Genomic DNA, 115,343 nt, shown 5'->3' on the forward strand with positions numbered 1-115,343 from the left:
GTGGCTTATGTTACCATCGGCGTTTTCCTTTTGGTGCTGGGGCTGTTTTTGTGGGTTTTCCCCGATTCATCAATTCTCGATTACGGCTACGCTGGATTAGACAGCCTGTTTAGCACTGCGCCATACCTGTTCATGTTCCTGATTCCGGCCATTACCATGCGGTCGCTGGCCGAGGAGCGTAAGGAAGGTACCTTCGAATTATTGATTACCCGGCCGCTTACCGATCTGCAAATTGTATTAGGCAAATACTTCGCGGCAGTAATATTGGTGCTGTTTGCGCTGGTTCCTACCCTAATTTATTACTACTCGGTTTACGTACTGGGTACGCCCCAAGGCAATATAGATAGCGGGGCGGTAATAGGCTCGTACATTGGTTTGTTTTTATTGGGTGCCGCTTTCGCGGCGATAGGCCTTTTCGCCTCGGCTATTACCAAAAATCAAATCATTGCATTCACCGTATCAGTATTTATCTGTTTCTTTTTTTACAGCGGATTTGATTCATTGAGCGGGCTGCTTTCTCTGCAATCAACCGGAATACAAGGCCTGGGTATTAATGATCATTATCAATCCATTAGTCGTGGGGTATTAGATACCCGCGATCTGGGCTACTTCGTCGTATTAACTGCCTTGTTTATTTGGCTTACTGTTTTCGTACTGTTTAAGCAACAACAAAAAACTGTCGGCAAAAAAAGCTTAACCGGCTTAGCGGCCATCATCGCGATAGCTATATTAAGCACCCTTGGTTTCACCCGTTTTGATTTTACTAAAGAGGGCCGCTATACCATCTCAACCATGAGTCGTGGTATTTTAGATAGCCTGCAGCAGCCGGTAAAAGTTACTGTTTATTTACAGGGCGATTTAACCGGTGGTATGAAACGTCTGCAACGCGCCGGCAACGATATGCTGAGCGACCTGCAAGCTTACAGTCATCGCAAACTGCAGTTTGAATTTGTAGACCCATTGAAAGGTTTGGCAAGCGATCAACAAAATCAAGCAATTCAAGATTTGCAGTCGCGCGGCATTGAGCCTACTGCCTTAAGCGTGAAGACCGACGATGGTGTTACGCAAAAAACGATATTCCCGGGCGCTATGGTGTCTGCTAATGGCAAAGATATCCCGGTTAAATTGCTGTATCAGCAAAGCTTGATGGGTTTATCTGCCGATGAAGTGCTGAATAATTCTATCCAAAACCTGGAGTATGCATTCATATCAGCCATAAAAAAAGCTACCAAAGGCGGCAAGCCCGAAATTGGCTTTACCACCGGGCATGATGAGCTGAATGATGTGCAATTGAACGATGCGATGAAGTCGCTTTCGGATGGATTTTTGGTTGGTCGTGTCGACCTGAAAACTATCCCGTTTGATAGCTTGCAAAAGATCCGCCTGATGGTGGTGCCTAAACCCGAAAAGCCATTTACCGAAGCCGAGAAGTTTAAGCTGGATCAATACCTGATGCGCGGCGGCAAAATAGTATGGACGATAGACCAGGTAAGCGCCGAGCTGGATAGCCTGCGCGGTCACGGTGGCGAGCAATTGGCTTTCCCGAAACAACTTAATTTGGACGATCAGTTATTTGTGTACGGCGTACGCATTAATTATGATCTGATAGCCGATATCAGTTCCGCGCAAATACCTATCAGTACGGGTAATGTTGGCGGGCAGGCTCAGATCCAGATGGTGCCATGGCTGTTTTATCCGATATTTATCCCTTACTCAAAACACCCTATTGTTAAAAACCTGGATGGTATTTACAGTGAGTTCCCCAGTACCATTGATGTGCTAGACATTCGCGACGTGAGCAAGACCGTATTATTGAACTCATCGCCCTATAATAAAAACCTGAAAGCGCCTCATTTGCTGTCGTTACAAGCCATTGAGCAGGAGCCAGATCCCAAAGCTTTTCAAAGCGTGCCAAAAGTTACCGGGGTTTTGCTGGAAGGTAAGTTTCAGTCCGACTTTAAGAATCGTCCCGAGCCGGAAGGCGTAGGGGAGATTATCGCGCAAAAATCAGAGAGTGTGCAAACCAAACAGATCGTCATTAGTGATGGCGATGTATTTAAAAATGAGGTAGCTGCCGATGGCTCGCCGTTCCCGCTGGGGTATGATCGGTATACCCGCCAGAACTTCGGTAACAAAAATTTATTGCTCAACATTGCCGACTATATGACTGACGACTCGGGCCTGATAACTTTACGTAATAAAGAAATTAAATTGCGGCTGTTAAACCGCGCCCGGGTGCGTAACGAAAAATTATTCTGGCAAATTGTAAATACAACTATGCCCTTGTTTTTAGTGTTAATATTTGCTATTTTTCAACATTATATCCGCAGGCGAAAGTATGCTCATTAAATTTTATACTTTTGACTAATTAACATTTAATTTATATATGAGATTCATAGTTTCCACATCGACATTACTAAAGCAACTACAGTCTGTGAGCGGTGCACTAAGCAGCAGTACCGTATTGCCTATACTGGAGAACTTTTTGTTTGAGATAAAGGATGGAAACTTAACCATTTCTGCTACCGACCTGCAAACCAGCATGACTACCTCGCTTACTGTGGAGTCGAAAGAAAACGGCAGAATTGCAATTCCATCGCGCATCTTGTTAGATACTTTAAAATCATTGCCTGAGCAGCCGGTTGCTTTCTCTGTTGATGATGCTACGTTTGCTATCGAGATTAACGCCGGCGACGGAAAGTATAAATTAAGCGGCGAGAACGGTGAGGACTTCCCTAAAATTCCGGTGGTTGAGAATGCATCGTCTGTTAACCTGCCAGCTTCAGTTTTAGCCGAGGCGATTAACAAAACCATTTTCGCGGTAAGTAATGACGAACTGCGCCCGGCCATGACAGGTGTTTACTGCCAGTTATCAAGCCAGTACTTAACTTTCGTTGCTACCGACGCGCATAAATTGGTACGCTATCGCCGTTTAGATGCTAAAGCAGAGTCTACCACTTCGTTCATCCTGCCAAAGAAAGCTTTAACACTGTTAAAGTCGGCTTTGCCAAGCGATGACGTGAATGTATCTGTTGAATACAACAGTACCAGCGCTTTCTTTAAATTTAACAACATTAACCTGGTGTGCCGCCTGATAGACGAGCGCTACCCGGATTACGAAGCGGTTATCCCGTTGAATAACCCTAATAAATTAAGTATCGATCGTGTGGCTTTCTTAGGCTCATTAAGCCGTGTAGCTATTTACGCTAACAAAACCACGCATCAGGTGCGTTTAAAGATCACCGGCAGCGAGCTGCACATCTCGTCAGAAGATATTGACTTTGCTAACGAGGCTCATGAGCGTTTAGGCTGCCAGTATGAAGGCGAGGACATGGAAATTGGCTTTAACGCCCGTTTTCTGATAGAAATGCTAAAAAACCTGAGCGGCGAAGAAGTGACTTTGGAAATGTCGACCCCTAACCGTGCCGGTTTGTTGCTACCACAGGGCGGTGATGAAAACGAAGATGTACTAATGCTGGTGATGCCGGTTATGCTGAATAGCTACGCATAAATATCGCTTTAAAAGAAATTAAAATATAAAAACCATAGTCCGGGTCTTAAAAACCGGACTTTTTTATTGACCATGATAACAAAAGCTGTAATTATGCAGTTATATAGCATCTGGTGATTTATGAATAACAGAATAATAATATTAGTAGTGTTTGCGGCGATGATCGGCGTCTTCTACTCTTGTAAGAAAGATGGTGAGCAGCTTGCACCTGTTACTAACAACCTCATAACCGTGGTAAACGCAAGTAGCGATACACTGAACATTTACGAAAACGGTACCCGTATAAACAGCGGTTCAAACCTGGTGCCGTTTGGTCAATATCAAAATCTGGAAATTACCGCGGGTGCTCAGCGTTACCAATTTAAAAAGGCAGGCAATGTAAACACTTTGATTGATTTGCCGCTTAGCCTTAATGACTCAAGCTTTTATAGCTTGTTTGTGGCTGGCGAATCGGCCGATAACGTATTTCTATTACAAGACGTACTTTTCGTTGACACCGCGAAAGGCGCAAGCAATACCTTTATACGATATGTAAATGCCTCGCCTGACGCGGGGGATATTGATTTTACCATCAGTACCTATCCAATATTTAAAAGCTGCGCATTTAAATCGGCTACCTCGTTTGTTGAAGTACCCGCCGGTGCGGTTTTTTATTCGATGACAAGGCAGGGAGAATCTGCACCATTTGCATCTGGCAATATAACGCTCTCTGCCGGTGTGTCATACACCCTGTTTTCAAAAGGATTGATCAAAGGCACGGGTGCCAATGCGCTGGGGGCGCGGATATTACCAACCGTACATTAACTATGACAATGACCGCCAAAATTAAACCCATATTTTTTGTGTTCCTGTTTTGTACAGGGGTTATAATAGTGCCTTTTATTGCATCGTGCGGCAAGGGTGCTAATGTGGCGCCTACTACCTCCGGAATTCAGTTCCAGGTGGTTAACGTAAGCCCCGATTTGCAACCTATTTATTTATATGTTGGGCTTGTTAAACAAAATCTGACCGCTTATTCATATTCTTATCCTTCGGGATATTTTTCATTAAGTAGAGTTGATCCGCCTATACAGATTAAATCTTTTAACCCGTTAATAGCTGTTGATCCTTTGATAACGATCAATGCAGAACTGAAACGGAATTATAAATACACACTATTTGTCAGTGGTTTCCGCGCCGATAACAGCGTTGCCGGGATATTTGTCACAGATACAGCGGCTCCACCAACTGCGGGCCGCGGTAAACTAAGGTTTGTTAATGCATCGCCAGACTCTAACTCTTTTGATGTTTTTGCCAATGGTACATTGGCATTTCAAAAACAGCGATACAAAAGTGTTACTTCATTTATACAGGTGCCACCGGGTAATTACGACTTTAAAATAATACCAAACGGCCAAACCTCGGTTATATCTGATTTCCCGAACGTAACTATTGCCGACGGCAAAGTATATACGCTTTATTGCCGCGGGCTGGCCGGTGGGGCCGATTCGGTGAAATTTGGAACCGGTATAATTAATAACCGCTAAGCTTTACCGGGATATATTTATATTTTTGCGCCAAAATCAATCATATTGGAACTGATAAAATCCGTAATCGACTTTATATTACACATAGATAAGCACCTGGTGCTCATTACCAGTCAATACCAGGGCTGGACCTACCTTATACTTTTTGCCATCATTTTTGCCGAAACCGGTTTTGTGGTAACCCCATTTTTACCCGGCGACTCATTATTGTTTGCGGCCGGTGCCTTGATTGCCGGCGGTAACTCAGGCTTGGAGATTTACCTGCTTACCTTTATTTTAATTGTAGCAGCCTTTACGGGCAACACGCTTAATTATATGCTCGGGAAATTCCTGGGGCCGAAGGTGTTTAAGGAAAAAAACAAAATACTTAAGTTGGATTATTACCTGGAAACCAAAGCTTTCTTTGACAAACATGGTGGTAAGGCTGTAATAATTAGCCGTTTTATGCCTATCATTCGCACCATTGCGCCGTTTGTGGCCGGGGTGGGGCGTATGCCATTGGTGCGCTACAGTTTGTATAATATTATAGGTGGCTCGGCATGGATTTTCTTGTTCTTGTTTGCCGGATATATGCTGGGTAACGTGCCTTTCTTTAAAGCACATTTCTCGCTGATTGGGATCGCTATCATTTTGGTATCAGTTATTCCGGCGATTATAGCAGCGGTAAAAGGTGGAAAAAGAAAAACTACGTAGAGACGCAATATTTTGCGTCTCCTGCTAATCTTGCGTCCCCTATAATTACTCCTCTTCCTTTTGAATCTCAAAAGGGCCAATCTTACCCGAGCGGAAAATCATTTCCTCCTGTTGGATTTTTTGTAGCTGAGATCGCATTAACGGCCGTTTAATCAACTTATTCAAATCCGGCTGCCCGGCGTCTACCCAGGCCGAGTACCAGAAACTACCTACCGACAAAATTGCCGAGCGCATGCGCCTTTGCACCATGCCATGCAGTAAGTGCTGGTAATCGCGACTGTACGCTACGGAATAATCCTTAACCGCTCTCTTACCGTGCATGACCATCATATATTTTTTACTATCGGGGTAGGATTTGCTTAAAGTCTTTTCAATTCGTAAAACTGAATCGACCTCGCTAAAAGACGTTTGGCAGATCTTGAACGCTTCTTTAAGCGGATTTTCAATATAGCGTGCTTTACCTGCATAGCAGTTATAGTTAGCGGCGAAAAGTTCGGGCAGGCGGCTTTCCCATAGTGCGTGCAGGCCGGTTTGCCCGGTTAATTGTCCATTGTAGTTTTGGGTGAGATGTAAAGGTACGTGTGCATCGGCTACATAATGCCCAAGGTTTGATGAGGCGATAAGAATATCCGTGGTGTCATGCCCTTTAAAGGCATTAACCAGTTTATAATAGTTGTATTGGATGGTCCAGGGCACGGTGCCGTACTTTTTCAACGTATCCTCCGAATATTTTACTACCGCGTCATCCCATCGCTCCGGAATAAAACGAAATGGCTGCTTGCCGTAATGATCGGCGTTTAAATAATGGCGGGGCGCCTCCAGCGAGTCTACATAGCGCCGTTTGTCGGCGCTGATGGCATGCTGGGTAATGAAATCGATGTTGGCCCTATAAAAACCCGTCATGGCTTTAGGCAGCGTAAAAACAGCCAATCGGTTAATGCGGTAATGCGCAAAAAATCCCCAGGAAGAGCAAAGTAAAACCAGAACAGTTGCTGTAAGATATATCGAAAGACACCTCTTCATAGATCCGGGTTTATTTATTGGCTATACTTACCTTATAAATTTACAAATCATATTTATTACGCAACGTAATACTGATATTATTGGCCTCATCAATCACACTATCCGGGTACCCCAAAGCTTTTAAAACCGCTATGCCATTACGGTTTTTAAGCAGCCCTTCTTTAAGCTTATAATCAAAGATCAACCGGTCATCGCCAATCAGCTCCTCAAAAGAAAATACTTTGTAGTCCTGTCCCAGTAAGCCGGCAAGTTCTAAATCATGGGTAGATACAAACACAAAACTTTGATTGGCTATCAAGTAACTCAGTACGGCTTTTGCCGCTGCAATTCTTTCTATGGTATTTGTCCCTCTAAAAATCTCATCAATAATTACCAGGCTATTAACTGGCTTGCTGTTTGCCACACTATCCATCATGTTTTTTACCGATATAGCTTCTACCTGGAAATAGCTTCTGCTTTCGTCAAGCTCGTCATTGATATCAATACTGGTCAATATATTTAAAGGCGGCGCGCTGTAACTTGTAGCGAAACTGGTATTAATAGTTTGCGACAGTAAAGCATTGATAGCTACCGACCGTATAAAAGTTGTTTTGCCCGACATGTTTGAGCCGGTAATTAAAACGCCTTGTTTGTTGTCAATCGTAATAGAGTTGACTACACAATTTTCAATTAATGGGTGATAAAGATCCTTGATGGTAATATTTTCATCGGCAGGCAAAAATTGCGGCAGGCAATAATGCGTTACTCCGTCTCGTACAGATTGAATGGCTATAGCCATATCAACTTTAGCTGTGGCTTCATACAGCGCTTTTATATCGTCCAGGTATTTATTAACCCGGCTTATAGAGTATACAAATACCAAAGGTTCAATAGCCAGGAACATTTTAAACCACTCAGATACCATAAAGGTCAGGTTCGTCGGGTCGGCATTCATGGCATTTTCAACGTTGATGAACCCCAGCGATTTTTTCAACTTGGCTACATTGGCTAAACTTTCATCAATATCGTCTTGTACTAATTTGTTGTCGTTAAGCCACTCTGATGTGTTATACAATATCAAAAGTTGCGGTAACAAATGCGTATAGGCCAATACCTTAAACTTATTAAAGTAATGCATCCCTACGTTGATCACCACTAAAATTAGCGCTGCCGCAAAGGCAAACTGGTTTAATTTGATAAATAAGCTGATGATCAATAACCCGGTTAACCAGGGTGCGGTACATATATAGGCTGTTGCCAGCCGTCCAAAAATGGGGTGTTGCTGTTTATTGAATAAAGTGGGCAGATTGTAAGCGTCCCTGTCGCTTAAGTTCGACAGTTTGAGTTGTGCGCGGTCTCTTAGATCCCGATCCTTATTAACTATCGCGATATGATCCTCGAGCTTTTTAAAGTAAGCCTCAGAAATTTCAGGCTGATGCAGTTTTTGATAAAGATACTGCTGCCCGGGTTTAGACGACGTGCGATCGAAATAGGCAAATATACCGTCAACATCGAGATCGTTGGCGGTACTTTCTGCTATAGCACTTTGGCCCCGGATATTTAAATAACCGGCAATTAAATTAAAGTTTCGGTTGATGTATTTAGGCTTGCCCCATTGTTCCCTTATTTTGGCCAGTTTTTTCTTTTCAGACTTAGAGCTCATTTATTGCTGCGCCTGCTGGTACTTATAGTGCAAAGCCTTTAGCGTTTCTTCGGCTTGTTCATCGTCGGCCGTGGCGCCGTAGCCGGTTACTAAAATTCCTTTTAAGCCCGATTTTGAAGTTAAAGCATAAGCTGTTGCTTCATCGGCCGGGTCAGACGCACCTTCATAGCGGTACAGATCGACGATCTCAAACTCATCTGCCGGATATACAGCACCATCAGCTTTAAAATGATCGTTTTCTAAGCTAAGGTCAAGCGTAAAGCCCTGGGCTTTGAGTTGTTCTACAGCTTCGCTAATGGTGGCGTAATGGAATTTTTGTTTCATATTGGTAATTTTGGTAGATGTAGGGTAAATTTAGGAAAATAACTTACAAAAGCATTGTTGTTTTGTCATTGCGAGCGTAGCGTGGCAATCGCGAATATTGCATCCTTGCGATTGCTTCGTCGTTCCTCCTCGCAATGACAAAAAAGATAATAAAAAATATTTTAAAAAGACATTTGACATTATAATAAAAGTCCCTATATTTGCAGTCCTTAAATAACGAATAGAATAACAAGCTAAAATGGCAAATCATAAATCATCAATAAAAAGGATCAGAGCTAACGCTGCGAAGCGTTTACGTAACCGTTACCAAGCTAAAACTACCAGAAACGCTATCAAGAAATTGAGAACAACTACCAGCAAGGCTGACGCTGCTCCTCTTTTGTCTAAAGTGATCTCTATGCTTGACCGTTTGGCTAAGAAAAACGTTATCCACAAAAACAAAGCTTCAAACAATAAATCGAAGCTTACTAAATTTGTAAACACTTTAAGCTAATAGCTTAATTACAGATATTTTTAATTGCGAAAAGGCGATAAGTTGATACTTATCGCCTTTTTTATTTGCACGCGGGGGGACTCACCCCGACATCACTTCGTTCGTCGACCCTCTCTTCACCTTTGGCGGAAAGAGGGTTAACTTATCATTTGTAATTGCGCGGCCGGAATGACGAAGCAACCGCACGCGTTTAAGCTTTTCTCCTTGCGATTGCCACGCTACGCTCGCAATGACAAATTTCTTTTACCCTCTTTCCCGCTTGCGGAAGAGAGGGTGGTCGAGCGAAGCAAAGACCGGGTGAGTCCTTCGGCGACAGTTTACGCTAACTATCCTCATTTTAATTTTCCAAAAATTCCCTAACTTCCCCTCGTGGAAAACTACGAGAACAAGATCAGTATCAAGGCCTGGGCCGAAGAAGACCGGCCGCGCGAGAAGCTAAGCACGCAGGGCCGCCGCGCTTTGACGGATGCAGAACTGATTGCCATATTGATTGGGTCGGGTAGTCGCACCGAGTCGGCGGTTGAGCTGAGCAAGCGTATTTTGCACCATTACGGTAATGACCTGAATAATTTGGGTAGAGCTTCCGTAGCTGAACTGTCGAAATTTAAAGGCATCGGCGAAGCAAAAGCCATTTCTATTATTGCCGCGCTGGAAGTTGGTCGACGTAGAAACGATACCGAAAGTAAGGTGCCCGAATCCGTTACCGGCAGTAAAGATGCTTACAAAATCCTGCGTCCATTTATGATGGATCTGAACCATGAGGAGTTCTGGATCTTGCTATTGAATCAGGGAGGCAAGGTGATCGCCAAAGAACTCATCAGCAAAGGTGGCTTAACCGGCACCGTGGCCGATCCGAAGATTATTTTCCATATCGCTTTGCAGCATAATGCCGTGTCGGTGGTGATGGCACATAATCATCCTTCAGGAAATTTAAAACCAAGTCAGTTGGATATCGACCTCACTAAGAAAATAGCCAATGCTGGCAAACTGCTTGACATTAATGTGTTGGATCATTTGATAGTGACCAATGATGGGTTTTATAGCTTTGCAGATGAGGGGGTGATTTAGATTTAGAATTGTTATCTAATATTTGATGTTAAAGCTATATACAAGTTATTTAATTGTGGGGGCACTTGTATTCAGTTTACTGATTGTTGTATTAGCCTCAAATGCAGCTGAAGATGCCGATTTTGATTGGTTACATCTATCGCTGATTTCAGCATTGATTATTTTTACCACAGCGTCAGTAATCGCTCTCTATAAGCCTAGAATTGCGTCAATTTTGGGCTTAACAATGCTGGTTGGGATGGTCCCGTTTTTTTGGAATGTTTTAAAAGGTACAGGAGAGACGATTTACACCGCGCTTTGCGTAATCTCGCTGATGGCTTATATAATTGCGTTAGTAATTTCAATCGTGGTCATTCTTAAAAAAGAAAGCGGGAATGCTTCCAAGGGCAACAACTTTTTAAGAATTAGTCTTACTATTTTTCCGTGGCTACCAATAGTTTGGTATGCACTTTATATATTGTGTCGTTGATAAATAGCAGATACCGTAAACATACCCTAAATTTGACAGTTCAATAAATAAAACCCACTACCATGATAACTCCAAACGATAAATTACCATTAGACGATGCTGAAAGCGAAGATGATGAGCAATTAAGCCAGCAGGATATCCATTCTAACGGACTGGATGATGAATTAGATGACGATGCCGCTATTGACGAGTCGGACGCATTGGCCCGCGCTTATGAAGCGTCAGAATCATCTTACGAGCTGGACCTGGGCGAAGATGATGACGATCTGAACGAAGATTAAGCATTATCAAAAACAGAGTGAAACAAAATCTGACTTATAAGTTAGGATTGGTGTTTCATTCTGTTTCACTGTATTTTTGCAAGTGTTTTATTTTTAAATACTTAGCTAAAAATAGTGTTTCACTTGTTTCATTTGTTGTACACTCACGTGAAACAAAACACGCCTGATAATAAGGAGGCACCTACGGAGCCTCTACTCATTTATACATTAGCTACAAACAGGAGGTTCCTACGGAACCGATCGATGCTACCTTAACTTGGAAACTCCGTAGGAGTTGCCTGTTTATAGCCAAACATACGTCGAATAATGGCTCCGTAGGCGCCTCCTTAAACCGTATGATAAACCAACGACAACCTTTCACCTTTTACCTTTCGCCTTTCGCCTCCAAATCCTATCTTTGCCGATTATCGCATCATCGTAATGAAGATATCATATAACTGGCTCAAAGAATTCGTTAAAACAGATAAAACTCCGCAAGAGATCTCGACCATATTAACCGGCACCGGTTTAGAGGTAGAGAGTGTGGATAAAGTACAAGCCATCCCCGGCGGACTGGAAGGTTTGGTAATAGGTTACGTCAAAGAAACCGCCCAGCACCCCAATGCCGACCGCCTTAAAGTTACTAAGGTTGACGTAGGTGGCACAGAGGATCTGCAAATTGTATGCGGTGCGGCTAACGTAGCTGCCGGACAAAAGGTGGTTGTGGCTACCGTAGGTACAACCGTGTATCCGGTAACCGGCGAACCCTTCCTGATCAAAGAGTCAAAGATCCGCGGCGAGGTATCGCAAGGTATGATCTGCGCCGAGGACGAGATAGGTTTGGGTACAGACCATGCCGGTATTATGGTTTTGGCAGCCGATGCCAAAGTAGGCACACCGGCAAAAGACTATTTCAACGTCGCTGACGATTACATGTACGAGATAGGGCTAACCCCCAATCGCGCCGACGCAGTATCGCACCTGGGCACCGCCCGTGATATTGCTGCCTTCCTGAAGATTGGTATTACCAAGCCCGATATAGCCGCATTTAAGATTGACAACACCAGCCGCCCGATAGAGGTAGTGGTAGAGAACCCAGCTGCGGCACCGCGCTATGCCGGCTTAACTATATCGGGTATCGAAGTTAAAGAGTCGCCGCAATGGTTAAAGGAGCGTTTGGCTGTTATAGGCGTGCGTTCCATCAACAACGTGGTTGATGCTACCAACTATGTGTTGCATGACTTGGGCCAGCCCCTACACGCTTTCGACGCCGATGCCATTAAGGGCAACAGGGTAGTGGTGAAGAACTGCGCGGAAGGCACACTGTTCAAAACCCTTGACGATGTAGAGCGAAAGCTCTCTGCCGACGACCTGATGATCTGCGACGCCGAAGGGCCGATGTGTATTGCCGGTGTGTTTGGTGGTGCTGAATCGGGCGTTAAACCTACAACTACGGCTATCTTTCTGGAGAGCGCTTACTTTAACGCGGTTTCCGTACGTAAGACCGCTAAAAGACATGGACTGAAGACTGATGCCTCGTTCCGCTTTGAGCGTGGTACCGACCCGGATATGGTAATCTTTGCCCTGAAACGCGCGGCCTTGCTCATCAAGGAGATAGCCGGTGGAGAGATCTCATCAAACATCATCGACCTGTATCCAAACCCCGTTTCGCCGTTTGATGTTGATCTGAGCTATTCAACGGTTCACCGTCTGATAGGCCAGGTTATCCCTCACGAAGAGATCAAGAACATCATCACTGCGCTGGATATCCATATCGTCAGTGAATCTGCCGAAGGCTTGATACTTAAAGTGCCGCCATACCGTGTGGACGTTACCCGCGATGTGGACGTGATTGAAGACATCCTGCGCATCTATGGCTATAACAACATTTATATCCCGACGCAAGTACGCGCGTCGTTAAGTGCATCACCGCGCCCGGAGAAGGACACCGTACAAAACCTACTGAGCGACCTGCTTACCGCCAATGGTTTCAACGAGATTATGTCGAACTCGCTCACTAAGTCGGCTTATTCATCAGATCTGGAAACGGCGGTTAAGATATTGAACCCGCTAAGCTCCGATTTAGATGTGATGCGTCAGACCATGTTGTATTCGGGTCTGGAGGCAATTGCCTATAACGCCAACCGCCAGAACGGTGACATCAAGTTCTATGAGTTTGGTAAGGTTTACAGTGTCAAGGAAGATAAGTACAACGAGAGCCAGCGCTTTGCTATCTTTATCAGTGGTGCTACCAGCGCTGCGCAGTGGAATCAAAAGCCGGCATCAGCCACGTTCTATAACTTGAAAGCCATTGTCGATGGTATCCTGCAAAAGCTAAACATCAATGATGTAGTAACCGAAGAGGCTACCTGTAGTAAATTGGCGTATGGGTTGAACTACACCAAAAACAACAAAGTATTAGTGAAGTTTGGGTTAGTTGCTAAAGATGCTTTGAAAAAGGCAGATGTAAGCCAAGAGGTATTCTATGCCGACTTTAGTTTCGACCAGATCATGCAGCTGGTTAAGAAGAACAAGATCGTTTACCAGGATATCTCGAAGTTCCCGGCCGTAAAACGCGATTTATCTATGCTGATTGATAAGAACGTAACCTTCGGTCAGCTTAAACAAATAGCGCAACGCACCGAGCGTAAGTTGCTAAAAGACGTGGCGATATTCGATGTTTACCAGGGCGATAAGTTGCCTGAAGGCAAAAAATCGTATGCACTGAGTTTTGTGTTACAAGACGCAGAGAAAACCCTGGCCGATAAAGCCATCGACGCGATAATGCAAAAACTAATTTATAACTTAGAGAAAGAAGCAGGAGCGGAGATACGCAAATAGAGTTTGGTGATTGGAGATCAGTTGATATCCAATATTAAATTATTCGCACATTCGCTCAATCACTCATTATAACAATGTCAACAGCATCACAGCTTAACACAGTAATCGAAAAAACCCAACGCCTGATAGAGCTTTGCGCTGCCTTGCAGGAGGAGAACGATTTGCTGAAGCTGGAGAATGATACCCTGGTTGCTGCGCTAAACGCCAGTAAAAACAAGACCAAAGAGCTCGATGAAAAGATGCGCGCGGTGAAGCTGGCGAAGTCATTTTCTGAAACAAATGAAAAAAGTGTTGACATTAAGCAAAAAATTAACGAATTTGTGCAAGAAATAGATAAGTGCATTGTATTGCTGAAAAAGTAATACAGAAAGTGAACAAGCTCAAATGGGAGAAATCTCAATAAAAATAAATATTGCTGACAGGGTTTACCCATTAAAGGTAAACATGGAGGAAGAGGAAATAATACGCAGGGCGGCAAAACTGATAAACGATCGTATCAAAGAATATCAGGAGAATTATGCCGTTAGAGATAAACAAGATCTGCTGGCCATGAGTGTATTGCATTATGCAACATCATCATTAAAGGCAGAGAAAAAGGTTACTGTCGAGGATTCGGAAGTGGCCGACAAGGTTTATCAGTTAGATCATTTATTATCCGAGTTTTTTTCAAAGTCGTAATAACGTTCTTTAAATATAAGCTGAAAGATGAAAGCGTAAAGCTCAAAGCTGCCAATATACAGGTGCTTTTAGCTTTGGTCTTTTCGCTTAAAGCTTAAAACGAGCCAATTAAGATTTAACCGCGGTTGAATTTTACGTTCACTATTAAAAACTTAACACTTCAATATCTACGGATCAAGGAGGCGTGCGTTACTCATTTTGTTTAACGGTAACCCATGATTCTAAAATATCTGTATCGAAGTTTTTAAAATACATGAAACGTAAAGTTTAGACGCGGTTTTTTTATTATATACCATTACCAAAACAACAAACCAAATATAAAATGAATGCATTCTTATACATTATAATCGGGCTGCTCGCGGGCATTCCCACAGGCATTGTCGTAGGGCGTTTCCTGCTACGCAAGCTGTTTAAAGATCAGGAAGCCAACGCTCAAAACAAAGTAAAAAAGATTCTTAAAGACGCGGAGAACGATGCCGAGATATTAAGAAAAAACAAATTGTTGGAAGCTAAAGAGCGCTTTTTACAAATGAAAGCCGAGCACGAGCAAGAGGTTAATGCCAAAAATAACGATATCAATCAGCGCGAAAACGGTGTTAAACAAAAAGAGCAATCTTTCAATTCTAAATTAGAAAACCTAACCCGCAAGGAAGGTGATTTAGATAAAGTAAAACAAAATCTGGAGCGCCAGACAGAAATTGTTGTAAAGAAACAAGAAGAGGTTGACGCCCTAAAAAATCAACACGTAACTCAGCTGGAAAGCATTGCCGGCTTATCTGCCGAGGACGCCAAAAATCAATTGGTTGAAAACCTGCGTGAGGATGCCCGTGCTAAAGCCATGGCCCAAATCAAGGATATTGTTGACGAGGCTAAGCTAACCGCCACTAAAGAAGCTAAAAAGATAGTTATCCAAACTATCCAACGTACCGCTACAGAGGCCGCTATCGAGAATACGGTATCTATCTTTAATATTGAGAACGACGAGATCAAAGGCCGTATCATCGGTCGCGAGGGACGTAATATCCGCGCGCTGGAAGCTGCTACCGGTATTGAGATCATTGTTGATGATACACCTGAAGCTATTATCCTTTCAGGCTTTGACCCGGTTCGTCGCGAGATAGCCCGTTTGGCTATGCACCGTTTGGTAACAGATGGTCGTATCCACCCTGCTCGTATTGAGGAGGTGGTTGCTAAAACTAAAAAACAAATCGAAGAAGAGATCGTAGAGATCGGTGAACGTACCGTGATAGATTTAGGTATTACCGGTTTGCATCCAGAGTTGATCAGAATGGTTGGCCGTATGCGTTACCGTTCGTCTTACGGACAAAACCTGCTACAACACTCGCGCGAGGTAGCTAACTTTTGCGCCACAATGGCTGCCGAGTTGGGCCTGAATGTAAAACTGGCAAAACGTGCCGGCTTGCTACATGATATTGGTAAAGTGCCTGATGATAACCCGGAATTGCCACACGCAATTTTAGGCATGCAACTGGCCGAAAAATATAAAGAACACCCGGAAGTTTGTAACGCTATTGGCGCTCACCACGATGAGGTAGAGATGACTTCCATGTTGTCACCAATCATCCAGGTGTGCGATGCTATCTCTGGTGCCCGTCCGGGCGCACGCCGCGAGGTGGTTGAAGGCTACATCAAACGTTTGAAAGAGTTGGAGGAACTTGCGCTGTCATACCCTGGTGTCGAGAAAACTTTTGCTATCCAGGCTGGCCGCGAGTTGCGTGTAGTAGTTGAGAGCGAAAAGATAAGTGATGCCGAATCAGAGGTATTGGCTGCCGATATCTCTAACCGTATCCAAACAGAAATGACCTATCCGGGTCAAATCAAAGTTACAGTGATCAGGGAAACCCGTGCGGTGGCGTTTGCTAAGTAAAATACATCCTGAAGTCATGCTGAACTCGTTTCAGCATCCCACTTGCTAAGTAGTAAATTGCTTGTTCTGTGGGATGCCGAAACGAGTTCGGCATGACAGGCTGGTATTAATCGTCATGAAAAAACCAAAAATAGAAAAACGACCTGTTGATCTGGTCATCGAAGAATACGAAAGCTTTCACCAAAAGCCGGCTAACCGGGTGCTTAATTACATCTGCATCCCGTTGATTATGTTTAGCATAGTTGGGTTTGTATGGTCGATACCTTTCCCACAGCTAAAGTTTTTGGGCAGTTATATTGCTTTCCTTAATTGGGGATCCTTCCTGATTGCTTTTTCGGTTTATTACTACATGCGCTTATCGCCAATGTTGTCTTATATTCTATTGTTGATCTTATTTGTGATAGTGTACATCGTTATCCAGCTACAAACTGCCAGTAAGGCCGGCGGATACCTGGTGCCGCAAGTATGCGTGTTTTTATTTGCGATGGCCAATGTTGCGCAATTTATAGGCTACCGTTTGGAAGGTAGAAAGCCGACGTTTAGCAACGAGTTTAAGTTTATGCTGACAGCGCCAATGTGGTTGTTGAGTTTGGTATTGAAGAAGCTTGGGGTGAAATATTAACACCCCTCCTGGCCTCCCCAATGGGGAGGAGTTTGAAGAGCATAAAGAGAAGGCTTTACATTTTGTAAAGCCTTCTCTTTTATAATACAGTTTTATTTATCCTCCCCATTGGGGAGGCCGGGAGGGTTCTACAAATTCTTCCCCAACTTATCCAAAGTATCCTGCGGCACGTTCTCCAGGTCCAGCACCAGAAAACCATCCAGCGCATCAGAGAACTTAGGATCGATGTTAAAGCTGATAATCTTGGCGTTAAGCCCGATATATTGACGTAATAGCACCGGCACCTTCATGTTGTGGGTTTCAACCTGCGAGATCAATTGATCGAGCGATTTGAAACTGTCTTCAGCACTCATCAATATGTCAGAGTCAATACTCGAGAAATCAACCTTGAATTTCTTACGCGGCTTAACGTATTGCGCCATGTCATGGTCAAAGTGATTACGATTAATGTAATCGACAATCAAAGACTTTGAGAATTTAGAAAAAGTATTGCTGATGCTCACCGGGCCAATAAGATATTGGTAACGCGGGTTGTCTATCAAGTACTTCAATATGCCTTTCCACAGCAAAAATAGTGGAAGTGGTTTTTGTTGATATTCCTTACGGATCCACGAACGGCCCAGTTCCAGGCTTTTGCGCAGTACCGGGGTAAATTGCTCTTTTATCTTAAACAGCTCGGCAATGTAGAACCCTTCTTTACCCAGGCTGTAAAAAATCTCATCGCCCAACCCAATGCGATAAGCGCCTACGATCATTTTAGCCTCGGTATCCCAAATAAAAAGGTGATGGTAATAAATGTCGTACTCATCCAGGTCGGTAGCTTTATTGGTGCCCTCGCCAATCTCCCGGAAAGTCACCTCGCGCAGGCGGCCAATTTCACGAATAATGTTGGGGATAGTCGATGTCGGTACAATAAATACCTCATAGTTTTTTTCTGTCCAAACAATATAGTTTTCGCGCAGCTTGCCAACCTCTTTCTCTAACGCAGCCGGGTCAATGCCCTTAACTATTTCCTCTTGTTTTTTTTTTATTTTGAAGAGATTTCGGGGGCTAAAGATCTTCTTCTCTTCCTCCAATCCAGAGCCCAGTGCATAAGTTCTGGCCCGCAGGTAGCTCAGTATTTTGGTGGCATTGTTATTATCAGGGATGTCTTCTACCTTGATAGGTTTGCCTATCCGCAGCCTGATGGTTTGACCTTGCTTATTGAATAGCTCTGATGGTAATTTAGCTGTACGCAGAGTAGGGTGGATCATGCTCAACAGGTTAAACAACAAGCCGTTGTTTCCATGGAAATATACCGGTATTACCGGTACTTTAGCTTTGGCAATGATCTTGCCTACTACTGGGTGCCATAACCTGTCGGTAACCTCTTGCTTGTCCAGTTTAAAGGTAGATACCTCGCCGGCCGGGAAAATGCCTATTGGCGTACCATCTGCCAGTAATTGTAAAGTGCTTTTTAACCCGCTGATACTTGATGAATGTTCAATATTTTCGAATGGGTTTACTGCTACAAAGAAATCACTCAGGTTAGGGATCTTCTTCAGAATAAAGTTAGCCATCAGCTTGGCGTCGGGGCGCGCCATTAACAGCATTTTTAACAAAACCATACCCTCAATGCCCCCATAAGGGTGGTTGGCTATCGCGATGAAACTACCGTTTGCTGGTATGTTTTTTAACTCATCCTCATCGTATTCAATCTCCACACCACAGCCTGCCAATATCGCATCAATAAACTCAATGCCTTGTTTAGGCTGTGCCTGGGCAAACAGATCGTTCACCTGGTTTATTTTCATTAACTCCATCAAGAAGGAAGCCAGCCCGGGTAGTTTGAGCCTGTCAAGCTTGGTGGCCTTGGCAAATTCTTCGGTAGTTATGATTTTCATTCGGTAAATAGATTTGTAGCATCAAATATCTTCTAAAATTATTACTTTAATCGAGTTTTTCAACCTGGTCAATGAAATCACGCCTAAAAAATTACCTTTCCATCACAAAGAAAGAGTGGAATGGAATGGTGGTCCTGCTATTTATTATAGCAATAGTGCTGGCGGCACCCTATCTGTATCAATATTTTCGTAAAGACGAACCCATTGATCTGAAAGAATTTAATAATGATCTAACCCTGCTTAAACAAGCCAATGGCGGCAAAGATTTCGAAACTGACAAGCATTTATCGGACACCAAAATAGCCAAGCCCGCTCTTTTTGTTTTTAACCCCAATAAGCTGCCTGCCGAGCAATGGAAACAATTGGGTTTTAGCGATAAGCAAGTCGGCATTATCAAAAACTATGAAGCCAAGGGCGGGCATTTTAATCGAAAAGAGGATGTGAAAAAGATCTATGGCATCGCTGATTCAGATTATAAACGAATAGAGCCATACATCAACATCCCTGACGAAGGATACGAGAGTAATAAATTAGCCGCCGGTGAAACCATTGAACTAAACAGCGCCGACTCAGCAAAGCTAACCCGCGTTCATGGCATCGGTCCGGCTTTCGCGCAGCGAATCATTGAGTATCGTCAACGATTGGGCGGGTTTTTAAATAAGGAGCAACTTGAAGAAGTTTACGGTATTGATACGACCAGGTACGCCGCCATTAAAAATCAGGTTACAGTTAATACATCACACATCACCAAAATTAAGATCAATGAGGTTGATTTTGAAGGCCTACGCAAATTTCCATATCTCACCAATAAACAAACTAACGCCGTTATCCAATATCGCACACAACATGGCAATTATCATTCAATAAACGATATGCAGAATATAGCTATATTGGATAAACTAATTTTGCGTAAAATTGAGCCATATTTAAGTTTTAAATGATAGACCAGCAAATTAAAGCAGCCGTACGAGATATCCCTGATTTCCCGAAGCCGGGTATCGTATTTAAAGATATTACCACCATTTTAAAAGACCCTAAGCTTTGTGCCGATATAGTTGATGCTTTTGTGGCGCAATTGCAGGGCACTCGTATTGATGCTATTGCCGGTGTAGAAAGTCGTGGTTTTTTATTTGGGCTGACGTTGGCTACCTGTTTGGGTGTGCCTTTCATTCCGATACGCAAGGCTGGAAAGCTGCCCTATACTATCCGTCAGAAAAAGTATGACCTGGAATATGGCACTGCGACAATCGAAATGCATACTGACGCCTTTGAACCTGGTCAGCATATTTTATTACATGATGATTTGTTAGCTACCGGCGGCACCGTATGCGCAGCCAGCGATCTGATAAAGGAGATGGGCGGCGTAGTAGCCGGTTTCAGCTTTGTTGTCGGACTAGGATTTTTAAATGGAAAAGAACGCATAGCCCCTATAAGCGATAAAATTATTGTATTGGCAGATTACTAAATTATAGCAACCATGAAATCAGCAGCTATCGTTGCAGCCTTTGTGCTGATGGCCATAACCGGCATCGCACAAAAATATGTGCCCGGCAACTCTACGCTAAACGGGAAAGTGATGTTTGGCTACCAGGGCTGGCAGGCTACCCCAAATGATGGTTCAAATAATAATGTTTGGCGTCATTACTTTGGCGGCAAAACTCCCGACGCACAACATGCCGATTTTGATGTATGGCCGGATATGCGCGAATATCCCGCCGATGTAACCGAGGCCACCAACATGCATTATCCGGATGGCTCGCCGGCTAAGTTGTATTCGGCTTATAAATATGGTGCGGTCGATCTGCATTTTAAGTGGATGATGGAGCACGAGCTGGACGGTGTTTTTGAGCAACGCTTTATCAGTGATATTCGAGGGGCCGGCGGGCGGAGGCATTTTAACCAGGTGGTTCGCAACGTGCAAAAAGCCAGCGAGAAATATCAACGCGTTTATTGTATGATGTACGATATATCTGGCGCCGGCCCTAACTGGAAAAAGGATCTGATAGCCGATTGGATGTTCCTGGTTGATTCACTGAACGTTACTAAAGGCAAATCATATCTGCATCACAACGGTAAACCGCTGTTGGCTATTTGGGGATTGGGCTTTGACCATACCACACCTTTTGCTTCTACAGCCCAGGCAGATTCATTGTTAGATTGGTTCCATAAAAATGCACCAAAGAAATACCAGGCTACTATTATGGGCGGTATTAATGACACCTGGCTGAAGCATACCGATGATTGGAAAGCGGTATATAATAAAATGGATATCATCAGCCCTTGGGCGGTTGGGCGTTTTGGCGATACTAACGGGGCTGATCGCTTCCGCGATCGGGCTATCATGCCTGACAAAGCTTATTGCGATGCGCATGAGATAGCCTATATGCCGGTGATCTTTCCGGGGTTTTCATGGTATAATTTACAGCATGGTAAAAGCCGTTTTAATCAGATTCCCCGTAATGGCGGTGAGTTTTACTGGCACCAAAGTTATAATGTGCTTAATGCTGGCGTGAAGATGGTATATATAGCCATGTATGATGAGGTTGACGAAGGTACAGCCATGTATAAAGCAGCTCCAACCGCTGCCCAGCGCCCCGCTGATGAGAAGTTCTTATCGTTAGACCAAGATGGCCTAATTCTTCCATCGGATTGGTATTTGCAATTAGCGGAAGCTACCAGTAATATTTTGAGGGGTAAGGCAAAGAATAGCCTGCAGTTACCTTTAGGGTTAAAAAAATAACCGCATTAGTTAAATAGAAAAGTCCGGGTTTTTGACCCGGACTTTTCTATTAATAGTAATCACTAAACGAGCAAGGTTTTTAAAGCCCTCCGCTTTGGGGAGGGTTGGGCGGGGTTTTAATGATACAAATAAGCATTATTCATCATAGAAACACCGGCAGAGGTTTGGAACGCATTCAGCACTTGTGTATCTGATGTACGAGTGCCCCAAACATTCCACATCAAACCTGATGAGTTACGGATAGACCAGGCTTGGCCGGCGTTCAAATCTAACCATGCGCCGTAGGTGCCTGATGTACCGGTATGCTGTACAAATTGGCAGGCCCAACGTGCAAAAATGCCTTTGCCGCCTTGCGTATCGCCGCTGCCGTTTTCATCGTTTAAGATGCCATTAGGCGAGCTGCATAGGCTGGCCATGGCATAGTTCATTGCCTTTTCGCCCATGCCCAGGTAATCAACCGTAGGGTACGAAGAGCGCAGCAAATCGCAAGCGCCGATAAAAGTACCTTGTGTGTAGGTTAAAGCGCCCTGGGTAATGGTTCCATTAGGTATGATGGCGCCGGCTACTTCTCCGGTGGTTGAATTGAACAGCTTACTTACCATCCAGTCCATGATTAGTTTGGCTTTGTTTCTATAGGTTGTGTCGCCTGTAGCCTGGTATATCAACATAGCGCAAATTACAGCCGGGGCGTTTACGCAGGTGTTTTTGGTGTTGTTGTCGGTATCCCACCATAAACCACCGCCCAGGGCAGTAGTATCCCAGGCTCGGTTATACATGAGGTTGAAATTGTTTTCAGCCATTGTCAGTTGCCCGCCATCACCGGTAATATGGTATGCGCGTATACACATGATCGCTCCCCAGGTTATATCGTCATTAAAAGTATTACTGCTCCATAAGGTACCGTACCCATCACGGACACCATTGTAAAGCGATTGGATCTTGTTAACAAAATCAGTACTTGGGTTTGCCACGTCAGCATCTATCAGCATCTCGATAGCTTCCTGCTGGGTCCAGAAATCCATACGGCCGGTATGGCCGTCATCTTTCCAATAGTAGGCTTTATAACCCGGCCCGTAAGTGCCGTATTGATTATAAAAGTGATTGTCATAAACCTGCATGGCCAGCAGGGCTTCGCTGCGAGCCGGAAATGGTGGCGGTGTGCCAGGCAGTCCTATACTCGTAGTGCTTGTTTTTAAGATAGATTGGCTGGTATTGTCTTTTTTACAGCCGGCCATAGTAAGGCCTAAACTTAAAGCCGCAATGGCCAGAGTTTTTGTGCCTGATTTAAAGAATGTGTAAGGTTTCGGAAGGTTAAAGTTTAGTTCTCTTTTCATAATAAATAATTTAGTTTTTATAACGGTTTACTTGCTCGTTCAGGAGAAACAGAAGGGGAAAGAGAGGTATACGCAGAAGGTTTACTCTTTGTTGGGCAAGATTCAGGTAAATATATCTTGGACAACACTTTATGATAAGTTTGTGTTTCAGCTATAAGTTAGAATCTGACGAATTCGACAGAATTTTGCTGTGGGAAAGAAAAATATTTTTAATTATTTATAGGGGCAATAAATACCTTTAAATCAACTAAACCTACTATCTGTACCGTATACTAAAATGGTCCCTTTTTACAGTGGGTTACAGCGAAACTATTGGGTAATAATTATCGTTCCTTTGTGATATATCTAACGTAAATTATGGACGCTTTATTAACTGATGTATCTGCCGGATACAATTTTTCATCGAATGACAACCAGGCAATGGTTGCGCAAATGGCGCGCGATTTTGCCGAAAAAAACATACGCCCGCATGTAATGGAATGGGACGAAACGCAAACTTTTCCTGTAGAGTTGTTTAAGCAACTGGGCGAACTGGGCATGATGGGTGTTTTAGTTCCCGAAGAATATGGCGGCTCAGGCTTTGGCTATTTTGAGTACGTAACCGTGATAGTGGAAATTGCTAAAGTATGCGGATCAATCGGTTTGTCGGTTGCTGCACATAACTCGCTTTGTACCGGCCATATCCTGGCTTTTGGTAATGACGAACAAAAGAAAAAATGGTTACCTAAACTGGCGACCGCCGAATGGATTGGCGCCTGGGGTTTAACCGAAGCTAACACCGGATCTGACGCCTTACACATGGCTACCACTGCGGTGCTGGACGGCGACCATTATATTGTGAACGGGTCAAAAAACTGGATCACACACGGTAAATCAGGCAATGTAGCGGTAGTGATGGTACGCACCGGTGAAACAGGCGATTCGCACGGGATTTCTGCCTTAGTAATTGAAAAAGGCACGCCAGGCTTTACCCACGGGAAAAAAGAAAATAAGCTGGGCATGCGCGCTTCAGAAACTACTGAATTGGTTTTTGATAATTGCCGGGTGCCAAAAGAGAATTTGTTGGGTGTAGAAGGGCAGGGCTTTATGCAAGCCATGAAGGTTTTAGACGGTGGGCGTATTTCGATAGCAGCCTTATCGCTGGGAATTGCCAAAGGAGCTTTTCAGGCAGCGTTGGCTTATTCAAAAGAACGCAGGCAATTTGGTCAGCCGATATCTAATTTCCAGGGGATCTCATTTAAACTAGCCGATATGGCTACCGAGATTGAAGCCGCCGAATTATTGATCATGCAGGCTGCCGATTTGAAAAATCGCCATTTGCCGGTTACCAAACAATCGGCTATGGCTAAATACTATGCATCTGAAGTTGCGGTACGTACAGCTACCGACGCTATCCAAATATTTGGTGGCTATGGTTACACTAAGGATTTTCCGGTAGAGAAGTTCTATCGCGATGCCAAGCTATGTACCATAGGTGAGGGCACTTCAGAAATTCAAAAGATCGTTATCAGCCGGGAGATATTACGATAAAAGGGTAAAAGGTGCACTCATTTATGAGTGCACCTTTTATTTGCTATTTACCAAGTACCCAAAATAAGGACAGGTATAAACCAGAGTTAATAAAATTAAAGTTGAAAGAATTGGTTTTGGAAGACGTTATACCGTCGCCTTTGGCGTGTGTATAGCCTAAGTTTGCCAAATTTGCTGCCAATCCCAATCTGCTGGTGGGGTAAAATACCAAATCAAAAGTAGCGCCGGCGCTGTAGCTGTTAGTATTACTTGTACCATAGCCGCCATTGTCAGGAAAGCCATTCGTTGTATTTTTACCATACATGTAGCCAATATATGGCCCAGCCCTGAAACCCACTTTGTTTTGATAGAGTACATACTTCTTTAGAAATAAACTTGCGCCGTAATTATCACTTTTAGTTTCATTCATATAATAACCGTTTATTCCATCGTTAGTTGTAGTTTGATTTTGATGGTTGTACGAAAGTGAACCACCAAACTCTAATCCGTCAGAAACAAAAAAACTATAGCCAGGCGCAATAGATAAGTATGTGTCTTTGTTGCCATTGATCATTAAACCAGATACAGTACTGGTGTTAGAACCGTCAATGTGCGTGTATCCAAGGGTAAGGGATAAATTTTGATTTCCTTTTTGAGTTTGAGCGTTCGAAATTTGGTAAGCGCATAGCAAGGCCGCGCAAAGCCCGATAATTTTTTTCATGTGATAAGTTGTTTAAATGAGCAGGTATAACGGGTGTTTTGCGGCGATATTTTGTCGGTTGTACGTTATTGTTGCGTTTTTTGAATTAAATTTTCAAACAACTCATTTTATATAATATTGCTTTTAAACTAGCGTTTTAGTTGGTTTTCGTAATAAAAAAATGACGTTTGGAGCGCACGATGGCCGTTTTTTACATCATTGTTCTAAAAGTGAGGTTAACCCTTGGTGTCTTAATTTTTGTAGCTTTTGGCAAGCTGTGCAACCAGTTGGTTTGGGTTGCGCCCTTCATTACTAACAAGCTGCCTTGTTCCAGTGCCAAGGCCACAGGTTCTTTGCTAACGCGATGTTTGAGCGCGAATTTTCGTTCGGCTCCAAAACTTAATGATGCTATGGAAGTGTCTTTACCTAAAGACTTTTCGTCATCGCTGTGCCAGGCCATCCCTTCGTTGCCGTCGTGATATAGGTTGAGTAGGCATGAATTGAATTTCTCGCCGGTTAATTGTTCTACCAGTGTTTTTAATTCCAGTAACTCTTTGGTCCAGCCGAGGGCTTGTTTGGTGGTATTGCTGTAGGTGTAACTGTATCCCTCATTGCCATACCACGCCACTTTTCTTTTAGTGATGATGTGTCGCCCAAAAATAACGGCCTCATCATTTTTCCATTGGATGGTATCGAGCAGGGTATTTAAATAGTTATCTGCATTTTCTTTTGGCATCACTTTGCCATAATAATTTACAATGCCATCGTAGGGCAGCAGATTAGTTATATGGTTGGGTTTATTGAGTTCCATTGTTTTGTTTCCAAAGTTTGTACATATCCCGCATGCAAATACCACAAGGGCGATAACCAGCATTGATTGCTTCTTGCTCATCGGCAAAAAATACCCTGTTCACTGTCTTCATGCGCTTGCCTGCATTACAAGTTAGTTCGCCGTAAATTTTTAATTTTTTGTTGCCGCCTAACGTTATCTCGTCTTTTATAATAAGCAATTGCAATGTTCTAAAGCGAGAGAAAGGAGTGGGGCCTAAGTCCAAATGGTTAATCATGAAGCCTGGGCTTTTGCCGCTTCCCAGCCAATCATAGCATTTTTACGTTGACTGCCCCAATGATACTGACCAATCTCACCGGTCGACTTAATCACCCTATGGCACGGAATCAAGAAAGCTACCGGATTGTCGGCAACTGCTGAACCTACCGCCCGGCTTGCATTGGGGTTCTGCAGGACACTGGCCAGACTGCCATAAGTGGTCAACCCGCCAACAGGAACTTTTAACAGTGTTTCCCAAACTTTTAGCTGAAATGGCGTGCCTTTTAAATGTAGTTTAATGTCGCCTAGCTTGTTCCAGTCCTGCGTGAATATATAAAGGGCACTTTGTTGAATTACATCCAGGAACTGGGTGTATTGCGCATTGGGGAACTTGCTTTTTAGCTCGGCAAATGCTTCGTCATTGCTGCCATCAACAAATGCCATGTAGCAAATACCTTTGTTGGTCGAAGCGACGATGATGATCCCGAAAGGACTCTCGGCAAAGCTGTAATTGACATTGAGGTGCTCGCCGCCATTTTTATATTCACCAGGCGTCATGCCTTCAACTTTAATAAACAGATCATGTAGGCGGCCGGTACCTGAAAGGCCGGTCGCGAAGGCAGTGTCAAATAAAGATGCTTGCTTATCTTTTAAAATAGATTTGGCGTGTTCAATACTCAGGTATTGCAAAAACTGCTTGGGGGTTACGCCGGCCCAGTCTTTAAACATCCGCTGAAAGTGGAAGGGGCTAAGGCTGACATGTTCTGCAGCCTCGTCAAGCGTGGGCTGGCGTTTGTAATTGAGCCTTAGAAATTCTATCGCTTCGGCTATTCTTTTATAATCAATTTCGTTTTGTGTTTCCATGATCGTTATCATTTACTGACACAAAAGTACCCTGCTCAGATATGCCATAAAACCCGATTCTTGCGCTTTTTACAACTCTATCGTATCGTCCAGCGGGATAGAGAACCAGAAGTTACTGCCAGTGCCTACTTCGCTGTCAACGCCTATCTTTCCGTTATGGCGGTTAATAATTTCTGAGCTGATATAAAGCCCGAGGCCAAGGCCCGAAAACTGGTGACCAAAAGCATCTACCCTGTAGTACCTGTCAAACAGATGCGGTAATTTCTGCGGATTAATGCCGATACCAAAGTCGCGAATACTCACAGTAGCATTTTTGTCGTCATGAAAAATGGTAATCTCAATACGCTTTTTTTGCGGCGAATATTTGATAGCGTTACCTATCAGGTTAATCATTACCTGGTCTATCCGGCGATAGTCTGCATAGATCATTAGTTCTTCATCGCCCATAAAAACAAACTCGTAATCATTAACCGGGTTAATATGCTCACAGCAATCTCTGATCAAATCAACCAAATCAAAGCGGTTTATATTAAGCGCCAGTTGGCCCTGTTGTATTTTGGTTACGTTAAGTAAGTCGTCTAATAAATGGGTAAGCTTGCTCAGGTTATTACTGGCTTTATTTACAAACATGGGCACCTTCTCTGATCCCGGATCGGTCTTAACCAATTTTTGTAAGATCTGTATTGAGGCGCTTAGTGATGTTATTGGTGTTTTGAGCTCATGGCTGGCCACGCTGATAAACTCGTCTTTACGCATTTGCAACTGGTATTCTTCGGTAACATCCTGTAAGATGCCGCTAAACTGGTGTGGATTACCGTTGGCGTCAAATTTGGCGCGGCCTGTAGCTTCAACAATTCTGCTGTTGCCTTGCTTATCTTGTATGGTATAGATTACGTTGTAGTTGCCGTCAGATCCTTTTTCTAAGGCTTTAGCAATAGCTGCTGACACACGCTCGCGATCTTCTTCCACGATAGCAGCTAAGGCATTCTCTAAGTCAATTTCTTCATCGCCGTCCAGGCCAAACCATTGTTTAAGGCGATTATTGCCAATGAATTTATAAGTGACAGGGTTCAGATCCCAGGTGCCTAAATCTGCCGCTTCAACGGCAAATTCCAGCTCATTCTTGGCGGCTTGTACACTGTTATAAGAATGTACCTGCCCGGTTGTTTCGGTGCATACTACCAATACACCACCGGGTTCTCCGGTCCCATTCATTACTTTACTGTAACCAAAAGTCCAGTAAACATCTTCTAATTTATTGTTTCTATAAATAGGTATGAGCTGATTTTCGCTCCAGGTTGGTTCGCCGGTTTCCAGTACATGGTCTATCAGTGGCTTTATTACCGGCCAGATCTCGGGCCAGCACTCAAGCCCTCTCTGCCCTAAAGCTTTTGGATGTTTGCCATTTTGCCCCAAACTTGGGCGATAGGCATCATTATAAAATTGTATCAACTCAGGACCCCACCATAAAAACATAGGGAACTTAGAGTTTAATATGATATTGATAGTAGTTAGCAAGCTTTGCGACCAGCCCTCGGGATTACCCAATGAAGTACCTTCCCAATCAAAATCGCGGGTTAGCTGCCCCATTTCGCCGCCGCCCTGTAAATAGTAACTATATGATGCTTTGGCGCTATTGTTTGTGGTCATGGATCGATAAAAAGTCGGAGCTAAAGATAAGTAGATTGAACATATGTGGCACAAAATAGTTTTCCTGTTGGTTGTAAATTTGAGGATATGTTAATGTTTTTTTACAAGGACACCTGCAGTTAAAGCAATTTTGCCAGGCGCGTTTCTTTTAATTCCAAAAAACCTATTTGAAAATCAAAACATTGTGTGTACATTTGCCATCCCGAAAGGAGGTATATTGGAATATGATCATAATCAACGTTAAAGAAGGCGAATCATTAGACAAAGCATTAAAACGCTTCAAGAAGAAATTTGAGAAGACCGGTGTTTTGCGCGAACTACGCAGCCGTCAGGCATTCGAGAAAAAATCTGTGGCCCGTCGTCACGAGATTAAGCATGCCATTTACAAACAAAACATGAACCTTGATATTACTGCTTAATTCTTTGTAAAAAGAATTTCAGTTTTTCTTGTAAACATATATAAAACTATTTGTACATTCATTCTTTTGGATGCGCAAGTAGTTTTTATGTTTTTAGACCGGTTTATACAGTATATCCAATTCGAGAAACGGTACTCTCCGCATACCGTATCAGCCTATCGGTCAGACCTGGATCAGTTCGTTAAATTTATAAGCGATCCTGAGCAGCCCACCGCACATCCCGAAGAAATCACCCATCACCAGATTCGTAACTGGATGGTGGAGCTCATGAACCAGGGGCTTACCGCCCGTTCTATCAACCGTAAGATTGCTACCCTGCGCAAATACTTTAAGTTTATGGTGCAAGAGGGTATTATTACCGCTAATCCTGCCTCAAAAATTAATACGCCTAAAATACCCAAACACCTGCCCGTTGTGGTAGAAGATGCGCGCCTAACCCAAATGCTGGACAGCGGCGAAGTTTTTAGCGACGACTTTAAAGGCGTGCGTGATAAACTAATCGTCGAGATGCTGTTTGGCACCGGCATGCGTCTGTCTGAATTGCTAGGGATTAAAGACACCGATATCAATGTTTATGAGGGCACAGTAAAGGTTTTGGGCAAGCGTAATAAGGAGCGCATTATCCCCATGAACCAGGAGCTGCGCCACTTGTTATTGAAATACAATGACTTAAAGAAAAGTGAAAATTTCGGTAACAATTCATTAACATTGATCGTTACAGATAAAGGGGCAAATGCATATCCAAAACTAATTTATTTGACAGTGCACAAATATCTATCTCACATATCAACCCAAAATAAAAAAAGCCCCCATGTGCTGCGGCATACGTTTGCCACCAGCCTTTTAAATGCAGGAGCCGATTTGAATGCGATAAAAGAATTACTGGGTCACGCCAACCTGAGCGCTACCCAAATTTATACGCATAACTCTGTTGAACGATTAAAATCTATTTACAAACTTGCCCATCCAAAGGCATAAAAAGGAGGAACCATGAAAATTACAGTGCAATCAATTCATTTTACTGCAGACAAAGGATTATTAGAGTTTATTCAGAAAAAAGCAGACAAGCTGGAAACCTTTTATGATAACATTATAAATGGCGAAGTTTATTTAAAGCTTGAAAACGTAGAAGACGAAGCCAATAAGATAGCTGAAATTAAGCTGCAGTTACCCGGTAATCAAATTTTTGCGAAGGAACAATGTAAAACTTTCGAAGAGGCCACAGACCTTGCCATTGAGAGCCTGCGCAAACAAATTGCCAAGCATAAAACAAAGAAAGAGATTGCTGCTCAACAGGTTAAAAAGGCCGTACTGGCATCAACCAACGAGGAATTTTAACGTTTAAAAACCCATAATATTTATGAAAAATCGGCAGCTCAAAAGGCTGTCGATTTTTTTTGATAAAAAATTTTGTTGGGCGTTATTTATTTGTAAATTTGCAATCCCTTTCGGAGAGGTATGTAACGCACTCCTTAAACGAAACGGACGGTTCTTTAAAATAAAAATTATCAAGCCTTGTAAATTAATTTGCATCTTCGCCGATTAATTACTGAAAAGTCTACGTGACCGACAGTGAAATAGGTTCAATAATAAGCCTCCTTAGCTCAGCTGGTAGAGCAACTGACTTGTAATCAGTAGGTCATTGGTTCGATCCCGATAGGAGGCTCTGTTTTAATTTCGAATGTCGAAATTTCGATTTCGGATTTTTTAAATCCGAAGTTTTAAGTCCGATATCCGAAATAAAACTGGGGGGATACCAGAGCGGTCAAATGGGACGGACTGTAAATCCGTTGCTTCGGCTACGAAGGTTCGAATCCTTCTCCCCCCACATAATAATGAGTGATCATTGAGTGAGTTAGTGAATGGATAACATTTGCTAATTCACTTCACTCGTTAAAAAAAGCGGAAGTAGCTCAGTTGGTAGAGCGATAGCCTTCCAAGCTATAGGTCGCGAGTTCGAACCTCGTCTTCCGCTCAAAAAGATGTCGGATTTCGAAATTTCGATTTCGGACTGAAAAGATAGAGAGTCAAAGTGTTTAGTAAGGATGATAAATCCGAAATTGAACATCCGAGATTCGAAATCAAAAAATTAGCCGACGTAGCTCAGGGGTAGAGCACTTCCTTGGTAAGGAAGAGGTCATGGGTTCAAATCCCATTGTTGGCTCAACGTTAAAACGTATTATTAATAAAGCATATAAATTAACCTACAAATAATAAAATAAATCATGGCAAAAGAAAAGTTTGACCGCAGTAAACCGCACTTAAACATCGGTACAATCGGTCACGTTGACCACGGCAAAACAACCCTTACCGCAGCTATCACTAAAGTGTTATCTGATGCAGGTTTATCAGAAGCCCGTTCATTTGAATCAATTGACTCAGCTCCTGAAGAAAAAGAACGTGGTATTACAATCAACACAGCGCACGTTGAGTATTCAACTGCTAACCGTCACTACGCACACGTTGACTGTCCAGGTCACGCGGATTATGTGAAAAACATGGTTACAGGTGCTGCTCAAATGGACGGTGCTATCATCGTAGTTGCTGCAACAGACGGCCCTATGCCACAAACTCGCGAGCACATCCTTTTGGCTCGTCAGGTAGGTGTACCTTCATTAGTTGTATTCATGAATAAAGTGGATATGGTTGATGATCCGGAATTATTAGAATTAGTAGAAATGGAAATCCGTGAGCTCTTATCATTCTATGATTTCCCAGGTGATGATATCCCGGTAATCCAAGGTTCTGCTTTGGGTGGCTTAAATGCTGATCCGAAATGGGTTGGAAAAATTATGGAATTGATGGACGCTGTTGATAGCTACATTCCAATTCCTCCACGTTTAACTGAGCTTCCTTTCTTGATGCCTGTTGAGGACGTATTCTCGATCACTGGTCGTGGTACTGTTGCAACTGGTCGTATCGAGCGTGGTGTTATCAACTCAGGCGAACAAGTAGATATATTAGGTATGGGTGCTGAGAACTTGAAATCAACCGTAACAGGTGTTGAGATGTTCCGCAAGATCCTTGACCGTGGCGAAGCTGGTGATAACGTAGGTTTATTGTTACGTGGTATTGAAAAAACTGATATCCGTCGTGGTATGGTTATTTGCAAACCAGGTTCAGTTAACCCACACACTGATTTCAAAGCAGAAGTTTACGTATTGTCAAAAGCAGAAGGTGGTCGTCACACACCATTCTTTAACAAATACCGTCCGCAATTCTATTTCCGTACAACAGACGTTACAGGTGAAATCACCTTAGCTGAAGGCGTAGAAATGGTTATGCCTGGTGATAACGTTACCATCACTGTAAAGTTGATCAACGCTATCGCAATGGAAAAAGGCTTACGTTTCGCTATCCGTGAAGGTGGCAGAACTGTAGGTGCTGGCCAGGTAACTGAAATTTTAAAATAATTTCAAACCCTTTTAAGGGAATTAAAAACGGTTAATTTTTTTGTAAAGTACCCCGGCTTTTGCCAGGGTACTTTATCAATATTATAAAGTTCCTTCGATATTTCGGGGGTTTTTACACACGGGAATAGTTCAACGGTAGAATAGAGGTCTCCAAAACCTTTGATCAGGGTTCGAATCCTTGTTCCCGTGCATAATAGCAAATAAAGAGAATGGCTAACGTATCTGAATATATTAAAGAGTCTTACATCGAGCTGACCGAGAAAGTAACCTGGCCTACCTGGCGCGAGTTGCAGAGCAGCGCAGTGTTGGTATTGGTAGCGGCAATTATAATTGCCATGGTGATATTTGGTATGGATCAGATCATAGGCTTATTGCTGAATAAATTTTATAGTTCACTAGCTTAATATATAATAAGGATGAGTGATCAGTTAAAATGGTACGTTGTACGTGCAATAAGTGGTAAAGAAAAGAAAGTTAAGCAATACGTAGACGCGGAAATTGCCCGTTTAGGCATAACCCATTTGGTACCTCAGGTTTTAATACCTACCGAAAAGTATTACCAAATGCGCGATGGAAAAAAGATAGCTAAAGAGCGTAACTATTTTCCGGGATATGTATTGATGGAAGCTGTATTAGATGGCGAGTTAGAGCACATTATTAAAAATGTGAACAGCGTTATTGGTTTCCTGGGCGATAAACAAGGTAATGCAATCCCGTTACGTCAAGCTGAAGTTAACCGTATTTTAGGTAAGGTTGACGAAATGAGCGCGCAAGGCGAAACCATGAATGTACCATATTACGTTGGCGAGAACGTTAAAGTAATGGATGGTCCTTTCAACGGATTTAGCGGGGTGATTGAAGAGGTTAACGAAGAGAAAAAGAAATTGAAAGTAATGGTAAAGATATTCGGCCGCCGTACGCCGCTTGAATTGAATTACATGCAAGTAGAAAAAGAGTAATTGTTATTTCGAATATCGGATTTTCGATTTCGGATTTTATATAAACAAAGACATTGGGCGTAACAACCTGATAAAAAATGTTACATAGCTTCCACTTTATAACATTGAATAATTAAATAACAAGCAAAATGGCAAAAGAAGTCGGTGCAATGGTTAAGCTGCAAGTGAAGGGCGGTGCTGCAAATCCATCACCTCCAATTGGACCTGCATTAGGTGCAAAAGGGGTGAACATAATGGAGTTTTGCAAACAGTTCAACGCACGTACCCAGGACAAACCTGGCAAAGTGTTACCTGTAGTTATTACTGTTTATGTTGACAAGTCATTCGATTTTATCATTAAAACACCTCCGGTTGCTATCCAGTTAATGGAAGTATCAGGTTTAAAAGGTGGTTCTGCAGAGCCAAACCGTAAAAAAGTTGCCAATGTAAATTGGGAACAGGTTGAGCAAATTGCTAAAGATAAAATGACTGATTTAAACGCGTTCACAGTAGAATCAGCCATGAAAATGGTAGCAGGTACTGCCCGCAGTATGGGGATAACCGTATCAGGTACGGCACCCTGGAATTAATTAAATTTATACAAATCAGTTTAAGACAGTGGCTAGATTAACAAAAAATCAAAAAGTGGCGCTCTCCAAAATTGAGGCTAATAAATCGTATACATTACAAGATGCAGCATCTTTAGTAAAGGAATTATCCTTAACTAAATTTGATTCATCAGTTGATATAGATGTGCGTTTAGGTGTTGACCCTCGTAAAGCCAATCAAATGGTACGTGGTATTGCAACATTGCCTCATGGAACCGGAAAAACTGTACGTGTTTTAGTTCTTTGTACTCCGGATAAGGAGCAAGAAGCTAAAGATGCAGGTGCAGATTTTGTAGGTTTGGACGACTATATCGCCAAGATTGAAGGTGGATGGACTGATGTTGATATTATCATCACTATGCCAAGTGTGATGGCTAAAGTAGGTAGATTAGGCCGTGTGCTTGGTCCTCGTAACTTAATGCCAAACCCTAAATCAGGAACAGTAACTACCGACGTTGGTAAAGCTGTAACTGAGGTAAAAGGTGGTAAGATCGATTTCAAGGTTGATAAAACCGGTATTATCCATACCTCAATAGGTAAATCATCTTTCCCTGCTGATAAAATTTATGAGAATGCATTAGAAGTATTGCAAATCATCTCTAAATTAAAACCATCATCAGCTAAAGGAACATATTTCAAGAGTATTCATATCTCTTCTACTATGTCTCCGGGGATAACAGTAGAAACAAAATCAGTAGCGGGAATTTAATCATGAATAAAGAAGAAAAACACGACCTTGTTCTTGCCCTCTCTGAACAAATGAAGGAATTTGGTAATTTTTATATTACCGATACTTCAGACCTAACGGTTGCAAAAATCAACAACATCCGTCGTCAATGTTTCGAAAGCGACATTACGATGAAGGTAGCAAAAAATAGCTTGATTAGAAAAGCTATGGAAGTTGCCGGTGGTGATTACACAGAAATGTATGATGTATTAAAAGGTTCATCATCTATTCTTTTCTCAAAGTCAGCAACTGCTCCGGCAAAGCTGATCAAGAAATTAAGAAAACAAGGTGATAAACCAGTTTTAAAAGCAGCTTACATTGATTCTGCAATATTTGTTGGCGATAATCAATTAGATGCATTGATCAAATTGAAATCGAAAGAACAACTAATTGGCGAGATCATTGGATTATTGCAATCACCAGCAAAAAATGTTGTATCTGCACTGCAATCAGGCGGAAACACATTGGCAGGATTAGTAAAAACATTACAAGAAAGAGGTTAATTCAAACACCTTAAAGTTTGAACATTTAAAACAAAGTATTAAAGTAAAAAAACATAATATAATGGCGGATTTAAAAGCATTTGCTGAACAGTTGGTAAACTTGACAGTAAAAGAAGTAAACGAATTAGCTCAGATCTTAAAAGACGAGTACGGTATTGAGCCGGCTGCTGCAGCTGTTGCTGTTGCAGGTCCTGCTGCTGGTGGTGGCGATGACGCTCCTGCTGCTGCAGCTGAGCAAACAGCATTTGATGTTATCCTGAAAGAAGCAGGTGGCTCAAAATTAGCTGTTGTTAAATTAGTAAAAGACTTAACCGGTTTAGGTTTGAAAGAAGCTAAAGATCTTGTTGACGGTGCACCAAAAGAAGTTAAAACTGGTGTAACTAAAGAAGAAGCTCAATCTCTGAAATCTCAATTAGAAGAAGCCGGAGCAGTAGTTGAGGTTAAGTAATTAACCATAATACGTATAGCATCAGACTCCGACCATATTTGGTCGGGGTCTATTGCTGTTTATAAAGGTTTGATAATAGATTTGGGACAGTTGATTTGAGATATGAGATCTTAGGCTGTTAACAAATTGGCGAATATCAGGCGTTAGATGTTAAAATTTATCTCGTATCTCACATCTAATAACTCAGTTCTACAAAAGTTAATTAACTAAAATTAAAACACCTTGGCAAACAAAAAAGCACAAAGAGTAAACTTTGCAACCAGCAGAAAGGTACTTGAATACCCGGATTTTCTGGATGTGCAGTTGCAATCTTTCCAGGAATTTTTTCAATTAGAAACAACTTCAGACAATCGCCACAAAGAGGGCTTGTTTAAAGTGTTTGCCGAAAACTTTCCAATTTCAGATTCAAGAAACATCTTCGTCCTGGAGTTTCTTGATTATTTTATTGATCCGCCACGTTATGATATACGCGAGTGTATTGAGCGCGGGTTAACTTACAGTGTACCGTTAAAAGCAAAACTTCGCCTGTCTTGTAATGATGCAGAGCACGAGGATTTTGAAACAATTGTTCAGGATGTGTATCTGGGAACTATCCCTTACATGACCCCAAAAGGAACATTTGTTATCAACGGTGCAGAGCGTGTAATTGTATCACAGTTACACCGTTCTCCTGGTGTGTTCTTTGGCCAGAGCCGCCACACCAACGGTACTAAATTGTACTCTGCCCGTGTTATCCCCTTCAAGGGTTCATGGATTGAGTTTGCTACAGACGTTAACAACGTAATGTATGCTTACATTGACCGTAAAAAGAAATTCCCGGTAACTACCTTATTACGTGCCATTGGTTATGACTCTGATAAAGACATCTTAGAGTTATTTGAACTGGCCGATGAGGTTAAAGTTAGCAAGTCAGGTCTTAAAAAATTCATCGGCCGTAAATTGGCTGCCAGAGTTTTAAAGAAATGGGTTGAAGACTTTGTGGATGAAGACACCGGTGAAGTAGTTTCTATTGACCGTAACGAAATTATCCTGGAGCGTGAAACCGTGTTGGAAGATGACCATATTGATATGATCATTGACGCCGGTGTTAAAACCATCATCCTGAACAAGGAAGATGCTGCTACCAGTGGTGATTACACTATTATATACAATACCTTACAAAAGGATACTTCAAACTCAGAGAAAGAAGCGGTTGAGCATATCTACCGTCAATTACGTAACGCTGAACCACCTGATGAGGAAACTGCTCGTGGTATCATTGACCGTTTGTTCTTCTCTGACAAACGTTATGACTTGGGTGATGTAGGTAGATACCGCATTAACCGTAAGTTGCAACTGAATACATCAGAAGAGACTAAGGTATTAACTAAACAAGATATCATTGCGATAGTTAAATATCTGATCAAATTAATCAACTCAAAAGCCGAGGTGGATGACATTGATCACTTGTCAAACCGTCGCGTACGTACCGTGGGTGAGCAGTTATATGCTCAGTTTGGTGTTGGTTTAGCACGTATGGCTCGTACCATCCGTGAGCGTATGAACATTCGTGACAACGAGGTGTTCACGCCAACCGACCTGATCAACGCACGTACATTATCATCTGTGATCAACTCGTTCTTCGGAACTAATCAGTTGTCACAATTTATGGATCAAACCAATCCACTGGCAGAGATTACGCACAAGCGTCGTCTGTCAGCCTTAGGCCCCGGTGGTCTGTCGCGTGAGCGTGCAGGTTTCGAGGTTCGTGACGTTCACTATACCCACTACGGTAGGTTGTGTACCATCGAAACTCCGGAAGGACCGAACATTGGTTTGATTTCATCGCTTTGCGTACATGCCAAAATCAACAACTTAGGCTTTATCGAAACACCGTACAAACGTGTTATTAAAGGTATAGTACAAGTTGACGAGCCGGTTATCTATTTATCTGCTGAAGATGAAGACGGTAAAACCATTGGCCAGGCAAATGCGGTTTATGATGATAAAGGTGAGTTTGCTACACCAAAGGTTAAAGCCCGTTTTGAGGGTGACTTCCCGATCATTGAGCCGGAGAGATTGGATTTAATGGACATCGCTCCAAACCAGATCACATCTATCGCAGCTTCATTGATTCCATTCCTGGAGCATGATGATGCTAACCGTGCCTTGATGGGTTCAAACATGCAGCGCCAGGCCGTTCCGCTATTACGCCCTGAAGCGCCAATTGTAGGTACCGGTTTGGAAGGCCGTGTGGCAAAAGATTCACGTACTCTGATCAATGCCGAAGGCAATGGTATAGTTGAGTATGTGGATGCAAACCAAATTGTTATTAAATATGATCGTAATGAGACTGACCGTTTAGTGTCTTTCGAAGGCGATTCTAGAAGCTATATCTTAACTAAATTTAAGAAAACCAACCAAAGCACTACCATCAACCTGAAGCCAATTGTTAAAAAAGGCGAACGCGTTGAAAAAGGACAAGTACTTTGCGAGGGCTATGCAACTCAGGATGGTGAGCTTGCTCTGGGCCGTAACCTTAAAGTGGCATTCATGCCTTGGCAAGGTTATAACTTTGAGGATGCGATCGTAATTTCTGAGCGCGTGGTATCTCAGGATATCTTTACTTCATTACACGTTGAAGAGTTTGAATTAGAAGTACGTGATACCAAACGTGGTGAAGAAGAGTTAACACCTGATATCCCTAACGTTTCTGAAGAAGCTACTAAAGACCTTGACGAAGACGGTATCATCCGTGTTGGTGCTGAGGTTAAAGAAGGCGACATCCTGATTGGTAAGATTACCCCTAAAGGTGAGTCTGACCCTTCACCGGAGGAGAAACTATTACGTGCCATCTTTGGTGACAAAGCAGGCGACGTAAAGGACGCTTCATTGAAAACTCCACCGTCAATTGCCGGTGTGGTAATTGATACCAAATTGTTCTCTCGTGCTAAGAAAACTACTAAGGCAGAAGAAAAAGCACAGATTGAAAAATTAGATACTAAACACGAAAAAGCTATCAAAGATCTTAAGAATACTTTGATCGAGAAGTTATTCGAAATTGTAAATGGCAAAACATCGCAAGGTGTGAGCAACGTTTACAAAGAGCTGTTGGTACCTAAAGGTGTTAAGTTTACCCAAAAAATATTAGCTGAGCTTGCCTACGAAAACATCAACCCAACTAAATGGACAACTGATGATGACAAGAACGACTTGATTAAATTGTTGCTTCATAACTACAACATCAAGGTTAATGAAGAACTAGGCGCTTACCGTCGCGATAAATTTGCGATCAGTGTAGGTGACGAGCTTCCATCAGGTATCGTACAAATGGCTAAAGTTTACATCGCTAAAAAGCGTAAGCTTAAAGTAGGTGATAAAATGGCAGGCCGTCACGGTAACAAAGGTATTGTTGCACGTATTGTACGTGACGAGGATATGCCTTTCTTAGAAGACGGAACTCCGGTTGATATTGTGTTGAACCCACTGGGTGTACCTTCACGTATGAACTTGGGCCAGATCTATGAAACTGTATTAGGATGGGCTGGTAAAGAGCTGGGCATTAAATTCGCTACGCCGATTTTTGATGGTGCAAGCCATGAAGAAGTAGAAGAGTGGGTTAAGAAAGCCGGCATACCTGAATCAGGCCGTACCTACTTATACAATGGCTTGACCGGCGACCGTTTTGACCAGCAAACCACTGTAGGTATTATCTACATGTTGAAACTGGGCCACATGGTTGACGATAAGATGCACGCACGTTCAATTGGGCCATACTCATTAATTACACAACAACCATTGGGTGGTAAAGCTCAGTTTGGTGGTCAGCGTTTTGGTGAGATGGAGGTTTGGGCACTGGAAGCATTCGGTGCAGCAAATATCCTGCAAGAGATTTTGACTGTTAAGTCGGATGACGTTGTAGGCCGTGCTAAAACTTATGAGGCTATTGTTAAAGGTGAAAACCTGCCTACACCATCAGTTCCGGAATCATTCAATGTATTGGTTCATGAGCTTAGAGGTTTAGGTTTGGATATCACGTTAGACTAATTTGTGAATCAGTGAATGAGCGGATACAACTTGTATTGCTCATTCACCACTCACTCATTCACGCATTAAAAAGAAGGAGACTATGTCTTACAAAAAGGATAATAAAATCAAAAGTAATTTTACTACTATCACCATTAGCCTGGCTTCGCCAGAGGCTATCCTTGAGCGTTCAAGCGGTGAAGTTTTAAAACCAGAAACCATTAACTACAGGACCTATAAACCTGAACGTGATGGTTTATTTTGCGAGCGTATTTTTGGTCCGGTGAAAGATTACGAGTGCCATTGCGGTAAATACAAACGTATCCGTTACAAGGGTATTGTGTGCGACCGTTGCGGTGTTGAAGTAACCGAGAAAAAGGTACGTCGTGAGCGTATGGGTCACATCAATTTGGTGGTGCCTGTTGCTCATATCTGGTATTTCCGTTCGTTACCTAACAAAATTGGTTACTTACTGGGCCTGCCAACCAAGAAATTGGATCTGATCATATATTATGAAAGATATGTAGTTATTCAGCCTGGTGTTAAGGAATCTGATGGTATCAATACTATGGATTTCCTGACTGAAGAAGAATACCTGGATATCCTGGATACTTTGCCGAAAGAAAATCAATATCTTGATGATAAAGATCCACAGAAATTCGTTGCCAAAATGGGCGCCGAAGCTCTGGAGGAATTATTAAGACGTATTAACCTGGATCAGCTATCTTATGATCTGCGCCACCAGGCAGCTACAGAAACCTCACAACAACGTAAAAACGAAGCGTTAAAACGCTTACAGGTTGTTGAAGCTTTCCGTGGAGCAAAAACACGTATTGAAAATAACCCTGAGTGGATGATCGTTAAGATCGTTCCGGTTATCCCGCCAGAATTGCGTCCGTTAGTACCACTGGAAGGTGGCCGTTTCGCAACGTCTGACTTAAATGACCTTTACCGTCGTGTAATTATCCGTAATAACCGTTTAAAACGTTTGATCGAGATTAAAGCACCAGAGGTGATTTTGCGTAACGAAAAACGTATGTTGCAGGAAGCTGTAGATTCGTTATTTGATAACTCACGTAAAGTTAACGCGGTAAAAACTGAAGGTAACCGTGCTTTGAAATCACTTTCAGACATTCTGAAAGGTAAACAAGGCCGTTTCCGTCAAAACTTATTAGGTAAACGTGTGGATTACTCTGCCCGTTCTGTAATTGTTGTAGGTCCTAACCTTAAATTACACGAGTGCGGTTTGCCAAAAGATATGGCTGCCGAGCTGTTTAAACCATTTATCATTCGCAAAATGATTGAGCGTGGTGTGGTTAAAACGGTAAAATCAGCTAAGAAAATTGTTGATCGTAAAGACCCATTGGTTTGGGATATCTTAGAAAACGTATTGAAAGGCCACCCGGTATTATTAAACCGTGCACCTACGCTACACAGATTGGGTATACAATCATTCCAGCCAAAACTGGTTGAAGGTAAAGCAATCCAATTGCACCCATTAACTTGTACAGCATTCAACGCGGATTTTGACGGTGACCAGATGGCGGTACACGTACCTCTGGGTAACGCGGCAATTTTAGAGGCACAAGTATTAATGCTTGCTTCTCACAACATTTTGAACCCTGCTAACGGTACGCCTATTACTGTACCATCTCAAGACATGGTGCTTGGTTTGTACTACATAACCAAAGGCCGTAAAACTGATGAAGGCAGAGTTGTAAAAGGAGAAGGCTTAACTTTCTACTCATCTGAAGAGGTTATCATAGCTTATAACGAGCGTAAACTCGACTTGCACGCATTCATTAAAGTTAAAACTAACATTAAAGAGCGCGATGGCGTTATAGTAAACAAGATAATTGATACCACTGTTGGTCGTGTTTTATTTAATGAACATGTACCGGTAGAGGTAGGTTATATTAACGAGCTGTTAACCAAAAAATCATTACGTGATATTATTGGCGAGGTAGTGAAAATTACCGGTATGGCACGTGCAGCCCAGTTCCTGGATGATATCAAGGAATTAGGATTTAAAATGGCGTTCCAGGGTGGTTTATCGTTTAACTTGAAGGATATTAATATCCCTGCTGAAAAAGTTACGCTTATTGCACAAGCTTCTAAACAAGTAGAAGAAGTAATGGGTAACTACAACATGGGTTTCATTACCAACAACGAGCGTTACAATCAGATCATCGATATCTGGACCCGTATCAACAACCGCTTAACCGCGAATGTGATGGACATTTTGAGTAACGATAACCAAGGATTTAACTCAGTTTACATGATGTTGGATTCTGGTGCTCGTGGTTCAAAAGAACAAATTCGTCAGCTTGCAGGTATGCGTGGTTTGATGGCTAAGCCTCAAAAATCAGGTTCTGGTGGCGAGATCATTGAAAACCCTATTCTTTCAAACTTTAAAGAAGGTTTGTCAGTATTAGAGTACTTTATCTCAACTCACGGTGCTCGTAAAGGTTTGGCGGATACGGCGTTGAAAACAGCTGATGCTGGTTACCTGACTCGTCGTTTACATGACGTTGCGCAGGATATGATTGTTGGTGTGGTTGATTGCGGTACTTTAAGAGGTATTTACACTACTGCGTTGAAAGACAACGAAGACATTGTTGAGCCACTTTATGACCGTATCCTTGGCCGTACTTCATTACATGATGTGTTTGATCCTATCACTAACGAGTTGTTAGCCGAAGCAGGTCATGACATTACTGAAGAAGTTGCTAAGAAAATTGAAAACTCGCCTTTAGAGGGTATAGAAATACGTTCAGTATTAACTTGCGAAAGCAAACGTGGCGTATGTGCATTATGCTACGGCCGTAACCTGGCTAGTGGCAAACGTGTTCAAAAAGGTGAAGCTGTGGGTGTAATTGCAGCACAGTCAATCGGTGAGCCGGGTACACAGTTAACATTACGTACTTTCCACGTGGGTGGTACCGCGTCAAACATCGCGGCCGAATCACAGATCAACGCTAAATTTGATGGTATCATTGAGTTTGAAAACGTACGTACGGTTTCTTACCAAACTGCCGAAGATGGTGCTGTTGATGTAGTATTAGGTCGTTCTGGCGAGTTCCGTATTATTGAAGAAGGCAGCAATAAAATTATTGTTACCAACAACATTCCTTACGGTTCATACCTGTATGTTAAAGACGGTTCTAAAATTTCAAAAGGCGATCGTATTTGTTCATGGGATCCGTACAATGCGGTTATTATATCTGAGTTTGCGGGTGTAACGCAGTTTGAAGCGGTATTAGAAGGTATAACCTTCCGCGAAGAATCTGACGAGCAAACCGGTCACCGTGAAAAAGTAATCATTGATACCAGGGATAAAACTAAAAACCCTTCTATCCAGGTTACAGATAACAAAGGCAACTTAATTAAAGGATATAACATCCCTGTAGGTGCGCACATTGCAGTTGATGAAGGCGAGAAATTACAAACCGGACAAATCATTGCAAAAATACCTCGTTCTACAGGTAAAACTCGGGATATTACCGGTGGTTTACCACGTGTAACAGAGTTATTTGAAGCGCGTAACCCATCAAACCCTGCGGTAGTAACTGAGATTGATGGTGTGGTAACCTTAGGTGGTGTTAAACGTGGTAATCGTGAGATCACTATTGAATCAAAAGACGGCCAAATTAAAAAATACCTGGTTCCATTGTCTAAACACATCCTTGTACAGGATAATGACTTTGTGAAAGCTGGTATGCCATTATCTGATGGTTCAATATCTCCTGCTGATATCCTGGCCATTAAAGGCCCTGCAGCGGTACAAGAATACCTGGTTAACGGTATTCAAGAGGTTTACCGTTTACAAGGTGTGAAAATCAATGATAAGCACTTCGAAGTAATCGTTCACCAAATGATGCAAAAAGTGGCTATCGAAGATGCTGGTGATACTCGTTTCTTAGAAAAAGAAGCTGTTGACAGCTGGGATTTCATGATGGAAAACGACGATATCTTTGATAAGAAAGTTGTTACTGAACCAGGCGACTCAGCTAATCTTAAACCAGGTCAGATTATATCTCTTAGAAAGTTAAGAGACGAAAACTCGATCTTGAAACGTAAAGATTTGAAACTGGTTGAAGTGCGCGATGCTATCGCAGCTACTTCAAGCCCTATGCTGCAAGGTATTACCCGTGCATCATTAGGTACTAAATCGTTTATCTCGGCAGCATCCTTCCAGGAAACCACCAAAGTACTTAACGAGGCGGCAATTGCAGGTAAGAGAGATACCATGCTTGGCTTGAAAGAGAACGTTATTGTTGGTCACCTAATTCCATCAGGAACCGGTTTACGCGAATACGAAAATATCCGTGTGGGTTCTCAGGAAGAGTTTGATCGCTTAATGGCATCAAAAGCTGAAGAAGTAGAAGCTTAGATTTTAAGCAAATAATAATAATAAGCAAAGCCTTCTGCAAAACAGAAGGCTTTTGCTATTTTTACGCTATGGAAGAACAAAACGCAAACCAATTAAATATTGAACTTTCTGAGGAAGTAGCCGAAGGTATTTATTCAAACCTTGCTATTATAACTCACTCAAATCAAGAATTTGTACTTGATTTTGTTAGAATTATGCCTGGTACACCTAAAGCCAAAGTAAAATCGCGCATCATTATTACGCCCGAACATGCCAAACGTTTGTTAATTGCGCTCGAAGATAATATTGAAAAATATGAAGCGATAAATGGCCGCATTAAAACGTCGCCGGAGCCATCAGGCTTTCCGATGAATTTTGGCGGAACAATGGGGCAGGCTTAATATTTGATATAAACCATATATTCTTGTCGTAGTTAAGAAAAAAATATGCCAGCGTTTAACTTTCCTGATCCAAAAAGAGTAAAAATAGCGGTAATGGGCGATATTATGATCGATCATTATATTAATGGTTCATGCGATAGGATATCACCAGAAGCGCCAGTACAGATAGTGGATGTTAAAAGCGATACCTATACGCTGGGTGGTGCAGGTAATGTACTGGAAAATCTGCATGCTTTTGGCTGCACAGGTTCCATCATAAGTATAACAGGTGACGATGATTATCGTACAATCGTTGAGACCGAATTGGAGGCTATAAACCCCGGATTTATTTATCTGGCAAGAGATACTAAACGACGCACTACTGTAAAAAGCAGAGTGGTAGTAAATAAACACCAGCTGATCCGGCTGGACAAAGAGGATAAATTTTATTGCGATGACGCTATTGCAAATGAGTTGTTTAACTATCTTCGGATAAATATTAATAATATTGATGTATTGATATTATCTGATTATTGCAAAGGCGTTTTAAGTGATAAGTTGGTAAAAAATACTATTGAGTTATGTAATGAGCATCATATTATAACATTAGTTGACTCAAAAAATAAAGACTTATCAAAATATCGCGGTGCAACAGTAATTAAACCTAATAAAAAAGAAGCAGCGCTTGCTTCTGGCATAGCAATAGTTGATAATGAAAGCTTAGAAGCGGCTTGTAAAAAAATAGCGCAGACCACAGCTTGCGAAACAGTAGTGGTTACGTTATCAGAGGATGGTATAGCTGCTTACAATAACAATATATTAACCAAGAAACCTACCAAAGCTATTGACGTTTATGACGTAACAGGTGCAGGTGACACAGTAGTGGCCGCTTTAGCTTTTGCACTGGCTCACAAATTATCAATAACGCAGGCCTGTGATTTTGCCAATAGTGCAGCAGCTATAGTAGTAGCTAAATTTGGAAGCGCTGTAGCTACGTTAAGTGAAATAAACGACTTAAACTGAGCTTATACAGATAAAAAATGAGTTATAGATACGCTGCATTTTTTAAGACAATCAATTTAACTATTGATTATCTCATGCTTAATATAAGCATGTTTATATCTTATTTGCTTATTGATAGTCCGGAAACATGGAGGGCAGATAATAAGTATTTATTAATTATTTTGCTTTTTAACTTGCTATGGCTTCTCTCAACTAATCTTACGGGAGTTTATGAGAGCGTGTTGAATAAAGATTCGTTGATCACGTACCGCGACTTTCTTAAGGCATATCTGCTTTTTATTTTTTTATTGTCGTTTTTCATTATAGTAATTGGTATACAATCATACCTGGTTACCCGGCTATATTTACTTTACTCGGTTGTGCTGTTTGGGTTTCTGGTAGGGGTATGGAAAGTTGTTTTCTTAACGATAAGAAAGACAAACCGAAGTATACTTTTAGATTCGCGTGCTATTGTTATTGTCGGGTCAGGTCGCATAGCCATGGATATTTTTCAATATTTCGAAAATCATAAAAACAGCGGTTATAAAGTAATAGGCTTTTTTGACGACAAGGCATCCCGCATAGCAGAGATAGGTTTGTATTTAGGCAGTGTATCTGACGTGATTAGTTTTACCTTAGAAAATGATGTCCATGAAATATTTTGCGCTTTGCCAACGTCGCAGTCTGAACAAATAGAAGACCTGATGATTGAAGCCGACAAACATTTGATAAGATTCAAGATCATCCCGGAGTACATCAAATCAAAAAAATTAATGCAGGTTCAAAACTATGATCATATACCTGTAATATCAGTTAGGCCTGAGCCGCTGGAAAACTTGCTTAATCGTACAATCAAACGAGCATTTGACATGGCGTTTTCTTTATTTGTAATTGTATTTGTAATAAGCTGGCTGTTCCCAATACTAGCTATCATCATAAAATTACAATCAAAGGGGCCTGTGTTTTTTACGCAAACGCGTTCAGGCAAGGACAATGTGCCGTTTAAATGTTTCAAATTTAGAAGCATGCGCATTAATTCAGACTCTGAAAGCAAGCAAGCAACACGATCAGACTCTCGTATTACACCTATCGGTGCATTTATACGTAAAACCAGTTTGGATGAGTTTCCGCAGTTTTTTAACGTTTTGATAGGCAATATGTCTGTGGTTGGGCCGAGGCCGCACATGGTTAGCCACACCGAGCGATATTCTCAACTAATTGACCAGTTTATGGTTCGTCATTTCTTAAAGCCAGGTATTACAGGCTGGGCGCAGATAAACGGTTTTAGAGGCGAAACTAAAACTACCGATGATATGCTGCAAAGAGTGGAAGCAGATGTATGGTACCTGGAGAACTGGTCGTTCTTACTGGACCTTAAGGTTATCTTCCTTACATTTTGGAACGTGATAAAAGGCGAAGAAAACGCATTTTAATTGAGCAGAATAAATATATAATAATGGATAAAAACTCCAAAATATACATTGCAGGCCACAGAGGAATGGTTGGTTCTGCCATATACAGAAAACTTGAAAACGAAGGTTTTACAAACCTGCTTACCCGCACGTCGGCCCAATTAGATTTGCGTAATCAACAACAGGTTGCCGATTTTTTCGCACAGGAGAAGCCCGATTACGTTTTTTTGGCAGCAGCCAAAGTAGGCGGAATTGTAGCTAATAATACTTATCGTGCTGATTTTTTGTACGATAATCTGCAAATTCAAAACAATGTTATCCATTCATCATACCTTAATGGTGTAACTAAACTGATGTTTTTAGGTTCGAGTTGTATTTATCCTAAAATGGCGCCACAGCCCCTTAAGGAAGACTATTTATTAACCGGGCCACTTGAAGAAACTAACGAACCCTACGCAATAGCTAAAATTGCTGGCATAAAAATGTGCGATGCTTATCGCGCTCAATATGGTTGTAATTATATTTCTGTTATGCCTACTAATTTATATGGCTATAATGATAACTACCATCCACAAAACTCGCATGTTTTGCCTGCTTTAATCAGAAGATTTCATGAAGCAAAAGAACAGGGAGCACCGGTAGTAACCATATGGGGTAGCGGCACGCCTAAACGGGAGTTTTTATTTGCAGACGATTTAGCCGCTGCCTGTTATTACCTTATGCAAAATTACGATGAATCAGGGCTGGTAAACGTCGGAACTGGTGAAGACCTCTCGATTAATGATCTTGCATTGCTTGTAAAAAAGATATTAGGTTATGAGGGCGGTATACAATTTGATACCTCTAAACCAGAAGGAACACCCCGTAAATTAATGGACGTTAGTAAATTGCATAACAGAGGTTGGCAGCATACCATAGGGCTTGAAGAGGGCATCAAATTAGCTTATCAAGACTTTTTAAAAAATAATATTAAATAGTAACAAAATATTATTTAGACCAAACTTTAACCATTAGCATTTGTTCTTGGAAGACAATTTAGCCGATCATTTAAGTTTAATAATGACTTTTTCGTCAGGCTTGAATGATTAAAATTGCTTATAATTGTACCTGTTATTTATTCAATAAAACTATCAGAGATTATTGAAATTAGTGCTTCACAATAAAACATGAATAAATTAAAAATATGTTTGACGTTGCTGAGCGTTATAGTATGCATCTTAGCATATAATCCTGCATCAGCGCAAACATTACCTCAAAACCTGTCCAATTTTAATGTCGATAATTACTCTGACGATCAAATCCGTCAGCTTCTGCAAAGTGCCCAGTCACAGGGTCTTACAGACAGTCAATTAATTCAAATGGCTGAAAGCAGGAATCTTCCTGCCAGTGAAGCGCAGCGGTTACAAGTCAAGATTGATGAAATACGGAAAAAGGACGGCACTACTGCAAGCTATAGTGGTACTTCAGACACCTCATCTAACCTAAACAAGGCGCGCAAGCAAATCCAAAGCGGCGACACGTTGCCAGATCAAAACCGGACAGATATTTTTAGCAACCTTCAACCTAAAATATTTGGTGCCAGTTTGTTTAGAAATGCCAGGGCTAATAGTTTTCAGCCAAATTTAAAACTAGCGACCCCCGTAAATTATATTGTCGGGCCAGATGATAAGCTGATAATAAATGTATATGGCAACTCGGTGGCTAATTGGGCGTTGACGGTCTCGCCAGAAGGAAATATTAACATACCCGGCGTTGGTGTTTTAAACGTAGCGGGTAAAACTATTGAACAAGCCACCGCATCAATAAAAAGCAGATTAGCTACCAACAAATATGCCATTGGCAATGGTACCAATGTACAGGTTAGTTTAGGTGATATAAGAAGTATAAGCGTACGTGTACAGGGTGAGTTGGTTAGGCCTGGCACTTATACGCTGTCGTCATTATCAACAGCGTTTGAAGCGCTTTATGCTGCCGGTGGTCCAAATGATATTGGGTCTTTCCGTAAAATCGAGATCATTAGAGATAATAAGGTAATCAGAAAGCTTGATTTATATGACTATCTGGTTCATGGTAACCACAAGGACGATATTGTTTTGCGTGATCAGGATGAAATTCATGTGCCACCATATCTGATGCACGTTGAGCTGCGTGGCGAAGTAAAGGTGCCGGCTGTTTTTGAACCGCTACCTAATGAAAAGTTACAGGATATTATTGATTATGCCGGCGGATTTACCGATCAAGCCTATACAGCGCATATCAAAGTTATTCAAACCAGCGACAGGCAGAAACGTATAGCTGATATCTTTGAAAAAGATTATGCTACTTACGCGCCACGTCGTGGTGATATCTATACGGTTGACCGTATTCTTAATCGTTTTGAGAACCGTGTAGTTATTAATGGTGCGGTTTTTAGACCAGGAGAATTTGAATTACAACAAGGGTTAACAGTTTCGCAATTGATAAAAAATGCGGGTGGATTAAAAGAAGACGCCTTTACTGGCCGCGGAAGCATTGTTAGGCTCAATTCAGATAATACTACACAGCAACTATCATTTAATGTACAAGACGCCTTATCCAACCCGTCTGATGACATAACCCTGCAAAGAGAAGATAGTGTTACCATTACTTCAGTATTTGATTTGCATGACAAATACAAAGTAACCATTAAAGGGCAAGTAAGAAAACCGGGTGATTTTAGCTATGCCGACAGCATGAAAGTTGCTGACCTGATTGTAAAAGCAGGCGGTTTTGCCGAAGGTGCCAGCGCCAAGCGGATCGAAGTATCGCGCCGTGTTTTTGACAGTGATCCAAGCCAAAAAAACAGCCGTGTTGCACAGGTGTTTAGTATTAATGTAGATGCAAATCTGAAGTTCGAAAATATCAACTTCTCGCTTAAGCCTTTCGACATTGTGTCTATTTACAGCCTGCCGGGTTATGAAACACAGAAAGTAGTAAAAGTAGAAGGGGAGGTTATTTTTCCGGGTTATTATACGATCGAGAAAAAGAACGAAAAGATATCTGACCTGGTGAGGCGCGCTGGTGGTTTAACCCAATCAGCTGACGTGGAGGGCGGTAGTTTGAAAAGGGATAATGCAGCCGTATTAGGCGTAGATAAAACTAAATTAGATACACTTGCTTTAAATAGAGAACGTAACGAACGCCTAAGGCGGCTACAACGTAATTATAAAGATACTACAGGCGTGTCAATCGATACTGCCCAATTCAGAAATAACTACGTCGGCATAGATCTGAAAAAGATTTTAGCTCACCCGGCGGGAGGCGAAGATTTGATTCTGGAGAATGGCGATGTATTGAGAATCCCGAAAGAACAACAAACAGTTAGAGTAAATGGCGAGGTATTATATCCAAGTGCTGTGGTATATCAGCAGTCAAAAAGTTTTCGGGGATATGTGTTAAATGCTGGTGGATTTTCGCCAAATGCGTTAAAACGCGGTGCGTATGTTGTTTATCCTAACGGTACGGTGAAAGGAACCACCAAATTTCTTTTCTTTAATAATCATCCACGGGTTAAGCCGGGCAGTGAAATCTATGTACCCGAAAAGCCGCCGAGAAAAGGAGATTCTGCACAAATTATTTTAGGCTACACAACAGGTTTAGCATCTTTAGGCGCTATAATATTGGGTATTTTAAGTCTAAAAAAATAAATAAATTTTTTCTTTCAATGACCAATAGCACTGATAAAAACACAAATAATGATGCTGACGAAGTCTCAATAAAAGACATGTTTCTCAAACTTGGCCGTTGGCGAAGCTATATTTTTGCAAAATGGAAAGTGGTACTGTTAGCATGTTTATTGGGCGGGATTATTGGAGTAACTTATGGTCTTATTAGTAAACCTATTTATAAGGCAGAGCTGAGTTTTGCTTTACAAGACGAAAAATCGGGCGGTAGTTTAAGTGGCGCTTTGGGCTTGGCAAGTCAATTTGGTATTGATGTAGGCGGTAGTGGCGGCGGTGATGAATTTTCTGGCGATAACTTGTTACAGTTGATGCGTTCAAGGTCAATGGTTGAGCGAACGTTGTTAACAACCGTTACAATAAATGGAAAACAAGAAACTCTTGCTGAGCTTTATATGGATTTCAATGGCCTTAGCGAGAACGATTTCAAGAACGTCCATTTTCCTCCTAATGCTGATAGGTCGAAATTTACTTTGAAGCAAGATAGTATTTTAGGTGTCTTTCATCGTGACATTATTAAAAGAAATCTATTGGTTGACAAGGTCGACAAAAAATTAAGTATAATTTCAGTCGTAGTCAATTCAAAAAACGAACTATTTTCCAAGTTGTTTACTGAAGTACTAGCTAAAGTAGTTTCTGATTTTTACATCAAGACCAAAACAGAAAAGGAAGTAAAAAATGTAGCCGTGTTGCAACGCCAGACAGACTCGGTAAGAGCTGCTTTGAACTACGCTATATCAGGAGTAGCCTCATCGGTAGATGCGGCACCTAACGCTAACCCATTTATGCAGACTTTACGCGTTCCATCGCAAAAACGGCAGGTAGACGTACAAGCTAATACAGCTATTTTAAGTGAACTAGTTAAAAATCTGGAGCTGGCAAAAATGTCCCTATTACATGAAACGCCGTTAATACAAACTATTGACACTCCAATTTTACCCTTAGAACGAGAAAAAGTCGGCACCTTAAAAGGTCTTATTGTAGGCGTAATTGTGGGGCTGTTTTTATCTGTCTTTTTATTATCTGTGAACAAACTTTACAAAACAATTATCTCATAGCCGTGATAACTTACACTTTAAAAATTGTTCAGATTGTACGAGAAACCGAGGATACATCCACGATTTTTTTTAAGCAGCCGGGCTTAAAAAAAATCAAATACCTGGCTGGTCAATATATCACGGTAGTAGTTAATGTAAATGGGCGGAAATATAAAAGGCCATATTCATTATCATCATCTCCTCGTATAGATAGCACGATAAATATTACGGTAAAAAAATTATTGCATGGTGTTGTATCAAATCATTTGGTTGATGTGGTGAAAGAAGGTGATATGCTGGAAGTAATTGAGCCTATGGGCAACTTTCTGTATGATGTTGATATGCATCATAACAAAGCTGTTTTTTTATGGGGTGCCGGTAGTGGCATAACTCCATTGATGTCGATTTTGAAAACAGCTTTGGTAAATAATTCCCAACAGATTAATCTTTTTTATTGCAATAAAACAACCCAACACACCATTTTTTTTAATCAGTTACAGCAACTTCAACAAAATAATAAACAAAAATTAGGGTTGAACTTTTTCTACACTGAAGAGCAGATAGCTCAAGCCAATTTTGGGCGCATCAATGCCTATGATGTGGAGAAAGCGCTTAGTGGTTTAGATGTTGCTAACACCCTGCATTATATATGTGGTCCCAACGGATTAAAAGAAACAGTTAAGACAGCCTTGTTGGAGAATGGAGTACAGTTGACACAGATATTTTTTGAAGATTTTGAGCATATAATCAATGAAGTTGAGCTAAAAGATGTACAAACACGTTTTGTAACACTAATCAACAACAGTAATAAAAACAGTATTGAAGTGATCCGTGGTAAAAGCATTCTGGAAGCAGCACTTGATACGCGGCTTGATTTACCTTATTCATGTCAAACTGGTACGTGTACTTTATGTAAAGCTACACTTGTATCGGGCGAAGTGAAGAAAATAGGTAATGAGAAGATGGATCATGAATTATCAGAAAATGAGCGATTGTTGTGCTGCAGCTATCCCCTAACAAACAATATTATATTTGAAATTAATTAATAAGTTGTAAATGAAAGTTGTACTACTTGCGGGTGGATTGGGTACCCGATTAATGGAAGAAACAGAAGCGCGCCCCAAACCTATGGTAGAAATTGGTGGTAAGCCAATTTTATGGCATATCATGAAAATTTATGAAACCTATGGTTACAATGATTTTGTATTGTGTCTGGGGTATAAACAACAGTCAATAAAGGAATATTTTTTAAACTATTACCTTTATAATTCAGACGTGACTATCGAATTGGAAAAGAACAAGGTTGACGTACATTTCTCAAATTCTGAATCATTCAAAGTAACATTGGTAGACACCGGTTTGACGACCAATACAGCGGGGCGAATAAAAAAAATTAAAAAATATGTTGATGGTGGAACATTCATGCTTACTTATGGGGATGGCGTTGCTGACATTAATATTGCTGAATTAGTTAAATTTCACCACTCACACGGTAAGTTGGCAACATTAACAAGCATACAAACACCTGGACGCTTTGGCAACATAGAAATGGACGAGAATGGCGGTGTTGAACATTTTGTTGAAAAACCTCAAGGTGATGGTATGTGGATAAACGGAGGTTTTTTTGTGCTGGAGCCAGAAATCTTCAAATACCTTGAAGAGGATATGGATGATGTACAATGGGAAAAAAAACCATTAAAAGAAATAGCCCAGGATGGGCAGTTGTCAGCTTATAAACATCATGGGTTTTGGAAACCAATGGATGCCTTAAGAGATCGTATTGAATTGGAACAACTTTGGAGCACTGGTAATGCACCGTGGAAAATTTGGTAAATGATGTTTGATCAACTGAAAGAAGTATACGGAGGGAAGAAGGTCTTTTTAACTGGCCACACCGGTTTTAAGGGATCTTGGTTACTTAAAACCTTGTCTCTGCTTGGTGCAGATGTCAAGTGTTATGCACTTGCGCCTGATACGACACCGAATTTATATGATGTTATACTAGGAGACACGCTTTGTGATTCAATAATAGCAGATTTACGTAACCGTGATCAGCTTAAGCTTGCGATAACTGATTTTCAGCCAGATTTTGTATTTCATTTGGCAGCACAACCGTTAGTAAGGCTGTCTTATCAAATACCATCTGAAACTTTTGAGGTAAACGCCATCGGTACGGCAAATTTACTTGATGCTGTAAACTTATTATCTACCCCGTGTTATTGCGTTTTAATAACTACAGACAAAGTATACCATAACAATGAATGGGAATATCCTTATCGCGAAAACGACAAGTTAGGTGGGTATGATCCTTACAGTGCCAGCAAAGCATGTGCAGAATTAGTAATAGACTCTTACCGTAATTCTTTTTTTAACGTAAAGGACTATCAGCAGCATAAAAAAGCGGTTGCTGTTGGTCGTGCGGGTAACGTTATAGGCGGTGGCGACTGGTCTAAAGACCGGTTGATACCCGATATTGCAAGAGCATTAGCTGCTGGAAAAAAAATTGAGATAAGAAACCCCAACTCGGTAAGGCCATGGCAGCATGTTTTAGAGCCCTTGTTTGGCTATTTGTTGCTTGGCGCTAAATTATATAAAGACCCCGTACTGTTCTCTCAGGCCTACAATTTTGGCCCTGATGTTAATGATGCCCTGCCGGTAGCTAACATGGTCGACATGGCTATTTCTAGTTGGGGAGGGGGAGAATACGAAATAAATCATGTTGCCGGCCAACCACATGAGGCGGGCTTATTAAAGCTTGACATCAGCAAGGCAATAAATGACTTAGGGTGGCGGCCGCAAATGAACGCATCAGAGGCTGTTGCAAAAACAATTGAGTGGTATAAAGTCTTTTATAGTAATTCGGACGATATTGTAAAATTTACAGAGAAGCAGATAAAGGTTTTTTTCGATGTCTAGAGTTTTTATAACAGGTATTACTGGATTTTTAGGATCAAATATTGGCAGGTATTTAATAGAAGATGGCCATACAGTAGCCGCAATCTATAGAGGTACGTCGTCAAAGAAATTATGCGCGGGCTTTGAAGATCAGATTGATTGGATACTACAAGATGAAAGTAATTGGACTGAAAAGGCGGAGAAATTTTCTCCTGAAATTATTATACACAGTGCCTGGCTTGGTGTAAGTCATCTGGAAAGAAATATCTGGGATAAACAACTGGAAAATATTGAATTTGTTAAGCAATTATTGTTAATAGCAAAAAGTGCCGATACCAAAAAGGTCATTGCATTAGGGTCGCAAGCTGAGTATGGGATGTTTGAAGGTTGTGTCGCAGAATCACATCAATTAAAGCCAACAGAGGCTTATGGATCTGTGAAAATAGTATGTTCCGAACTGTTAAAGCAATTTTGTAACAGTAATAACATTGATTGGTATTGGTTAAGACTATTTTCGGTTTTTGGGAGTGGAGAGTCTGAAAATTGGTTGATTCCTACGTTAATTAATAAGCTCCTTACATCAAACTATATGGATCTTACTCCCGGCGAACAGAAATACGCTTATCTTTACGCTGATGACTTAGGTAGAGCAATAAATAACATCATAGTCAATAAAGGTAAATCTGGTGTTTACAATATTTCTGCTAAACAACCAGTTTCGCTTAAAAATTTGGTTACTACAATACGAGATCAGGTTAATCCGAAGTTTGAGTTGCATTTTGGTAAATTAGAATACAGGGAGAACCAGGCCATGCACATACAGGGCGACGTTACTAAATTTATAGAAGCGTTTGGTGAGTTTGAGTTATCTGATTTCAAACAAGCATTGGCTTTAACCATCGATAGTATTAAAGGACAGTTCAAAATAAAGCAAGCTAATGAAAGCATCTGATTTTATAGCAACATTTTTGGAACGGAAAGGGGTTAAGCACGTTTTTGAATTGTCAGGAGGTATGATCACTCATATTCTCGATTCATTAAATCAAAAAACATCCATTAACGTCATTACGATGCATCATGAGCAAGCTGCGGCATTTGCTGCTGATGCTTATGGGCGTGTAACCGGCTTGCCTGGGGTGGCGCTGGCAACCAGCGGGCCCGGCGCAACAAATTTGCTTACAGGTATCGGTAATTGTTATTTCGATTCAGTGCCAGGGGTATTTATAACAGGGCAGGTTAATCGCCATGAGCAAAAAGGTGACAGGGCAATACGTCAACTTGGGTTTCAGGAAACAGACATTATAGCGATGGCCAGCCCAATAACTAAAGCATGTTTCAAAATAACAGACCAAAATGAGTTACCAGAAGTGCTTGAAAGGGCTTTTTGGATAGCAACAGAGGGGCGGCCCGGGCCTGTTCTGATTGATATACCTATGGATGTACAGCGTTTAAAAATAGACGCCCCATTCGTGACTGAAAAAACGATAGAAGTATTATGCCCGGCAGAAAATCAGTTAAAGGATATTATTGAAAGTATAAAACAAGCTCAAAAACCGTTGGTGTTGGTAGGCCGCGGGGTGAGATCTGCTTTTGCAATCGATGAACTAAAGCAATTTTTAAAAAACACGCAGTTGCCAGTTATTACTACACTGCTTGCGGTTGACGCGGTTGAGCACGACCATCCTGCGCGCGTTGGCTTCATTGGAAGTTACGGTAATAGGTGGGCAAATATTGCTTTTGGTGAATGCGATCTGCTGATAGTATTAGGCAGCAGACTTGATATACGACAAACAGGAGCCGATACCAAATTTTTTGAAAACAGGACTATTTACCATATTGATTGTGAACCGGGCGAAATCAATAATCGTGTTCAAGGCTGCGTTCCAATTGTAGCTGATGTAAAGGCGTTTTTAAAGGCGTTTAACACTTTAACACAGGAAACTGCTTTTGATAAAAAAACGGATTGGTACAACTACTTTAATACGTTAAAACAAAACTGGCCAGACACTGCCGAGTTGAAGCCTAAAGGTATCAACCCCAATTATTTTATGCATAAACTGTCAAAATATGCAGAAAAAGCCCGGTGTTATATAGCTGATGTGGGTGCTCATCAAATGTGGACAGCACAATCAATTGATTTAAATGCAGATCAACTTTTCCTGACGTCTGCAGGAATGGGTGCCATGGGCTATTCATTACCCGCTGGGATAGGTGCGTGTTTCGCCAATAACATCAAACCTGTAGTTGTTATCGCAGGCGATGGGTGTATGCAAATAAATATTCAAGAATTACAAACAATTAGTCGCAACAATTTACCTATTAAAATTGTTGTGATGAACAATAAGAATCTGGGAATGATACGCCAGTTTCAAGATAGCTATTTTGAATCAAGATATCAGTCTACTTACTGGGGATACAGTGCGCCGGATTTTGAAAAAGTTGCTAAGGCTTATGAAATAAATAGCCTTACAATTAATACCGATGAAGAAATAGAAGATGCAGCAAAATGGCTTTGGAATTCTGAAAATGCTGATAAACCAGTACTGTTACAGGTAATGATTGATCCATATACCAACACTTATCCTAAAATTGCTTTTGGCAGGCCTATTACAGAAATGGAGCCTTTTGCCCAGCCAATAGAAATGGAAGGTACCTGATCAATCACATAAAAATATAATTTACATCCCTTATGTTTAAAAATCTTACAAATCCTGAGCTTGAAAAGAGCTTGAGAGAAATCGCAAAACAAAAAACTACCCAAATAATTGTACCAGGAACTAATTATATTCCGGTTACTGGTAAGGTTTTAGATGAAGAAGATGTTTTGTTTGGAGTTGACGCGACATTAGACGCCTGGTTAACTGCAGGAAGATACGCAAATCAATTCGAACATGAATTTGCTAAATATTTTAACGTCCCTAAAGCACTGTTAGTAAACTCTGGATCATCTGCCAATTTGGTAGCGTTTTACGCATTAACTTCGCCAAAATTGGGCGATAGGCAAGTGCTTCCGGGCGATGAAGTAATAACTGTGGCTGCCGGTTTTCCAACCACCGTTAATCCAATGTTACAGTATGGATGTGTACCGGTGTTTGTAGATGTTGATATAGCTACACATAATGTTAAGGCCGACGACATTGAAGCCGCAGTGTCGCCAAAAACAAAAGCTATTATGATAGCGCATTCATTAGGTAATCCGTTTAACCTGGATGAAGTGATGCGCGTGGCAAAAAAATATAACCTTTGGGTTGTAGAAGACGATTGCGACTCGTTAGGCGCTACTTACCGGGATAAAAAAACCGGAACTTATGGCGATATAGCGACGTTTTCTTTTTATCCGGCTCATCATATTACCATGGGTGAGGGTGGAGCTGTAATTATCAATAATCCTGAATTGGCAAAGATAGCCGAAAGCTTTAGAGACTGGGGGCGAGACTGTTATTGCGAGCCTGGTAAAGACAACACCTGTGGCTGTCGTTTTTCTCAGCAATTAGGTAGCCTGCCATACGGATATGACCATAAATATACCTACTCACATATAGGTTTTAATTTAAAGGTTACAGATATGCAGGCTGCATTTGGTGTGTCTCAATTAAAGAAGGTTGATTATTTTGTGCAACGCCGTCGCGAAAATTATAAAGCGCTTTATGAGCGTATGAAACAATTTGAGGAGATATTTGTACTGCCCGAGCCAACCCCTAACAGTGATCCGTCATGGTTTGGATTTTTGCTTACGCTTCGTGAGGGCGATGCTGCCGACCGGCATATGCTGGTACAACATCTCGAAGAAAAGAAAATTGGAACCAGGTTGCTTTTTGCCGGTAATCTGTTACGTCAGCCGGCCTACGCTGGTATCAAACATCGTACAATTGGTGACCTTCCGAATACGGATACCATTATGAATCAGTCCTTTTGGTTGGGTGTGTGGCCGGGCCTAAATGAAACTCATTATGATTATATGGCTGATGTTATTAATGCCTATATAAACAGTTAACGTGTTATTAATTATTAGAGATTTTTTTAGAAAAATTGGCGTTGATAAGGCCATCGCGTTTACTGTACTTGCAAGAATAATTCAAGCTTTTGGTGGCATAGTTTCCATTGTATTTATAGCCAAGTTTCTGTCTGGCAATGAACAAGGTTATTACTACACATTTAGTAGTATTTTGGCAATACAGATTTTTTTTGAATTAGGATTGAGCGGTATTATAACCCAATATACCGCACATGAATTTGCGCATTTAAAGTGGGTTGATAATGATCTGGACGGACAGGATTATCATAAATCGCGTGTGTCGTCGCTGCTTAGATTTTGTGTAAAATGGTTCGGAATAATAAGCATCATTTTATTTTTTATATTAATGATAGCAGGTTTTGTTTTTTTTTCAAAATATAATGCTAATGATCATGTAAGCTGGCAAAACCCATGGATTATTCTATGTATATCCACATCGCTGAATTTATTTATTGATCCGATTCTGGCTTTTATAGAAGGCTTGGGCGAAGTAAAGGATATGGCGCAGCTTAGACTGGTTCAAAAAACCGCGAATGTAATTTTACTTTTCTTGTTTTTTGCCCTTGGGTTTAAATTATACTCAGCCGCTTTAGCCTCATTAATTGCTATAGGAATTAACTTTATACAGCTATTATTTGCGAAACGCAGAATTAGATTGACGACTATATGGAGATTACATGGAGAATCGACAATCAATTATGTAAAAGAAATATTTCCTTACCAATGGCGCATTGCCTTGAGCTGGATAAGTGGATATTTTATTTTTCAACTGTTTAACCCAGTGCTTTTTGCATATTCAGGGGCTGTGATTGCTGGCCAAATGGGTATGTCATTGCAGATATTGAATGGTATATCGGGCTTGTCCATGAGTTGGATAACAACCAAAGTGCCGCTATTTTCATCGTTTATTGCGCATGGAAACTATAATGAGCTAAATAAAGTGTTTAAAAAAACGCTAAAGAACTTATTAGGCGTTAATTTTGCAATGATACTTTTCTTTTACGCCCTGTATATTGTGCTTTTTATAGATAAGGTCTCTTACGCAAACAGGTTTTTGTCGCCTGTACCGTTGGCATTACTTTGCTGCGTTACTATTGTAAATCAATTAGTTTTCTCGTGGGCCACCTATTTACGCTGTCATAAGCAAGAGCCATTTTTGATAAATTCAATTGTTATCGGAATACTTTGCGCATTGTCAACAATGCTATTAGGAAGATATTTTGGTATATTTGGTTTGGTAACCGGTTACGCATTTATTACCATAATAATCTCTTTGCCATGGGCTTATCTAATTTTTAAGACAAAGAAAGCCGAGTGGCATAATGCTAATAATTATTAACGACCGACAATGCCTAAAGTATCAATTATCGTCCCAACTTATAATCGGTCGATATATTTAAAAGAAACTTTAAATTCAATTTTGAGTCAAAGTTTCACTGATTATGAAATAATCATAACCGACAATAACTCAACCGATGATACGGAAAATGTTGTTAAGTCGTTCAGTGATCCACGAATAGTATATTCAAAAAATCCAGAAAACGTTGGGTCGGTAAACAATTACAATGAGGCATTAAAACTTGTTAAAGGCACATATATCCATCTGTTCAGCGATGATGATATCATGCTTGCAGATTGTCTTGCAGACAAGGTTGGCGTTCTTGACAAATATCCGGAGATCGGTGTGGTGCATTCAGATATCAATACGATTGATAAAAATGGATCAATAATATCAAACAATCATTACTCTTTTAAAGTCTACAAAAAATGGGCAAAAATGCATGCTGTAAGCAAAGCATTTCCAAAAGAGATGTATCACAAAATGCTGGTTGCAAATAATTTTGTTTGTATGCCTGCTGTAATGTTCAGAGCTTCTGTGTTAAATAAAATTGGCCTTTTCGACGCTGCGTTATCTTATATTGTTGATTGGCAGTACTGGCTTAAGGCAAGCTTGTATTTTGACTTTTATTATATTAACAAAAAAACGGTCTCTTACCGAATTCATGATAATAACACCGTAAAAAAGCTTTCTTTAAGGATATTAAATAATGAACTTGAACATATTTTTAATGACCTTGTTACAAATTACAAAGACTCTGCCATCGTAAAAAGCAGATTGCAATATTGGCTGATAAAAGTATATTATAATGGCCGTTACCGTCATTTTTATACTAATTACCTAAGGTGGCTACTAGAATTTATACGTTAATACGTTGAGTATTTTAAACTGTTAATACTATGATTTTATTAAAATTGCTCCGCCAATATTTGTCGCGTTTTAAAATGCAATGCCGGTTAGCCTATGTATCTAATTACTTTAATTGCTACATACATTATTCGGTTGGATTTTATTACGAAAAAATAACTGACATCGAAATAGGTAAGGGTTGTTCAATTGGGATAAACAATGTTATATTTTGTACAAATGAACAAAACAAAGGGACCAGGTCAAAATTGAAAATTGGCGATGGTACATCGCTCGGAGAGATGAATAGCATAAGAGCTTCGGGAGGCGAGGTAATTATTGGAAAAAATTGCCTTATCTCACAGTTTGTAAATATTATTGGTAGTAATCACTCTATTAATAAAAACGAAACTATAAAAGATCAACTTTGGGACGATATAAAAACAGGAGTTGTCATCGGAAATGATGTTTGGATAGGTTGCGGTAGCACGATATTGCCGGGAGTAAAAATTGGGGATGGCGCAATAGTAGCAGCCGGCTCTGTTGTTACAAAAGATGTGGCCCCTTATACTATTATTGGCGGTGTGCCAGCATCGTTTATCAAAAACCGGACTTAGCGAATAAAGTTAAATGAAAAAAGTTTTATACGTTTTTGGCGGTGAAGAAGCATCCGGAGCGGAACTGGTTATCCAAAGATTAATCCAATACAACAAGGGGGCAGTTGATGCACACTTATTTGTGGCACCCGGACAATTTGCCGAACAAGCTATAAAAAACAAACTCTGCGAAATAACTTTATTAGACCAATTAAAAAAGCTAAATCGCGGAAGAACCGAAGGGATTGGATTTATTATTAAGGCGTTGAAGAACTATATAGCAGTTTCTGCTGCCGTATTAAATTATGTAAAGAGAAATAAAATTGAGATTGTTCATGCCAACACGGTAGTGCCAGCATCTTATTTACTGCCAGCGATTTTTTTTTCAAAACTTACCTTCAGAAAAACTAAATGGATTTGGAGTGACCACGATATTAAATATTTTTCAAGGCTTGATCATTTAATTTCTAATTGGTGTCTCAGGTTTTACAATGCAACTTTAGTTGTATCAATTGCGGTAAAGAAAAAATTTAATCCGAACAAATCCAATATTATCGTCCTGTATAATGGCATCGATTTAAACCAATTTAACAAAAATAACGATGAAAGGCGGCAGTTTAGACAAGCGCATAATATAAAAGATGACGAGCTTTTGTTTTGTATAGCAGGTGTGATTTCTCCGCGAAAAGGACAGCTAAGTTTGATAAAGGCATTTGGCGAACTGTTAAGCAGATACGATAACATTAAATTAGTTTTTGCCGGTAGTTTGTCAGAAGATACCCCTGACTATTATCGGGCATTTTTAGATGCCGTAAATCAACATTCTGATAAAATAACTTATATAGGCAAAGTCAGTAACATGTTGCCATTATATAATGGAATAGATGTGTTAATTAACAACAGTAGCGCACAAGGAAGCGAACCCCTGGGTACAACAATTTTGGAGGCTATGGCATTCGAAAAAATCGTTGCTGCAACAAATCTGGGCGGATCGCCAGAAATTATATCTGATAAAGAAAATGGGTTTTTATATGGTCCTGATGATAATGAAGAGCTGAAAAATATTATTGAAACAATAATTATTAAACATAATTCTTTTACTGATTTAAGGGTAAACGCGCGCCTCAATATCAAACACAAATTTGATATTGAGCAAATGGCAATTAATTATAATAAAATCATTAATTCTATTAGTTGATACAATGGTTGGTGTTATAATTTTTCTTGGAAGTGCTGTGTACATGTGCGGTTCATATTTAATATGGCCAAGCAGGTATAATATAACAGCGCATCTTAATTTGGCCTTTGTTTTTCTTGCTTTTTTTGTCCCGGCTGTTATTTTAGAAAATCAGAATGATTTTGCGCCTGAGCTAGTTACTTTATATACAGAATTACTTATAGTTGGCGCCATTTTTTATGTAATTGGCTTATTTACAGGTTTCCAAATCAAAGCGGGCCCAACATCATTTTCGTTTGACGTTTTAGAGACTAAGATTTATGAACGCAGGGTTATAAGGATAACGAAGATCTTATTGATATCCGGTATAATTGGAGAAACTTTGGGCTATCTGTTAATGGGGTTTGTTCCTATGTTTGCTGCAGACCCGCTTGCCGCCAAATTCTTTAGAGGGCCATATGCTGTACCAGCTTACGTTTCTGCTATATACCTATCTTCTTTTTTTATTTTAAGCACAATTGTACCTATTGGCTTGATGATATGGTATCAAAATAAAAAAAAGGTTTTATTTCTTTTTTTGATAGTTACCGCGGTTGGGCTTATGATGTTGTCGTTAGCCAGAAGCCCCGCCTTTAGCGGTATAGTTTTAACAGTAGCCGTGATAATGTCTTTTAAAAGCAAAAAGTTATTTGTTGCTTTTATTCTACTGATTTTTGGTTTGTATGCGTTTAGTTCGGTTTTTTATTTCATAACCGGCATCAGAGACTATTCTGAAATGGGGTTCGCATTAAAAACAGATCATGTTTTTTGGAGAGTGTTGTCATCTGGTTCTAACGATGTTAACGAACAGTTAGACTTTTTGAGGTATTTTAACAATAACCCAGAGTGGACCTACGGGCAGACAATTTATGGAGGATTGATACCCGGCCATTATTATTGGAATCCATCAGTATACACTTTACGGGTTATAACTATGGGGCAAGATGTAAACGAAGTAATTTCGGGAGGTGTCAGGCTACCCGCACCTATGTGGGGGTATGTTTCATTTCAATGGCCTGGTGCGGCTATATTTAGTTTTCTATCTGGTTTTGCGCGAGGAGCAATTATAAAATATACTAAGTATTGGGTAAATAAACATAAGTCATTACTTGTCATTATTATTGTAATGTCTATTAACATAGCGGTGTTCGAGTCTTTACCTTACTTTTTTATACTTTCCATGTACACCATACCACCCATTTTGGTGTTCTTGTTTTATATGTTTAGGTTTAAATTAAAATAATTAGCCTGATAAATTGTCAGCAGGTATTTGTTATATCATATATGTTTATTTTAAATAGCAGATTTTTAACTCAAAATTTAACCGGTGTGCAGCGCTATGGGTATGAATTGTTTAAACAATTATCAAATAGCCAACTCGATTTTAGATGCTTTTTGCCAAACCAACCTGTAAATAACACGTATCAAGTAGACCAACAAATTGACCTGCAAAAGATTGGCAAAAATCAATCACACGTCTGGGAGCAAATAGATTTACCTTCTTATTTAAGAAAAAACGGTTCGCCCCTGTTGTTAAATCTTTGCAATACTGCGCCATTATTTTACAAGAATCAAATAGTTACAGTTCATGACATTGCTTACATGCGTGGTAACTGGCACAGTCGCAGTTTTCGTGCGTTCTATAAAACGGTGATACCGAAAGTTATAAAAAATAGCCACCATGTTATTACCGTTAGCGAGTTTTCAAAACAAGAGATCATGAGTGCTTACGGCACCCCTGGCGAGAAAATATCAGTTATTTACAACGCGCCGTTTATAGCCAACACCCTGACAGATGCTACAGAAATTGAGAAAATGGTTTTAGACAAGCCGTTTATATTATCTGTGGGATCAATGGATTTACGTAAAAACCTTAAAAGACTGATTCAAGCGTTTTTATTATTAAAAAACAAGAACATTAAACTTTTGCTAACGGGCAGTCACCATACAAACTTTAAAAGTGATCCTGAATTAGGTATCCTGCTAAATAATAATAAAGATAGGATAGTTTTTTTGGGCTACCGTACAGATGCAGAACTCACGTATTTATATAAAAATGCGTTATGTTTTGTTTATCCGTCTTTGTACGAAGGGTTTGGTATTCCGCCAATTGAGGCTATGATGAACAATTGCCCGGTAGTTACAAGTAACGTTTCAAGCCTGCCAGAGGTTTGTGGCGATGGCGCATTATACTGCGATCCGTTAAGTATTAATGATATCGCTGCAAGTATAAATACGATGATAGAAAATCAAGATCAAAGAGCGAAATACATTTTGGCCGGCGCAAAAAATGCTTCAAAATATTCATGGCAACTTTCGGGCGATAAGCTTAAGACATTAATAAACAATTATATATAATTATGAATTCAATTTCGCTTCCGAAGCATAGGTTGGAGTGGTTAGACTGTTTACGAGGTATCGCAGCGTTAATGGTTGTTGTATTACACCTCTGGCTTTCGTTGCTATCAATCTATAAACTAAGCTTAACAGGCTCTTTAAAGATAATATCATATTTCATATTTGGTTATCTGGATTTTGGGAAAATTGGGGTAGTAGCATTTTTTTTAATAAGTGGCTATGTTATTCCTTATAGCTTTAGAGGGAAGACAAATAAGCAGTTCTTTCTAAATCGATTTTTCAGATTATATCCGGCATATTGGGTTTCCATATTATCGCTGATCATAATTATCGGCTTGCCGCCAATAAAAGATCTGTTGGCAAATATCACGATGTTTCAAAGATTCTTGGGTGTAAACGATTTAATTGGTGCATTTTGGACTTTACAAATAGAGCTAATATTTTATATTTTTTGTGCTGTATTGCATTATTTTAAATTATTGGAAAGCGACAAATTTATATTCAAAACAATAGTAGTTCTTATAGGTTTAACTTTGGTTATTGCTTTTTTACGGTTTGAGTTAGATAAAAAATTACCAGTAGCACTATTTTTAGCATTGATAGTAATGTTTTTAGGATTAATGTGGCGGCGCGCTACCTTAGATAAATCTGCATTCATTACGAAGCCCCTTGTATATAAGATTCTATTTGGTTTTATAGTAGTATTACTCCCAATAACGTTACTGGCCTATTCTAAAGATTACGGTTATAATGAAACCTGGTATAGATATTTTTTTTCGTACTTATTAGCGCTGGGTATATTTTTTGTATTCTCATTTTATAAGTTCGTAAACAGTGTGTTATTGTATTTGGGTAGTATAAGCTATTCATTGTATCTATTGCATGCAGTATTTGGCTTAGAGTTTACGGTGATAGTTTTAAAATTTTTAAAAACAAATAATATCTATCTATATGTTGTTATTTTCTTTGTTTTGTCATTTGTTAGTGCAACGCTCTGTTATTTTTTCGTAGAAAAGCCATGCGTGAGATTGGGTAAAAAAATAGTTAATAGATTAAATGGAAAACATAACATTCAATCTACAGATAAGTAAATTATGAGAATATTGATTGTAGACGAACTTTTTTATCCGTTAGGTGGTATACAAGTAAGATTTAAAGATTTGTCAGAGCAATGGGCTAAAGCTGGTCATACAGTAATTATGACAGCAATCGATCATGTAGGCAATCTACCTGAACAGGAAGTAATAAATGGTGTTACATATAATAGGGTGATGAAAGACCCTAATTATTACAAATCAGGGCGATTTGGTCGCAAAACCGGCACTATCCTGCAATATACCTATAAGCTAAAATCCTTCTTTAAACAAGATTGGGATTTGGTTATTTTTGGCCAGTTTCCGATGTTACCACAGGTGATTTATCATTATTTATATAAAAAACATGATAAAACAGTTTTAGACTTTGTTGAATATAGAGACTCAAAATTGTGGAAGTTTATTAATAATATTATTATTAATGCTGCTGATAATGTGGTATGCATCAGTGAACATGTAAAAGAATGCGCTATGATGTATCGGAAAGATAACCTATATGTCATACCAAGTTTTGTTGATACAAACAAATCTAAACCTGAATCCAAAACAAATTATATATTTCTGGGCCGCATGGAAGAACACAAGCACCCTGAAGTTGCTATCGAAGTTGTAATCAGCTATAACCAAACGTATAACCAAAATATGCAATTGATGTTAGTAGGAGGAGGGAATATGCTTGAAGGTTTAAAGAAAAAATACGGCCATATATCATTTATCAATTTTTTGGGTGCTGTTGATGAAGAAAAAAAACTTGAAGTTTTGGCAAACGGGAGGATGTTGATATTTCCATCAGAACGAGAGGGCCTGCCTATCGTGGTTATAGAAGCAATGTCATACGGAATCCCGACGGTTACTACCGATTTTCCCGGCAACGGCACTCAGTTCTTTGTGAAACAAGAAGATATTGGATTAGTAGCACTCCCTAACATTAAAGATCTTGTTGCTAAAGTCCATGAATTAGAAGAAAACTACGATTACTATACAACAAGATGCCTGGAGGTAAAGGGAAACTATGACATCAGCTTGCTAAGCGCAAAGTATTTAGAAAATCTTAATTAAATAAAAATTTATTATGAAGATATTGGTAATTGGGTCGAAAGGGTTTATAGGCTCGCATATCTATGAATATTTCAAAAAATCACATGAAGTTTGGGGAGCTGACATTATAGAAGATAAGAGTGCGAAAAATTATTTCCTGCTTTCCCGGCAAAATACCCAGTACGAGGAAATTTTTGACAATAACCAATTTGATGTGTGTGTAAATGCCAGCGGTAATGGAAGCGTGCCTATATCGCTTAACCGCCCGGTATTTGATTTTGAATTAAATGTTACTAATACGCTCAAAGTACTTGATGCCATACGTATAAATAACCCTACATGTAAATATATCAGCATGTCGTCTGCCGCTGTATACGGCAATCCGGTTAGTTTGCCTATAGAAGAAAATACAGCGCTGATCCCAATGTCACCATACGGGTGGCATAAACTATATGCCGAGCAAATCTGCAAAGAGTATTATTACCTCTATGATTTGCATACTATTAATCTGCGATTATTTTCTGTTTATGGAGAAAACTTAAAAAAGCAGTTATTTTGGGACACCTATCAAAAATGTAAACATACCACAGAAATCGAGTTGTTTGGTACTGGTAATGAAACCAGAGATTTTATATATGTTAGCGATCTTTTACACGCGATAGATTGCATTGTAAAACGTGGCCTGTTTAATGGCGAATCTGTTAATGTTGCTTCAGGCATTGAAACTACCATTAAAGAAGCGGCTACGGTTTTTTGCGAATATGTTGACAAAAAGATAAAAGTCAAGTTTAATAAAATAACTAAGCCCGGCGATCCACTTAACTGGCGGGCGGATATTGGAGTTTTACGTAGCTGGGGTTTTGAACCCGGATTTTCAATCACAGAAGGGCTTAAGGGCACTGTAGCATGGTTGAAAGAAAACGCTTAAACTAATACAGTCCGTATTTTTCTGAAATACTATAATAACTGCGGGGTTTTATTACTTGCTTATCTTTGTCCTGTAAGCGATTATTTTAGCATATTTGTGTTCAAATTTAACAATATGCTCATTGCATCTTAAGCAAGATTCAATTTTAATTGTAAATGGTTCACAGATATACCACGTTTATAAAAGCAATTAACCTAACGGTAGATTATATCATGCTGAACATCAGTATGATTATATCGTACCTGGTAATTGATAATACATTTTCATCCTGGACTAACAACCATTATCTTCCGGTAGTACTTTTATTCAACTTAATTTGGTTGCTGGCGGCCAATACAACCGGGTTATATGAGCATGTAATAACCAAAGACTCTATCAGAACTTTTAAAGGGGTTATACAGACCTATTTGCTGTTTTTAAGTTTCACGAGTTTTGCAATAATTATACTAATTGGTAACAGGTCTTATACCGTAACACGCGAGTATTTAATTTACTCGTTAGTGTTGTTTGGGTTTTTATTAAGCTTTTGGAAACTTATCTTTTTAAGTATTAGAAAAAGCGAGCGTGCTTCGTTAACTGATACCCGCACTTTTGTGATAGCAGGCGGGGGGCGCATTGGTCATGATCTTTACAGTTACTTTTCAGCCAATCCGGAACTGGGATATAAATTGATGGGATTTTTTGACGATAATCCAGAAAACGTAAAACAAACAGAACTTTATGAGGGGCCTATAAAAGATTGTATGAGATTTGTAGTAGCAAACAGTGTCGACGAAATTTTTTGCACATTACCTATTTCTGAATCAGCGAAAGTTGAGCAATTGATGATCGAAGCCGACAAAAACCTGATAAGGTTTAAATTTGTGCCAGAGTATTATGACTTTGCCAAAAGGCCTACATATGTTGAAACATTTGGACACATACCGGTAATATCTATAAGATCAGAACCACTTGAAAATATGCTAAACCGCTTTGTAAAGCGTGTTTTTGACATTGGTTTTTCGCTATTTATCATATTGTTTGTGTTGAGCTGGCTTTTCCCCATTTTAGCTATTTTAATAAAACTAGGATCAAAGGGGTCGGTTTTATTTGTTCAGATTAGATCTGGCCGAGATAACAAACCTTTTAAATGTTATAAGTTTAGAAGTATGCGCGTTAACTCTGATTCAAACAAAAAGCAGGCTACTAAGAACGACTTACGCGTTACTAAACTCGGGGCTTTTTTAAGACGGTCCAGCATGGACGAATTACCGCAATTTTTAAATGTTTTAATTGGCAACATGTCTGTAGTTGGCCCAAGGCCGCACATGGTTAGCCATACAAAACAATACTCGCAGCTGATAGACAAATTTATGGTTAGGCACTTTTTAAAACCAGGTATTACAGGCTATGCTCAAATTAATGGTTTAAGGGGCGAAACAAAAACTACCGAAGCGATGTTAAAAAGAGTCGAAGCAGATGTTTGGTATTTAGAGAACTGGTCTTTTCTACTTGATCTTAAAATTATTTTCCTTACCGTTTGGAATGTGGTAACAGGAGAGGAAAACGCTTATTAAAAATTTATTGATGAAGAAGCATTTCTTAGTAATAATAGGATTCCTTGTATTTAGTATTTCTTGCAAAAGAGATGTTAAGACTGAAGTGACTGTATATAGTAATGACTTCGAATCAAATAATTTGCAAAACATAACCAATGGAACAATAGAGCAGTATAACAATACAGCGGTTTTGGGGCGTTATAATAACGGTTATTTTGCCTTAACGGTTAACGATTTGCCAAAACACGATTTACTTACCGTATCGTTCGATCTTTATATTCATGACACCTGGGACGGTAACAAACCTGCACCAGACGGCCCGGACATTTGGCAAATGACGATAGATGAAAATACTTTTATTAACACTACGTTTTCCAATCAAACTTTTACCCCCGGCTATTTTACTAATCCACAATCTTACCCGTTTAATTATCCAAACAACTACAGCAATCCTAAAACAGGCGCGTACCGGACAGACCTGCCGGGAGTTTGCGGTGCAATTGGCCCTAATGGTACAACCGAATATAAAATCACAAAAACGTTTGCTCACACAAACCGAACGGTGATATTAAAATGTTTAGACAAACTGGTTCAAACTAACGCGCCTGATCAGAAATGCGACGAAAGTTGGTCTGTGGATAATATAACTATCAAAGCAATAACTTTATGAAGGTTTTAAAGCTGGTTCTTGTATACGTATTGCTGATTTGTATCCAATCTAAAGCGTATTCGCAGTCTTTGTCTGTGGGAACCAAAGCTATTGAAGATTATTACCGGCGAATGCAGTTACTCGGCAAGGCAGATACGTCTGTCTCATTCACCATCCGTCCAATATATCCGGGGTATTTAAAAACAAATATCTTTTTTCCGGACGCTTCAGAGCAAAAACCTGATACCAGCAGCACCTGGGTAAGTAAAAACGGAAAATTAAGAACAGTGATTTTACCGTTTAGCTTTCAAACAGAGGGAAACTCAAACCATCCTTATGGCTGGAATGATGGTGCGATGATACCAGCCAAGGGCTTACAGGCGCTAGTTAGTGGCGGTATTTTTATTCAATACGGGATATTAACACTTCAATTTAAGCCGGAGTTTGTTGGAGCAGAAAACGCTGCATTTGACACGTTTGATAAAAACCAATATGACGTAATATTTGCAAGGTATTACGATATATATAACAATATTGATTTGCCTGTAAGGTTTGGAACCGGAGCTTACGGTAACGCATATTGGGGACAGAGTAGTCTTCGGATAAATTATAAATCAGTATCCGCAGGTATATCAACAGAAAACCTGTGGTGGGGGCCCGGTATTAGAAATTCGTTGTTAATGAGTAATACTGCGCCGGGTTTTACGCATTTAGTATTAAACACGTTAAAGCCCATAAAAACGGCAGTCGGTTCGTTTGAAGGAATGATTATAGCCGGAAAACCAGGAGACTCCGGATTCGCACCTTTAGTGCCTGATAAAACCTATTTCGGTACGGATCTTTATGTACCTAAACCCACTAATTGGAGATATTTATCTGGCTACATTTTAACCTGGCAACCTAAATGGGTACCCGGTTTATTTTTAGGGATTGATCAAACCCAACAAATGTATGGTAAGAACATAAATGGCATAACAGATTTGCTGCCATTTTTTTCTCAGGTAAAGAAAACAACTGCTCCTGATAATTCTATAAGTGGTAAGGATCAGTTAAGCTCTATGTTTATGCGCTGGCTATGGCCACAAGAGCATGCCGAGATTTATTTTGAATACGGTAATTATAATAATACACAAGATTATCTTCAGAAATTACTTAATCCTAATGATTCGCGTGCATATATTTTCGGCGTTCGCAAACTATTGCCATTCAAGCAACGGCTGGACGAAAATATCTTAATAGGTGTAGAGGTTACGCAATTACAGGGCACTAGTCTTACTAAAGACATACAAGGGCAAGAGTGGTACGTAAGCCAAAACGTAAGAGAAGGTTATACCAATCAAGGCCAGGAGCTGGGCGCAGGTATAGGGCCGGGCGGTAACTTACAATCAGTTGAAGTAAGTTGGGTAAAAGGGCTAAAAAAAATAGGCTTACAACTTGAAAGATATGTGCATGATAATGATTTTTATTACTACGCATTTCAAGACAGTAAAGATTATACCAGACATTGGGTTGACCTAACCATGAGTTTTAACGGCGAGTGGAACTACAAAAACCTAATTTTCAATGCTCAAATTGGATTAACAAATTCTTTAGATTATCAATGGGGGTTATCGCAACCGGGAGACGACGTTACCTTTGCGCACCAAACGCATGTATTTAATTTGCTACTGCAAACAGGGGTAACCTATAGATTTTAAAATTGTTAAATATGAAAAAGATATTTTTTGTATTAATGATTTTTTGCGCTGACTTGTTACTCGCTGAAATGGCTGTCGGGCAATCAATTCCGGTGGGGACGCCTCTTTTGGACGATTATTACAGACGAGCGCAATTGTTGGGCAAGGTGGATTCTAATCTATCATTTGCTGTAAGGCCGCTAATTTCAAAATCAGAACTCAAAACCACCGACATATATGATCCTGATAGTACATTAAAAACCGGGCCGATTTATTTTGCCAATAAACGCGGCGAATTTCAAATATTGCCGTTAAGCTGGCAACAGCAATTCAATTCAGATCATCCGTATGGTTGGAATGATGGACCAATGATACCCGCCAAAGGTTATCAAACAATGATAAGCGGTGGGGTTTATTTCAAATACGGCCCACTTAGCATACAACTTAGGCCAGAATATGTGTATGCTGCAAACCCTTCTTTTAATGGCTTTGCATCGGGACATACCGGTCAGGATTTAGTGAATTATTATGCCTTTCATAATCTGGAAGATTGGCCAGAGCGATTTGGTAACGGTTCCTATCATAAAGCATCTTTAGGGCAAAGTAGTATCAGTTTAATATTCGGACCGATGTCAATAGGCGTATCCAATGAGAATTTGTGGTGGGGACCAGGCATACAAAATGCTTTAATATTGACAAATAATGCTCCCGGTTTCAAGCATATTACTATAAATACGGTTAAACCCATTAACACTTATATAGGTTATTTTGAAGGCCAGGTGATAGCGGGACATTTAGATAATTCTGGCTACCCGCCCTTATTAACGACAGCATTACCTGATGGAACAAACTTATACGAAGCTAAAAGAGATTCCTGGCGTTATTTTACCGGGTTTAATATCAATTATCATCCAAAATGGATTCCGGGGTTAACCTTAGGAATTATAAGAACGTTTGATGCTTATTATGATGACGTTAAAAAAGGTGGTTTTAGCGCTTATGTGCCGTTTTTTACTTCATACACTAAAAACAACGTTAACAATGGTGTAGGCGATCTTTTTCCACGCGACCAGATAACCTCATTATACGGAAGATGGTTATTCAATAAAGCTCAGGCAGAGGTTTATCTGGAATATGGATGGGAGGACAATTTATATAATTTAACAGATCTAACTCAATCACCTGAACACTCAAGGGCCTACGTATTTGGCTTACGAAAAATGATCTCAGTAAACGGAAGCGATAATCAGCATATCTTATTTAGCACAGAGGTTACGCAAACCTCTCAACATGCTGAGCTTGGTATAAGAGAGGTTGGGCTGTGGTATGTAAACTATCAATTGCTTCAGGGGCATACAAATGATGGGCAAATATTGGGTGCAGGTACCGGCACCGGCGGTAATATTCAATCTGCAGATGTTAGTTGGGTATCCGGGTTGAAAAAGATAGGTTTTGAATTTGAAAGGTATGAGCACGATGCCGATTTTGCCACTTCTTATTTGCCGCCAATTAACGGTAACAGCAGAAATTGGGTAGATCTTGCTTTTGCTTTACATGGCGAATGGAATTATAAAAATTTCCTTTTTAATGTTAAATTACAGGAAATAAAATCTTTAAATTATGAGTGGATATTAAAAGATTATGATCCGGGACAATATTACATACCACATAATGATGTATATGATTTTCACGGTGAGTTGGGTGTTACCTATAGATTTTGATGCACCATGATAAAAATGTTAAAATCAATAAGCGCTTGTGTCACTATCTGTTTTATGCTATATGCTAAAACATTTGCGCAATCACTTCCGGTTGGTACCCCTGTCTTAGACGATTACTACAGACGAGTTCAACTACAGGGTAAAATCGATACTAATATCTCGTTCGCCATTCGTCCGTTAACGTTTAATGCCCCTCAAATATCGGATATATACGATCCTGAACATGATTTGCCAAAAACGTCGACGAATGCTCACAACGGATTATTTTTTAAGATACTACCCTTAAGTTGGCAGCAGGAATATAACTCCGACCATCCATACGGTTGGAATGATGAAGCCATGATTCCGGCAAAGGGTTATCAAACACTGGTGAGCGCTGGATTTTATTTTAGAGCCGGGCATCTAAGCATTCAACTACGACCGGAATTTGTTTACGCGGCTAATCCCGGTTTTACCGGATTTGCTACGGGCCATTCTGACCAGGATTTAAAAAACTACTATGCCTTTTATAATTATATAGATCTACCGGAGCGATTTGGCAATGGTGCATACACCAAAGCTTTTTGGGGGCAAAGCAATATCATGTTGACATTTGGTTCTGTGGCATTTGGGTTATCTAACGAAAGTATTTGGTGGGGGCCGGGTATACGCAATGCGCTGATCTTATCAGATAATGCGCCAGGTTTTAAGCATGCTACCTTTAATACGGTAAAGCCTTTAAAAACTTTTTTAGGTAGGTTTGAAGGGCAAATTATTGCAGCGCGCTTAGATGGATCGGGTTACTCGCCTTTGCTTACAACTACTACCTCTACCGGTACAAATTTATATCTCCCCAAAGAACATGATTGGCGTTATTATGCCGGGTTTAATATCAATTACCACCCCGAGTGGATATCTGGTTTAACATTGGGTTTAATCAGGTCTTTTAATGCTTATCATAGCGATGTGTCAGGTTTTAGTGGCTATGTTCCATTTTTTACGAGATACACTAAGCTTGATAACGCAGGAAGTGACGGTTTCGGGCGAGATCAACTAACCTCATTTTATGCTCGCTGGCTTTTTACCAAAGCTAATGCAGAGGTATATTTCGAGTACGGGCTTAACGATAACTCTTATAATCTAGCCGATTTTATAGGCTCGCCAGAACATTCAAGAGCTTACATATTTGGCCTGCGTAAAATGGTGCCGTTAAGTAATAAGGATGCTAATATATTAGTAGGAGCAGAAATAACACAGATGTCGCAGTCGGTTGATAGAGCGGTGCGTCCGGCTGGAAGCTGGTATACACATAGCCAGGTAAGGGATGGTCAAACTAATCTTGGGCAAGTAATTGGAGCGGGCGTGGGCCCAGGAGGTAATTTAGAGTCGCTGGAAATAAGTTGGGTATCTGGACTTAAGAAATTAGGTTTAAGTTTTGAACGCTATGAACATTCAGTAGATTTCTATCAAAGATTTTATACTGATGTCAACGGCAATAGCGGCAAGTGGGTAGACATGTCAATAGCATTAAATGGAGAATGGAATTATAAAAACTTCATTTTTAATGCAAAATTGCAACCGGTAAAATCGTTTAATTATGAATGGTTGTTGAAAGACTATAACCCAAGTCAATATTACATCCCCAATAATGACGCGTTCAATTTTCATGGCGAGTTGGGGATAACCTATCGGTTTTAGACTTTTTTACGGCTAAACAGCAAATAAAAGCACAATATCAATTCGCTTAGCAATATGCCGCCTATAATAGCTACAGAATATTTAAGCTTATTCTTTGTCAACGGTAATTCGGGTTCATCAACAATCTGTACGGTTGGGGTTGATTGGGCGAGCATAGTTTTACTGGCCTCCAAATTTTTTACCGTTTCAGAAAATACAGTTGATAGCACAATCTTGTCACGCTCCTTTACCTCTATATCCGCGTTCGAGGCTGTATAAGCAGGATTTAGATCAAGCGTGCTTCTATTAGCAGCGGCCGCCGAATAGGTTTTGCTGTTAAGTGCTTTGCCAATACTATCCGCACGTTTTTGCAAACGGTTTACATTGTCTCTAAGTTTTTGAGTTTTGGTTCTTACATAAAAATCAGTTGACTGATTTATCATCCTGATGCAAAACAGCTGGGCCAGCCTTTCATCTTTCATGGTAGTATTCACCTCAAAAAAACCAAGCTTTTTGTCGGTTTTGGCAATTCCGAAATCACTGGATAATATTCGTTCGGTCATGTCATGTAGCAAGCTGTCTTGTAGCCTGTTGTTTCCTACTCCATTTAAAGGAAAACGAATCACCTTACCATCTGGGCTATATTTAAGCCATTTTTTGCTGAGTTTAGTTACTGCGCCGTATACATCTGCAAGTGTTCTGGTGCTGTCATAGGCTGTAACGAGCGTTGATTTGATGAGGTTATGGCTTTTTACCAACTCTTGTACATTGTCGCCGGCCAGCATACCGCTGCCACCACTTATACTGTTAAGATCCAGGCCAGCCAACCCCGCTAAAGCAGATATGCCGCCGCCGCCAGACGATTTAGAGTCGTCTACAACGAATGTTAGCGTAGCAGTGTAGCTTGGTGTCCATAACCAGGCTGTTAGTGCACCTGCTAAGCCGCCAACTATAAAAACAACGGCTATAGCTTTTTTAAATTTTAAAACATAATCTATATCACCCAGCCGATCTTTGATCAGCCCTTTGATGGTAAACTCAGGCTCGTATGGGTATTGCGTATTTTCCTGGCTCATGTTATTTATGTAAAATAGCTACAATACTTACCAGTGCTGTCAAGGCTGCTGCTATGCTACCAAGATCGCCAAACCCTATTTTAATTTTATTATCCGGCGCTTTTTCAGGTACCACAATTTTACTGCCCGGTTTAACTTTAGGATACACACGGAAAAACAAGAAATGCCTTATAGGTTGATTTAGCCCGTCGGGATATTTAATATATGCGCCTTTTAGCCTGGCGTTTTGTGTGGTACCCGCTGCAGCATTGATATAATACTTAAATCTGCCACCATGAAAACTTATATACTGTGGGTTGTTTACCGCCCCCGATACTTCTACATACGATATTACGCGGGGAACATACACACTATCGCCCGGTAACAATATCATGTCTTTATTGGCTTCGGTTTTGCTACTTTTTAATGAAAGGTCAAGATTTACCCTAACGTTGTTTCTGTAAACCTGTGCATTTTCAATCGAGCCGTATGGCGTTACACCTCCTGCCCTGCGCAAAAAATCAAGCGCGGTTTCACTTCTTTTTTCGACCGGATAATCTCCCGGGAAAGCAACCTCGCCTTTAACGGCTACGTTGCCCAAAGAACGGTAATTGACTAAACGAGGTACATTTACAACATCCATTGGCTGGAGTTCAATATTGCCATTTGCATCATTGTTATTGCTCAAATCAACAACAAACGTATTAACCTGTTGATTTGCTACGCTGTCCGATTCGTTTTTAATAACCCGGTTTATTTCGATATGATGTTCGGCCGCTTCATCCCCAAAGCCGCCAGACATCGCAATAACATCAGCCAGTTTAAGCCCTTTACGATAAGTGATGATTGAAGGACGCCTAACGTGCCCACTAACGGTAACTGTTTGGTTAGACACAAATGCTTCGCGATTTAGGATAACTACGGTATCTTCACGCAGCAATGGAATGTCGTTTACGCCACTAATAATCTCATTTGGTTTAAACGGAATGCTCTGTTTATCCAAATTAGGCAGCGTCCTGTTGATATAGCCCCTCGCCATGTAGGCATCGGGTCTTAAGCCTTGCGCTAATTTTAATAACTGACTTAATGTTAAGCCCGCAGTCAGCTCATAAACATCAGGGCGGTAAACAGAACCCTCTAATACCACACGGTTGGTATATCGATTGGTAATAGCGCCAATGGACACCTTATCGCCATTACGTGGGGTATAGTTAGCAAATAGATTTGCTGGCACGTCTTTAACTTCGCGCTGCAGGTCATTAACTTGGTCAACCTTGGCTATCCCTGTGTACGCTGTCTGCGTAAAGCCACTGGCATATTTAATCAGATCATCCAGATGTTCATCATCCTTTAGCTCATAAATAGCTGGGTTTTTTACCTCGCCACTTATACTCACACGTTTCTTATAAACAGGTATTTGTATTACATCCTGATCTTCCAGACGGATGTTTCCTTCCTGAATCCCGGTTTGCAGATAGGTGTAAAAATCTATCGTCTTGTAAAGTTTATTATTCCTTATGAGTTGGATATATCTTAAAGACCCATTAGCATTAGGGCCGCCCGAGTTATATAAAGCATTAGGCAAAGTAGCCAACGATGATAGGGTGTAAGAGCCCGGTGTCTTTACCTCACCTTTAACAGTTACTTTAATACTACGGGTAGTGCCTAAATTTACGGTTAATTGAGTCTGACCAGAAGATAGGCCTGGGTATATTTTTACCATTTTACTCCTGATCAACGAGGTAGCCTGTTCTATAGTAAAGCCGTTTACGTAAACCAAACCGGCAAATGGTATTTGCAGGTTACCATCAGGCGTTACCGTGGCTTCAAGGTTTTTCTCGTTCAAACCTGTTAACAGTACTATAACTTTATCGCCAGGGCCTAATACATAACTTTTTGGCGTAGCGATAGAAAAACTAGGTTCAAAAGTTATGGCTTGTCTAAAAAATTGCGATCCGTATATTTCCAGAGGATGCTTAGTAGTATCGGGTTTTGGCCGTTCAAGCGGTACGGGTTTTTTTACCTCATCAATTATGTCGCGCGATGAACCTGTTGTTTGTTTTTCTGCAGTTGCAGCCGGCTTTTTGGCCGGTCCGCTTTTATCTAAACCCAACAGTGTTACACGATCTTTAAAGGCTTGTATTTCATCTGCCGATACGCCATTTTTTGCCATTAACGCATATGCTTGCTGTTCTGATAAACCCGAACTTTGCATTTTTTGCCAGGCTTGTGTTATTTGGTCGTCAGTAGCGTCGCTTACCTTCATGTCTTTTAGATTGCTCATGGAAATTCCTTGAGCAGTACTCTGTTTAGCGAGTAAAATAAAGACGGCAAATAATATATAAAGTAGATGTTTGATGCGCATGAAAAAAATGATGTTAATCTAAGTATGCAAATATAAAATTATATATCAGTGTTAAGCCACATTAGCTGTCAAGCACCTAAAACCAATAATTGCTCAATAAGTTTTAAACCCTGATATTAAAAACTATAAAAGCGATTGATAAGCAGCCAAAGTTTGCTCTGCTGCTTTCTGCCAGGTATGCTCTGTCAATATCTTTTCAGCCAGCGATTCATTTATTGGCGCCTTAATAGCCAAATCCACCGCGCTGCATATGCTTTCAATATCTTCTGGCTCACAATAAAAGGCGTCGTCGCCAAAATAGTCCCGGGTATCGCCTTTATCGGTAATCACCAGGTTGCATCGCATAATAGCAGCCTCTAACGAACTTAATCCAGTTGTTTCAAACCAACTGGCTAGCACATGTACCTTGGCCATCTGGTAATATTTTACCATTTCGTCGTGAGGTATTCGGTTTAAAATTTTCACGTTGGGGCCGGCAGCATCTAAACATTGCTGATAATAGCTCTGTTGGCTCGGTGTCGAAGCGCCGATCAGTACTAATTTATAATCGGTATTGCTTAGTGCCCTAATCACATTAAGTTGGTTTTTGCGCTTTTCAATACGGCCTACGCTAATTACTAATTTCTCATCTTTAGGCTCATTGGGGTTGTACACAAACTTGTCCGGATTTATGCCATTAGTAACGATGGCATATGGCGTAGGGCAATCGTAACGCTCTTTGATGCGATTTAACTCGGATAATGAATTAGGCAATAACATGTCTGCCTTTTTTAAAACCTGGTTAATACTGTGTTTTTGACCTGTCCAAATGTAATTTAGTGGTATTCCTTCCCGTCCCCTGAGCCAACGCGAAGTAGTTCTGAGATAATCTTTTGCATCCTCTGACATGGCAGCAAATAACCTCCTGACGCTTAAAGCTCCATATTTATCATAATCGCCGTAAGGACAGTGTATAGTTGATACCACCACCGGTTTATCGGTGCTTTTTGTTTGGAGTAAAATAGCCGCAGATCTGGTAATATGGAAAAAATTTAACACATCATATTGGTCATGAAATATCACTGCATTAGAGAATAAGATGTCGACCTCAAGGCCCAACTTTCTCAACCAATTTGCAGTTTGATCTATTTGTACGGTATCGCCGCCGGCTATGTCATATAAGTTTGGGCGTACAATAAATGCAACTTTCATCTGTTAAATGTTTCTTTGTTTCCAAGAGGTTAGGAGACGCCGAAGTTAAATATTTTATGCTTTATAACCCAAATACCATATCTAGCCGACCAATATCATCGGGTGCAATAGCCCCGCTATTATATAACGAATTAACGCTATGTTGAAAATTGGGCTACTACGTATTTATTGTAGTATTTTAATTGTGATCTTCTCCTATTGCAGTTGTTGATTAACCTTATGTTTAAATTATATTAATATTAAATCTACAAAACAATAACCCGGCATTTATGTTGTTAATGACAATAACCTTTAATTGCTTTTGTTTGTAATTTAAGGTGTGTTTTGATGCTAATTTAGTATATAATCTAACGAAAATATTCTAAGTCTTCAAATAACTTTTAACAAAAATGCTGTTAATCAGTCAAAAAAAGGTTAGTTTTGGAAGTTGAAGATTAATAGATAAGTCTATTATCAATGGATAACATCTACCAAATGTAGCCATTATGGTTTAACGTTTAATATGAAGAAAAAAATTTACATTGCCGGTGCTGGTGGAATGCTTGGAGAAGCTTTTTATCGCATATTTAAGGATGATTACGAAATTAAATGTACTGACAAAGATGTAAATGAAAAATGGCTTAGTTTCCTCGACTTTCGCAATTTTGAAGCCTACAGAAAAGACGTTGAAGCCTTTAATCCCGACTACCTGTTTCACTTGGGTGCACATACCGATCTGGAATATTGCGAACTGAATCTTGATGATACTTATCTAACTAACACTACCGCGGTTGAAAACGCTGTTTTTATTGCAAATAAATTAAATATACCAGTGCTATATATTAGCACAGCGGGGATATTTGATGGTACCAAAGATTTTTATGACGATTGGGATGAGCCAAATCCACTGGGACATTACGCTCGTTCAAAATATATGGGTGAGCGCTATGTGCGGGAAAATGCTACACGTTATATTATTTGCCGCGCTGGCTGGATGATGGGAGGCGGCCCCGAAAAGGACAAGAAATTCATCAACAAAATTATCAAACAGTTAACGGATGGTAACCGCGATTTATATATTGTAAACGACAAGGATGGTACGCCAACTTTTACTGTTGACTTTGCCAAAAATGTCAAGCTATTACTTGAGCGCGAGTATTGGGGGCTTTATAACATGGTTTGTAACGGCGAGACCAGCCGTTATGAAGTTGCTAAAGAAATGGTGAACATATTAGGCCTGAGTGATGAGGTAACTTTGAATGAAGTATCATCGAGCTATTTCAACGAAACCTATTTTGCGCCGAGGCCTCCTTCTGAACGACTACTGAACAAAAAGCTGGATTTGAGAAGCATGAATATTATGCGTGACTGGAAAGTAGCACTTCAGGAATATGTTCATGATTATTATTCAGATTATTTAAAAGAAAAAAACATTTATTTAGTAAAGGAAAAAATTACTTTATAAATATTTACTTTCGTTAATGCGTATAGCAGCATTTGGCTTCCGGTCTTTGCCACCTGCAAAGGGTGCTGCCGGAGCAGATAAATTTGTACTCGAATTACTACCAAGATTAGTTGCCAGAGGACATGCCGTTATTGCATATAACCGGCGCTATAAAGACGTTTCTAATAATGTTACTGAGTATAAAGGTGTTAAAATAAAAACCTTTTCTACCGTTAACAGCCCGGGTTTTGACACCCTTCTGCACTCCTTCAAATGTACCTGGGATATTATTGTAAATAACACGGCCGATATTGTGCATATCCAAAATGGTGGCAATAGTATTTTTGCGCTGCCGTTACGCTTATTTGGCAAAAAGGTATTTATTAGCCAGGACGGAGTTGATTGGAAACGCGATAAATGGACCTGGTATGCCCGGCTTTACCTGAAATTCTCTTCAATCTTAACCGCTTATTTACCTAATGAAGTAATATTTGATAACGTAATAGCCAGGAAACTTTTTGAAGATAAATTTAATAAGAAATATAAGTTTATTCCCTTTGGTAGCGAAGTAGATGTACCGGAAGATAATGGAGACGTGTTAGAAAGATTTAACCTGAAAACAGGCGAATATTATCTTTTTGTTGGACGATTTATACCCGATAAGGGATTACATTACCTGGTACCCGCTTTTATAAATTCGATATCTAATAAAAAGTTGGTGCTGATAGGCGGATCGCCTAATCCATCGCCTTACGAAGAACAAATCATGGCTATGGCTAATGACAGCGTTGTTTTTCCCGGTTTCGTTTATGGCGACGACACCAATATATTAATGCGTAACTCATATTGTTATATACAACCTTCTGATGTTGAGGGGCTATCGCCGGTAGTATTAACAGTTATGGGGTTAAATGTGCCGCTCATTGTAAGTGATATCGAAGAAAATCAGTATGCCGTTCAAGACACAGCCCGAACGTTTAAAAAGGGTGACATCAACTCTTTAGCCGGGCAAATCAACTTTTGCGAAGAACATTATGACGAGATGAAAATACTTGCCAAAAAAGCTTCCGATCGTGCTTTAAGTGTCTTTAATTGGGATAAGGTTGTTGATGAGCACATTGAGTTATTCGCCAACAGCTAGACTGCTTTTTTAAATATTTCTATGAGTTGCAAGGCGGTATTTTGCCATGAAAAATCTTGCAAACGTGCGCGGCCTTTTTTAATAAGATCTGATCTTAAGTCTTCATCATCGGCTACCTGTCTTATTTTTTGAAAGATATCATTCGTATCAAACGGATCAAATTGAACAACAGCATCGCCGCCAACTTCTGGCAGGCAGGTATTATTGGCTACCAGTACAGGCAGATCGTTTTTAAAGGCCTCTAAAATGGGTATGCCAAACCCTTCGTTTATTGAGGGGAAAACATACATCAATGCGTTCTTGTACAACAAGCTCAGGTTATCGTCAGACATATAGCCGGGAATAATAATATATTGGTCCATATGGGTGGCTTCGATGGCTTTACGTATCTCGTCAATACCATTTTCATAGCTGCTTGAGGGAATGGGGCCTGCTAAAATCAGTTTCAAATCTTCATAACCCAGACCCCTAAGTTTGCTAAAAGCGTGAATCAAAGCAGGAACGTTTTTACGTTTAAATAAAGAGCCTACATGCAGAATATATTTACCACGGGCCAATGATAGCTTGTCTAAAAGATCATCTCCTCCCAAGTCGGTAAAAGGTAAATTCTTGGGGCCTTCGGGTACCACTGCTAACTTGCTATCAGGTAGCTTGGTGTAATTGCTAATCTGTTTTTTGGCGTACTGAGTAGGGGTAACCACATAAGGCGAACGCCGGGCCGCGGGTATTGCCGTTTTCATGTACAGCCATAGCCATAATCGCCCGTATGCTTCCGGGCTTTCAAAAAAGAAAGCGTCATGAAAAACAGGGATAGTTTTGTAGCCTAAATGTATTAGTGGCACAAAGTTATCCGTACAAAAAACTATGTCGCATCTGCTAAAAAAAGCCTTTAACGGTAACCCCACTTGTTTCCATAGCTGGTAGCGGGCATGTTCTATCAAGTTTAAAACCCGGTTGCTGCCGGCATAAACCGGAATGTCGGTATCCAAAAACTTGAAATGTATTTCATCGGTTTGTAACTGTTTAAACGCTGCACACACTTCTTCCAGGTACGTACGCGTGCCGGTTTTGGCGACCCGGAGATCGCGGACATCTACCCCTATGGTTAAAGGCATTGGCATAAACTAAGCGCTGTCGCGGTTTTTGATCAATTTGGCAGGCACGCCGGCTATCACCGAATTAGCCGGAAATGATTTATTTACCACACTACCCGCCGCTATTACGCATCCATCGCCAATAGTAACACCGGCCAAAATACTTACGCAGCCACCTATCCAGCAGTTATTGCCAATAATTGTAGCTTGTTTGGTAACCCCTTGTTGTTTAATAGTTTGAGTCAGATCTGAAAAGTTATGATTTTCTGAAAATATCTGCACACCAGGCCCGGTAATTACATCATCGCCAATAGTTATACCACCCTGCCCGGCCAGGAAAGCACGTGCACCTATGCCGGTACGATTACCAATAGTTATCCCTATACCTTTTTGGGCGATCACGCCGGTGCAAAATAAAATGGAGTCGCGGGCTATTGAAACGTGGTCGCCCAATTTTATCCCGTTCGTCGAGAGTGCATTTATTTCGACGTTATCGCCAAGTATCATATTTTTTCCGGCGGTTAACTGATAGCCATGGCGCACTTTTACATGGGTACCAATAAAAACTAATCCCGCAGATTGCTTTAAAAACGGTTTCAAAAATAAACCTCTTAACAGTTGAAAGAATCTCACATAGGCTACCACAAAAAGATCACGACCGGTATAGCTGCTTTCCCATCCGTAATCCGGGTCATTCTTTAATCGCCTTATTAGCTTTTCAATTATCATTTGTCGGTTGTAATTGCGGTTTAACAGGATACATGATCATACTGATAAATATCCCTGAAAGGAACCAGTCCATATAGGAAAGATAGGAGGACGACTCGACCTCTGAAGTAAGCATCGGGATAAAAAATCCCACCTTAATCAACAAAATCGCCAAACATATTTTCTTTTCTTTCCCTCCTAGTTTAGGAAACCATTTTATACTGGTTCTAATAAATATCACATAAATAGCTAAATATAAAAGTAAAGCAATTACTCCGGCTTGTACACCAATAATTATAAATTGATTTTCGCCGCCAACATTTTCGCCTAATGAACCCGCAACCCGGCCCGACGAACCCAAACCCAAACCCAGTGGATGTGCTATCATGGCTGCTATACCTTCCACCCATTGTACCAGGTGCCCAACACTCGACGGATCGCTAAAGTCAACCGTATTCATCAATACCGCTATTAATCCATCCTTATGATTACTACTTTCATACTGGCTAAACAAATATATCAGGTAGACAACTAAAAGGCCAACTGCTACATGTACCGTATTGGTGATGTATTTCTTTTTAGTAGCCAGCGCATATACGTAGATGATCAAAAAGTAGGCAATAAGCGGCGCACGCGACAGCGCGAATGTGATGGATAGGAGCGAGGCTCCAAGTGCTAACCAACCTATAAGGGTTGGTTTAAATTTATTGTCGTCGCGATTATATAGGGCTATGACAATTGATAGCGCCAGTAAGGTAGCTGCAGCATGCTCCAGCGGATTATTAAAGAAACTGGCGAAGCGTCGCAACCCGCTATCCGAGTCGAAAGTTGTGCTCAAACCGTAAACACCACTAGGCTCTATATTAAAAAAGTAATAGCAATACTCGGCATAGCCGGTAAATATCTGCAGTTGTACATGCATAGATACCTCTACAACCAATACTGCGCCAGCAGCAATGGTTAGTAAAGCTACGTAGCTAAAATATTTATTAATGTAGATGGTTTTAGGATCAAAAAATCTGCCTGCAAAGTAAACAAGAATATAAAATGAGGTGCTTTTAAAAGCTACCAGCCGGTCAACAAAGCCTTGCTGTCCAATTGGCAATAGAGCATAAATAAGTGTGTAAGCAAAAAATCCAAATATCAGGTAATCAACTAAATGTAATCTGGGGCGATATTTTAGGTTGACAATATTTAAAACCAACACACTTAAAACCAATATTTCCTTAAAAAACTGAAAAAATGGAATAAACCCCTTCAATCCATACAAAAAGGATACAGACATAGCTGTAGTGTACATGGAAAGGCCGAAGATCATAAACAACAAAACTCCCTCTACACGGCCTTTATAGATCTCTCTTACAGACATCATAAAGGAAACCAGATATATAAGGGGAAAGATGATGAGCATTATTAACTGATACTAGTATTGTCTTTGGCCCAAATTAAGTTTTTTGGGGTGAAAAATCCGTCTTTAAAGGCTTTAATTAAAAAGCCCGCTTTCTGTTTGCGTCTGCGTAAAATAAAATAAGCCAGCAGAGACAGATAATAAGCGCCATTATATAATAAGTTAACAGGATAAAACAACGCATTACCATACCTGCGCAATATCCAGATATGATTTCGGCAAACATAGTAGTGAATAATAGGGCTTAAAGAGCCTTCTTTATTTTTAGAAGTTGCGGATGCACCGGCTTCATGATACATTTTACAATCGGGCAGGTAGTGTAATTCATATCCGCACTCGCGTAGTCGGAAAGACAGATCTACATCCTCATAATATAAAAAGAAGCGTTTGTTAAGTAACCCGCCTTTTTGCAAGGCGTCATTTCTGAGCAACACGCAACAACCGGTTACCCAATCAGCCTGCTCAAAACCTTCAACTAATCCAGGATCAGGTAATTTTTTTGACGATGGCGTATTACCGCTTAGCTTATTGAAGCTGCCTTTCCCATTCCATATACTGGTATGATCATGCATCCAGTATATGGCAGGCTGTACTGCCGCGCCTTTAGCATGCTTATCCAGATGTTGTCTCAGTTTAAAAACAATATCCTCATCAACCAAAGTATCTGTATTTAACAGTAATGAATAAGTATAACCTTCTTCAATGCTATACCTTAAAGCCCGGTTGTTTCCCTCGGCAAATCCCAGGTTTTCTTTATTGTCGATATAAATAAGATCAGGGTATTGTGCTTTTAATATTTCGAGCGAATTATCGGTCGAGCCATTATCCGCCACAATAATATCAAACAAAGCCTCATTGCAATACTGCTTTAATGAAGCAATGCAATTGTCTGTATACACCGGTGTATTCCAGTTAAGTAATATCAATGCTACGGCTTTAGGCATGTTGCATAGCGGGTTTTTTTATGCAGTATTCATACATTAACAGGGCTGCCAGCTCTATGACAAGCGTAAAACCACCAGTTAACAGGTAATTGTTTATTCGTACGGCAGTAAAAGCTAATATCAACGCAAGTAGCAATAACACGGTAGCAATTCTGAATATGTAAACCGTATTGTTTTTCAATAATTGATCGAGCACGTTTAATACGTTAAATGCTGATATGAGCGGAACGAAGGCCATAATGCGTAAAAACAATACAGCGGTGGGGTCGGGTTGTTTGGAAAGAATGGGACAAATTATAAAATCTGCCAGGCCGAACAAGAGAATGGCCCCTGCAAAAAAAGAGCCCGCCAGCACGTATTTTGTTTTACGGCGATAAGTGTTCCAATGCGCTTTATCTGCATTATAAACGTGTACCGCGTTAGGGTATATGGCGTTTGATAAAGTAATCAATAAATTGCGGCATTGGCCAATAATACGGTCGCACAGGGTATATGCGCCTAAAACATAAGCTGATCCCCAGTTAGCCAGTGCAAATACAATAATTGATTGCTGCAGATTAACTGATGCATTGTTGACCGTCAAATAAAAATTGCTTTTAAACAGTACTATCATTTCGTCCTTTCCCGGGAAACGGAATGGCAATTTGTATCGTTTGAGCAAATAAACCAGCAAAACCACATAAGTAATAACATTGCCAGATCCTAAAATAAAATTTATCCAATTGGCGTCTGCGGGGCCTTTGATAAAGCAAATTAAAGCCAGCACCGCAATAACATTAAACACCAGGTTGTAAACGTTAAATATTTTTAATTTTTCAATGCCGATGAAGAAGCAAAGCGGATTAAATACCTCGGCCAACACAATAGGTGTGGCCATCAATATCGTGTTATAATAAGGAATGGGTAAACTGTGCAAGCACAATAGTGTCAATAAAACTATTAGAAAGATAATGGCTCTTAACCAAATAGTATTATAAAACACACCCGATAATTTCTCATGATCATTAATGTTGGCGGCTGTATCTCTAACCGCGGATTGATTAGTGCCAAAATTGATGGCTATCCCCGTAAACTGAGCTGCGCGGTTGGCAAACATCACTATGCCAAACTCGGCAATACCAACCACACCAGTAATTAGTCTGATGGTAAAAAGCAACAACAATATATTAGAAACCTGGATGCTGCCAAGGTTAAAAAAGTTAGCCAGGATATTGGTTTTTTTTAACTGATGATAAGCGCCAAGTATACGTTGTTTCAAACTGACCAGATTATTGTTGAGCAAATTTAGCTTAATTAATCACAAATTTGCAGGGGGGCTTGAATGGAATCTTATATTAGTTGGACAGGTGGTTTTTCCGGGCGGCAAATAATTAATAACTTCGCCACTAGTTAAATAACATCATCACCTCTATGAATAACATTGTAGTTTTTGGCGCATCGGGTCAGTTAGGGCAGTGCATAAAAAACGTTGTTGAGTTACAACAGCTTAGCAATGTTATTTTTTTATCAGAAGCAGAAGCAGATATTTTAAATACAAATGGCCTCGAGAAGTTATTTGGCAAGTATAAACCAGCCTATGCTATTAATTGTGCGGCCTATACAGCGGTTGACAAAGCTGAAGACGATGCCGAACGGGCTCACCAAATAAACGCCATCGGAGCACATAACTTGGCAGTTAGCTGCAAAACTCACGGTGCAACTCTAATTCATATTTCAACAGATTTTGTTTTTAAAGGCGATGTTGCCCATCCGCTTATTGAAACAGATGAAGCAAAACCTGTCAGCATTTATGGTAAAACCAAATTAGATGGCGAGCTGGCGGTAGCCGAAACTTTGAATGATCATTTCATTATTCGTACAGGTTGGCTTTACTCAGAATATGCTAACAACTTTGCTAAAACCATGCTTAAATTGGGCGCCGAGCGCGATGAACTAAACATCATTGCCGACCAGGTGGGTACACCAACTTATGCAATTGACCTGGCAACATTTATTTTTACAGTGATCAACAGCGAAAGCAAAGCCTATGGTATCTATCATTATAGTAATGAAGGCGTAACCTCGTGGTTTGATTTTGCCCGGGCTATTTTTGATATATCAGGCGCTAAAGTGAAGGCTAATCCGATTCGTACAGATCAGTACCCAACCCGGGCCAGACGCCCTGGTTACTCGGTGATGGACAAAAGCAAGGCAAAACAAACATTTGACATAAAAATTCCTTATTGGAGGGATAGTCTTATAACGTGCATAGGCAAAATCAATAATAGCTAACTTACACATGAAAGGAATAATATTAGCCGGTGGGTCAGGTACCCGTCTTTATCCTATAACCAGGGCAATTAGCAAACAGCTAATGCCCATATATGATAAACCGATGATATACTACCCATTATCGATATTGATGTTGGCTGGTATTAAAGAGATATTGATTATCACAACACCCGAGGATAATGAGAGCTTTAAGCGTTTGCTGGGTGATGGAAAAGAATTAGGCTGTACCTTTAAATACGCTATACAGGAGGTTCCGAACGGATTAGCACAGGCTTTTGTAATAGGTAAAGACTTTATTGGCAATGATAAAGTGGCGTTGGTATTAGGCGATAACATATTCTACGGAAGCGGTTTTAGTAAATTATTGCAAAGCTTTACAAACGTGGAAGGAGCCGCAGTATTTGCATACCCCGTTGCAGACCCGGAACGATATGGTGTGGTAGAATTTGATGAAAACTTTACGGCCCTGTCAATTGAAGAAAAACCGACAATCCCAAAATCTAGTTATGCTGTTCCCGGGCTTTATTTTTACGATAATGCTGTAGTTGAAATCGCAGCTAATCTTGAACCTTCACCAAGAGGCGAGTATGAAATTACCGATGTTAACAAACACTATCTGGCTAATGGCACGCTGCAGGTAGGCGTAATGGATCGTGGCACCGCCTGGCTGGATACCGGTACATTCGACTCGTTAAGCGATGCCAGTGAATTTGTACGGGTAATTGAAAAGCGTCAGGATACCAAAATTGGTTGTATTGAAGAGATCGCCTACCGAATGGGCTTTATTACCAGGCAGCAATTGCATGATATTGCCCAAAAGTATATCAAAAGTGGTTATGGGCAGTATCTACTTCGCCTGATCAAGTAACAACCTGTCAATAACCTCAGGCCGGATATCCTCTGGCTTGAGCCAATGTATCGCTGCGTCCTTCCTGAACCAGGTTAACTGGCGCTTGGCGAAATTGCGAGTGTTTTGTTTGATCTTGTCTATGGCTGATTCCAGGCTTATCTTGTCATCAAAATAATCAAATAGCTCGCTATAACCCACGGTATTCAACGCATTTAAATCGCGTTGGAAAATAAGCGAACGCACCTCGGCAATCAAACCCTGCTCAATCATGCTATCAACCCGCTGGTTTATCCGGTTATACAAAACCTCACGGGGCATATCTAAAGCAATCTTTAATACATTAAATGGCCGTTTGTTGGTGCTGGCTTTGCGATATGATGAGAAAGGCTTACCAGTAGCATTATGCACTTCCAATGCGCGGATTATACGTTGTGGGTTATTGATATCAACCTCGTCATAATAATCAGGATCAACTTCTTTTAATCTTTTTTGTAGGGGTTCGATACCTTTTGCTGCCAGTTCTTTATTAAGCCGTTCGCGAATTTGTGGATCGGCTTGCGGAATATCGTCGAAACCCTCAGTTAATGCCTTAATATATAAACCCGAACCGCCAACTAATATCACCACGTCATGAACCTTAAAAAGCTCGTCGAGCAATGTTAAAGCCTGTTTTTCAAAGTCGCCGACAGAAAACGATTCAGTGATGGAGTGCGAGTCGATAAAATAGTGCTTAGCTGCCGCCAGTTCAATCCAACTGGGTTTGGCGGTACCGATGGACATTTCGCGATAGAACTGTCTTGAGTCGGCCGAAAGGATGGCTGTTTTGTAATGCTGAGCCAGGTTAATGGCCGCCGCGGTTTTACCCGATGCCGTAGGCCCGGCAATGACGATTAGCGTCTTTGGAGATTGATGATTCACGGTTATACTCTGTGTACTTGAAACGTTAATATCCCAAAAAAAGGACTGTCATGCTGAACTTGTTTCAGCATCCCACGCGCTAAGTAAACGCACTCCTTTATGGTGGGATGCCGAAATAAATTTGGCATGACAGTTATGATTTAATATTAATAATCGTCGTGCGATGATTTGTTGTCTTCTTCGAAGTTGTCGTCGTCAGCAAATTCACTTCCAAATTCGTCTTCCTCTTCTCCTTCTTCCTCATTATGGCTGGTAACTGCTTCGCCGGTTTCGTCAACTTCAGAAAAATCGTCGGTATCGTCATGGTTCATGCCCATTTCATTCAGGAAGTCAAAATCGCCACCATCATCCGCTGTTGCAGCAGTAGCAGCATCGGCTACGGTAACAAACTGTCTTGGCGCATCACCTACAGATTTGATGATGGCAGGGTAGGTAACACCCGGAGTTTCATCTAAAATGATCTTCATCAGTTCGATATGAAAATCAAAAGGGCGATCGAAATTAAAGGTGTAGTAGAATTTTTGATGAGGGTCGTCAATGCGGCTGCTCAATTTCACTTTTTCCATAAGCGCCACGCCGCGATCAATGCGTCTTTGGTTTGGTAAGTAGGTTACTTCTTCACCTTTGATCCATTGATCATTGCTTACATAAAAAGATGAAGAATATTCGGGGTTATAACCGGTCGACTGGTGTATCGCGCGGTGAAGATCTTCAAATGTTTGCGTTGATTTGATGTCGATTTCTCGGGTCACATCGTCGTAATCTTCAAAAGTAACTCTGAACCTGTATAGTGCCATTGTGTAGTGTAGTGTAATGTGTGGTATAGTAGATTATTGCGTAAAATTAATATTTTAATTGATGTTTGAGTTTGCCACAACTTTTAAGCCAATTTCTTCGCCAACCCTTATTGTAAATGCAACTGCCTCTTCGCGGGCGTTCGGGATGTCGCCTTCCAGTATGGCCTCGCGGATCTTATTTTTGATAATACCTACTTCGCGGCCCTCCTTTATCCCGAATAATTCCATGATATCGGTGCCGGTTACGGGCGGCTGCCAGTTACGGATGCTGTCGCGTTCTTCAACGTCCTTCAGCTTTTGCTGAACTAGCTCGAAATTGTTGCGATACTTCTTGACCTTGTACTCGTTTTTGGTGGTAACGTCTGCTTTACACAACAACATTAACCCTTCTATATCGTCGCCTGCCTCAAAAAGCAAACGCCTTACGGCCGAGTCTGTCACAATAGACTGCGACAATACAATTGGCCTCAAGTGTAGCGCCACCAGCTTTTGTACCTGCTTCATCTTTTCATTAAGCGGCAACTTGAGTTGCGCAAAGATCTTAGGCACCATCCGTGCCCCCTTATCCTCGTGCCCATGAAAGGTCCAGCCGTGGCCGGGTTCAAAGCGTTTGGTGGCGGGTTTGGCTATGTCATGCAGAATTGCCGCCCAACGTAACCAAAGATCGTCCGTAGTTTCGCAGATGTTGTCGAGCACCTGCAGGGTATGGTAGAAGTTATCCTTATGGCCGCGGCCGTCGATATAGTCTACACCATATAGCGCCGTCATTTGTGGGAAGATGGTGTGGAGCAGACCCGTATCAAACAGGTAGTTAAAGCCTATTGACGGCTTCTTAGATAAGATGATCTTATTCAGTTCGTCGGTTACCCGTTCCTGCGATACAATGCTGATACGGTCTATATTGTTCCTGATAGCCTCAACAGCCACCTCGTCGATCTTAAAGTCCAGTTGTGAGGCAAACCTAATGGCGCGCATCATCCGCAGTGGGTCATCAGAGAAGGTCTCAATAGGGTTAAGGGGTGTTCTGATCAGTTTGTTATTCAGGTCCTCGATGCCATTGAATGGGTCGATCAGTTTACCATATGTATCGGGATGCAGGGATATAGCCAACGCGTTAATGGTAAAGTCACGGCGCTTCTGGTCGTCTTCTAAGGTTCCGTTCTCTACGATGGGTTTGCGTGAGTCGGCGCGATACGATTCCTTGCGGGCACCGACAAACTCAATCTCCAGGTCCTGGTATTTGAGTGATGCAGTGCCAAAGTTCTTATAAACGGCCAGCTTAACCTTCAGCTTCTCGGCCACGGCCTCGGCAAAGGCAATGCCGTTACCGATGATGACGATGTCGATATCCTTCGATGGCCGCTCCAGGAAGATGTCGCGTACAAAGCCGCCAATGGCGTACACAGCCAGGTTCCGCTCGCCGGCTATGGCCGACAGCGTTTTGAAAACCGGATGTTGTAAGTGTTTGATCATGTACGTGTATCCCGCAGGATTGCGCAAAATTAAGGATTTTGGGTCAGAGATTGGTAGTAGAGATGAGAGATAGAAGATTAGTGGTTGGTTGTTAGCCGAATAGCGTTTAAAACCGGGATGCTGTTTTGTTTCACATGCATGTGTAACAGATGAAACAAGTGAAACAATATTTTTGATTATCTAATTGATAGTTAGTAATTTATACTTTTTGAGTGAAACAGAATGAAACAGTAAAAATGACTTTTAAGTATTTTTTTGTTTCAATCTTGCTTAATTATCCTTTTGCCTTTAGATGCAGAAAAAAACGTTATTTTCATTTTTTAATGACTGTAATTAGCGGTTTATTTTTTTATCGTTAACACAACCTTTTTTAAATACTGCGGACCGAATTTGCAAAGTTCGCATATCAGTAGCCGCGTTAGCGATCGAAGTGGATACCGGCCTTGCGCCTAAGGCCTTGCGGCGTATGAACGGAGAGCGCGGACCGAAGGTAACGCACTGATTGGAGATTAGTTAATTAGAGATTAGGATGAGATAAAGACTTTTTGTCATTGCGCGGCCGGCACGACGAAGCAATCGCACGCTGTAAAGTTCGCGATTGCCACGCTTTGCTCGCAATGACAACTGTACTACCGCCTGATAAACTCAAACCTACCGCTCGGCTCCAAACGCATTATAGTCGATGGTGTTTTGATTTCCATGCTGTGCTGATCAATGTCTACCACGTAATCAACCCCGTCTATGATCTCCTGGTCAATCTGCGAGAAATATTGGGGCGATGGCTTACCGCTGATATTGGCCGAAGTTGATACCAAAGGTTTACGCAGGCGCTGGATCAATCCCTGGCAGAACGGATGATCTGATACCCGGATGCCCACACTACCATCGGCAGCTATCAGGGCCGGCGAGATATTCCTGGCGCCCGACATCACCAGCGTGAGCGGGTTTTCGGCGTACTCAATCAGGTTATAGGCCAGCTCGGGTACTTCTTGTACGTAGCTGGGCAACTTGGCATCGGTATCCAGCAAAATAATCATGCTTTTGCTTTCTGCGCGCTGTTTTAGCTTATAAATTTTTTGAACGGCTTCGGTATTGGTAGCATCGCAGCCTATGCCCCAAATGGTGTCGGTGGGGTACAGGATGATACCACCTTCTTGTATAACTTTCAGCGCTTTGGCTATTTCGTCTTTAAGCATGGTTTAAATATAGGCTTAAGGCATTAACAATTCGTGGTTCGTCTAGTAATTGCATACACTTTGGTATGCCGTATAATTTGCACTCGTTGCGTACGCAGGGTTCGCATTCCAGTTGTCCGGAGCGAATCACCGTTAGGTTTGATTTATTGTAGGGTGCAGTATTGTGCTCATTACCTGCACCAAAAAGGGCTATTACCGGTATACCCAAAGCATTAGCCAGGTGCGCCGGGCCGGAATCTACACTTAACACAACTTTAGCGCTGGCCATCAGGTTACTCAGGGTAACGAGCGTGGTTTTGCCTGCGTAGTTCTCAATTTTATCAAGATGCTGCGCGCCTTTTAGTAATTCCTCTCCGTATAGTTGATCTTTGGGTCCGCCAAGTAATCCGAATTGGTGTTCAGGAAAAAGGTGTGTTAAGCGGTTAAGAATCTCCCTTCCCTTATCCAGCGGCATGCGCCGCGATTCGGCTTCCGAATTAAAATTGATTAGCACCAGGTTACGGTGTTTTACCTCAGTCGGTGTCAGTTCAACCTTTCGGCCCGTTACCGGCATTTGGTTCAGCTGCTGCAGTATCGCCAGATACTCATCAACCCTATGCACATTAACCGGTCGTTTACAGGTTTTGGTGAGCAGGAAGAAGCCGCCCTCTTTACTATAACCTACCCGTTGTATAGCCCCGGTAGCTTTACCCATTATTGCCGATGATAAAGAATCTGGCAGGGTAAAAAAGATATCATATTTTTGGGCACGCAAGGTTTTGCCAAAACGGTAAACACCGCCAAGGCCCGGGTATTCGGCTTTAGAAAAGGAATGGACGTGGGTTAAACCGGGGATGAGGGACGCAATGGCACTTAACTCTTTTTTGATGATGACATCAATCTGCGCCGTAGGATAAAACTGCTTTACCGCCCCGATGAACGCCGTACTCATTACTACATCACCAAGCCAGTTAGGCAATCTTACCAGGATTTTCATTTACGTTGTACGTTTAACGTAATACGTTTTACGTTGTATGTCAGAAACGTACAACGTAAAACGTACAACTTATAACCTAAACAGCTACATTATTTTCGCGCAAGGCATCATTTAGCGACGTTTTCTTGTCGGTTGATTCTTTACGTTGGCCGATGATCAGGGCGCAAGGCACCTGGTAATCGCCGGCAGGGAATTTTTTAGTATATGAACCCGGAATAACAACCGAGCGGGCAGGCACACGTCCTTTGTATTCGACCGGGCTGCTGCCGGTAACGTCAATAATTTTGGTTGATGCGGTTAATACCACGTTAGCACCTAATACGGCTTCGCTTTCTACGTGTACGCCTTCAACCACAATAGCTCTTGAACCCAGAAAACAGTTGTCTTCTATGATAACAGGGGCAGCCTGTATCGGCTCCAAAACACCGCCCAGGCCAACGCCACCGCTTAAGTGTACGTGTTTACCCACTTGTGCGCATGAACCTACGGTGGCCCAGGTATCAACCATGGTACCTTCGTCAACATAAGCGCCAATATTTACATAGCTAGGCATCATGATAACACCTTTAGCCAGGTACGCGCCAAAACGCGCACTTGCACCAGGTACTACGCGTACGCCTGTTTTTTTATAGTCGGTTTTTAGTTTCATTTTATCATGAAACATAAAAGGGCCGGCTTTAATCTCTTCCATGGTACGAATAGGGAAGTATAATATAACGGCTTTCTTGATCCATTCGTTAGTGTGCCAGCGGCTTCCAATTAGCTCGGCAACACGTATTTCGCCTTTGTCCAATCGTTCAATAATGGTTTCAATGGCGTCAGTATATTCTTTGTATTGTAACAGGTTCCTGTCTTCCCAGGCGGCTTCGATTAATTTTTTCAGATCTTGCATCGGTATTTAAACTTTCGACAAATTAAAGGAATTTTAAGGAGATTTGTTTGAATTTGTTGATGTGGCAGTGTGCCAATCTCTAAAACCTAACCCATCACGTCATCGTGAGCGAGGTACGAGCGTGACGATCTCCGGATCGCTTCCCCGTGCTGTCGTATAGAGATCGTCACGCTCCGCTCACGATGACGTGGAGGAAAAACCAATGGGAATAACTTATAAGCTTTTCTTAAATTTGCACTGAGAATTATGCCAGAAAAAGAAAAACTCCGAATAGATAAATACTTGTGGTCCATCCGCCTGTTTAAAACGCGTACGCTGGCTTCTGATGCCTGCAAGGCGGGCAGGGTTAAGCTGGATGGCACCAACATCAAACCATCGCACGAAGTGAAGCTGGGCGAGGTATACACCGTGTCTAAAGGACCGGATAAGAAAACCATCCGTGTAACCGGTATACTGGAAAGCCGTACCGATGCTAAAACCGCCGCGGGTTATTATGAAGACATTACCCCGGTTGAGCAAACTCCCGGATTTAAATCCATGTTCCACGCACCGATATTAAAACGCGACCGTGGTACCGGTCGGCCAACCAAGCGGGATAGGAGAGAGATCGACGGTTTGCAGGGGGATTTTTTTGAGAAGGAACCTGGTGAAGAGACCGAAAAAAAATAAGGAATTGTCATTGCGAGCGTAGCGTGGCAATCGCAAGTAAGACCCTCTTTCCGACGAAGTCGAAGAGAGGGTGGTAGAGCGTAGCGATGACCGGGTGAGTCTCCGGCGGCTCGTTGACCTGTCTACGGGGACTCACCCCGACTATGCTTCGCTGGTCGGCCCTCTCTTCCGCAAGCGGTAAAGAGGGCTGGGCGCGGCTGTCATGCTGAGGCACTCGAAGCATGAGCGTTGGCCTGTCAAACAGATAGGCCTTTGCGCTCACCCTTCGAGTGCCTCAGGGTGACACCCGCAGTTCGCCGGGGTTATTAATACTCCGTTTTCCCCGCATTCTCACTCCAAATCCTAAAGGCATTCAAAGCCTCATCGCGCAGCAACTGTACGATCGGTAAATTCCTGTCTGCCATCGGCAAATCCAGTTCCTCATAAATAAATTTATCATCGAAGCCTATGTCTGCGGCGTCAACTTTGGTGTTAGCGTAATAGATCTTATCTAATCGTGCCCAATAAATAGCACCCAGGCACATGGGGCAGGGTTCGCAGCTGGTATAGATCACGCAGCCTGATAAATTGAAATCGCCTAGTTTTTGGCAGGCCAGGCGTATGGCCGATACTTCGGCATGTGCGGTAGGGTCGTTATTAGGTACCACCATGTTAGCGCTGCCGGCAACCACCTCGCCATCTTTTACGATCACCGCGCCAAAGGGGCCACCTTTGCCCTGTATTACACTGTTTTCGGAAAGCTCAATCGCCATCCGCATAAATTTTTCGTGGTCCATAGTTAGAATCAAGAGTCAAGAATCAAGAGACAAGACAACAAGTCTCCCATAACCCTCTTTACCGCTTGCGGAAGAGAGGGTGGTCGAGCGAAGCAAAGACCGGGTGAGTCATTGAAGCGGCTTTGTTAACCTGCCTATCGAGGACTCACCCCGACTACGCTTCGCTGGTCGACCCTCTCTTCGCCTTTGGCGGAAAGAGGGTATTATACTTGCAAATTAAAAGAAAAACCCCAACGTTAGGTTGAGGTTTTTAAATATCGAAATTAATGAAGCGCTCAGCATCTGCACATCCGCACATCTGCATATTTGCACATCCACCAATTATTTTTTGTCTTTCGTGTAAGCGTCGTTCAGTTGTTTTACCGCGTCGGCAGTTACGTCAAGGCTTGGATCTACATACAATACACCCGGAGCAGATTTTGAGTAAGTTAACACCAATTTGTAACCTTTATCTTTAGCGTAGGCTTTAGCGAAATCGGCAGTTTTTTGGAACAGCTTGTTGGTTTCGCTGGCTTGTTCGGCCTGGAAAGCCTGTCCTTCGTTTTGTTGAAATTGCTGATACTCTTGTTGCTCGCGCTGTAAACGTTGCTCTGTTTCCTGACGTTTATCGGCAGCTAAAGTTGCAGCTACTTTTTGGTAGTCGGCAATTTCACGCTGTAAAGCCTGTCCTTTTGAAGCAACTTCGCTTTGAGCAGCTTTACCTTTTTCGGTTAAACGTGCCTGCATGTCTTTAGCGTAGTTATATTGCGCCAATAAGGTGTCAGAGTTGATATATACGGTTGTTCCTTTTTCTGAGGGGGTAGTGGTGCCGATTGCAGCAGCCGGAGCCGCGGCAGGTTTGTTGTTATTGCAGGCAACAACGCTTGCAGCAACCGCTAAACCTAAAGTGATCTTTGTAACGATAGAACCTGTAGTTTTCATTTAATGGGATTGTTTTTGATGATCTGTACTGAGCCCTTTCGGGCAGTTTTTTTAATAAAAAATTTCACAAAGATAAACTTTCAAATTAAGTATCCTAATCATTTGCAAGGCTGTAATCATCGTCAAAAACAGTAAAAATTTGAACTTGATTTTTGGCCTCCGTATAAGTATATTAACACGGGCCCATTTTATCAACAGTAGTGGTAATGTGCGCCAAAATTCGTATTTTTGTTGATTAGCAACTCCGTATTGGAGAACGTTATTTTTTTAACCAAATATGAGCGAAGAAAATATAGACAAATCAAATTATTCGGCAGATAATATACAGGTTTTAGAAGGCTTAGAGGCGGTACGTAAGCGCCCATCCATGTACATTGGCGACACAGGCGTTAAAGGTCTGCATCACCTGGTGTATGAGGTTGTAGATAACTCTATTGATGAGGCTTTAGCAGGTTACTGCGATACTATAAATGTTACTATACACAAAGGCAACTCCATAACCGTTGTCGATAATGGCCGTGGTATCCCTACCGGCATCACTACCAAAGAAAAAGTATCGGCACTACAAATTGTAATGACCGTGCTGCACGCAGGTGGTAAGTTTGATAAAGATACTTACAAGGTATCCGGTGGTTTGCACGGTGTGGGTGTAAGTTGCGTTAATGCGCTGTCAACCCATATGAAAACCGTGGTTGAGCGCGAAGGAAAAATGTTTACCCAGGAATATTCTGAAGGTAAACCTTTGTTTGAGGTGAAAGAAATTGGTACATCAAATCGTACCGGTACCACCCAGACTTTCCAGCCGGATGCTACGATATTTACCCTGACTACCGAATACAAATTTGATACACTGGCCGCCCGTTTACGCGAGCTGGCTTATCTGAATAAAGGTATCAGGTTAACTTTAACCGATGAGCGCGAGCCTAACGAAGATGGTTCTTTCTTAACAGAAGAGTTTTATTCTGTAGGTGGATTAAGTGAGTTTGTTAAGTTTTTAGATGGTACCCGTACCTCTATCATACCTGAGCCTATTTATGTTGATGGTATAAAACAAGGTATCCCGGTTGAGCTGGCTTTGCAGTATAATGATACCTATACAGAAAACGTACACTCTTACGTAAATAACATTAACACGCATGAGGGTGGTACACACGTTGCTGGTTTCCGCAGAGGTTTAACCCGTACGCTGAAAAGCTATGCCGATAAAGAAGGTTTGTTAAAGAACCTTAAAGTTGAAATTACAGGTGATGACTTCCGCGAGGGCTTAACTGCCGTAATTTCTGTAAAAGTGCAGGAGCCGCAGTTTGAGGGCCAGACCAAAGGTAAGTTGGGTAACAACGAGGTGATGGGCGCAGTGGATATGGCCGTAGGCGAAATTTTAGGTAACTACCTGGAAGAGCATCCTAAAGAGGCCCGCATGATTGTGAGCAAGGTTGTATTGGCCGCTACGGCCCGTGCGGCTGCGCGTAAGGCACGCGAAATGGTGCAGCGTAAAAGTGTAATGGGCGGCTCGGGTTTACCGGGTAAGCTTTCTGATTGCGCTAACAGCGACCCGGCATTATGCGAATTATACCTTGTCGAAGGTGACTCGGCGGGTGGTACTGCCAAACAGGGCCGCGACCGCGAGTTTCAGGCTATATTGCCGTTAAGGGGTAAGATCCTTAATGTGGAGAAAGCCATGGAGCATAAAATCTATGAGAACGAGGAGATCAAGAACATGTTTACCGGTTTGGGCGTGAGCCGCGGTACGCCCGAAGATGATAAAGCCTTAAACATTACTAAGCTGCGTTACCACAAAATTGTGATCATGACGGATGCTGACGTGGATGGTTCGCACATTACCACGCTGATTTTAACTTTCTTTTTCCGTTATATGAAGGAGCTGATCGAAGCCGGCTATGTTTACATTGCATCGCCACCGCTTTACCAGGTTAAAAAAGGTAAAGAGTTTGAATATTGCTGGAATGACGAGCAACGCGATAAAGCTATACAACGCCTTAAAGGTGCCGGTAAAGAAGATAGCGTACACGTGCAGCGTTACAAAGGTTTGGGCGAGATGAATGCCGAACAGCTATGGGAAACCACCATGGATCCAAGCAAACGTACGCTGAAACAAGCCAGCATTGAAAATGCAGCCGAGTGCGATCATACTTTCTCTATGTTAATGGGCGATGAGGTTGCTCCGCGCCGTGCATTTATTGAGAAAAATGCCAAATATGCTAAGATTGATATCTAAGATTTCGGATTTGATATAGACAAGAAAGCCGCTCATTGAGCGGCTTTCTTGGTTTTAAAAGCTCCGTGTTGTTTAGTTATGCAGGTGTTTGCTTCTTAAATATTCCAGCATCAATTTCGGTCTGTCGGTTTGGATGATGGTGGCGCCATGGTCCATGATCCAGTCCCAGCTATCTTTTTTGTTGTTTAGCTCAACCGCGGTATCGTCGTCATGCCCGGCATTAAGCGATGCCCAAAGCGAATTAATGAAGATCTTCGACCCGGTTTTGGTAATAAATTTATTATCAGCCAATATTGCCGAGGTATCTTTGGTAAAGTTTAACTCGAACGAATACGGCTTCATGTTTTTCAGATAGTCTACAATGATTTGTTTAGCCTCGGGCTTATCCAGGTTAACTACCGGTCCGTAAGTTATTTTGCCAATTAGCTGCGGATACTTTTCTTGTAGGGTAGCAAAAGTAACCTCGGCTTTAAATAGTGCAAGCTTTAAGGTGCCGGTTTTTATCAAAATGTCGTAAGCTTCCTGGTAATAATCAAAGCTTTTATCCAGGTTAACCATAGTATTTGTGCCTTTCAACGCCAGCATAACTTCTTCAAGCGTAGGTATAGCATTGTTATCGGTAACACGTCCCATCCCATTTCTCAATCTGAATTTTTTAAGTTCCTCTAAAGTATAATCAGATGGTTTGCCTTTGCCGTTGGTGGTGCGATCTATGGTGTTATCGTGCATGATCACAATCACGCCATCTTTTGTTTTCTTCAGATCCAGTTCAACCATATCCACACCTAAAGCCGCAGCAAACTGAAAAGCTCTTAAAGAGTTTTCTGGTTCATTGCGCCAATCGCCGCGATGAGCGGTAACCATAATTTTGTTTTGCGCAGTAGCGGTTTGAATGGCGATAGCAAATAAAAGGTATAGATATTTTTTCATGATGGTTATTAATAAGTCGGCTAAGATCGGCCATCAATATTAATAAAATGTAGCCCCGGTTTTAAATCAATAGCGCATTTGTTACTATCTAAGCTTTAAAAATTATATACATAATTTGCTTATGTATATAAAATGATTATATATTTGTGCTATATGAGCACTAATCCGTTTTTAAAAGGATCATTACAAACCATCATCCTGAAGTTGTTGGAAGATAATACCGAGATGTACGGCTATGAAATCACCCAAAAAGTAAAAGAGATCTCGGCAGGCGATGTAATGCTTACCGAGGGCGCTTTGTACCCGGCACTGCACAAACTGGAAGCCGACGGTTTTTTAGAGACCTTTACCCAGGTAGTTGATAACCGTGTACGCAAATACTACCGCCTTACCGAAGAAGGGGGAAAAGAAGTAACCAGCAAGCTGACTGAAGCGCAAGCTTTTATCGATCAGCTGCAAACCTTGTTGAGCCTTAAACCTGCTGTGAAATGAGACTATCGACAGAAGAAATAATTTGGATAAAAGAGCGTATGCAGATCTACGTGATTAAATACCAGGAGATCTATGATGAAATATTAGATCATATTTTGACAGCCATTGAGGAAAGACGCAGCGCAGGCGATGAAAGAGCTATTGACATTTTGTTTCAAAATGTAGTTGACGATGATTTTAGCGGCTACGTCGGGATAGAGTCATTGGCAGAAGAAGAGGAAAAACTATATCATAAAAAAATAAGGAAGATTTTCTACGATAATTTAAAAGAGCAATTTAACTGGAAAACGCTTTTGATTGCTGTGGTTTTGTTGGCTATCGCTTTTCAATTACCTAATGTAAGACTGGTAAACAGAATTTTTGCCAGCGCAATATTTTTAATGGCCATAACGCCAATCCTGGTAGTATTTCTATCGCTTTACGGCAAAATCGGAACCATGAAGGGTAAACATTCGCTGATTAAAAAATACTTAATGGCACAGATGATGGTACCGATGACTTTATTTAACAGTGTAATTTATTTGCCCATGATTGTAACCGAGCTAATGGGAGAGGATGACAATTTTAAAATAATCAAACATCTGCCGCCTGTAGTGATGATGACCATCCTGGTGTTTTTTATGATGATCAATTCAAGCTATATCCAATCGTCAAGAAGGTTGATTGCGCAAACAGTAAACCGGATATCATAATGAAACCAACTGTAAGCCAGCAAGAATCTATCAGGCAAACACTACGCCCTGTCCTTAAATACAAGGAAACTTATGACGAAGTGTATGATCATATTTTATCATCGTTAGAGGAGTTGCCCTGCAACGCCGACTTTACAGCTGCCCTGCATCACATCATTGAACGTGATTTTGGAGGGCTAAACAATATCTATTCGCTCGAAGCCAGGCGAATAAACACTATGATTAAAGAATTTATCGGTGAATATTTTAACTCGGTATGGAAATGCCTGAGTTCTTTGCCCTTGTTAGCTGCAGCTGTTATGATTACGCTATTATGTGTATGGATGAAACCGTTATTTGCGCAGGTTCAACATGGATCTAATTTGTATTGTATAATGGCACCAGTTTTAGTGTTCTTGATGAAGAAGATAGCGATAAATAAACGCGACCGGTTAAATCAAAGCCATTGCTTGGCTATTTTAAGTCGAATGTCATATCCGCGGGATCCGTTGTCATAGCCTTTTTCCCGTTCTTATTGTATCAAATCGTAGATTGTTATTATAACAAAACACCAAATCAGGTACTGCCAAATAAGGTTTCAACAGTCGTGATTTTTATAGGGGCATTAAGTATGATGGCTTATTACAAACTTTATACAGACGAAAAGCAAATTGTTTATTTTATATAAACATTCTTGTTTATCAATACCCAACCTAAACCTTATCACGATATATTCCATGAAACTTACGCCAAGTCAGCTAGTACTCATACGGCAGCAATTACGTAGCCTGTTGAAATATAAAGACACGTATGATGAAGTATATGACCATATACTTTCTTCGCTTGAGACGTTACCTCAAGATATAGATATTGACGATGCCTTAAATAATATTGTTGAAAGCGAACTGGGCGGCACCAACGGTTTAAAGAAAATAGAAGCCAAATACCGCGGGCTTGCCATAAAGCAATTTATAAAAGACTATTTCACTATTGCCGCCGGATGCTTAACTTCTTTCGTAACACCGATAATTGTGCTCGGTACTATTGGATTTTATATGCTGATACGAAATGTGGCGTATAACGACACTCGATTTACAGCGATAGAAGTAGCAATTTGGCTAATCCCTTCATTTATCCAAGGAACAATGATTATCAAAAAGCGGGTATTTGGGATCGACAATGTTAAAGTAACGCCAGATTATATGGGAGATGCCAGAACTTGGATAGAAAACATAAATGTGGGCTGGCTAGGGATGGCAATAATCCTTTTAGATACTATCGTCAAGTTTGTTTACTCTGTATGTTTTAGCTCAATAAAAATAAATTTAGGCGCTTATCCTTTAACCCTTCTTTTTTTTATCGCCATAGTGCATTCTATAACCTACTACAAGTTATATAAAGACATGCCGATGAGGACCTTAACTAAATAATTAAGCTGTGTGCTAACATTCACTCAATCACACATCCGCTAATTCACTCATTAGAAAATTAAAATGGATAACCAATAGCCAGGTTAAACACCATGTTTGATCCGTGCCAGCCCGAGCCGGTATAATCAACACCATCAATAACACCCGTGTTGGATGATCCCGGTTTAATTAATGGGAAACCAAAGTCGGTACGTAATATCAGTACAGACAGGTCAAAACGCAAACCGAAGCCTGCATCAACCGCCATTTGCTTTAGAAAATCTTTGCTGAATGCTGCGCCGGGTAGGCCATAGTGGCTCTTCATCAGCCAGATATTACCGGCATCAGTAAATATTGCTCCTTCAACAATGCTAAACAGTTTTTGGCGAAGCTCGATGTTGCCCTCTAACTTGATATCGCCCGACTCGTCCGGCAGAAACTGGGTGCCATTGGTTACCGAGGTTGGCGGATAATATGAACCCGGGCCAATTGACCGTGCCTGGAAGCCGCGTAAGCTGTTAGGCCCGCCAATAAAGAATTGTTGTGAGTAGGGTAATATGGTGGAGTTGCCATAAGGTAAGCCAACATCAACCAATGCCCGGGTGGCTAGTTTAAGGCTCGGTGTCAGTTTGTGAAAAAAGCGGATCTCGTTTTCTAACTTAACGTATTGATTAAATGGCGTACCAAATATGGTTTTAGGTTTGCCGGCCAGGGTATCTGCCCCGGTAATAATACCATACAGGTTGGCCGATAAGCTGACCTTGCCATTATAATAAATACTATTGGTCCTGAATTCCTCGGTCGAGTTATCATAGGTATAGCTGTAGCTTGGCCCAAACGTTAGCTGGTTATTAATAACGTGCGTGAGTGTTGGGTTACGCGTTTTGCGGATACTATCCTGGTACAGCTGACTGACGTGCTCGGCATCGACGAAAGTAAACTCTAATAAATTAAGGTTGATCTGCTTATGTAAATTAGGTTTCCATTGATAGCCAAACGCAGCATTGAAAGAGTTTAGCCGGTATAGCTTTGTTCTATCAATAAGCGTATAGCCCGTAGTCAGGATAGTTTTTGGGATGTAGGCATTGTCGGTTTTTATATCAACCGGACCCACAATACGCGGCCATACCAATGACGGCTGCACACCAAATTGAAACACGTTAAAACCGTTATTATAGCTGCCAAACTGTTTGTCTGTACTGGTAAAGAAATTCAGTGTAAACAGCTCGCCGCCTTTAAAGGCGTTCTTGTTTCTGAAGGTGAGGTTAAACTGCGTACCATCGTAGTTGGCCGATGTTTGGCGGGCAATGATCTCGGCGGTCAGTGATTTACGCTTGGCCTGCGTTAGGAAATAATAAATATCCAATTTCGGCGAATCGGGCGTAACGTCTTCAAAACGATTTTTCACAAAACTAAACGGACCTAATTCTATAAAACGGTTCAAGCTGTTATTATGCTCGGTACGATTATAAATATCGTTAGGGTGCAGTAAAATGGTGTTTTTGAATATAAACGGACGCACGGTTTTCTTTGGGTCGATGACGTTATACCAGGCATAATGCTGTGCCGAATCCAACTTAAGTGAGGTATCTCTCAGCGAATATTTAGGGTAAACATAGATGTTGCGGATGCTATAGATCCAACGGGCCTGATCGGGCGTTGTTTCTTTTACATGCACAAACATGTCGATGCCATGATCGGTCTTGGTGCTATCATAACGCATGATCAGGTTATCGGGCGAGAAATAAAAGAAGCCCCTTTCTTTCAGCTTGGCGTCTATACGGATGCGTTCGTTTTTAATCACGTCCAGGTCATAACGATCGCCAACCTTTAACAAGCTCTCTTTGGCTGTCCCGGCAACGGCGGTATCCAAATCGTCCCTGTCAGTAGGGAAGCTGATTTGGCGGTAGTGATAAGCCGGTCCGGTTTGTACGGTATAAACTGCTTTAGCCAGTTTTGATTTTTTTTTGCTGACGGTATCGCCACTTATCTGTGCTAAAAAGTAGCCTTTGTTTTGCAGCCTGTTTTGCAGAATGCTGCTATTTTTCACCAGATCCACAGAGCTGATCAGTACCGGTGGCTCGCCTAAATGGGTGTTTAAATAGTGTTTCAGTCCGCGTACTTTATTGGTACGTGTTTTATCGTAGATCCAAAGCTTATAGCGCATACCCAATATGGTAGCATTAGGCGCGGGGCGCAGCAATGAGGTCAGGTCGGCAGTTATGGGGCCTATATCTCCTTTTTTAGAATTTTGCTTATCTGTAATTTTTATTTCGCCACCGGTATACAGTTTTTGGCCGGGCGCCAGGTATTTTGTAGTGCTGCAGGCGGTTACCAAGCCAACGAATAAAATAACAAGTATGTATCTAAGTTTAGTCATAGGTTAGTTTGAGGTTTCTTTTTGTTCCGCAGGTTTGTCGCTTGGTTGCGTTACAGGTGCTACATTTTCGTCATGTTGTTTGTCGGCAGCTTTTTTCTCTTTATTGTCTTCTTTTTGCTTTTCCTTATATTCTTTCTGCAACTGTTTGTCTTGTCGGGATTTTTTGCGGAACAATTCTTTAAAGCGATTATACTCATACGTTAAAGAGAAGCCCACACCGGTTTCAACCACCTGGCCCTCAACCACAATAAACTCGTCTTTACGGTAAGCGCGAATCATATAGCGGCCGTCCTGCGTCAACTTATAGTTTACAGACAGGTTGCCGGCTATATCGGTAGTTTTTTGGCCCGGTTGATTTTGACCTTCCAGGTTAAAGTTGTTACCGATGGAAACGGTTAATCGATCATTCAGGAACTGTTTAGATAAGCCCACATTCAGGTCGGTACGATTTTGCTGCGTCCCGGTAGAATAATCAGCACCCGATGTCAAGTCGAAACTTAGTTGCACGCCACCGATAAGATTGCCGGCCAGTTTGTTTAATTGATCTGATAATAAACCGCTCACACTATTGCGGATAGCACCGTTAATGCCTGTACCGCCCCCCTGGCTTTGCAATGGGTTATCGCCAATAAAGTGGCCCAGCACCAACACGCCCAATACCTGTTTGTTCATCTCGTTAGGGTCTTGGCGCACTTGCTGTAGCCTGGTGTTAACTTGAGAAATTACATCAGGCGATACGGTATAATTGTCGTTAGGTAACACAATATCAAAGCTGATATCCGGTTTAAGCAGTTGATTTTTTAGGTTAAGCAATACATTAAACGGAAGCTTTTGCTTCAACATGGTTGAGCTGGTGCTGCCGTCATCCTGCTGATTTACCAAATCGATAGGAGGGACGTTAGCCACGTAGATAGCAGTCAGGTTTACATCTGCACTGGTAGGGTCACCGGTCCAGGTAATATAACTGCCTTTTTTAAACTTGAAAGTACGTTTCACGGTGGCATAAGCCAGGTTGTATGAGCCATCTTCGACAGTATAGGTACCGGTTAAACTTGTTTTGCCGCTTGGGTCAATGCCGCCGTTTAGCTTAGCCTCGCCTTGTAGTTGCACCACGTCGCCGTTACGCTCATCAATCACGATAGTAAATTTAGCCGCCTTGTTGATGTTGATAGTCGCATTAACATCCAGTCCGTTTAAACTGGATTGTTTCAGCGAGTCAAGTTTTCGCGCCATCAGGATGGAGTCCATCTTCGGTGCATTCTCATTGATAACCTCGACGACACCCTTTCTGTCCTCTATACCCGGATCGGTTTGAGGCAACACAAAGGTCATGTCGGTTTTATCATTCACGGTTAAGTTCGCATCAACACGCGGCGAGTTTTGTGTACCGCGGACCTGTATTTTGGTGTCGATGTATAGCTTGCCATAAAACAGCTTGTTGTCGGCAGCAGTTGAGTTAACCGCCCTGAAGTTAGTGGCGTTAATATCAATACCGAATTTAAAATCGGTATAGGTTTTTGTATAGAGCGTACCTGTAACCACAGCTTTATTACCAGTCGAATCGACCAAAGTAAAGTCCCTGAACAGTATGCCATCTTCATTGAAGGTGATGGTTTCTTTAGGCATGGTGAAGTAAGAATTCAACATACTCACGTTAAAGCCCACCTGGTTAAAGTTGACATCGCCCCGTATTACCGGCGCATCAGTGGTTCCAGTAATCTTCAGATCGCCGGTAATGGTACCCTTGGCATTGCGGATATTGCCAAAACTAAAGCCTTCGATACTCTTCATGTTCAGCTTCACAATGTTCAGATCCAAATCAAATTTGCTTTCAGGGCTGGTGTAATACACGCCTTGCAGATCAACCTGGTTGCCTTTGCCGGTGATGCTCATTTTGGCAGCGTAAGCATTGTCGGTCTGGTTATTTACGTTTAGGGCGATGTTACCTACGGTATCTCCTTTAAAACTGAAATCGCTGATCTTTAAATCGGCAGTAAATTTCATTGCTTTCTGAAAGTCGCTGATGTTGGCATCGCCATTAATCACACCGCCAACCTGCAACGAATCTTGTTGCGCCATGCGGGTTAATGTTTCGATATGGAAGTCGCGGAAGGTTACTTTTATCGGCGAGTTATATTCAGTCGAGGCGCTATTAACGCTCAATACCTGGTTACTGTTGGTCAAGCTAAAATCATGCGCCAGGATGCCTTTGCCGCCAAATTGAAGCGAGTTGTCAGCATTAACGGCCCATGGGATATAATTAAACATTACCCCGTTTTGCAGGAAGCTAAATTGGTACTCGTTAGGCATGGCGCTAAAAACGCCTGCAATTCGGTAACGTTCTTTGCGTGAAGCATCGCGCACCTGCACGCTGATGTTGAGCTTGTTGTCTTTAGCACTACCGCTAATACTCGGGAACAGTAAATCCAGCGATGACGACATCTTCACCTCATCGACAGTTAAATTATAGTTTAAAGCGTTGTTGGCGGTGTTGATATTTAGTTTTCCGTTATTAATGATATCGGTACCATAAACAATTTTAGGCATGGTGCCGTTCACGGTAAACTCGCCGGTACTGCTGTTAAACTTGCCGGTAATATTGATTGGGTCGAGCTGTTTCAATGTCGGCACAAACTGAGCAACCAGTGGGGTTTTCACCACGCGTAGCGCAAACGTAAATTGTTGCGGCGAGTAAGTTGGTTTGGCTTTTGGCTTAGCCGAACCCAGGCTGGTGTCAAAATATTTATTGATCATATCCTGCATGGCGTCGCCAACTTGTGTTAATTTATATTTGCCGCTCAGACGTGCATTCAGGAATGGCGTTTTTAAGCGCAACGAGCTGCTATCTGCGTTAGCGGTCGATACTAAACTGATGGAATCAATGCGAATGCGCTGATCCGCATTAACCACTAACAGATCATTTACTTTAACATTGGCATTCAGGTAATCGGGATCTGCGGTTGGCACATCAGCTACAATTGTACCATGAATGCGCATTGGGGTAGTGGTGAAATGTAGGGCCTGCAAATTCAAACTATCCAGCACCAAATTAGCTTTGATAGACGGATATTTTTTATTCATGTTAGCCCTGGCAGCCAGCTTGAAGTGAATATTAGGGTCGGCCATGCTTGATACAACGGCATAGTTGCCATTAGTAGCCGTACCTTTTAAAATCAAGTCTTTGTAATTGTAGCCTTTAACATACGCCTGGGCTACCTTGCCATCAAACTGCAGGCTGGCCTTTTTAGGATCCAGGCTGCGGCCCTTCACATTGGCCGACATGGTCACCATGCCCACCATTTTAGGTTGCTTGGTTAATGCGCCTACATTTAAATTGGCTGCTTTGATATTGGCAAAGTAAGTGGCGTTGTTTTTATTGTTACCGTTCTTTAAAGTCGCAGTCAGATCCAACGCGCCATAGGTAGAACGTAAGTTAAGCTTAGTGTTAAAGTTGAACATGCCACCCTTAAAGGTGCCTTTCAAATTCATGCTCGCCGGCACACTAACGCTGGACGGAATGGTGCCCGCCGGAGCTAGTTTGGCTATATCGCTGGCACTTGTAGTGAAATCGGCCAGGTTTACATCAAAGTAAGCCTTATTCATATCAGGCAAACCTTTCAGTTTAGCCGATGCCTTGATATGGGTATTACTCAATCCACGAATTTCCAGTTCAGGGATATCCAGGTTATTTACCGCACCTTCAACCTTACCATCAATTCTGAATATTGAGTTTGATGAATGTTTAAATGGCTCCATGCTGGCCATGGTAGGCATCAAAAATAAAACATCTTTCAGGCTGATTTTAGTGCCGTCTACATTAGCATTGATATGCAACGAGCCGATATTTTTAGAAATCGCCGCTATGGATGGATAGCTAACCTGTACCTGTTTTTGAATAACAGAATTCGGTGTTTCAACCAATAGATCATTCAAATAAGCATTCTTTGGTCCGTAGAAAAATTTGGTATGAAACTTATTGATTGCCAGCCCGCTTTTGTCATTGAAAGTAAACGCGTTGATATTACCTGAAATGGTATCGGGGTTATAAGAAATATTCTCCGCATCGGCGTTCAGGGCGCGAATGTGCATGTGACCAAAATCAAGCCCCTTAGCAATAGGTTTCTGTGCGTCGTTATCAAACTGAATATCGTCATTAGCAAAAACGATCTTGCCCAAAGTAGCCGACCAACCCTTCCCGCTTTGCGGATTGGCGGCGATGGTGTCCAGTTTCTTAATGGCTTTCACCACTGCTTTAGTAACCGTTTTTGGTTTAGCTAAAGTAAGCTTTGCTTTGGTGTCGCTTAATTCAATGCTTTTGATACCAACCCTTTGATTTTTGAGGTCGATCTTGTCCATCTCCACCAAAAATTTATCCAGATTTACATTAGCCGCCATTTCGCCGCTGCGATAAACCACATTGATCTTGGATACATCAATTGTACCAAGGCTCAAATCCATGTTTAATGGCTTAACAGCGGTGTCTACCTTGGCAGCTTGTGCAATCGACGAACCTATTGGTGTTTGGATGATCTGTGCCTGTACACCTGATAGATTGATCTTTGGGATAGTAAATTTCATCTTATCCAGATCAAAATACTTAATGCGGGTATCAAAATGGCCGAGGATAAACTTGACATCGTTACCCGTAGTCAAATCTTTATATTTGATGTTGATACGATCCAAAATGATCTTATCCATCGAGAATTTCATGGTCGACGTAGTGTCGGCAGGCTTAACTTCTTTTTTCTGTTCGCCGGCAAACGCTTTAAAAATATAGTCGAAGTTGAAAACGCTGTCTTTGCCGCGGTAGATATTAGCGGTAATGCCTTGCAGGTTAATCTCGTTGATCTCCACCTTATGGTGCAATAGCTGCAACATGCTGATATCTACTTTCAGCTTATCGCCGGCTATGAGTGTGTCTTTGTGTTGATCTTCAAAATAAACATCGCCTAAAACAAGCAGTTTGGGCAGGCCCAGGCTGATGTGGCCTATCTTAACTTTGGTATGGATTTTATTTTGCAAAAAACTTACCGCCTTGTCTTTCGCGAAGTTTTGCACGGCAGGTACCTGTATCAAAATAACTACAAGCAGCACCAGAAAGGTAACACTTGCAATTATCCAAAGAATAGTTTTTAGAGCTATACGTCCAAATCGTCCCAATTTTATATAATTTTCAAAGGTTAAACGGTGATGTGTCTTACTTACACAAATAGCGTGCTATTTAGAGGCAAGACCCAAGAACCAGGAGTCAAGATAATAGCCAATCTTTCTTGACTCTTGATTCTCGACTCTTGATTCTATTTTTTCAACAACCCGAAACGCCAAGTTGTTTTTTAGTAAATTTGTATTCGTACAAAAAATAGAGATAGAACAGACGATGCCCGATTTTTCGCACTTACACGTACATACCCAGTTTTCATTACTTGATGGTGCTGCTGATATATCCAAGCTATATAAAAAGGCAGCAGCAGATGGCATGAAGGCTTTGGCTATTACCGACCACGGTAATATGTTTGGTGTGTTTAAGTTTGTGGCAGAGGCAGGTAAGCATAATGTTAAACCTATTGTAGGCTGTGAGTTTTATGTGGTTGAAGATAGGCACAAAAAGCAGTTCACCAAAGAAAAGAAAGACATACGCCGCCACCAGCTGTTTCTTGCTAAAAATCCCGAAGGTTATAAAAACCTGGTTAAGCTGTGTTCTTACGGTTACATGGAGGGTTTGTATAGCAAATGGCCGAGGATTGACAAGGAGTTGATATTAAAGTACCACAAAGGGTTGATTGCAACCACTTGCTGTATTGGTGCATCTGTACCGCAAACTATCTTAAAAGGGACGCCCGAAGAAGCTGAAAACGAATTTAAATGGTGGTTAGATTTGTTTGGTGAGGATTACTACATCGAGCTGCAACGCCACGAAATCCCCGAGCAGGAAATCATCAATAATGTATTATTAAAATACGCTAAGAAATATAATGTAAAGGTTATCTGTTCTAACGATTCACACTACGTGGATCAGCAGGACTCAAACGCGCACGATATTTTGCTGTGTGTAAACACCGGCGATATGCAAAGCACGCCAATAGCTACCGACGAAGAAGGTGGTAAAGGCTATCGCTTTGGTTTCCCGAATGACCAGTTTTATTTTAAGACCCAGGCAGAAATGGGCAAGCTGTTTCATGACCTGCCTGAATCATTAGATAACACCAACGAGATTGTAGACAAGGTAGAAGTTTTGAAATTGAAGCGCGACATCCTGCTGCCCAATTTCGTTATCCCGGACGAGTTTAAGATTCACAGCGAACTTACACCTGATTATGACACACTGAATCAGTGGGAATACCTGAAGCACTTAACTTTTGAAGGGGCACGTCAGCGTTACAGCGATTTAACTGCCGAAATTGAAGAACGGATCAACTTCGAGCTGTTTACCATCCGTACTATGGGTTTTGCGGGATACTTTTTGATCGTTGCCGATTTCATTAAAGCCGGGCGCGACATGGGCGTATTCATTGGTCCGGGACGTGGTTCGGCGGCGGGTTCGGTAGTAGCATATTGTATTAGCATCACCAATATCGACCCTATAAAATATAACCTGCTGTTCGAGAGGTTCCTGAACCCCGATCGTAAGTCGATGCCCGATATTGATACGGATTTTGACGATGCCGGCCGCCAGAAAGTTATTGATTACGTGGTTGATAAATACGGCAAGAACCAGGTAGCACAGATTATTACTTACGGCTCTATGGCTGCCCGTACCAGTATCCAGGACGTGGGCCGTGTGCTGGATATGCCGTTGTCTGACGTTACAGCTATCAAGAAACTGGTACCCGACACGCTGGGCATTAACTTGCGCCAGGCGATTGAGCAGGTGCCGGAGCTGGATGCTATCTATAAATCGAACGATCTAAAAGGTATCGTACTTCGCGAGGCTGAAAAACTGGAAGGCTCTGTACGTAATACCGGCGTACACGCAGCGGGTATTATTATTGCACCTTATGATTTAACGGATATAGTACCCGTTGCTACAGCTAAAGATTCTGACCTGTTAGTTACGCAATATGACGGCCGTGTAATTGAAGATGCAGGCGTAATTAAGATGGACTTTTTGGGCTTAAAAACGCTGACCATTTTAAAAGATGCGCTGCGACTGATCAAGTTGAATCATGGTGTTGAAATAGATATAGATTACATCCCACTGGATGACCAGGAGACTTTTGAGCTTTACCAACGTGGCGATACCAACGGTACTTTCCAGTTTGAAAGTGACGGCATGCAAATGTACCTGCGCGATCTGAAACCCGATAAGTTTGAGGATTTAATAGCCATGAACGCGCTTTATCGACCGGGACCAATAGAGTACATTCCCAACTTTATTAACCGTAAACATGGCCGCGAACCGATAACCTTCGACGTGCCGGATATGGAGGAATACCTGGGCGAAACCTACGGTATTACCGTGTACCAGGAGCAGGTGATGCTTTTGTCGCAAAAACTGGCCGGCTTTAGTAAAGGCGACGCCGACGTGTTGCGGAAGGCCATGGGTAAGAAACAAATTGAGGTACTGAACAAAATGGAGGCTCAGTTTATGGACGGCGCCATTGCCAAAGGTCACCCCAAAGATAAACTCACCAAAATATGGAACGACTGGAAAGCATTTGCCCAGTACGCGTTCAATAAATCGCACTCCACCTGTTATGCTTTTGTGGCTTACCAAACGGCCTACCTAAAAGCCCACTACCCAGCCGAGTATATGGCAGCGGTTTTAAATAACCAGAATAACATGGAGAAGATCACCTTCTTTATGGAAGAGTGCCGCCGCATGGGTTTGGAGGTTTTGGGTCCGGATATTAACGAAAGTTATATGGCGTTTACGCCTAATAAACAAGGCGTTATTCGCTTTGGTTTGACAGGCGTTAAGGGTGTGGGTGAAAAAGCGGTTGAAAGCATTATTGAAGAACGCATTGAGCGCGGCCCTTACAAAACAGTTTATGATTTTGCACAAAGATCGAATACGCGCAACGTTAACCGTAAAGCTTATGAAAATTTGGTTTATGGTGGCGCTTTCGATAGTTTCGGCTTAAACCGCTCGCAATTCTTTGCCAAATCTGAAACCGTACAGATGACGGGCATAGAGCGTTTAACTAAATACGCTAACGATTATCAGAATACGCAGAATAGCTCACAGTCATCCTTGTTTGGTGGTTCGGTAGCATCTTATATACCGGAACCGGCTATGCCCGAGGCTGAAGAGTGGGCGCTGATAGAAAAGTTAAAATACGAAAAAGAGGTCATTGGTATTTACCTGACCGGTCACCCATTAGATAATTACAAACTGGAACTTGAGCGTTATTGCAACACTGATATCAAGGACCTGAAGAACATGCAGAAAGCGCGTTCGGGCGAGGGTGGCGAAGAAGTAATGGCGGCCTTTGCACAATTGCGCAAGCGTGGCGAGGTTGCCATAGGCGGCCTGGTAGGTAACGCCCAGCATAAAATGACCAAGACCGGCAAGCCTTTCGGTACCTTTGTTTTGGAGGACTATAATGAGTCGTACGAGTTTGCTTTGTTTGGCGATGACTATATCAAACACAAGGCTCTGATGGTTAATGGCTATTTCCTGCACATTAAAGGTAATATCGAAGAGAAATTTCGCCAGAAAGATAACTGGGATTTGCGGATCAGTACTGTGGCTCTGTTAACAGAGATGCGCGATAAACTGACTAAGTCGATCACCGTTAACCTGGATTTGAATGCTTTGAATGATGATCTGCTAACCGGTATCCAGGAAATCGTCGAAATGAATGCTCAAAAATACCCTATGCGTAACTGTACGCTCCGTTTCCGAATAAGCGGCGAAGGTATGC

The 115,343-nt window shown here is 41.2% G+C and carries 96 protein-coding genes and 5 tRNA genes (2 of these 101 cut by a window edge); 72 read left to right on the forward strand and 29 right to left on the reverse strand.

Going from position 1 to position 115,343, the window contains the following annotated elements; genetic code table 11:
- The 5 genes from gldG to HB679_RS08210 all read left to right on the forward strand — a co-directional run.
- Positions 1-2,349, forward strand: partial view of a gliding motility-associated ABC transporter substrate-binding protein GldG gene (gldG, locus tag HB679_RS08190; protein ID WP_214071479.1) — the 3' portion only. 48 nt of this gene lie to the left of the window's left edge; 2,349 of the gene's 2,397 nt are visible here — the last part of the coding sequence; the start codon falls outside the window, past its left edge; the stop codon is at positions 2,347-2,349.
- Between the two features lie 37 nt (positions 2,350-2,386).
- Positions 2,387-3,511 (forward strand): DNA polymerase III subunit beta, encoded by a 1,125-nt coding sequence (gene dnaN / locus HB679_RS08195; protein ID WP_214071480.1) that lies wholly within the window; start codon positions 2,387-2,389, stop codon positions 3,509-3,511.
- A gap of 120 nt (positions 3,512-3,631) precedes the next feature.
- Positions 3,632-4,315 (forward strand): DUF4397 domain-containing protein, encoded by a 684-nt coding sequence (locus tag HB679_RS08200; protein ID WP_214071481.1) that lies wholly within the window; start codon positions 3,632-3,634, stop codon positions 4,313-4,315.
- An 8-nt stretch (positions 4,316-4,323) separates the two neighbouring features.
- On the forward strand, positions 4,324-5,037 hold the full coding sequence (locus HB679_RS08205; protein WP_214071482.1) for a DUF4397 domain-containing protein: 714 nt from the start codon (positions 4,324-4,326) through the stop codon (positions 5,035-5,037).
- Positions 5,038-5,082: 45 nt separating this feature from the next.
- A complete protein-coding gene (locus tag HB679_RS08210) occupies positions 5,083-5,730 on the forward strand; it encodes a VTT domain-containing protein (protein WP_214071483.1) in 648 nt (215 codons plus the stop codon).
- A gap of 45 nt (positions 5,731-5,775) precedes the next feature.
- On the opposite strand, the gene HB679_RS08215 is transcribed toward HB679_RS08210, so the two are convergent.
- Genes HB679_RS08215 through HB679_RS08225 form a run of 3 tightly spaced genes read right to left on the reverse strand, consistent with a single transcriptional unit; the run spans position 5,776 to position 8,719 of the window.
- A complete protein-coding gene (locus HB679_RS08215) occupies positions 5,776-6,753 on the reverse strand; it encodes a zinc dependent phospholipase C family protein (protein ID WP_214071484.1) in 978 nt (325 codons plus the stop codon).
- 40 nt (positions 6,754-6,793) lie between these two features.
- The gene (locus tag HB679_RS08220; protein ID WP_214071485.1) at positions 6,794-8,395 is read right to left on the reverse strand and encodes a hypothetical protein; all 1,602 of its coding nucleotides are present in this window, start codon (positions 8,393-8,395) and stop codon (positions 6,794-6,796) included.
- Positions 8,396-8,719, reverse strand: coding sequence for a phosphoribosylpyrophosphate synthetase (locus HB679_RS08225; RefSeq protein WP_214071486.1), 324 nt, complete (start codon positions 8,717-8,719; stop codon positions 8,396-8,398).
- A 238-nt stretch (positions 8,720-8,957) separates the two neighbouring features.
- On the opposite strand from HB679_RS08225, the gene rpsT reads away from it, so the two are divergent.
- The 9 genes from rpsT to HB679_RS08270 all read left to right on the forward strand — a co-directional run bounded on the left by rpsT (position 8,958) and on the right by HB679_RS08270 (position 17,038).
- Complete coding sequence (gene rpsT / locus HB679_RS08230) at positions 8,958-9,212, forward strand: 30S ribosomal protein S20 (RefSeq protein ID WP_214071487.1); 255 nt, start codon at positions 8,958-8,960, stop codon at positions 9,210-9,212.
- Positions 9,213-9,581: 369 nt separating this feature from the next.
- Positions 9,582-10,280 (forward strand): DNA repair protein RadC, encoded by a 699-nt coding sequence (gene radC, locus HB679_RS08235; RefSeq protein WP_214071488.1) that lies wholly within the window; start codon positions 9,582-9,584, stop codon positions 10,278-10,280.
- A 25-nt stretch (positions 10,281-10,305) separates the two neighbouring features.
- On the forward strand, positions 10,306-10,749 hold the full coding sequence (locus HB679_RS08240) for a hypothetical protein (protein ID WP_214071489.1): 444 nt from the start codon (positions 10,306-10,308) through the stop codon (positions 10,747-10,749).
- Between the two features lie 62 nt (positions 10,750-10,811).
- Positions 10,812-11,030 (forward strand): hypothetical protein, encoded by a 219-nt coding sequence (locus HB679_RS08245; RefSeq protein WP_214071490.1) that lies wholly within the window; start codon positions 10,812-10,814, stop codon positions 11,028-11,030.
- A 420-nt stretch (positions 11,031-11,450) separates the two neighbouring features.
- A complete protein-coding gene (gene pheT, locus HB679_RS08250; RefSeq protein ID WP_214071491.1) occupies positions 11,451-13,850 on the forward strand; it encodes a phenylalanine--tRNA ligase subunit beta in 2,400 nt (799 codons plus the stop codon).
- Between the two features lie 74 nt (positions 13,851-13,924).
- Entirely contained in the window at positions 13,925-14,212 is a 288-nt protein-coding gene (locus HB679_RS08255; protein WP_214071492.1) for a hypothetical protein, read from the forward strand.
- A gap of 22 nt (positions 14,213-14,234) precedes the next feature.
- Entirely contained in the window at positions 14,235-14,528 is a 294-nt protein-coding gene (locus tag HB679_RS08260; RefSeq protein ID WP_214071493.1) for a cell division protein ZapA, read from the forward strand.
- Between the two features lie 322 nt (positions 14,529-14,850).
- Entirely contained in the window at positions 14,851-16,416 is a 1,566-nt protein-coding gene (gene rny, locus HB679_RS08265) for a ribonuclease Y (protein ID WP_214071494.1), read from the forward strand.
- Between the two features lie 115 nt (positions 16,417-16,531).
- Positions 16,532-17,038 (forward strand): Mpo1-like protein, encoded by a 507-nt coding sequence (locus HB679_RS08270; protein WP_255547561.1) that lies wholly within the window; start codon positions 16,532-16,534, stop codon positions 17,036-17,038.
- 128 nt (positions 17,039-17,166) lie between these two features.
- Here the strand turns inward: HB679_RS08270 and HB679_RS08275 are convergent, their stop codons facing one another.
- Entirely contained in the window at positions 17,167-18,921 is a 1,755-nt protein-coding gene (locus HB679_RS08275) for a GNAT family N-acyltransferase (RefSeq protein WP_214071496.1), read from the reverse strand.
- Positions 18,922-18,992: 71 nt separating this feature from the next.
- Here HB679_RS08275 and HB679_RS08280 point away from each other — a divergent pair, with 71 nt between their 5' ends.
- From HB679_RS08280 to HB679_RS08290, 3 genes are read left to right on the forward strand one after another with little or no spacing between them, the layout of a single operon-like run.
- The gene (locus HB679_RS08280) at positions 18,993-19,862 is read left to right on the forward strand and encodes a helix-hairpin-helix domain-containing protein (RefSeq protein ID WP_214071497.1); all 870 of its coding nucleotides are present in this window, start codon (positions 18,993-18,995) and stop codon (positions 19,860-19,862) included.
- Positions 19,859-20,386 (forward strand): adenine phosphoribosyltransferase, encoded by a 528-nt coding sequence (locus HB679_RS08285; protein ID WP_214071498.1) that lies wholly within the window; start codon positions 19,859-19,861, stop codon positions 20,384-20,386. The genes HB679_RS08280 and HB679_RS08285 overlap by 4 nt, the downstream gene beginning before the upstream one ends.
- 12 nt (positions 20,387-20,398) lie before the next feature.
- Complete coding sequence (locus HB679_RS08290) at positions 20,399-21,661, forward strand: glycoside hydrolase family 71/99-like protein (RefSeq protein WP_214071499.1); 1,263 nt, start codon at positions 20,399-20,401, stop codon at positions 21,659-21,661.
- 116 nt (positions 21,662-21,777) lie between these two features.
- Here HB679_RS08290 and HB679_RS08295 read toward each other — a convergent pair whose 3' ends face one another.
- A complete protein-coding gene (locus HB679_RS08295; RefSeq protein WP_214071500.1) occupies positions 21,778-22,995 on the reverse strand; it encodes a glycoside hydrolase family 76 protein in 1,218 nt (405 codons plus the stop codon).
- Positions 22,996-23,415: 420 nt separating this feature from the next.
- Here HB679_RS08295 and HB679_RS08300 point away from each other — a divergent pair, with 420 nt between their 5' ends.
- Positions 23,416-24,525, forward strand: coding sequence for an acyl-CoA dehydrogenase (locus tag HB679_RS08300; protein ID WP_346345149.1), 1,110 nt, complete (start codon positions 23,416-23,418; stop codon positions 24,523-24,525).
- A 43-nt stretch (positions 24,526-24,568) separates the two neighbouring features.
- Here HB679_RS08300 and HB679_RS08305 read toward each other — a convergent pair whose 3' ends face one another.
- The 5 genes from HB679_RS08305 to HB679_RS08325 all read right to left on the reverse strand — a co-directional run bounded on the left by HB679_RS08305 (position 24,569) and on the right by HB679_RS08325 (position 28,766).
- A complete protein-coding gene (locus tag HB679_RS08305; protein ID WP_214071502.1) occupies positions 24,569-25,225 on the reverse strand; it encodes an outer membrane beta-barrel protein in 657 nt (218 codons plus the stop codon).
- Between the two features lie 190 nt (positions 25,226-25,415).
- A complete protein-coding gene (locus HB679_RS08310) occupies positions 25,416-26,015 on the reverse strand; it encodes an alpha-ketoglutarate-dependent dioxygenase AlkB (protein WP_214071503.1) in 600 nt (199 codons plus the stop codon).
- Entirely contained in the window at positions 26,002-26,271 is a 270-nt protein-coding gene (locus HB679_RS08315; protein ID WP_214071504.1) for an Ada metal-binding domain-containing protein, read from the reverse strand. The genes HB679_RS08310 and HB679_RS08315 overlap by 14 nt, the downstream gene beginning before the upstream one ends.
- Entirely contained in the window at positions 26,268-27,116 is an 849-nt protein-coding gene (locus HB679_RS08320; protein ID WP_214071505.1) for a methylated-DNA--[protein]-cysteine S-methyltransferase, read from the reverse strand. The genes HB679_RS08315 and HB679_RS08320 overlap by 4 nt, the downstream gene beginning before the upstream one ends.
- 69 nt (positions 27,117-27,185) lie before the next feature.
- Positions 27,186-28,766, reverse strand: a complete 1,581-nt coding sequence (locus tag HB679_RS08325; RefSeq protein ID WP_214071506.1) for an ATP-binding protein — start codon at positions 28,764-28,766, stop codon at positions 27,186-27,188.
- Positions 28,767-28,990: 224 nt separating this feature from the next.
- Here HB679_RS08325 and rpsU point away from each other — a divergent pair, with 224 nt between their 5' ends.
- The 43 genes from rpsU (at position 28,991) to HB679_RS08540 (ending at position 75,314) form a co-directional block, all read left to right on the forward strand.
- Positions 28,991-29,185 (forward strand): 30S ribosomal protein S21, encoded by a 195-nt coding sequence (gene rpsU, locus HB679_RS08330; RefSeq protein ID WP_214071507.1) that lies wholly within the window; start codon positions 28,991-28,993, stop codon positions 29,183-29,185.
- 87 nt (positions 29,186-29,272) lie between these two features.
- On the forward strand, positions 29,273-30,163 hold the full coding sequence (locus tag HB679_RS08335; protein WP_214071508.1) for a tyrosine-type recombinase/integrase: 891 nt from the start codon (positions 29,273-29,275) through the stop codon (positions 30,161-30,163).
- A gap of 12 nt (positions 30,164-30,175) precedes the next feature.
- Positions 30,176-30,523, forward strand: coding sequence for a ribosome-associated translation inhibitor RaiA (gene raiA / locus HB679_RS08340; protein WP_214071509.1), 348 nt, complete (start codon positions 30,176-30,178; stop codon positions 30,521-30,523).
- A 255-nt stretch (positions 30,524-30,778) separates the two neighbouring features.
- Positions 30,779-30,851, forward strand: a tRNA-Thr gene (locus HB679_RS08345).
- A gap of 81 nt (positions 30,852-30,932) precedes the next feature.
- A tRNA-Tyr gene (locus HB679_RS08350) sits at positions 30,933-31,013 on the forward strand.
- A 74-nt stretch (positions 31,014-31,087) separates the two neighbouring features.
- Positions 31,088-31,160 (forward strand) — tRNA-Gly (locus HB679_RS08355).
- A gap of 117 nt (positions 31,161-31,277) precedes the next feature.
- Positions 31,278-31,349 (forward strand) — tRNA-Thr (locus HB679_RS08360).
- Positions 31,350-31,410: 61 nt separating this feature from the next.
- Positions 31,411-32,598, forward strand: coding sequence for an elongation factor Tu (gene tuf / locus HB679_RS08365; protein ID WP_214071510.1), 1,188 nt, complete (start codon positions 31,411-31,413; stop codon positions 32,596-32,598).
- A 118-nt stretch (positions 32,599-32,716) separates the two neighbouring features.
- Positions 32,717-32,787: transfer RNA gene (locus HB679_RS08370), tRNA-Trp, on the forward strand.
- A gap of 20 nt (positions 32,788-32,807) precedes the next feature.
- Positions 32,808-33,002, forward strand: a complete 195-nt coding sequence (secE, locus tag HB679_RS08375) for a preprotein translocase subunit SecE (RefSeq protein WP_214071511.1) — start codon at positions 32,808-32,810, stop codon at positions 33,000-33,002.
- A gap of 12 nt (positions 33,003-33,014) precedes the next feature.
- A complete protein-coding gene (nusG, locus tag HB679_RS08380; RefSeq protein ID WP_214071512.1) occupies positions 33,015-33,557 on the forward strand; it encodes a transcription termination/antitermination protein NusG in 543 nt (180 codons plus the stop codon).
- A gap of 128 nt (positions 33,558-33,685) precedes the next feature.
- Entirely contained in the window at positions 33,686-34,126 is a 441-nt protein-coding gene (gene rplK / locus HB679_RS08385; RefSeq protein WP_214071513.1) for a 50S ribosomal protein L11, read from the forward strand.
- A gap of 28 nt (positions 34,127-34,154) precedes the next feature.
- A complete protein-coding gene (gene rplA / locus HB679_RS08390; RefSeq protein WP_214071514.1) occupies positions 34,155-34,853 on the forward strand; it encodes a 50S ribosomal protein L1 in 699 nt (232 codons plus the stop codon).
- Positions 34,854-34,855: 2 nt separating this feature from the next.
- Positions 34,856-35,374, forward strand: coding sequence for a 50S ribosomal protein L10 (rplJ, locus tag HB679_RS08395; protein ID WP_214071515.1), 519 nt, complete (start codon positions 34,856-34,858; stop codon positions 35,372-35,374).
- A gap of 61 nt (positions 35,375-35,435) precedes the next feature.
- A complete protein-coding gene (gene rplL / locus HB679_RS08400) occupies positions 35,436-35,822 on the forward strand; it encodes a 50S ribosomal protein L7/L12 (protein ID WP_214071516.1) in 387 nt (128 codons plus the stop codon).
- Between the two features lie 222 nt (positions 35,823-36,044).
- Positions 36,045-39,848, forward strand: a complete 3,804-nt coding sequence (gene rpoB, locus HB679_RS08405) for a DNA-directed RNA polymerase subunit beta (protein WP_214071517.1) — start codon at positions 36,045-36,047, stop codon at positions 39,846-39,848.
- A gap of 82 nt (positions 39,849-39,930) precedes the next feature.
- Positions 39,931-44,220, forward strand: a complete 4,290-nt coding sequence (gene rpoC, locus HB679_RS08410; RefSeq protein WP_214071518.1) for a DNA-directed RNA polymerase subunit beta' — start codon at positions 39,931-39,933, stop codon at positions 44,218-44,220.
- Between the two features lie 68 nt (positions 44,221-44,288).
- Positions 44,289-44,600: a DUF3467 domain-containing protein gene (locus HB679_RS08415; RefSeq protein WP_214071519.1), complete on the forward strand. Its 312-nt coding sequence runs from the start codon at positions 44,289-44,291 to the stop codon at positions 44,598-44,600.
- A gap of 45 nt (positions 44,601-44,645) precedes the next feature.
- Complete coding sequence (locus tag HB679_RS08420; protein WP_214071520.1) at positions 44,646-45,602, forward strand: bifunctional ADP-heptose synthase; 957 nt, start codon at positions 44,646-44,648, stop codon at positions 45,600-45,602.
- 74 nt (positions 45,603-45,676) lie between these two features.
- The gene (locus HB679_RS08425) at positions 45,677-47,014 is read left to right on the forward strand and encodes an undecaprenyl-phosphate glucose phosphotransferase (protein ID WP_255547562.1); all 1,338 of its coding nucleotides are present in this window, start codon (positions 45,677-45,679) and stop codon (positions 47,012-47,014) included.
- Positions 47,015-47,037: 23 nt separating this feature from the next.
- On the forward strand, positions 47,038-47,970 hold the full coding sequence (locus tag HB679_RS08430) for a GDP-L-fucose synthase (protein WP_214071522.1): 933 nt from the start codon (positions 47,038-47,040) through the stop codon (positions 47,968-47,970).
- Positions 47,971-48,159: 189 nt separating this feature from the next.
- Complete coding sequence (locus HB679_RS08435; protein ID WP_214071523.1) at positions 48,160-50,658, forward strand: SLBB domain-containing protein; 2,499 nt, start codon at positions 48,160-48,162, stop codon at positions 50,656-50,658.
- A gap of 17 nt (positions 50,659-50,675) precedes the next feature.
- Positions 50,676-51,749: a lipopolysaccharide biosynthesis protein gene (locus HB679_RS08440; RefSeq protein WP_214071524.1), complete on the forward strand. Its 1,074-nt coding sequence runs from the start codon at positions 50,676-50,678 to the stop codon at positions 51,747-51,749.
- Positions 51,750-51,751: 2 nt separating this feature from the next.
- Positions 51,752-52,774 (forward strand): iron-sulfur cluster-binding domain-containing protein, encoded by a 1,023-nt coding sequence (locus tag HB679_RS08445; protein WP_214071525.1) that lies wholly within the window; start codon positions 51,752-51,754, stop codon positions 52,772-52,774.
- Positions 52,775-52,784: 10 nt separating this feature from the next.
- Positions 52,785-53,561, forward strand: coding sequence for a glucose-1-phosphate cytidylyltransferase (gene rfbF, locus HB679_RS08450; protein ID WP_214071526.1), 777 nt, complete (start codon positions 52,785-52,787; stop codon positions 53,559-53,561).
- On the forward strand, positions 53,562-54,644 hold the full coding sequence (gene rfbG / locus HB679_RS08455; protein ID WP_214071527.1) for a CDP-glucose 4,6-dehydratase: 1,083 nt from the start codon (positions 53,562-53,564) through the stop codon (positions 54,642-54,644).
- The gene (locus HB679_RS08460; RefSeq protein WP_214071528.1) at positions 54,637-55,575 is read left to right on the forward strand and encodes an NAD(P)-dependent oxidoreductase; all 939 of its coding nucleotides are present in this window, start codon (positions 54,637-54,639) and stop codon (positions 55,573-55,575) included. The genes rfbG and HB679_RS08460 overlap by 8 nt, the downstream gene beginning before the upstream one ends.
- Positions 55,562-57,280, forward strand: a complete 1,719-nt coding sequence (locus HB679_RS08465; RefSeq protein ID WP_214071529.1) for a thiamine pyrophosphate-binding protein — start codon at positions 55,562-55,564, stop codon at positions 57,278-57,280. The genes HB679_RS08460 and HB679_RS08465 overlap by 14 nt, the downstream gene beginning before the upstream one ends.
- 32 nt (positions 57,281-57,312) lie before the next feature.
- Complete coding sequence (gene rfbH, locus HB679_RS08470; RefSeq protein ID WP_214071530.1) at positions 57,313-58,617, forward strand: lipopolysaccharide biosynthesis protein RfbH; 1,305 nt, start codon at positions 57,313-57,315, stop codon at positions 58,615-58,617.
- Position 58,618: 1 nt separating this feature from the next.
- Positions 58,619-59,977, forward strand: a complete 1,359-nt coding sequence (locus tag HB679_RS08475) for an oligosaccharide flippase family protein (protein WP_214071531.1) — start codon at positions 58,619-58,621, stop codon at positions 59,975-59,977.
- A gap of 9 nt (positions 59,978-59,986) precedes the next feature.
- Complete coding sequence (locus HB679_RS08480) at positions 59,987-60,847, forward strand: glycosyltransferase (protein WP_214071532.1); 861 nt, start codon at positions 59,987-59,989, stop codon at positions 60,845-60,847.
- 29 nt (positions 60,848-60,876) lie between these two features.
- Positions 60,877-61,440 (forward strand): CatB-related O-acetyltransferase, encoded by a 564-nt coding sequence (locus tag HB679_RS20705; RefSeq protein WP_346345140.1) that lies wholly within the window; start codon positions 60,877-60,879, stop codon positions 61,438-61,440.
- A gap of 13 nt (positions 61,441-61,453) precedes the next feature.
- The gene (locus tag HB679_RS08490) at positions 61,454-62,617 is read left to right on the forward strand and encodes a glycosyltransferase family 4 protein (RefSeq protein ID WP_214071533.1); all 1,164 of its coding nucleotides are present in this window, start codon (positions 61,454-61,456) and stop codon (positions 62,615-62,617) included.
- Positions 62,568-63,878 carry an O-antigen polymerase gene (locus tag HB679_RS08495; RefSeq protein ID WP_214071534.1) on the forward strand — a complete coding sequence of 437 codons (1,311 nt, stop codon included), beginning with the start codon at positions 62,568-62,570 and terminating at the stop codon, positions 63,876-63,878. Before HB679_RS08490 ends, HB679_RS08495 begins: the two co-directional genes overlap by 50 nt.
- A gap of 41 nt (positions 63,879-63,919) precedes the next feature.
- Positions 63,920-64,993 carry a glycosyltransferase family 1 protein gene (locus tag HB679_RS08500; protein ID WP_214071535.1) on the forward strand — a complete coding sequence of 358 codons (1,074 nt, stop codon included), beginning with the start codon at positions 63,920-63,922 and terminating at the stop codon, positions 64,991-64,993.
- Positions 64,994-64,995: 2 nt separating this feature from the next.
- The gene (locus tag HB679_RS08505; protein ID WP_214071536.1) at positions 64,996-66,084 is read left to right on the forward strand and encodes an acyltransferase; all 1,089 of its coding nucleotides are present in this window, start codon (positions 64,996-64,998) and stop codon (positions 66,082-66,084) included.
- Positions 66,085-66,087: 3 nt separating this feature from the next.
- A complete protein-coding gene (locus tag HB679_RS08510; protein ID WP_214071537.1) occupies positions 66,088-67,146 on the forward strand; it encodes a glycosyltransferase family 4 protein in 1,059 nt (352 codons plus the stop codon).
- Positions 67,147-67,159: 13 nt separating this feature from the next.
- On the forward strand, positions 67,160-68,053 hold the full coding sequence (locus HB679_RS08515; RefSeq protein WP_214071538.1) for an NAD-dependent epimerase/dehydratase family protein: 894 nt from the start codon (positions 67,160-67,162) through the stop codon (positions 68,051-68,053).
- A gap of 212 nt (positions 68,054-68,265) precedes the next feature.
- On the forward strand, positions 68,266-69,609 hold the full coding sequence (locus HB679_RS08520; RefSeq protein ID WP_255547580.1) for an undecaprenyl-phosphate glucose phosphotransferase: 1,344 nt from the start codon (positions 68,266-68,268) through the stop codon (positions 69,607-69,609).
- Between the two features lie 121 nt (positions 69,610-69,730).
- Positions 69,731-70,261: a hypothetical protein gene (locus tag HB679_RS08525; RefSeq protein ID WP_214071540.1), complete on the forward strand. Its 531-nt coding sequence runs from the start codon at positions 69,731-69,733 to the stop codon at positions 70,259-70,261.
- Positions 70,258-71,937: a capsule assembly Wzi family protein gene (locus tag HB679_RS08530; protein ID WP_214071541.1), complete on the forward strand. Its 1,680-nt coding sequence runs from the start codon at positions 70,258-70,260 to the stop codon at positions 71,935-71,937. The genes HB679_RS08525 and HB679_RS08530 overlap by 4 nt, the downstream gene beginning before the upstream one ends.
- 11 nt (positions 71,938-71,948) lie before the next feature.
- Positions 71,949-73,637, forward strand: a complete 1,689-nt coding sequence (locus tag HB679_RS08535; RefSeq protein ID WP_214071542.1) for a capsule assembly Wzi family protein — start codon at positions 71,949-71,951, stop codon at positions 73,635-73,637.
- Between the two features lie 15 nt (positions 73,638-73,652).
- Positions 73,653-75,314: a capsule assembly Wzi family protein gene (locus tag HB679_RS08540; protein ID WP_214071543.1), complete on the forward strand. Its 1,662-nt coding sequence runs from the start codon at positions 73,653-73,655 to the stop codon at positions 75,312-75,314.
- Here HB679_RS08540 and HB679_RS08545 read toward each other — a convergent pair.
- The 3 genes from HB679_RS08545 to HB679_RS08555 form a co-directional block, all read right to left on the reverse strand.
- Positions 75,311-76,369, reverse strand: a complete 1,059-nt coding sequence (locus HB679_RS08545) for a hypothetical protein (RefSeq protein WP_214071544.1) — start codon at positions 76,367-76,369, stop codon at positions 75,311-75,313. The genes HB679_RS08540 and HB679_RS08545 overlap by 4 nt on opposite strands.
- Before the next feature lies 1 nt (position 76,370).
- A complete protein-coding gene (locus HB679_RS08550) occupies positions 76,371-78,632 on the reverse strand; it encodes an SLBB domain-containing protein (protein WP_214071545.1) in 2,262 nt (753 codons plus the stop codon).
- A gap of 204 nt (positions 78,633-78,836) precedes the next feature.
- Positions 78,837-79,904 carry a glycosyltransferase family 4 protein gene (locus HB679_RS08555; protein ID WP_214071546.1) on the reverse strand — a complete coding sequence of 356 codons (1,068 nt, stop codon included), beginning with the start codon at positions 79,902-79,904 and terminating at the stop codon, positions 78,837-78,839.
- Positions 79,905-80,406: 502 nt separating this feature from the next.
- Between HB679_RS08555 and HB679_RS08560 the strand changes: the two genes are divergently transcribed.
- Positions 80,407-81,348 carry an NAD(P)-dependent oxidoreductase gene (locus HB679_RS08560; protein WP_214071547.1) on the forward strand — a complete coding sequence of 314 codons (942 nt, stop codon included), beginning with the start codon at positions 80,407-80,409 and terminating at the stop codon, positions 81,346-81,348.
- A 16-nt stretch (positions 81,349-81,364) separates the two neighbouring features.
- On the forward strand, positions 81,365-82,468 hold the full coding sequence (locus HB679_RS08565) for a glycosyltransferase (protein ID WP_214071548.1): 1,104 nt from the start codon (positions 81,365-81,367) through the stop codon (positions 82,466-82,468).
- Here HB679_RS08565 and HB679_RS08570 read toward each other — a convergent pair.
- From HB679_RS08570 to HB679_RS08590, 5 genes are read right to left on the reverse strand one after another with little or no spacing between them, the layout of a single operon-like run.
- Positions 82,465-83,583, reverse strand: a complete 1,119-nt coding sequence (locus HB679_RS08570) for a glycosyltransferase family 1 protein (RefSeq protein WP_214071549.1) — start codon at positions 83,581-83,583, stop codon at positions 82,465-82,467. The genes HB679_RS08565 and HB679_RS08570 overlap by 4 nt on opposite strands.
- Before the next feature lie 9 nt (positions 83,584-83,592).
- On the reverse strand, positions 83,593-84,291 hold the full coding sequence (locus HB679_RS08575) for an acyltransferase (RefSeq protein WP_214071550.1): 699 nt from the start codon (positions 84,289-84,291) through the stop codon (positions 83,593-83,595).
- Positions 84,281-85,642 (reverse strand): hypothetical protein, encoded by a 1,362-nt coding sequence (locus HB679_RS08580; RefSeq protein WP_214071551.1) that lies wholly within the window; start codon positions 85,640-85,642, stop codon positions 84,281-84,283. The genes HB679_RS08575 and HB679_RS08580 overlap by 11 nt, the downstream gene beginning before the upstream one ends.
- A 41-nt stretch (positions 85,643-85,683) precedes the next feature.
- Positions 85,684-86,622 carry a glycosyltransferase family 2 protein gene (locus HB679_RS08585; protein WP_214071552.1) on the reverse strand — a complete coding sequence of 313 codons (939 nt, stop codon included), beginning with the start codon at positions 86,620-86,622 and terminating at the stop codon, positions 85,684-85,686.
- Complete coding sequence (locus tag HB679_RS08590; protein ID WP_214071553.1) at positions 86,615-87,880, reverse strand: oligosaccharide flippase family protein; 1,266 nt, start codon at positions 87,878-87,880, stop codon at positions 86,615-86,617. The genes HB679_RS08585 and HB679_RS08590 overlap by 8 nt, the downstream gene beginning before the upstream one ends.
- A gap of 152 nt (positions 87,881-88,032) precedes the next feature.
- Here HB679_RS08590 and rfbD point away from each other — a divergent pair, with 152 nt between their 5' ends.
- Entirely contained in the window at positions 88,033-88,893 is an 861-nt protein-coding gene (rfbD, locus tag HB679_RS08595; RefSeq protein WP_214071554.1) for a dTDP-4-dehydrorhamnose reductase, read from the forward strand.
- A 7-nt stretch (positions 88,894-88,900) separates the two neighbouring features.
- The gene (rfbA, locus tag HB679_RS08600; RefSeq protein WP_214071555.1) at positions 88,901-89,761 is read left to right on the forward strand and encodes a glucose-1-phosphate thymidylyltransferase RfbA; all 861 of its coding nucleotides are present in this window, start codon (positions 88,901-88,903) and stop codon (positions 89,759-89,761) included.
- Here rfbA and miaA read toward each other — a convergent pair.
- From miaA to HB679_RS08630, 6 genes are all read right to left on the reverse strand, one after another.
- Positions 89,741-90,661 carry a tRNA (adenosine(37)-N6)-dimethylallyltransferase MiaA gene (gene miaA / locus HB679_RS08605; protein WP_346345141.1) on the reverse strand — a complete coding sequence of 307 codons (921 nt, stop codon included), beginning with the start codon at positions 90,659-90,661 and terminating at the stop codon, positions 89,741-89,743. The two genes, rfbA and miaA, sit on opposite strands and share 21 nt — an antisense overlap.
- A gap of 146 nt (positions 90,662-90,807) precedes the next feature.
- A complete protein-coding gene (locus HB679_RS08610) occupies positions 90,808-91,458 on the reverse strand; it encodes a hypothetical protein (RefSeq protein ID WP_214071556.1) in 651 nt (216 codons plus the stop codon).
- 54 nt (positions 91,459-91,512) lie between these two features.
- Entirely contained in the window at positions 91,513-92,931 is a 1,419-nt protein-coding gene (locus HB679_RS08615; protein WP_214071557.1) for an HD domain-containing protein, read from the reverse strand.
- 629 nt (positions 92,932-93,560) lie between these two features.
- Positions 93,561-94,127: an L-threonylcarbamoyladenylate synthase gene (locus tag HB679_RS08620; RefSeq protein ID WP_214071558.1), complete on the reverse strand. Its 567-nt coding sequence runs from the start codon at positions 94,125-94,127 to the stop codon at positions 93,561-93,563.
- On the reverse strand, positions 94,120-95,103 hold the full coding sequence (locus tag HB679_RS08625) for a glycosyltransferase family 9 protein (RefSeq protein WP_214071559.1): 984 nt from the start codon (positions 95,101-95,103) through the stop codon (positions 94,120-94,122). The genes HB679_RS08620 and HB679_RS08625 overlap by 8 nt, the downstream gene beginning before the upstream one ends.
- Positions 95,104-95,179: 76 nt before the next feature.
- On the reverse strand, positions 95,180-95,995 hold the full coding sequence (locus HB679_RS08630) for a 2,3,4,5-tetrahydropyridine-2,6-dicarboxylate N-succinyltransferase (protein ID WP_214071560.1): 816 nt from the start codon (positions 95,993-95,995) through the stop codon (positions 95,180-95,182).
- Positions 95,996-96,241: 246 nt separating this feature from the next.
- On the opposite strand from HB679_RS08630, the gene HB679_RS08635 reads away from it, so the two are divergent.
- Positions 96,242-96,664 (forward strand): RNA-binding S4 domain-containing protein, encoded by a 423-nt coding sequence (locus HB679_RS08635; protein WP_214071561.1) that lies wholly within the window; start codon positions 96,242-96,244, stop codon positions 96,662-96,664.
- 305 nt (positions 96,665-96,969) lie between these two features.
- Here HB679_RS08635 and HB679_RS08640 read toward each other — a convergent pair whose 3' ends face one another.
- A complete protein-coding gene (locus HB679_RS08640) occupies positions 96,970-97,440 on the reverse strand; it encodes a nucleoside deaminase (protein WP_214071562.1) in 471 nt (156 codons plus the stop codon).
- Positions 97,441-97,761: 321 nt separating this feature from the next.
- The gene (locus HB679_RS08645) at positions 97,762-98,361 is read right to left on the reverse strand and encodes an OmpH family outer membrane protein (RefSeq protein WP_214071563.1); all 600 of its coding nucleotides are present in this window, start codon (positions 98,359-98,361) and stop codon (positions 97,762-97,764) included.
- Between the two features lie 277 nt (positions 98,362-98,638).
- On the opposite strand from HB679_RS08645, the gene gyrB reads away from it, so the two are divergent.
- Positions 98,639-100,597: a DNA topoisomerase (ATP-hydrolyzing) subunit B gene (gene gyrB, locus HB679_RS08650; RefSeq protein ID WP_214071564.1), complete on the forward strand. Its 1,959-nt coding sequence runs from the start codon at positions 98,639-98,641 to the stop codon at positions 100,595-100,597.
- A 72-nt stretch (positions 100,598-100,669) separates the two neighbouring features.
- On the opposite strand, the gene HB679_RS08655 is transcribed toward gyrB, so the two are convergent.
- Positions 100,670-101,527, reverse strand: a complete 858-nt coding sequence (locus tag HB679_RS08655; RefSeq protein WP_214071565.1) for a glycerophosphodiester phosphodiesterase family protein — start codon at positions 101,525-101,527, stop codon at positions 100,670-100,672.
- Between the two features lie 153 nt (positions 101,528-101,680).
- Between HB679_RS08655 and HB679_RS08660 the strand changes: the two genes are divergently transcribed.
- The 4 genes from HB679_RS08660 to HB679_RS08675 all read left to right on the forward strand — a co-directional run bounded on the left by HB679_RS08660 (position 101,681) and on the right by HB679_RS08675 (position 104,120).
- Positions 101,681-102,019, forward strand: coding sequence for a PadR family transcriptional regulator (locus HB679_RS08660; RefSeq protein WP_214071566.1), 339 nt, complete (start codon positions 101,681-101,683; stop codon positions 102,017-102,019).
- A complete protein-coding gene (locus HB679_RS08665; RefSeq protein WP_214071567.1) occupies positions 102,016-102,711 on the forward strand; it encodes a hypothetical protein in 696 nt (231 codons plus the stop codon). The genes HB679_RS08660 and HB679_RS08665 overlap by 4 nt, the downstream gene beginning before the upstream one ends.
- Positions 102,711-103,208 (forward strand): hypothetical protein, encoded by a 498-nt coding sequence (locus tag HB679_RS08670; protein ID WP_214071568.1) that lies wholly within the window; start codon positions 102,711-102,713, stop codon positions 103,206-103,208. Before HB679_RS08665 ends, HB679_RS08670 begins: the two co-directional genes overlap by 1 nt.
- Before the next feature lie 219 nt (positions 103,209-103,427).
- Positions 103,428-104,120: a hypothetical protein gene (locus tag HB679_RS08675; protein WP_214071569.1), complete on the forward strand. Its 693-nt coding sequence runs from the start codon at positions 103,428-103,430 to the stop codon at positions 104,118-104,120.
- A gap of 58 nt (positions 104,121-104,178) precedes the next feature.
- Here the strand turns inward: HB679_RS08675 and HB679_RS08680 are convergent, their stop codons facing one another.
- Complete coding sequence (locus HB679_RS08680) at positions 104,179-106,479, reverse strand: BamA/TamA family outer membrane protein (protein ID WP_214071570.1); 2,301 nt, start codon at positions 106,477-106,479, stop codon at positions 104,179-104,181.
- Positions 106,480-106,482: 3 nt separating this feature from the next.
- Positions 106,483-111,639 (reverse strand): translocation/assembly module TamB, encoded by a 5,157-nt coding sequence (locus HB679_RS08685; protein WP_214071571.1) that lies wholly within the window; start codon positions 111,637-111,639, stop codon positions 106,483-106,485.
- A gap of 217 nt (positions 111,640-111,856) precedes the next feature.
- On the opposite strand from HB679_RS08685, the gene dnaE reads away from it, so the two are divergent.
- Positions 111,857-115,343: the 5' portion of a DNA polymerase III subunit alpha gene (gene dnaE, locus HB679_RS08690; protein ID WP_214071572.1), read on the forward strand. 98 nt of this gene lie beyond the right edge of the window; 3,487 of the gene's 3,585 nt are visible here — the first part of the coding sequence; the start codon lies at positions 111,857-111,859; its stop codon lies off the right edge, out of view.

Source organism: Mucilaginibacter sp. dw_454 (assembly GCF_018449775.1).
Taxonomy (GTDB): Bacteria; Bacteroidota; Bacteroidia; order Sphingobacteriales; family Sphingobacteriaceae; genus Mucilaginibacter.

What these genes read in the sequence shown, in the direction of transcription:
- HB679_RS08200 (WP_214071481.1), top strand. Translation starts at nt 3,632, where the DNA reads ATGAATAACAGAATAATAATATTAGTAGTGTTTGCGGCGATGATCGGC.
- HB679_RS08205 (WP_214071482.1), top strand. Translation starts at nt 4,324, where the DNA reads ATGACCGCCAAAATTAAACCCATATTTTTTGTGTTCCTGTTTTGTACA.
- HB679_RS08520 (WP_255547580.1), top strand. Translation starts at nt 68,266, where the DNA reads ATGCTGAACATCAGTATGATTATATCGTACCTGGTAATTGATAATACA.
- HB679_RS08555 (WP_214071546.1), bottom strand. Translation starts at nt 79,904, where the DNA reads ATGAAAGTTGCATTTATTGTACGCCCAAACTTATATGACATAGCCGGC.
- HB679_RS08515 (WP_214071538.1), top strand. Translation starts at nt 67,160, where the DNA reads ATGAAGATATTGGTAATTGGGTCGAAAGGGTTTATAGGCTCGCATATC.
- HB679_RS08315 (WP_214071504.1), bottom strand. Translation starts at nt 26,271, where the DNA reads ATGATTAACCATTTGGACTTAGGCCCCACTCCTTTCTCTCGCTTTAGA.
- rny (WP_214071494.1), top strand. Translation starts at nt 14,851, where the DNA reads ATGAATGCATTCTTATACATTATAATCGGGCTGCTCGCGGGCATTCCC.
- HB679_RS08220 (WP_214071485.1), bottom strand. Translation starts at nt 8,395, where the DNA reads ATGAGCTCTAAGTCTGAAAAGAAAAAACTGGCCAAAATAAGGGAACAA.
- HB679_RS08585 (WP_214071552.1), bottom strand. Translation starts at nt 86,622, where the DNA reads ATGCCTAAAGCCGTAGCATTGATATTACTTAACTGGAATACACCGGTG.
- HB679_RS08270 (WP_255547561.1), top strand. Translation starts at nt 16,532, where the DNA reads ATGAAAAAACCAAAAATAGAAAAACGACCTGTTGATCTGGTCATCGAA.
- rpsT (WP_214071487.1), top strand. Translation starts at nt 8,958, where the DNA reads ATGGCAAATCATAAATCATCAATAAAAAGGATCAGAGCTAACGCTGCG.
- HB679_RS08665 (WP_214071567.1), top strand. Translation starts at nt 102,016, where the DNA reads ATGAGACTATCGACAGAAGAAATAATTTGGATAAAAGAGCGTATGCAG.
- HB679_RS08630 (WP_214071560.1), bottom strand. Translation starts at nt 95,995, where the DNA reads ATGCAAGATCTGAAAAAATTAATCGAAGCCGCCTGGGAAGACAGGAAC.
- rfbF (WP_214071526.1), top strand. Translation starts at nt 52,785, where the DNA reads ATGAAAGTTGTACTACTTGCGGGTGGATTGGGTACCCGATTAATGGAA.
- rfbG (WP_214071527.1), top strand. Translation starts at nt 53,562, where the DNA reads ATGATGTTTGATCAACTGAAAGAAGTATACGGAGGGAAGAAGGTCTTT.
- HB679_RS08640 (WP_214071562.1), bottom strand. Translation starts at nt 97,440, where the DNA reads ATGGACCACGAAAAATTTATGCGGATGGCGATTGAGCTTTCCGAAAAC.
- HB679_RS08300 (WP_346345149.1), top strand. Translation starts at nt 23,416, where the DNA reads ATGGTTGCGCAAATGGCGCGCGATTTTGCCGAAAAAAACATACGCCCG.
- HB679_RS08635 (WP_214071561.1), top strand. Translation starts at nt 96,242, where the DNA reads ATGCCAGAAAAAGAAAAACTCCGAATAGATAAATACTTGTGGTCCATC.
- HB679_RS08610 (WP_214071556.1), bottom strand. Translation starts at nt 91,458, where the DNA reads ATGGCACTATACAGGTTCAGAGTTACTTTTGAAGATTACGACGATGTG.
- HB679_RS08570 (WP_214071549.1), bottom strand. Translation starts at nt 83,583, where the DNA reads ATGCCTTTAACCATAGGGGTAGATGTCCGCGATCTCCGGGTCGCCAAA.
- secE (WP_214071511.1), top strand. Translation starts at nt 32,808, where the DNA reads ATGGCTAACGTATCTGAATATATTAAAGAGTCTTACATCGAGCTGACC.
- HB679_RS08575 (WP_214071550.1), bottom strand. Translation starts at nt 84,291, where the DNA reads ATGATAATTGAAAAGCTAATAAGGCGATTAAAGAATGACCCGGATTAC.
- HB679_RS08320 (WP_214071505.1), bottom strand. Translation starts at nt 27,116, where the DNA reads ATGGAAACACAAAACGAAATTGATTATAAAAGAATAGCCGAAGCGATA.
- HB679_RS08430 (WP_214071522.1), top strand. Translation starts at nt 47,038, where the DNA reads ATGGATAAAAACTCCAAAATATACATTGCAGGCCACAGAGGAATGGTT.
- HB679_RS08655 (WP_214071565.1), bottom strand. Translation starts at nt 101,527, where the DNA reads ATGAAAAAATATCTATACCTTTTATTTGCTATCGCCATTCAAACCGCT.
- rfbD (WP_214071554.1), top strand. Translation starts at nt 88,033, where the DNA reads ATGAATAACATTGTAGTTTTTGGCGCATCGGGTCAGTTAGGGCAGTGC.
- HB679_RS08260 (WP_214071493.1), top strand. Translation starts at nt 14,235, where the DNA reads ATGGGAGAAATCTCAATAAAAATAAATATTGCTGACAGGGTTTACCCA.
- HB679_RS08625 (WP_214071559.1), bottom strand. Translation starts at nt 95,103, where the DNA reads ATGAAAATCCTGGTAAGATTGCCTAACTGGCTTGGTGATGTAGTAATG.
- nusG (WP_214071512.1), top strand. Translation starts at nt 33,015, where the DNA reads ATGAGTGATCAGTTAAAATGGTACGTTGTACGTGCAATAAGTGGTAAA.
- HB679_RS08550 (WP_214071545.1), bottom strand. Translation starts at nt 78,632, where the DNA reads ATGAGCAATCTAAAAGACATGAAGGTAAGCGACGCTACTGACGACCAA.
- HB679_RS08490 (WP_214071533.1), top strand. Translation starts at nt 61,454, where the DNA reads ATGAAAAAAGTTTTATACGTTTTTGGCGGTGAAGAAGCATCCGGAGCG.
- HB679_RS08505 (WP_214071536.1), top strand. Translation starts at nt 64,996, where the DNA reads ATGAATTCAATTTCGCTTCCGAAGCATAGGTTGGAGTGGTTAGACTGT.
- rpoC (WP_214071518.1), top strand. Translation starts at nt 39,931, where the DNA reads ATGTCTTACAAAAAGGATAATAAAATCAAAAGTAATTTTACTACTATC.
- rfbH (WP_214071530.1), top strand. Translation starts at nt 57,313, where the DNA reads ATGTTTAAAAATCTTACAAATCCTGAGCTTGAAAAGAGCTTGAGAGAA.
- HB679_RS08545 (WP_214071544.1), bottom strand. Translation starts at nt 76,369, where the DNA reads ATGAGCCAGGAAAATACGCAATACCCATACGAGCCTGAGTTTACCATC.
- HB679_RS08240 (WP_214071489.1), top strand. Translation starts at nt 10,306, where the DNA reads ATGTTAAAGCTATATACAAGTTATTTAATTGTGGGGGCACTTGTATTC.
- rfbA (WP_214071555.1), top strand. Translation starts at nt 88,901, where the DNA reads ATGAAAGGAATAATATTAGCCGGTGGGTCAGGTACCCGTCTTTATCCT.
- HB679_RS08295 (WP_214071500.1), bottom strand. Translation starts at nt 22,995, where the DNA reads ATGAAAAGAGAACTAAACTTTAACCTTCCGAAACCTTACACATTCTTT.
- HB679_RS08465 (WP_214071529.1), top strand. Translation starts at nt 55,562, where the DNA reads ATGAAAGCATCTGATTTTATAGCAACATTTTTGGAACGGAAAGGGGTT.
- HB679_RS08480 (WP_214071532.1), top strand. Translation starts at nt 59,987, where the DNA reads ATGCCTAAAGTATCAATTATCGTCCCAACTTATAATCGGTCGATATAT.
- HB679_RS08565 (WP_214071548.1), top strand. Translation starts at nt 81,365, where the DNA reads ATGCGTATAGCAGCATTTGGCTTCCGGTCTTTGCCACCTGCAAAGGGT.
- HB679_RS08460 (WP_214071528.1), top strand. Translation starts at nt 54,637, where the DNA reads ATGTCTAGAGTTTTTATAACAGGTATTACTGGATTTTTAGGATCAAAT.
- HB679_RS08580 (WP_214071551.1), bottom strand. Translation starts at nt 85,642, where the DNA reads ATGATGTCTGTAAGAGAGATCTATAAAGGCCGTGTAGAGGGAGTTTTG.
- HB679_RS08440 (WP_214071524.1), top strand. Translation starts at nt 50,676, where the DNA reads ATGACCAATAGCACTGATAAAAACACAAATAATGATGCTGACGAAGTC.
- HB679_RS08215 (WP_214071484.1), bottom strand. Translation starts at nt 6,753, where the DNA reads ATGAAGAGGTGTCTTTCGATATATCTTACAGCAACTGTTCTGGTTTTA.
- HB679_RS08620 (WP_214071558.1), bottom strand. Translation starts at nt 94,127, where the DNA reads ATGCTTAAAGACGAAATAGCCAAAGCGCTGAAAGTTATACAAGAAGGT.
- raiA (WP_214071509.1), top strand. Translation starts at nt 30,176, where the DNA reads ATGAAAATTACAGTGCAATCAATTCATTTTACTGCAGACAAAGGATTA.
- HB679_RS08325 (WP_214071506.1), bottom strand. Translation starts at nt 28,766, where the DNA reads ATGACCACAAACAATAGCGCCAAAGCATCATATAGTTACTATTTACAG.
- rpsU (WP_214071507.1), top strand. Translation starts at nt 28,991, where the DNA reads ATGATCATAATCAACGTTAAAGAAGGCGAATCATTAGACAAAGCATTA.
- HB679_RS08415 (WP_214071519.1), top strand. Translation starts at nt 44,289, where the DNA reads ATGGAAGAACAAAACGCAAACCAATTAAATATTGAACTTTCTGAGGAA.
- pheT (WP_214071491.1), top strand. Translation starts at nt 11,451, where the DNA reads ATGAAGATATCATATAACTGGCTCAAAGAATTCGTTAAAACAGATAAA.
- HB679_RS08285 (WP_214071498.1), top strand. Translation starts at nt 19,859, where the DNA reads ATGATAGACCAGCAAATTAAAGCAGCCGTACGAGATATCCCTGATTTC.
- HB679_RS08675 (WP_214071569.1), top strand. Translation starts at nt 103,428, where the DNA reads ATGAAACTTACGCCAAGTCAGCTAGTACTCATACGGCAGCAATTACGT.
- HB679_RS08305 (WP_214071502.1), bottom strand. Translation starts at nt 25,225, where the DNA reads ATGAAAAAAATTATCGGGCTTTGCGCGGCCTTGCTATGCGCTTACCAA.
- HB679_RS08660 (WP_214071566.1), top strand. Translation starts at nt 101,681, where the DNA reads ATGAGCACTAATCCGTTTTTAAAAGGATCATTACAAACCATCATCCTG.
- HB679_RS08680 (WP_214071570.1), bottom strand. Translation starts at nt 106,479, where the DNA reads ATGACTAAACTTAGATACATACTTGTTATTTTATTCGTTGGCTTGGTA.
- rplL (WP_214071516.1), top strand. Translation starts at nt 35,436, where the DNA reads ATGGCGGATTTAAAAGCATTTGCTGAACAGTTGGTAAACTTGACAGTA.
- HB679_RS08500 (WP_214071535.1), top strand. Translation starts at nt 63,920, where the DNA reads ATGTTTATTTTAAATAGCAGATTTTTAACTCAAAATTTAACCGGTGTG.
- rplK (WP_214071513.1), top strand. Translation starts at nt 33,686, where the DNA reads ATGGCAAAAGAAGTCGGTGCAATGGTTAAGCTGCAAGTGAAGGGCGGT.
- HB679_RS08310 (WP_214071503.1), bottom strand. Translation starts at nt 26,015, where the DNA reads ATGGAACTCAATAAACCCAACCATATAACTAATCTGCTGCCCTACGAT.
- HB679_RS08670 (WP_214071568.1), top strand. Translation starts at nt 102,711, where the DNA reads ATGAAACCAACTGTAAGCCAGCAAGAATCTATCAGGCAAACACTACGC.
- HB679_RS08645 (WP_214071563.1), bottom strand. Translation starts at nt 98,361, where the DNA reads ATGAAAACTACAGGTTCTATCGTTACAAAGATCACTTTAGGTTTAGCG.
- HB679_RS08225 (WP_214071486.1), bottom strand. Translation starts at nt 8,719, where the DNA reads ATGAAACAAAAATTCCATTACGCCACCATTAGCGAAGCTGTAGAACAA.
- dnaN (WP_214071480.1), top strand. Translation starts at nt 2,387, where the DNA reads ATGAGATTCATAGTTTCCACATCGACATTACTAAAGCAACTACAGTCT.
- HB679_RS20705 (WP_346345140.1), top strand. Translation starts at nt 60,877, where the DNA reads ATGATTTTATTAAAATTGCTCCGCCAATATTTGTCGCGTTTTAAAATG.
- HB679_RS08425 (WP_255547562.1), top strand. Translation starts at nt 45,677, where the DNA reads ATGCTTAATATAAGCATGTTTATATCTTATTTGCTTATTGATAGTCCG.
- HB679_RS08435 (WP_214071523.1), top strand. Translation starts at nt 48,160, where the DNA reads ATGAATAAATTAAAAATATGTTTGACGTTGCTGAGCGTTATAGTATGC.
- gyrB (WP_214071564.1), top strand. Translation starts at nt 98,639, where the DNA reads ATGAGCGAAGAAAATATAGACAAATCAAATTATTCGGCAGATAATATA.
- HB679_RS08560 (WP_214071547.1), top strand. Translation starts at nt 80,407, where the DNA reads ATGAAGAAAAAAATTTACATTGCCGGTGCTGGTGGAATGCTTGGAGAA.
- HB679_RS08615 (WP_214071557.1), bottom strand. Translation starts at nt 92,931, where the DNA reads ATGATCAAACACTTACAACATCCGGTTTTCAAAACGCTGTCGGCCATA.
- HB679_RS08510 (WP_214071537.1), top strand. Translation starts at nt 66,088, where the DNA reads ATGAGAATATTGATTGTAGACGAACTTTTTTATCCGTTAGGTGGTATA.
- HB679_RS08540 (WP_214071543.1), top strand. Translation starts at nt 73,653, where the DNA reads ATGTTAAAATCAATAAGCGCTTGTGTCACTATCTGTTTTATGCTATAT.
- HB679_RS08255 (WP_214071492.1), top strand. Translation starts at nt 13,925, where the DNA reads ATGTCAACAGCATCACAGCTTAACACAGTAATCGAAAAAACCCAACGC.
- HB679_RS08335 (WP_214071508.1), top strand. Translation starts at nt 29,273, where the DNA reads ATGTTTTTAGACCGGTTTATACAGTATATCCAATTCGAGAAACGGTAC.
- HB679_RS08245 (WP_214071490.1), top strand. Translation starts at nt 10,812, where the DNA reads ATGATAACTCCAAACGATAAATTACCATTAGACGATGCTGAAAGCGAA.
- HB679_RS08275 (WP_214071496.1), bottom strand. Translation starts at nt 18,921, where the DNA reads ATGAAAATCATAACTACCGAAGAATTTGCCAAGGCCACCAAGCTTGAC.
- HB679_RS08530 (WP_214071541.1), top strand. Translation starts at nt 70,258, where the DNA reads ATGAAGGTTTTAAAGCTGGTTCTTGTATACGTATTGCTGATTTGTATC.
- HB679_RS08535 (WP_214071542.1), top strand. Translation starts at nt 71,949, where the DNA reads ATGAAAAAGATATTTTTTGTATTAATGATTTTTTGCGCTGACTTGTTA.
- HB679_RS08290 (WP_214071499.1), top strand. Translation starts at nt 20,399, where the DNA reads ATGAAATCAGCAGCTATCGTTGCAGCCTTTGTGCTGATGGCCATAACC.
- tuf (WP_214071510.1), top strand. Translation starts at nt 31,411, where the DNA reads ATGGCAAAAGAAAAGTTTGACCGCAGTAAACCGCACTTAAACATCGGT.
- rplJ (WP_214071515.1), top strand. Translation starts at nt 34,856, where the DNA reads ATGAATAAAGAAGAAAAACACGACCTTGTTCTTGCCCTCTCTGAACAA.
- HB679_RS08280 (WP_214071497.1), top strand. Translation starts at nt 18,993, where the DNA reads ATGAAATCACGCCTAAAAAATTACCTTTCCATCACAAAGAAAGAGTGG.
- HB679_RS08420 (WP_214071520.1), top strand. Translation starts at nt 44,646, where the DNA reads ATGCCAGCGTTTAACTTTCCTGATCCAAAAAGAGTAAAAATAGCGGTA.